This window comes from Pseudomonas sp. MIS38 (assembly GCF_019891575.1).
GTDB classification, from domain to species: Bacteria; Pseudomonadota; Gammaproteobacteria; order Pseudomonadales; family Pseudomonadaceae; genus Aquipseudomonas; species Aquipseudomonas putida_A.
In genome coordinates this window covers 113,333-225,729 of sequence record NZ_JAFLXF010000008.1, presented here as the reverse complement: position 1 = coordinate 225,729, position 112,397 = coordinate 113,333, and the positions used below count along the sequence as shown (strand labels likewise).

The following is a 112,397-nucleotide window of genomic DNA, read 5'->3' as shown; positions in this document are numbered from 1 at the left end:
GTGCAGCAGTCAATACATAGGGTGACTGTCACACCGCCTTCGGGAGCAAGCCCCCTCCCACATTGATTGATGGACAACCTGAAAATCTGATTTGACACCCAATCATATGATCATTAGCGTGGACACCCATCGCCAACTGCTTTGAGGTCTCCATGTCCAGCAGCTTTCATGCGTCAACGGTCGATTGGCTGGGCAGCTGGATTGCCGCTGGCCAGGTCAAACCGGGGCAGGCGATCAAGGTCGAGGCGGATCTGGGCGAGCAGTTAGGTGTCAGCCGCACGGTGATTCGCGAAGCGATCAAGACCCTGGTCGCCAAAGGCATGCTCGAAGTCGGGCCTAAGGTTGGCACTCGCGTGTTACCGGTACGGCGCTGGAACCTGTTCGATCCGCAAGTGGTTGGCTGGCTGTCGCGCAACGGCCTGCCGGAAAACTTTGTTGATGACCTGCTCGACCTGCGCCGCACCATCGAACCGATGGCCGTGCGCTGGGCCTGCGAGCGCGCCAGCCTGGAGCAGATTCACGCGGTGCAACTGGCCTACAACGCGCTGGAACGGGCGGTCGACAGCGGCATTGATTACAACCGTGCCGACCAGGCCTTCCACGAATGCATTCTGGCCGCCAGCCACAACCAGTTCATCGAGCAAATGGTCCCGGCCCTCGGCGCCTTGCTCGCCGTGTCGTTTGAAGTCTCCGCTGCCGACCCCGATGAACTACGGCGCACCTTGCCGATCCACAAAGACATGGCCGACGCCATTGCTGCCCGTGACTCAGCGCGCGGGGTCTGGGCCTGCATGACCTTGATCGACAACGCCGACCTGGCGATCAAACGCTTTTACCCGCAGGTGATGGCCGACAAAAAAGCCAGCTGAGAACACAAATCCCCCTGTAGGAGTGAGCCTGCTCGCGATAGCGGTGGGTCAGTCACAATCGTCGTCACTGACCCACCGCTATCGCGAGCAGGCTCACTCCTACAGTTAGAACAACAACATGAAGGATTCAATATGCCGTTGACCGCCGTAACCCAACACCGCGCCAGGCTCGGTGAAGGGCCATTCTGGGACGCCCCGACCCAGGCGCTGTACTGGGTCGATATCGCCGGCAAGCAGGCGCTGCGGCTGATCGGCAACAATGTGCAGATCTGGCAGATGCCCGAGCACGTTTCCGCGTTCATCCCCTGTGCCAGCGGCGACGCGTTGGTGACATTGAGCAGCGGCGTGTATCGACTGGATCTCGATTCCCCGGGCCTCGAACCACGCCTCACGCTGTTCTGCATCGCCGACCCCCAACCCGGCAATCGGCCCAACGAAGCACGCTGCGACGCCCAAGGCCGACTGTGGCTCGGCACCATGCAGAACAACATCGGTGACAACGGCGAAGACCTGCCGATCGAGCGTCGTTCCGGTGGCTTATTCCGCATTGACCCCGACCAGCGTGTCACGCCATTGCTGCTCGGTCTCGGCATTCCCAACACGCTGCTGTGGAGCGACGACGGCACCACGCTGCTGTTCGGCGACAGCCTCGACGGGGCGCTCAATCGCTATTTCATTCACACCGACGGCAATCTGGATAACGCCGAGATCTGGTATGGCCCTGACCAGAATGGTGGCCCGGACGGATCGGCAGTCGACGCCGAGGGCTATGTCTGGAACGCCCGTTGGGACGGCAGCTGCCTGCTGCGCCTTACGCCGGACGGCAAGGTCGACCGCAAAATCGATCTGCCTGTCAGCCGGCCAACCAGTTGCGTATTCGGCGGCGAAGACCTGAAAACCCTGTACATCACCAGCGCCCAGAGTCCGCGCAACCATCCACTGGATGGCGCAGTCCTGTCGATGAGGGTCGATGTGCCGGGCAAACTCTGCACGCGGTTTGCAGGCTGAATCCCAAAATATGGGATGCAAAATTATATATTGAGATTATTTGGCAGTCGGGTTTATAGTCGGCTCCAGCAGTAACACGCACTCACACTTAAAAAGAACAAAACAGGTGAAGTGATGCAGCGAACCTCTATCGCACTCCTCAGCGGAGTCAGCGTCTCGCAACGGCCCGGCGTCGCTCGCCGCGCCTGCCTGTTTCGTTTTCACAGTCTTCCAGACCGGACATCGACAGATGCCCGGTTTTTTTGTGCTGACGAACAGGAGTCCTGATCCATGGCTGAACCTCTTTCCTTGCCGCCGGTGCCCGCGCCGCCGAAGGGTGAGCGTTTGAAAAACAAAGTGGTGCTGCTGACCGGTGCCGCTCAAGGCATCGGCGAAGCCATCGTTGCCGCGTTCGCCTCGCAGCAGGCCAGACTGGTGATCAGCGATATTCAGGCAGAGAAGGTCGAGAAGGTTGCCGCTCAGTGGCGCGACAAGGGCTACGACGTGCAGGCGATCAAGGCTGACGTCTCGCGCCAGCAAGACCTGCATGCCATGGCCAGACGGGCCATCGAGATGCACGGGCGCATCGACGTGCTGGTCAACTGCGCCGGAGTCAACGTGTTCCGCGACCCGCTGCAAATGACCGAAGAAGACTGGCGTCGATGCTTCGCCATCGATCTGGACGGCGCCTGGTACGGTTGCAAAGCCGTGCTGCCGCAGATGATCGAGCAGGGTGTCGGCAGCATCATCAACATCGCCTCGACCCATTCCAGCCACATCATTCCCGGCTGTTTCCCGTATCCGGTGGCCAAGCACGGCCTGCTTGGGCTGACCCGAGCGCTGGGAATCGAATATGCGGCGAAGGGCGTTAGGGTCAACGCCATCGCCCCGGGGTACATCGAGACGCAACTCAACGTCGATTACTGGAACGGTTTCGCCGATCCGCACGCCGAGCGTCAGCGAGCATTCGATCTGCACCCGCCGAAGCGCATTGGCCAGCCGCTCGAAGTGGCGATGACCGCCGTGTTTCTGGCCAGTGATGAAGCGCCGTTCATCAACGCCTCGTGCATCACCATCGATGGTGGGCGCTCGGTGATGTACCACGACTGAGTGGATCGTGTTTCAGGCGGTGAACTCCGCGTGAAATCCAATCATCATACGATATGACTATTTTCAACAGGCTTTGCAGCAGTACGTGTCACGCCACCACACCTGTGGCGAGGGAGCTTGCTCCCGCTCGGCTGCGCAGCAGTCGTAAATTCGGGCTGCGCGGTGTGTTTGATTGACCGAGGTAACCGGTTTTAGGGCCGCTTCGCAGCCCAGCGGGAGCAAGCTCCCTCGCCACAAGCTGTTTAATTTGCTCAAAAAAAATAACAAGGAGTCAGCTTATGAAACGTCGTTTCGGAATTCGTACCCTGTGCAGTGCCGCGCTGGCGGTCACCGCGTTCAGTCTGAGCAGTACGCTGCTGGCTGCCGATGCCGTGAAAATCGGTTTCCTGGTCAAGCAGGCTGAAGAGCCGTGGTTCCAGACCGAGTGGGCTTTCGCCGAAAAAGCCGCCAAGGACAAGGGCTTCGAACTGATCAAGATCGCCGTGCCGGACGGCGAGAAAACCCTCTCGGCCATCGACAGCCTCGCGGCCAACGGTGCCAAAGGCTTCGTGATCTGCCCGCCGGACGTCTCGCTCGGCCCGGCGATCATGGCCAAAGCCAAACTCAATGACCTGAAAGTGATTGCCGTGGACGATCGTTTCGTCGACGCCAACGGCAAGTTCATGGAGGACGTGCCGTACCTCGGCATGGCCGCGTTCGAAGTCGGCCAGAAGCAGGGCAACGCGATGGTCGCCGAGGCGAAGAAACGCAACTGGGACTGGAAAGACACCTACGCGGTGGTCAACACCTACAACGAACTCGACACCGGCAAGAAGCGCACCGACGGTTCGATGAAGGCGCTCGAAGACGCCGGCCTGCCGAAAGACCACATCCTGACCGCCGCACTGAAAACCCTCGACGTGCCGGGCAGCATGGACGCCACCAACTCGGCGCTGGTCAAGCTGCCCAGCGCAGCGAAGAACCTGATCATTGGCGGCATGAACGACAACACCGTGCTCGGCGGCGTCCGCGCCACCGAAGCCGCCGGGTTCGCTGCGGCCAATGTGATTGGCATCGGCATCAATGGCACCGACGCCATCGGCGAGCTGAAAAAGCCCAACAGCGGTTTCTTCGGTTCGATGCTGCCTAGCCCGCACATCGAAGGCTACAAGACTGCCGAGATGATGTACGAGTGGGTCACCACCGGCAAAGAACCGCCGAAGTACACAGCGATGGACGACGTCACCCTGATCACCCGTGAGAACTTCAAGCAAGAGCTGGAAAAAATCGGCCTGTGGAATTGATGGCTGCTCGATCGGTGTGAAGAGGTGACTCAGATGCACGCGCAAGTACAGACACATGCAAGCAGCGCCGGCGGCAGCCTGCGCTTCAACGGGATCGGCAAGACCTTCCCCGGGGTCAAGGCGCTGGACGCCATCAGCTTCGTCGCCCATCCAGGGCAGGTGCACGCCTTGATGGGCGAGAACGGCGCTGGCAAATCGACCCTGCTGAAAATCCTCGGTGGCGCCTACATTCCGAGCAGCGGCGAGTTGCAGATCGGCGAGCAGACCATGGCGTTCAAGTCGACCGCCGACAGCATCGGCAGCGGCGTCGCGGTGATTCACCAGGAGCTGCATCTGGTGCCGGAAATGAGCGTGGCCGAGAACCTGTTTCTCGGTCATCTGCCGGCCAGTTTCGGCCTGATCAATCGTGGCGTCCTGCGCCAGAATGCCTTGGCCTGCCTCAAGGGCCTGGCCGATGAAATCGATCCGCAGACCAAGGTCGGGCGCCTGTCGCTCGGTCAGCGGCAACTGGTGGAAATCGCCAAGGCGCTGTCCCGTGGCGCGCATGTGATTGCCTTCGATGAGCCGACCAGCAGCCTTTCGGCGCGCGAAATCGACCGTTTGATGGCGATCATCAGTCGCCTGCGCGATGAGGGCAAAGTGGTGCTCTACGTCTCGCATCGCATGGAAGAAGTGTTCCGCATTTGCGATGCGGTGACGGTGTTCAAGGACGGCCGTTACGTGCGCACCTTCGATGACATGAGCCAGTTGACCCACGATCAACTGGTGACCTGCATGGTCGGCCGCGACATTCAGGACATCTACGATTACCGCAGCCGTCCACGCGGCGCGGTGGCGCTGAAGGTCGACGGTTTGCTCGGCCCGGGGCTGCGTGAGCCGGTGAGTTTCGAGGCGCACAAGGGCGAGATTCTCGGGCTGTTCGGCCTGGTCGGGGCCGGGCGCACCGAGCTGTTCCGCTTGCTCAGCGGGCTTGAACGCAACACCGCCGGACGCCTCGAATTGCGCGGGCATGAATTGAAGTTGCGCTCGCCGCGTGACGCGATTGCCGCCGGGATCCTGCTGTGCCCCGAGGACCGAAAAAAAGAGGGGATCATCCCGCTGGCCAGCGTTGCCGAGAACATCAACATCAGCGCGCGCGGCGCCAATGCCAGCCTCGGCTGCCTGCTGCGCGGGCTGTGGGAGAAGGGCAACGCCGACAAGCAGATCAAGGCGCTGAAAGTCAAAACCCCGCACGCCGGTCAGCAGATCAAATTTCTGTCCGGCGGTAATCAGCAGAAGGCCATTCTCGGTCGCTGGCTGTCGATGCCGATGAAGGTGCTGCTGCTCGACGAGCCGACTCGCGGCATCGACATCGGCGCCAAGGCCGAGATCTACCAGATCATCCATAACCTGGCCGCCGACGGTATTTCGGTGATCGTGGTGTCCAGCGACCTCATGGAGGTGATGGGCATTTCCGACCGCATTCTGGTGCTCTGCGAAGGCGCGCTGCGCGGCGAAGTCAGCCGCGACCAGGCCAATGAATCCAACCTGCTGCAACTGGCTTTGCCGCGCCATCGCGCTGACGGCGTGGCGAACTGAGAGGTGACTATGATGACCATCCAAAACAAGGCGCTGCCGACTCCCCGCAAACCGCTGGACCTGCGGCGCTTCCTCGACGACTGGGTCATGCTGCTGGCGGCGATCGGTATCTTCGTCGCCTGCACGCTGCTGATCGATAACTTCCTCTCGCCGCTGAACATGCGCGGGCTGGGTCTGGCGATTTCCACCACCGGCATTGCCGCGTGCACCATGCTGTATTGCCTGGCGTCAGGTCACTTCGACTTGTCGGTGGGCTCGGTGATCGCCTGCGCGGGGGTCGTTGCGGCGGTGGTGATGCGCGACACCAACAGCGTGTTCCTCGGCGTCAGCGCAGCGCTGGTGATGGGCCTGATTGTCGGGCTGATCAACGGCATCGTGATCGCCAAGTTGCGGGTCAACGCGTTGATCACCACGCTGGCGACCATGCAGATCGTTCGCGGCCTGGCCTACATTTTTGCCAACGGCAAAGCGGTGGGCGTGTCGCAGGAATCGTTCTTCGTCTTCGGCAACGGCCAGTTGTTCGGCGTGCCGGTGCCGATCCTGATCACCATCGTCTGCTTCCTGTTCTTCGGCTGGCTGCTGAACTACACCACCTACGGGCGCAACACCATGGCCATCGGTGGCAACCAGGAAGCGGCGTTGCTCGCCGGGGTCAACGTTGACCGGACCAAGATCATCATTTTCGCCGTGCACGGCGTGATCGGCGCGCTCGCCGGGGTGATTCTCGCTTCGCGCATGACCTCCGGGCAGCCGATGATTGGCCAGGGTTTCGAGCTGACGGTGATCTCGGCATGCGTGCTCGGCGGCGTGTCGCTGAGCGGCGGGATCGGCATGATCCGCCACGTGATTGCCGGGGTGCTGATTCTGGCGATCATCGAGAATGCGATGAACCTGAAGAACATTGATACGTTTTATCAGTATGTGATTCGTGGTTCGATTCTGTTGCTGGCCGTCGTCATCGATCGCCTGAAACAACGCTGAGATCAAAAGCTCCCCCTCACCCTGGCCCTCTCCCAGAGGGAGAGGGGACTGATTGGGGGACCTTTCAGAGATACATCGACCTGAAAGTGCTTTGCTGAATCCATAATCGACTGGATTTTTCAGGTCGATGTAGAGCGTGAAACTGCTCGGTCAGTCCCCTCTCCCTCCGGGAGAGGGCTAGGGTGAGGGGCTTTTGATTCTCCCGCCTTCTGTCACCTTCCCTAAATTTCCCTTGCCCGCCCGCACCCGTTTCGGTTATCACTTTGTACATGATTAGACAGGTACGATTTGACAAGAAACAACGGGTGGTCGACGAACTCGTCCGGCGCATCGAAAGCGGCCTCATGGAGGACGGCTTTCTGTTGCCCGGCGAGCATCAGTTGGCTCAGGAATTCAATGTCAGCCGTGGCACGTTGCGCGAAGCGCTGGCCGAACTGAAGCGGCGCAATTACATCGCTACGCAGAGCGGAGTCGGCTCGATCGTCACCTTCGACGGTGTCGTGCTCGATCAGCGCAGCGGCTGGGCGCAGGCCTTGGCCGACAGCGGGGCGCTGATCAACACCGAAGTGCTGCGCCTGGAAGCGGTGACGCGGCCTGATCTGCTTTCGCGCTTCGGCACCGACCAATTCATCACCCTCGATCGCCGTCGTCGTTCCAACGACGGCACGCTGGTGTCCCTTGAACGTTCTTTGATGCCGGCCACCGGCGGCCTGGAAAGCCTGCCGCGGGTCGGTCTGATCGACAACTCGCTGACCATCACCCTCGCTGCCTACGGCTACATCGGCGAACGCGGTGATCAGTGGATCGGCGCCGAACCGCTGAATGCCGAAGACGCTGAGCTGCTCGGGCGCCCGGTCGGCACCGTGTTCCTCAAGGCCCTGCGTACCACATACGACCGGCAGAACCGTTTCATGGAGCAGGTCGAAAGCCTGCTCGACCCGGCGCATTTCCGCCTGCACCTGCAATTTGGAGAATCGAAATGACCGCGCTCAACCGTGCCCTCGGTGCGTTTTATGGCCTGGCCCTCGGTGATGCGCTGGGCATGCCGACGCAATCGTTGAACCGCGAAACGATCAAGACCCGCTTTGGCCGGATCACCGATCTGCAGGATGCCGGTCCTCTGCAACCGATCGCCGCCAACATGCCCAAGGGCTCGATCACCGACGACACCGAACAGGCGATTCTGGTCGGCGAGTTGCTGGTCGAAGGCAAGGGTCAGATCGAGCCGGCAGTCCTCGCCCAACGGCTGATCGAATGGGAAGCCGAGATGCAGGCCAAGGGGTCGCAGGACCTGCTCGGCCCGTCGACCAAACGCGCCATTGAAATGATCCTTGCCGGCCACTCGCCGGAGGAGGCCGGGCGTTACGGCACTACCAACGGCGCGGCGATGCGCATCACACCGGTGGGCATTGCGGCAGACGTCGCCGATCCCGAGCGTTTCATTACGGCCGTGGTGCAGGCCTGTCAGGTCACCCACAACACCACGCTGGGGATTTCCAGTGCGGCGGCGGTGGCGGCGGTGGTCTCGGCCGGGATCAACGGCATGGATCTGGGCGAGGCATTGAACCTTGGCCAGCAGATTGCGCAACAGGCCGAGGCACATGGGCACTGGGTGGCCGGCGGGCGCATCGCTTCGCGCATCAGTTGGGCGCGAACCATCAGCGTCGACAGTGACAAGGCGCTACTGGCGGATCTGCTGTACGACGTGATCGGCACTTCGGTGGCCTCGCAGGAATCGGTGGTGGTCTCGTTTGCCCTGGCGCAGCAAGTGGCGGTCGGCGAGATGAGCGCGTTCGAAGCGTTGTGCATGGCCGCCAGTCTTGGCGGCGACACCGACACCATCGCAGCGATTCTTGGCGCCATGCTCGGGGCCTGCCTGGGTCTCGAGAGCTGGCCGGCGCCGATGATTGCCACGGTCAAAGCGGTCAATCATCTGGAGCTTGAACCGTTGGTGCAGGGGCTGTTGACCCTGCGTTGACTGAGCTGACGCCTTCGCGAGCAAGCCCGCTCCCACAGGGGATTTGAGCCGTTCACAAATCTCCTGTGGGAGCGGGCTTGCTCGCGAATGGCGCGCTGCGGATTACGGATTTTTACCCCGCAATGGATCGCACAGACAGGCCGAGGATGGCCGGGATGTATTGTCGTTTTGAGTCATTGCCACAACCACAATAAAGGCAAACAGGAGCACTGTTCATGAGTTCAACAAACGCCGGGCCAAGCGCCGGGCAACTGGAAACCCGCGGCATTGAGCCGGTGCCGGAAGCTGAGTGCAACGGTCATCCGCTGCAACTGTTCTGGGTCTGGTTCGCCGCCAACATTTCCATTCTCGGCCTGCCATTGGGCGCCACGCTGGTGGCGTTTCGCGGGCTGGCGATCTGGCAGGCGATCATCGTTGCCATCGTCGGCGCCGCCGGTTCGTTCGCCGTGGTCGGGATCATCTCGATTGCCGGCCGCCGTGGCCGCGCGCCGAGTTTGACCTTGTCGCGGGCGATCTTCGGCGTGCGTGGCAATATCGGCCCGACGCTGGTCTCGCTGATGTCGCGGCTGGGCTGGGAAACCGTCAACACCACCACCGCCGCGTTCGTGTTGCTGTCGTTGTGTTCGATCCTGTTCGGCTCGCCGGTTGAAGCGAAAAGTGCGCCAGTGCTGACGCTGATCTTCATCGCGATTTTCGTCCTGCTGACTCTGTCGGTTTCCGGCCTCGGTCACGCCACCTTGCTGGTGATCCAGAAGTGGGCGACCTACGTGTTCGGCGCGCTGAACATTCTGGTCGGCGGCTTCCTCTGCGCGACCATCGACTGGAGCGCGGTGTTCAACGCCACGCCAGCGCCGCTGAGCGCGATGATCATCGGCATCGGCACCATGGCCGCCGGCACCGGGATCGGCTGGGCTAACGCGGGTGCGGACATGTCGCGCTATCAGCACCGCAGCGTCAAGGCTGTACGGCTGGTCGCCTCGGCGGCGTTCGGTGCGGGGATTCCGCTGGTGCTGCTGATCACCCTCGGCGGCCTGCTGTCGGTGGGCAACAACGATCTGGCATCGGCGACTGACCCGATCGTGGCCATCCGCGACATGCTGCCGACCTGGATGGCCGTGCCGTACCTGATCACCGCGTTCGGTGGCTTGCTGCTGTCGAACAACCTGTCGGTGTACTCCGCCGGTCTGACCACGCTGACCCTCGGTCTGAAGGTCAAACGCGTCTACGCGGTGGTGGTCGACATCGTGGCGATCTTCGCCGGCTCGATCTACTTCATGCTGATTGCCGACAGCTTCTACGGCCCGTTTATCACCTTCATTTCGCTGCTGGCGGTGCCGATCACCGCGTGGGTGGGGATCTTCGTCGTCGACCTGATTCACCGTCACTACTACAGCCCCAAAGACCTGCTCGATGTCAGCCCGAGCAGCGCCTATTGGTATCGCGGCGGCATCGAGTGGCGCGCGTTCGGCGCGTGGGCGATTGCCATCGTGCTCGGCTTCAGTTTCACCACCATCGGCACCACGGCCGAGAACGTCTGGTTCAAGGGCTTTTTGTCCGACTCGTGGCTGGGCCACAACGGCCTCGGCTGGATCGTGACCTTCGTGGTGGCCGGTGGCATTTACCTGGTTCTCGGCGGGGCGAAAGATCGTCGCGCCGCGCAAGTCGAGAATGCTCATGCCTAAGATGTTGCACACCGGCCAGGTCATTATCGACTTGGTCATGGCCGTGGATCAGTTGCCGCAAGTCGGCGGCGATGTGCTGGCGCAGTCTGCCGCTTTCGAGGCTGGCGGCGGCTTCAACGTGATGGCCGCAGCCGTACGCAATGGTTTGCCGGTGGTTTATCTCGGTCGCCATGGCTCCGGACGTTTTGGTGACTTGGCGCGTCAGGCGATGAAGGATGAAGGCATTCACATCGGCATCCAGATGCCTGCACAACGCGATACCGGGATATGCGTGGCGCTGACCGATGCGTCGGCCGAGCGCAGTTTCATTTCCTACATCGGCGCTGAAGGTGAGGTGACCGGAGAGGACTTGAACAGCGTGGCGGCCGAGGTGGGCGACTACGTTTATGTAAGCGGTTACAGCCTGCTGCACGCAGGCAAGGCGCAGGCGCTGCTGGACTGGACGCTGGCGCTGCCGGAGGTGATCAACGTGGTGTTCGATCCGGGGCCGTTGGTGGAGTCGCCGGACTCGCCGTTGATGCGGGCGCTGCTGCCGCGCATTGATGTGTGGACCAGCAACAGCGTCGAGGCGTTGCGCTTTACCGAGGCTGCAGACATTGCTCAAGCGCTGGATCGGCTGGCGGATCATCTGCCCAAGGATGTGCTGATGGTGGTGCGCGATGGACCACAGGGTTGCTGGATTCAGCAGCGTGGCGAGCGACGGCATGTAGCGGGGTTTGCGGTAAAAGCCGTGGACAGCAACGGGGCGGGTGATGCCCACGCCGGGGTGTTCGTCGCCGGGTTGGCGCAGGGTTTGACAGCCCATGAGGCGGCGCGGCGGGCGAATGCGGCGGCGGCTTTGGCAGTGACGCGATGGGGGCCGGCGACTTCGCCGGGCGCGGCTGAAGTGGATGGGTTTATCCGCGAGTCCTGCGGCGACTGATCAACCGCCTTCGCGAGCAAGCCCGCTCCCACAGGGGGGATTTGCGTCTTTCACAACTCCAATGTGGGAGCGGGCTTGCTCGCGAAGAGGCCATACGGCTCAGCACAAAATATGGATCAGCCGGCCTTGCGCAACGCCGCAATCAACTCATCCTTGCGCATCGAAGAACGCCCGGCAATGTTCTTCGCCCGCGCCTCTTTGCGCAGACTGTCGAGAGTCTGCGTCTCGCGCGAGGCCTTGCTGTCGCGCGCATGTCCCCCGCGACTGGCCACCGCTCGCCGCGATGATTCTTTGCGGTCTTCGGACTTGGCACTCGCCGGTTTCTTGCGTCCGGAACCGCCAGCCTTTTCGCCGCCGCCCGACTGTTTGTTGACCGTCGCCCAGGCACGCGCCTCGGCTGCATCCTTCGACAAGCCTTTTTTCTCATAGCTGTCTTCGATGTGTTCGGCCTTGCGCTTCTGTTCGGCGGTGTATTTGTCTTTGCTTCCACGAGGCATGGGATTTCTCCTCTTGTGTGCAGATTCGGCCGCTCGCCGCACCGGCAGCGAGCGGCCTGAGGTCTACTGCAGATCCAGCTTGCGCGCCGCTTCGACGCCAGCCGCACTGAGCTTGATCGGCAGATTCAACGAGTGTTCGCCGGCCTCGTTGCAGGTCACATGACCGTGGTGGATCAGTCCGCGATCCTGCAGAGATGCGAGGGCGCTGGCCACCACTTTCTCGCCGCGATAATTGTCCAGCACCTCTTTGCCCAGTCCGCTTGGATGGGCGTGCAGCAGGCGGGTGAGGACTTCTTTTTCCAGGTTTTTATCGACGTTCATGGTTACCTCTTCATGGATGTGAATAGGACGCTCGCGTCGGCGAACTACTGGCTGCCGCCCTCGGAGCCCGAGCCACCGGTGGTGGTTTTCGAGCCGATGCCGGGGCCGGCGTTATCGGGTGTGGCGGGGGAGTCAGGGGTGTTCATGCCACCCTGGCGGCCGGGGTCGCTGCCTTGGGTGCGTGGGTCGGTGCCAGTGGCAGGTGGCTGGTTGATCAATGGAACCCCGGAGCCATCGGTGTTCATGCCTGGGGCACTGTTAATGGCAGGGGCGCGCGGTGATGGAACCGGATCGGTGGGGCCTGTGCCCGCTGCGGTGGTGGACGCGGCGAACACCGCTGGGCAGAGCAGGGCGCTGAATACGAGGGCAGTCAACCTTGACGGGATCATAGGGCTTCTCCAGTGATTGAATTCCTTACCTGTGTTTGGTCTGCCCTTGAATCGGATTGGTGCCTGATGAGCGACGAACGGTCGAGACACAGGATTATCAGTCGAGGCCGATTTCTTCCTTGAACTGCTCCATGAAACCCTTCAGGCGTTGATGGCGGATCTGCGCCAGACGCTGACCGGCGCCAGTCTGGAAACCATCGGCCAGGTGCAGCAGCTTGGTCTGAAAGTGATCGAGGCAGAAGCGGGTGTCGTCGTAGTCGCGCTCCTTGGCTTCAGGGTCGAGCGGGTCGTACAACGCACTGCCCATGCGCCCGGCGACGTAGAAGGTGCGGGCAACGCCGAGCATGCCCAGCGAGTCGAGCCGGTCGGCGTCCTGGACCAGTTTCGCTTCGAGGGTCAGCGGGGTGATGTTGGCGGAAAAACTGTGGGCTTCGATGGCGTGGGTGGCGCCACTGATTTTGCTTTCGGGCCAGTCCAGATCGGCCAGCACGTTGGCGGCTTTTTCTGCGGCGAGGCGCGAAGCCTGCGAGCGCAGCGGCGAGTTTTTTTCCACGGACACGCAATCGTGCAGCAGCACGGCAGCGAGCAACACTTCCAGGTCGCCACCTTCCTCGGCCTGCAAGGTGCGCGCGTTGTGCCAGACCCGTTGCAGGTGGGCGAGGTCGTGGGCACCGTCGTCGCCGGGTTCGAGGGCGTGGGGCAGCAGTGCTGCTGCAAGCGCCTCCACGGGCATAAAAATCTCAGTGTTCATGAGCATCCTTTCAGACTGGCGAAGTTCCTGTGGGAGCGGGCTTGCTCGCGAAGGCGTCAATCCAGTCACCATCATTGTTGTCTGTCAGACCGCTTTCGCGAGCAAGCCCGCTCCCACATTGCAATATCGGCGCAGGATATTCTCTGTGTTGCCATGTGACGAGCGCCGCATCCGGCCTTAGTATGGCGCTTTCCCTTTTCCGACAAGGCCCGTTCATGACGATCGAAATCCGCCCGGCGACCCCCAGCGATGCACCGCAAATCCTCGCCTTCATCACCGAACTGGCAGATTTCGAAAAGGCTCGCCACGAAGTGATCGCCAGCGTCACCGACATCGAGCGCAGCCTGTTCAGCGAGGGCGCCACCGCCCACGGCCTGATCTGCCTGCGTGACGGTGTGCCGATCGGTTTTGCGGTGTTCTTCTTCAGCTATTCGACGTGGCTCGGCAGCAATTGCCTGTACCTCGAAGACCTCTACATCACCCCCGAACAACGCGGCGGCGGCGCCGGCAAAACCCTGTTGCGGCATCTGGCGAAAATTGCCTGTGCCAATGACTGCGGGCGCTTCGAATGGAGCGTGCTGGACTGGAACACCCCGGCCATCGAATTCTACAAATCCCTCGGTGCGCAGCCGCAGGAAGAGTGGGTGCGCTATCGCATGGATGGCAAGGTGTTGCGTGAGTTTGCCGAAGGCTGAGGAGATGATGGCAATCCGATGTTGAAGTGATTGCCGCCACCGCTCTAGTCCGGCATTCTACGCGCCATTTTTGCGCGCTCACGGACGACACCTGCAATGCTTCTGGCAAAACTTCTCCACGCCCGTGGGGCCTTCGCTGTGTCTCTGAGTGACCGGCGATGAGCGGATTGCGGGCGTCAATGCGCCTGTATGGCCTGGTGAAAAACTCAGGCTGCTCTGACAACCCTCAGCGTCAACCGGTAGACATCCTGTGCATCGTCAATCGCACGGGCGGCAAAGCCATTCGTGCGTTTGTGTCGCGGCTCGACGCCGAACTCATGACACGCAGCGCCGGCCTGGGTGACTACCGTGTGATCGCGTTACGCCACTTCGAGCCGAATGCGTTTATCGACGCGCATCAGGGCTGGCTGACGCTGCACATCTGTTGCGGTTTCGTCGCCCCCGCCAGCCATTCGTTGCTCAAGGACGGCGCGTTGATGCCGATGGGCTGGTACGTCTATTCCGAGATCGGCCAGTGGACCGCCGAACATCATCTGGACCTCGGCGTGCAAATGGCCGATCTGCTGCAAACGGCTTACGAGCGTAATCAACTGCGCAATTACAACGCCTGGCTCAACGAACTCGACGACGCCGCGCCGGCCGAACTGGCCTGGCAAACCGACCGCGCCTGGCGACATCTGCAAACTGCCACATCACCCGACAGCCGTGAGCACTGCCACGCACTGTTCGACCCTGTCGACAACCGCTGGCGCTTCGCCGCGACCGACATCGACATCCATCAGCCGCACCCGGAACCTCTGAAGCAAGGAGCTTTGAATTGAGTGGTAAACCCGCCGCCCGCGTCACCGACCCGACCGCCTGCCCATTGCCAGGCCATGGCACCAACCCGATCGTTTCCGGCTCGCCCGACGTCTTCTTCGACGGCCTCGCCGCTGCGCGCATGACCGACAAATCAGCCTGTGGCAGCCCGATCACCGGCGCTGTTTCCGGCACCGTATTCATCAACGGCCTGAACGCCGCAACCCTCGACAGCACCGGTGGCCACGGCAATGTCGTGGTCGGTGGTTCGGGCACGGTGATGATTGGACAAAGTGGCGGAGGGGCAGCGTTTAGTGGGTTGTTGCCGATGCCGGTGCATTTCAATGATCGGATGCAGGTCGTTAATGAAGCCACGGGCGAACCTATTCCCGACCACCCTTATGCGATTCAGCGAGGCGATGGGCGTGTTGAGCATGGCATCACCGATGAACAGGGCTTTACCCATATGGTCAGTTCGCATTTGGCCGAAACTATTAAACTGTTCGTAGAGTGATCGAAATGGAAGTCGAAAATCCCGCACTCAACGATTGTAAAACTGAAGTGGCTGGTCATGAGTTGACCTGCAAGACTGATCAGAGCGTAAAACAGGCTGCGGTTAAAGTAAAAAAAGTTGCAGTGTTTTTTATTGGCGGTGCTGGGGATAAGGAAGAGTACTATCAAAATGAGCCGCCGCATCATAATGTGATGAATGCATGGAAGCAGTTAGAGAAGCGTCTTACTAATGAGCAGAAAGTTGAGGTGAATCTGCCATACATAAGTTACAAAGACGTTCGCGGTGAAAAAGATATTAAAAAGTACGTCGAGCGTCCTTTGAAAGGTGATAAGTCGGTCTATATTGTCGTTGTAGGTCATAGTTTGGGTGGTTGGAATGGTGCACATCTGACTTCGATTTTGAAAGAGCGCGGTTACACCGTAAAGGTATTGGTAACGCTTGATCCTGTTGGCGGTGGCACAGGTGTCTGGATGGTGTCTGATATATATTTCACGACACCGAAGCCCTCGGCAGATTATTGGGTCAATGTATTGGCTTCGCCCAAAGTGACGGATTCATCTGATAACGTTGCCAGCATGGGCGAGCGTTGGGTTATGACATCTGGGCCAGCTATCAACGAAGCGGTAGACGCCAACCATCGTCAGGCAGGGGTCATGTTTGGCGCTACGCTACAGGGTGGTAAATCGGCATGCGATATTGTGTATGAACGTTTGAGTCAATATTTGGAATCTTCGAAATGAAGTCGTTGTTTGTTTTTCTGACACTGCTACTGTGCAGTTCTTGCACTAAGCAACCGGTTCTTCCGGTCATTGATATTGACTTGATTTCTGTCAGTGGTGGAGATGATCACTCATCTTTAGGTATTAAGTTTGGTTCGAAAACCGATCTGTTGAATTTTTTTCAGGATGTGACCGGGGAAAGTCAGTTGGGCGAGTCTTTGTTCTGCTCGCTGGATAAGGATGTCGAGTTTAAGGATTTTGACAAGTTGACTCAGTATTTGGTGGGGGATTTTGTTGAGCTTGATAGTTCTGGATCTAAAGCGGAGCATATTTATATGGCCAAATTGTCCTCGTTTAAAAAAGAGGATGAGGGCGTATCAAATATTTTTATGCCTGCCAGTGAATTATTGCAGGTATTAGGTCAGCGTAATGTCATCTCTTGTAAGGTGTTCACTTCTGCTTATTCATTCGGTGGATATTATTCGAAGTCAATGCTCATCCCAGCAACTGACATCGTGCGTGCGATTCAAGAGAAGCGCGATTGATGGGGCTGAGAGGATTCCGGCTGCTACTGATTGCTGGTTTTTTAACGTGTCGTCCTGCCTGCACCTGAACGGACGTCGTTCAGCGTTAGACAAAATGGACTGATTTAATCCCAAAATATGGGATGTAAAATTACATATTGAGATTTCGCGCTTGAAAGGTCTATAGTCCGTCGCACTCACTGCCAAAAACAAAACAGGTGAAGCGATGCAGGCGCAATTGATCGCGCTCGACTGGGGGACGACCTCATTACGTGCTTACAAACTCGCGGCGGGCGGGGTGGTGCTGGAGCAGCGTGCGCTGTCGTCCGGGATCATGCAGTTACCGAAGACGCCGCGAGTCATCCACGGTGATGAATGCGCCGACGGTTTTGAACTGGCCTTCGAAGAGGCATGCGGCGACTGGCTCGAGGCGCAGCCGGATCTGCCAGTGATCGCCTGCGGGATGGTCGGCAGCGCCCAGGGCTGGCGCGAAGCGGCCTACTGCGAGACGCCGGCGAACGTCGCCAATCTCGGAAATTCCTTACAAACACTGGTCAGTCTGCGCGGCACGCGGGTACATATCGTGCCGGGGGTGATCCAGCGTTCGCGTCTGCCCAATGTGATGCGCGGCGAAGAAACTCAGGTCCTCGGCGTACTGCAGAATCTGCCGGCCGAGGCGGGCGGCGATCTGTTGATCGGTCTGCCGGGTAGCCACTCCAAGTGGGTGGAGGTGGTCGAGGGCCGCATCACTCATTTCGACACCTTCATGACCGGCGAAGTGTTCGCTGTGCTCAGTGAGCACAGTATTCTCGGGCGTACCCAGCAACAGGGTGCGGCGTTCGACGGGTTGGCGTTCGACCGTGGCGTGCAAGTGGCGCTGTCGGCGGACGGCGAACTGGGCGTGCTCTCCACATTATTCAGTGCCCGCACCCTGGGGCTGACCGGTGAACTGGCGCCGACGGCGCAAGCGGATTACCTCTCTGGCCTGATGATTGGCCATGAACTGGTGGCGCTTGCCGCAGCCCAGCGACGCCGACGCAATAGTGCGCATCTGCCGTCGATCATCCTCATCGGCAACGCGCAACTCTGCGCCCGTTACGGCCGTGCCCTCGATGCCTGCGGTTTCGCGCGCGTCACGCTGGCCGAGCAGGCCACCGAGCGTGGCCTGTGGCAACTGGCGCTGGCCGCCGGGCTGCTCGATTCCTTATCCCGTTAACCCTGACTGGAGGCCTGACATGCTCAAGCAAGCATTGGCACAAAACGGTCTGATCGCAATCCTGCGTGGCCTGCATCCGCAGGAAGCCGCTGCTGTCGGAGAAGTCCTGTATGCCGCCGGATTTCGCGTCATCGAAGTACCGCTCAATTCCCCGTCGCCGTACGAAAGTATCCGCATCCTGCGTCAGACCTTGCCCGCCGATTGCCTGATCGGTGCCGGCACGGTGTTGACCCCGGAGCAGGTCGAGCTGGTGAAAGAGGCCGGCGGCCAGGTGATCGTGATGCCACACAGCGACGCCAAGGTGCTGCGCGCAGCGAAAGCGGCGGGGCTGTACCTGTCGCCGGGAGTAGCGACGCCGACCGAAGCGTTCGCGGCGCTGGAGGAGGGCGCGGACATTCTCAAGCTGTTCCCGGCCGAGCAGATGAGCCCGGCGGTGGTCAAGGCGTGGCTCGCGGTGTTGCCCTCCGGGACGGTGCTGGCGCCGGTCGGCGGGATCACCCCGGACAACATGCAAGCGTTCATCGACGCTGGTGTGAAAGGTTTCGGCCTCGGTTCCGGCCTGTTCAAGCCAGGCATGACGGTTGAGCAAGTGGCGGCCAATGCCAAGGCCTACGTGGCTGCCTGGAAGGCCCTTCGCTGAGATTTATCCGGCGCTGCGTGCGCTGCATCTAACAAGAGAGACAAACAGATGAAAATCACCAAACTCACCACCTTCATCGTCCCGCCGCGCTGGTGCTTCCTCAAGGTCGAAACCGATGAGGGCGTGACCGGTTGGGGCGAGCCTGTGGTCGAAGGCCGCGCCCACACCGTCGCCGCCGCCGTTGAGGAATTGTCCGACTACCTGATCGGCAAAGACCCACGCAACATCGAGGACATCTGGACCGTGCTCTATCGCGGTGGCTTCTACCGTGGTGGCGCGATCCACATGAGTGCGCTGGCCGGTATCGATCAGGCGCTTTGGGACATCAAGGGCAAGGCTCTCGGTGTGTCGGTCAGTGATCTGCTCGGCGGTCAGGTGCGCGACAAGATTCGTGTGTATTCGTGGATCGGTGGCGATCGTCCGGCCGACACCGCACGTGCCGCGAAAGAGGCGGTGAGCCGGGGTTTTACTGCGGTGAAAATGAACGGCACCGAAGAGCTGCAGTTCCTCGACTCCTTCGAGAAAGTCGATCTGGCCCTGGCCAACGTTGCCGCCGTGCGCGATGCCGTCGGGCCGAACGTCGGTATCGGCGTCGACTTCCACGGTCGGGTACACAAGCCGATGGCCAAGGTGCTGATGAAGGAGCTCGACCCGTACAAACTGATGTTCATCGAAGAGCCGGTGCTCAGTGAAAACTACGAAGCGCTGAAAGAGCTGGCACCGTTGACCAGCACGCCGATCGCCCTTGGCGAGCGGCTGTTCTCGCGCTGGGATTTCAAGCGGGTGCTGAGCGAAGGCTACGTCGACATCATCCAGCCGGATGCCTCGCATGCCGGCGGTATCACCGAGACCCGCAAGATCGCCAACATGGCCGAAGCCTACGACGTGGCGCTGGCGCTGCATTGTCCGCTGGGGCCGATTGCGCTGGCGGCGTGCCTGCAACTGGACGCGGCTTGTTACAACGCGTTTATCCAGGAGCAGAGTCTGGGTATCCATTACAACGAGAGCAATGATCTGCTCGACTACGTGAAGGATCCGCGAGTGTTCGACTACGACCAGGGCTTCGTGAAGATTCCGAACGGGCCAGGGCTGGGCATCGAGATCAATGAGGAATACGTGATCGAACGTGCGGCGGTCGGCCACCGCTGGCGCAACCCGATCTGGCGCCATGCCGATGGCAGTTTTGCCGAGTGGTGAGTGCCTTCTGACTCACCACAAATCCTTGTGGGAGGGGGCTTGCTCCCGAATGCGGCATGTCAGCTAAAGAGATGTCGACTGACACTCCGCATTCGGGAGCAAGCCCCCTCCCACAATTGATCTCCATGGATGGGAGATGGCGTCAATGACCTCAAATAATCATAAGAAGAGGCACCCCCCATGCCAACGCAAACCCTCACCGGGCAGGCGTCTTTAGTCACGCCTAGCCGCAAGCGGTTTTTCATCATGGTGTTGCTGTTCATCACCGTGGTCATCAACTACCTCGACCGCAGCAACCTGTCGATTGCCGCGCCCGCGCTGACCAGTGAACTGGGCATCGACCCGGTTCACGTCGGGCTGATTTTCTCCGCATTCGGCTGGACCTACGCCGCGATGCAGATTCCCGGCGGCTGGCTGGTGGATCGGGTGCCGCCGCGCATCCTCTATAGCGTCGCGCTGCTGTTGTGGTCGCTGGCCACGGTGCTGCTCGGTTTCGCTGCGAGTTTCATTGCGCTGTTTGTGCTGCGCATGGCGGTCGGCGCGCTGGAAGCACCGGCCTATCCGATCAACAGCCGCGTGGTGACCACCTGGTTTCCCGAGCGCGAGCGGGCCACGGCGATTGGTTTCTACACCTCCGGGCAGTTTGTCGGCCTGGCGTTTCTGACGCCGGTGCTGGCCTGGCTGCAACATGAGTTCGGCTGGCACATGGTGTTCGTCGCGACCGGTGCGGCTGGCATCATCTGGGCAGCGATCTGGTACGCGGTGTATCGCGAACCGCGAGACTTCAAGGGCGCCAACGACGCGGAGATCGACCTGATCCGCGAGGGTGGCGGACTCGTAGACATTCAAGCGCAGACGGCCAAGGCCTCGTTCAGTTGGACCGATCTCGGTATCGTCCTCACTAAGCGCAAATTGTGGGGCATCTACCTCGGTCAGTTCTGCCTGAACTCGACGCTGTGGTTTTTCCTGACGTGGTTCCCGACCTACCTGGTGAAATACCGTGGCATGGACTTCATCAAGTCCGGGCTGTTGGCCTCGCTGCCGTTTCTCGCGGCCTTTGTCGGCGTGCTGTGCTCGGGGTTCTTTTCCGACCTGTTGATCCGGCGTGGCTGCAGCGTGGGCTTCGCGCGCAAGTTGCCGATCATTGGCGGGCTGCTGATTTCAACCTCGATCATCGGCGCCAATTTTGTTGAATCGACACCGCTGGTGATTGCCTTCCTGGCGTTGGCGTTTTTTGGCAACGGTCTGGCCTCGATCACCTGGTCGCTGGTCTCGACCCTCGCTCCGGCGCGGTTGCTGGGGCTGACCGGCGGGGTGTTCAACTTCATCGGCAACCTGTCGGCGATTGCCACGCCGATTGTCATCGGTTTCCTCGCCAGCGGTGATTCGTTCGCCCCGGCGATCTCCTACATCGCGGTGCTGGCGCTGATCGGTGCATTGTCCTACGTGCTGCTGGTGGGCAAGGTCGAGCGTATCGAGTTGTAGTCGTCTGCGTCGGGCGACCATAATGCCGCCCGTTCCCTCGCTCAACGGTAAAGGCTGGATATGCAGGAAGACGCCCCGGAAAAAACCAAGGACGCCGCGCCCACCGGCACCCAGACCCTGCTTCGCGGCCTGGGTGTGGTGCAGGCGGTGGCCAGTGGCGCCCGCGATCTGAAAGAGATCGCCCGGCTGATCGGCACCACGCGCAGCACCACCCATCGTCTGGCCAGTTGCCTGGTCGACGAGCGCTATCTGCGCGTGGTGCCGCAAATCGGCTATCTGCTGGGGCCGAAGCTGATCGAGCTGGGGTTTCAGGCGCGCGAAGAGTTGCCGCTGGTGAGTCTGGCCGGGCCGTACCTGGACGAGTTGTCGGCGTTGACCGGGGACACCGTGCACCTGGGGATTCGTGAAGGCGATGAGGTCCTGTACCTGCTGAAGAATCCGGGGCGTAACGGCCCGGAAATGCGTTCGCGGGTCGGCCACCGGATGCCGCTGGCGCGCACCGGGATCGGCAAGGCGTTGATGCTCGACGATGCACCGCAGGATTGGCAGCGCCTGTACGACATCAGCCTGCCGGCGGGTGGGAAAAGTCAGTTCTGGCCGCAGCATCCGCAGCAGTCGTGGGAACAGCTCGAACAGCGCATGACCGAGTACGTGGCCGGTGGCTACGCCTTCGATCTGGAGGATAACGAACCGTCGATCCGCTGCGTAGCGGCGCCGATTCGTGATGCGAGCAAGCGCATTGTGGCGGCGATCAGTATCGCCAGCACCGTGCCGTACATGCCGCTGGAAAAAATGGCCGAGCTGATCCCCCTGATCAAAGGGGTCACAGCCCGGCTCTCGGCAGAGCTCGGTCTGAAGGTTTAAAGCTTCAACGTCGCCATGTCGATCACGAAGCGATATTTCACGTCACCGGCAATCATCCGCGCATAAGCCTCGTTGATCTGGCGGATGTCGAGCATTTCGATGTCGCAGGTGATGTTGTGCTCGGCGCAGAAATCCAGCACTTCCTGGGTCTCGGCGATGCCGCCGATCAGCGAACCGGCCAGCACGCGGCGGCCCAGCACCAGGTTGGCGGCGTGCACGGGCGGATCGATCGGCTCGATCAGGCCGACCAGAATGTGCACGCCATCAAAGCGCAGGGTTTGCAGGTACGGGTTGAGGTCGTGCTGCACCGGAATGGTGTCCAGCAGGAAGTCGAACCGGCCTGCAGCGGCAGCCATCTGTTCGGCATCGGTGGAGACGATCACATGATCGGCGCCCTGACGACGACCTTCCTCGGCCTTGCTCGCCGAACGGGTGAACAGCGTGACTTCCGCGCCCATGGCCTTGGCGAACTTGATGCCCATGTGGCCGAGGCCGCCCATGCCAAGAATCCCGACCTTGTCACCGGCCTTGACCCCATAGTGCTTGAGCGGCGAGTAGGTGGTGATGCCGGCACAGAGGATCGGCGCGGCGCTGGCCAGGTCGAGTTTCTCCGGGATGCGCACGACGAAGTGCTCGCTGACCACGATGCTGTCCGAATAACCGCCCATGGTGTTGCTGCCATCGACCCGGTCCGGGGTGGCGTAGGTCATGGTCGGGCCTTCGAGGCAGTATTGCTCGAGGTTCTGCTGGCAGGCAGCGCAGGTGCGGCAAGAGTCGACCATGCAGCCGACCCCGACCAGATCGCCGACTTTATGTTGAGTGACGTTCGCACCGACGGCGGTGACTTTGCCGACGATCTCATGGCCGGGCATCAGCGGATAAACCGCGATGCCCCATTCGTTACGCGCCTGGTGGATGTCGGAGTGGCAGACGCCGCAGTAGAGGATCTCGATCGCCACGTCGTCAGCGCGTGGGCTGCGGCGTTCGAATTTCATCGGGGCGAGGGGAGTGGTGGCCGATTGAGCGGCATAACCGATAGCGGTGTACATAAGAAACCTCGCAGAAGCAGTGACAGGTGAGGTGGCGCATTTTGGGCGCCGTCTGCCGCTGCGGCCATGACGATTCCTCCGGGTCTCATGCCTAATCCTCCGGCATGCAGGTCTGGGCAAGCGCATTGGCAAAAGGATCTGCGATGATGCTTGCATGCCTTTTTCCGTGACTTTTTTGAAGACCCCTACGATGCAGTTGACCCGCTACCTTGATGCCAATGCCACGCTGGTTTCGCTGATCGAGCCGCTGGCGCTTTGCGATGGTTACAGCCAGACCGGGCTGCCCGGCGTGCAGGTGTTGCGCGCCAGTTGCGACGTGGCGCGTGGCCCGCACATTTATGAGCCGAGCCTGATGATCATCGCCCAGGGCAGCAAACTGGCGTTCCTCGGCCCGCGCACCATGGAATATGGCGCCGGGCACTACCTGATTCAGGCGCTGCCGGTGCCGTTCGAGTGCGAAACCTTTGCCTTGCCGGATGCGCCGTTGTTGGGGGTGTCCGTGGCGATCGACCGGGTGCTGCTCGGTGAATTGGTGCTGGCCATGGGGCTGGCGCCCGGGCGGCACATTCCGGCGCAAACGCCGGAGTCGATGACCTCGGTGGTGCTCGACGATGACATGCGCGGCTGCGTCGAACGCTTGTTACGCTGCCTGCACGATCCGCTGGAGCGGCAGATTCTCGGGCCGGCGCGGGTGCGTGAATTGCTGTTCACCGCGCTGCGCGGGCCACAGGCCGATGTGTTGCGCGCGCTGGTCGAACAGCAGGGACAGTTCGCCCGGGTGGCGGCGTCGATCAGTCATCTGCATGCGCATTACACCGAGCCGCTGAACGTCGAGACTCTGGCCAGTTGCGCGAACATGAGCGTGTCGTCCTTCCACGAGCACTTCAAGCGCAGCACGCTGTTGTCGCCGGTGCAGTATCTGAAGCGCTTGCGCCTGCTCAAGGCGCAGACCTTGCTGGTCGCCGAGGGGCTGGGCGTGGCGCAGGTGGCGCATCGGGTGGGGTATCAGAGTACGTCGCAGTTCAGTCGCGAGTACAAGCGCTACTTCGAGCGTAGCCCTGGCGACGAACGCGTTGCCTGAGTCGATTAAGATCCCTTGTGGGAGCGGGCTTGCTCGCGAATGCGGTGTATCAGTCAATGAATGGGCTGAATGACACACCGCATTCGCGAGCAAGCCCGCTCCCACAGTTGTTTTGTGGTGAAACAGAAAACCTGGGCAACAAAAAGGCCCCCATTTCGGGAGCCTCGTTGTTCAGCGATACGGCTTACATGTTCGGGTAAGTCGGGCCGCCAGCGCCTTCCGGCGTGACCCAGGTGATGTTCTGCGAAGGGTCCTTGATGTCACAGGTCTTGCAGTGCACGCAGTTCTGGGCGTTGATCTGGAAGCGTTTTTCGCCGTCTTCCTTGGTGATCACTTCGTAGACGCCGGCCGGGCAGTAGCGCTGCGCCGGTTCGTCGTACAGCGGCAGGTTCTTGCTGATCGGGATGCTCGGGTCGGTCAGCTTCAGGTGGCACGGCTGTTCTTCTTCGTGGTTGGTACCGGAGATGAACACCGAGCTCAGTTTGTCGAAGCTGAGTTTGCCGTCCGGCTTTGGATAGTCGATCTTCTTGCAGTCGGCCGCCAGTTTCAGGCAAGCGTAGTCCGGCTTGGTGTCATGCAGGGTGAACGGCAGTTTGCCGCCGAAGATGTTCTGGTCCAGCCAGTTGAAACCACCGCCGACGATCGCGCCGAACTTGTGGATCGCCGGGCCGAAGTTGCGGCTGGCGAACAGTTCGTCGTAGAGCCAGCTCTTCTTGAACGCGTCAACGTAAGTGGTCAGCTCTTCGGTGCCATCCTTTTCGGCGAACAGGGCGTCGGCCACCGATTCAGCGGCGAGCATGCCGGACTTCATCGCGGTGTGGCTGCCTTTGATCTTGGCGAAGTTCAGGGTGCCGAGGTCGCAACCGATCAGCGCGCCGCCCTTGAAGACCATTTTCGGCAGCGAGTTCAGGCCACCTTTGCAGATCGCACGGGCGCCGTAGCTGACGCGCTTGCCGCCTTCCAGGTACTGGGCCAGCACCGGGTGATGCTTGAGGCGCTGGAACTCGTCGAACGGCGACAGGTAAGTGTTGCTGTAAGACAGATCAACGATCAGACCGACCACTACCTGGTTGTTTTCCAGGTGATAGAGGAACGAGCCGCCGGTGTTTTCGGTGCCCATGATGTCCAGCGGCCAACCGGCGGTGTGCACCACCAGGCCTGGCTGGTGTTTGGCCGGGTCGATTTCCCAGATTTCCTTCAGGCCGATGCCATAGTGCTGGGCGTCGGCATCGCTGTCGAGGTTGTAACGCTTGATCAGTTGCTTGCCGATGTGGCCACGGCAGCCCTCGGCGAACAGCGTGTACTTGCCACGCAGTTCCATGCCCGGGGTGTACAGGCCTTCTTTCGGGTTGCCTTCGCGGTCGACGCCCAGATCACCGGTGATGATCCCGCGCACGATGCCGTTTTCGTCGATCAGCGCTTCCTGAGCGGCGAAGCCCGGGTAGATTTCCACGCCGAGGTTCTCGGCCTGCTGGGCCAGCCAGCGGCACAGGTTGCCGAGGGAAATAATGTAGTTGCCTTCGTTGTGCATGGTCTTGGGCACAAAGAAGTCAGGAATTTTCTGCGCGCTTTCGGCGTTTTTCAGCACGAAAATGTCATCGCGGGTGACCGGGGTGTTCAGCGGGGCGCCGAGTTCTTTCCAGTCCGGGAACAGTTCGTTCAGAGCGCGTGGTTCGAACACGGCACCGGAAAGGATGTGTGCGCCGACTTCGGAGCCTTTTTCGACCACGCAGACGCTGATTTCCTTACCGGCTTCGGCGGCCTTCTGCTTCAGACGGCAGGCGGCGGACAGGCCAGCGGGGCCGGCACCGACGATGACCACGTCGAATTCCATGTATTCGCGTTCCACAGGCTATCTCCTACTCAAGGCTCAACAGTTTTTTTTCTAATTTGGAGGTTCGCTGTCGCATCCGTTATTGCCTTTACGTTAACGTCAAGGGTAATAATGGGCAAACCACCTTTCTCTCTAGGCGGCGCATTATATCTACACCACTCCGAGCGTCCAATACAAACGTTTGTTTGAATCGGCTCCAGCCCAGAGAAATCAAAGAAGCGCGGCTTATGAACGGCCATTTTGCCGTATTGACCGGAATAGGCGTTCCGGTCAAGATACGGGCGGTTTTGCGCTCGCCGTAGGCAGACTGGCGGTTTCAAGAGCACCTCTAAAGACAGGGCACAGGCAGTACAAGGTGATGCGCAGCGCAAGTCCGGCGCGCAGTTTACACACCGTGCGATTCAATGACTTGTTGGTCACCACTGACGAACGGTCATCGCCACTAGCCGGCGTTTTTAGAGGTGCCCTTGTGCCCGATGAGCATCAACCGCCAGGTTCGCCTAGGCGACTTTCTTTTCACCGGAGAGTAACGAGGAATCCATGAAGGTTCTTGTAGCTGTCAAACGCGTTGTGGATTACAACGTCAAGGTCCGCGTCAAGGCGGACAATTCCGGCGTAGACCTCGCCAACGTCAAGATGTCGATGAACCCGTTCTGCGAAATCGCAGTGGAAGAAGCCGTACGCCTGAAAGAGAAAGGTGTTGCGACTGAGATCGTCGTCGTCTCCATCGGCCCGACCACCGCTCAGGAACAGCTGCGTACCGCACTGGCTCTGGGTGCCGACCGCGCCATCCTCGTCGAATCCGCTGAAGACCTGACTTCGCTGGCCGTGGCCAAGCTGCTCAAGGCTGTGGTCGACAAGGAACAGCCTCAGCTGGTGATCCTGGGCAAACAGGCGATCGACAGCGACAACAACCAGACCGGCCAGATGCTCGCTGCACTGAGCGGCTACGGTCAGGGCACTTTCGCCTCGAAAGTCGAAGTCTCCGGCGACAGCGTTGCCGTGACCCGCGAAATCGACGGCGGCGCGCAGACCGTTTCGCTGAAACTGCCAGCGATCGTCACCACCGACCTGCGTTTGAACGAGCCGCGTTATGCGTCCCTGCCAAACATCATGAAAGCCAAGAAGAAGCCTCTCGAAGTGCTGACTCCGGATGCTTTGGGCGTTTCCACCGCCTCCACCAACAAGACCCTGAAAGTCGAAGCGCCGGCTGCACGCAGCGCAGGCATCAAGGTCAAGTCGGTGGCTGAACTGGTCGAGAAACTGAAAAACGAAGCGAAGGTAATCTAAAAATGACTATCTTGGTAATCGCTGAACACGACAACAAAGTGCTGGCCCCGGCCACACTGAACACCGTGGCTGCTGCTGCCAAAATCGGCGGCGACATCCACGTGCTGGTTGCAGGTCAAGGCGCTGGCGCCGTGGCCGAAGCCGCTGCGAAAATCGCTGGCGTAAGCAAAGTCCTCAACGCTGACAATGCCGCTTACGCGCATCAGTTGCCGGAAAACGTTGCGCCGCTGGTTGCAGAGCTGGGCAAGGGCTACAGCCACATCCTGGCTGCCGCCACGTCCAACGGCAAAAACATCCTGCCGCGCGTTGCCGCTGCACTGGACGTTGACCAGATCTCCGAGATCATCTCGGTAGAAAGCGCTGATACTTTCAAGCGTCCGATCTACGCCGGTAACGCTATCGCTACCGTGCAATCGACCGCTGCGATCAAAGTGATCACCGTGCGTGCCACCGGTTTCGACCCGGTTGCCGCTGAAGGTGGTTCGGCGGCTGTTGAAGCCGTAGCGGCTGCGCACGACGCCGGCACTTCCAGCTTCGTCAGCGAAGAACTGGCCAAGTCCGATCGTCCAGAGCTGACCGCTGCCAAGATCGTCGTTTCCGGCGGCCGCGGCATGCAGAACGGTGACAACTTCAAACACCTGTACGCCCTGGCCGACAAGCTGGGCGCCGCCGTCGGTGCTTCGCGCGCCGCAGTCGACGCAGGTTTCGTCCCGAACGACATGCAGGTCGGTCAGACCGGCAAGATCGTTGCGCCACAGCTGTACATCGCCGTCGGTATCTCCGGCGCGATCCAGCACCTGGCCGGCATGAAAGACTCCAAAGTGATCGTTGCGATCAACAAGGACGAAGAAGCGCCGATCTTCCAGGTGGCCGATTACGGTCTGGTGGCGGATCTGTTCGAAGCGGTACCTGAGCTGGAGAAGCTGGTCTAATCCGGCAGCTTCACTTATAAAGAGCCCGGCCTTATGGTCGGGCTTTTTTTTGTCTCGAATTTGCGTGGGAGTGTTTTGCCATGGATCTGCGCCGCGGGTTGTTATTGGGATTGATCCTGTTACCGGGGATGGCTGCGGCCGCCGGCAAATGCGAGCGCCTTGTCGTCACCGGCAGCCCGGATGCGCCGCCGTACCTGTGGCAGGACCCGCAGAATCCCAAGCACTTGATCGGCGCCAGTGCCGACCTGTTGCAGCAAGTGGCCAAGGATCTGGGGATCAAGGTCGAGCTGCTCTACGCCGGCAAACGCGCGCAGGCCCTTGATGAAGTACGCAGCGGGCGCATGGACATGCTGGCCGACACGCCGCTGATGTTCAACGAGCTGGAAAACCTCGACTACATCTATCCGCCGTTGCTGGAAAACGACTATCTGGTGTGGACGCGCAAGGGTTCAACGCTGGTCTACAGCGAAGCCAGGGATCTGCACGGGCACACCGGCGGGCTGTCGGAAAAGTCTCGAATGACCCAGGCATTCGGCACTTTCGCCGAGCAGAATCTGACCCTGACCCGGACGGCAAACATCACTCAAGCCTTTCAGAAACTTCTGCTGGGTGAAGTCGAATACGTACTCGCCGGGCGCTACTCGGGCATGGCCGCCGCGCAGGCATTGGGCATGGCCAATGATCTGCTGGCCTTCGAGCAACCGATCGACCGACCGGGACTGTTCCTCGCGGTTTCGCACAACTCGGCCTGCAACGATCCGTGGTTGCGCGGACAGCTCGCTAAAAAGATGACAGAATTGCCCGCGTCCGGACTGACCGAAGCCGCGCTGCAACGCAACATCGAGCGCTGGAAGGCTCAGCAGCAACAGCCGCAGCCACCTGTCAGTGCCCCAAAACAGTAGGGATTCTTAGTGAGTATTCGACCTCTTTTCGCGGCCATGGCCGTTCTGGCCCTGGCCGGCTGCGCCAACGATCCTGCGCCCAATGAGCAAATGCGCCTGACCGAGCAGGCCATCACCCAGGCCAAGGCTGTGGGTGCGACCGCCGATGAACTGCCGGAAATGAAACTGGCCGAAGACAAGTTCAACCGGGCCAAGGGCAACATGACCGACGAGTCTTTCAAGAACGCCCGCATGCGCGCCGAACAGGCCGAGCTGGACGCACGTCTGGCAGAAGCCAAGGTGTTGACGCAAAAGAGCGAAGAGCAACTGAACGTGCTCAACACCCGCATCATCCGTCTGCGCAAGCAACTGGGAGATGCCCAATGAGCCTCAAGTCCAAAGCCCTCGGCGGGTTGATTCTGGCCGGTTGTGCAAGCCTCTACGGTTGCGCCGGTCAACACAGCGAAGCCGCCTTGCAGCAGGCCAGCAGCGACTTCCAGAAGGTCAAGGAAGATTCCAATGTGCTGCGTATCGCGCCCAAGGACGTGATCCGCGCCGGTGAATCGCTGGCCCGTGCCGATCGCCTGTCGACCTATTGGGGCAGCGGCTGGGATGTCGCGCATTACGCCTACCTGAGTCAGCGTTACAGCGAAATCGCCCGCGAACACACCAATCTGGTGCTCAACGAAGAGCGTGCGGCGAAGCTTGAGCTGGAGCGTCAACGCCTGCAACTGGCCCTGCGCGAGTCCAAACTGCTGAGCGTGCAGCAGCAGGGCAAGTGGCTCGAGGAGCAGATCGTTGCGCTGGCCACCACGCAAACCGATCGCGGCCTGGTCATGACCTTGGGCGACGTGCTGTTCGACACCGGCGAAGCGGAGCTGAAGAACTCGGCCAACCGTGTAGTGCTGAAGATCGTGCAGTTTCTGCAGCTCAACCCGAAACGCGTGGTGCGCATCGAGGGCTACACCGACAGCACCGGCGGCAAGCAGGAAAACCTCAAGCTGTCGCGTGATCGTGCGCAGGCGGTGGCCGATGTGCTGATGGACCTGGGTATCGAGGACAAGCGGATTCAGGTCGAAGGTTACGGCGACGAATACCCGGTGGACGTCAACGCTTCCGAGCGTGGGCGAGCACAGAACCGTCGGGTGGAAATTGTGTTCTCCGACGAAAAAGGCCAGCTCGGCGCCGCCCGCTGAGGGCTGCGTCTCTGGAAAGCCCGGCCTGTCATGCAGCGCCGGGCTTTTTTACGTCTGTCGAATAGCACGCAAATCCGTACAGTTGTAGCTGACACTGCACTGTACGGTCGACTATGGTGGCAACTGTCCCAGTACACTTCTAAACTGTTCCGGTATTGTTTCACACAAGAATAAAATGCCCGTGAAATCGAGTGCTGCGTCATGACCAACCTCTTGCTCTACCAACGTATTGCTCAACAGCTGGCGGAAGACATCCGGCGCGGTGTCTATCAGCCCGGAGAACGCGTGCCGTCGGTGCGCAAGATGAGTTCGCAGCTCAATGTCAGCCATGCAACGGTGTTGCAGGCTTACGCCAACCTCGAAGATCAGGGCCTGATCCGTGCACGGCCGCAGTCCGGTTACTACGTGCACCAGACCCCGGCACTGACAGCGCCGACCCCGGACATCGCCCGGGTCGAGCGGCCAGGACTGGTCACCCGCGCCAGCATCATTCAGCAAGTGTTGGTCGAATCGCGGCGCGAAGGGGTGTTCCCGTTGGGCGCTGCGGTGCCGAGTGTCGATTACCTCCCGGTGCGCGCGCTGCATCAACAACTGGCCAAGGTCACCCGTTTCCATAGTCCGCGCGCGTTCAGTTACATGTTCAGCCCGGGTTTCGAACCGCTGCGTCGGCAAGTGGCGATCCGCATGCGCGATGCCGGGGTCGTCGTCGATCCTTCAGAAGTGGTGATCACCCACGGGTGTGTCGATGCGCTGCAGATGTCGCTGCGGGTGCTGACTCGTCCGGGCGACCTGATCGCCGCCGAATCGCCAACCTATTACGGTCTGCTGCAACTGGCCGACCTGCTGGGCCTGAAAGTGATCGAGATCCCCAGCGATCCGGCAACCGGCATGAGCCTGGAAGCCTTGCAACTGGCGGCGAACCAATGGTCAATCAAGGCGCTGGTTCTGACCACCCGGCTGAGCAATCCACTGGGCGGCACCATGCCGGAAGAGCGGCAGAAACAACTGCTGCGTCTGGCTTCGGACTTCGATATCCAGATCGTCGAAGACGACATCTATGGCGAGTTGATGTTCGAACAGGGGCGCACCAAAGCCCTCAAGGCCTACGATCGACTGGATCGGGTGATCTACTGCTCGAGCTTTTCCAAGACGTTGTCGCCGGGCGTGCGCGTCGGCTGGATGATCGCCGGCAAGTATCAGCAGGAAATCCAGCGTCTGCAGACCTTCACCACGCATTCGGCGTGCAGCGTCACGCAAATGGCGATTGCCGCTTATCTGGAAAATGGCGGTTATGACCGGCATTTACGGTACATCCGCCAGGAATACCGGAAAAACCTCAGCGCGTTCCAGCTGGCGGTGCAGCAGTACTTCCCCGAGGGTACGCAAATGACCCGGCCCACGGGCGGTTTCATCCTTTGGGTGAGTCTGCCGGGCAGGGTCAATACCCAGGAATTGCATGTCCGCGCCTTGCAGCAGGGCATCAGTATTGCGCCGGGGCTGATCTTCAGTAATACCGAGCAGTTCAACCACTGCATCCGCCTGAATTGCGGCACGCCGTGGAATCGCGAGGCGGAAAGGGCGCTGATGACCCTCGGTTTGCTGGCGACTCAACTGTGTCAGGAAACCGCAGGCGGTTTCTGAACGAGTGGCGCACCGTGCTTGTCTTGTGACACTCAACAGGCGAGCATATGGCCCTCTGCCGTTAGTGTTGTGGGGCTCATGAAAGCGATTTTGCCTGCTGTCTGGATTTTGCTTGGTGTGTTGACGATGGGCCATGCGCCCGGTGTCATGGCAGCTGCCGTTCAGGAAAAGCCCGCAACGTCCACCCCGGCAAGCAAATCGGCCGCGAGCAAAAAAGCCGTTGCGGATAAAAAAGCACCGGCTAAGAAAGCCTCACAGAAGAAAGCCGCCCCGGTGAAGAAGCGTCCCCCGGTCGCTTCCAAGTCGAAATCGGCCAGTGAGGTGGCTAAAACCAGACTGCCGCCGGCCAAACTGGACCTGAGCCTGCCCAAAGACATGGTTCAGCAACTCAAACCTGCCGGTACTGTGTCGATGCCCAAACACGAGGCGATCCTGCCGCAGATGTTCGGCGAGAAGAACAGCGGCTTCCAGCTCAACGGCCGCCTGCTCAGCAACGAAATGCAGTTGCAACTGCGCAACGAAGAGCGCCGCGATATTGAAGGCGCTGCGCTGGATTTCGAGTTCAAGCAATAAATTCAATCGAGCCGTGACCCGCGAACCAGACGCTTTGTCGGAGACTGGTCAGTCACATTCAGTTATCGGTAAAAACCCCGGTCCAGGGAATTTGAAACAACCGTTTTAGCGGTTACTCTGTCCGTGTCTCTTTAACACATTGCCCGTCGCGAGGACTTGCTCGTCATGAAATGCCGTGAAGGCTGTGGCGCTTGCTGCATTGCCCCTTCCATCAGCTCTGCCATTCCGGGCATGCCCAACGGCAAACCTGCCGGCGAACGTTGCGTGCAACTCTCGGTCGAAAACCTGTGCAGCATTTTCGGTCAGCCGGAGCGTCCGGCGGTCTGTTCAGGATTTGCCGCCGATGTCGAAGTCTGTGGCAGCAGCTCCGAGGAAGCGATCAAACTGATCGGCTGGTGGGAGCAGATGACGGCGGCGTGATGTGTCAAACGAACGGAACTTCAACAATAAGGAATAAGACTATGGGTTCGCTGCATCGTATCGCTGTGTTGTGTGGTTTGACCGCTGTGCTGGCTACTTCGATGGCTCAGGCCGAAGACTGGAAGGTCGCCAAGGAACAGGACGGGATCAAGGTCTCGCTGGCCGAAGTGCCGGGTTCCGATTACAAGTCCTATCAGGGTGTTGCCCTGATGAAGACCACCGTTGCCAAACTGCGTGCCTTGCAGGAAGACGTGGCCGGAGCCTGCGCCTGGATTCACGAATGCAAAACCCAGAAACTGCTCAAGCACGAGGGCGATCAGAGCTGGACCTATACCCAATTCAATACGCCGTGGCCAGTGACCCCGCGTGATTCGGTGTTGCACATCACCACCGTTGAGGGCGCCGATGGCAGCCTGACCCGCAACCTCGAAGGCGTGCCGAAGTACCTTCCCGAAGAGAAAGGCTTTGTCCGTGTCGCTCAGGTCAAAGGGTTCTGGAAGTTCGTACCCAAAGGTGATCAAGTCGAAGTGACCTATCAGGTGCACACTGAGCCCGGCGGCAGCGTGCCGAGCATGATCGCCAACAAGTTCGTGGTCGATGCGCCGTTCAATACGCTGAAAGCCCTGAAAGAACGCGCCGAGAAGTAATTCTTCGCGCTGACAGCAAAACGCCCCGACCGAATCGGGGCGTTTTGTTTTGTCGTTATATTGTGTTTCCAGATATGCGTTGGACGAAATTTTCACAAAGTGTTCCAGACAATTCGCCCGCGCAACTCGGTTTGTCCCCCGTCCGAATGCTTGTATGAAAGAGTCGGGCAATGGGGCAGTAATCAATGGCAATGCTGCCGTTGATCGTGCAACATTTGCGCACCGCGCACGCCCCGGGGCCTGGAATGGCCAAAAGAGGGCATGGCGCCGCTGTATTTTGCAACTTCAACTTCCAATGGGTCCTAAAACGACATGGCAAACCCGGACGCCCTGAATCAGCAGCGATCTTCCACTCGCCTGCTGCAACCGACCGTCAAATCGCATCTGGCCTACACGCTGCTGTGTGCCCTGGTCATGATGGTGATGTTTTCCGTGCTGCGCCTCGCGCTGCTGGTCTACAACCGCGAGATGATCCTCGATACCCCGGCTTCGACCTTCCTCGAAGCCTTCGCCAACGGCCTGCGTTTCGACCTGCGCCTGGTGGTCTACGTCTGCGTTCCGCTGCTGCTGGCACTGTTCAGTGCGCGGGCGATGGCTGCGCGTGGCTTCTTCCGTCTGTGGCTGACCGTGGCGTCGAGCATCGCGCTGTTCCTCGGCCTGATGGAAATGGACTTCTACCGCGAGTTCCACCAGCGCCTCAACGGCCTGGTGTTCCAGTACGTGAAGGAAGACCCGAAAACCGTGATGAGCATGCTCTGGTACGGTTTCCCGGTAGTGCGTTACCTGCTGGCGTGGGTCATCGGCACCGTGATCCTGACCCTGGCCTTCAAGGGCGCCGACCGTGCGACCCGTCCACGCGGCCCGTTCAGCGGTGGCAACGTCGGCACCCGTCAGGTGGCGCCGTGGTACACCCGCCTGGCAGTGTTCGTGGTCTGCCTGCTGATCTGCGTCGTAGCCGCACGTGGCACCCTGCGTCAGGGCCCGCCGCTGCGTTGGGGTGACGTGTACACTACCGAATCGAACTTCGCCAACCAGCTCGGCCTCAACGGTACGCTGTCGCTGATCGCCGCCGCCAAGGACCGCATGGGCGAGGATCGCAATAACATCTGGAAAGCCACGCTGCCGCAGGAACAGGCGCAGAAAGTGGTGCGCGAGATGCTGGTGATGCCGGACGACAAACTGGTCGATGCCGACATCGCTGCCGTGCGTCGTGACTACACGCCGCCGGCCGACAAGACCCTGCCGATCAAGAACGTAGTCGTGATCCTGATGGAAAGCATGGCCGGTCACTCGGTCGGCGCCCTGGGCGCGCCGGGCAACATCACGCCATACCTCGACAAACTGTCGAAGGAAGGCCTGCTGTTCGACCGTTTCTTCTCCAACGGCACCCATACCCACCAGGGCATGTTTGCGACCATGGCGTGCTTCCCGAACCTGCCAGGTTTCGAATACCTGATGCAGACCCCGGAAGGCAGCCACAAGCTGTCCGGTCTGCCGCAGCTGCTCAGCGCGCGCAAGTATGACGACGTGTATGTCTACAACGGCGACTTCGCCTGGGACAACCAGTCGGGCTTCTTCAGTAACCAGGGCATGACCAACTTCGTTGGCCGTAACGACTTCGTCAATCCGGTGTTCTCCGATCCGACCTGGGGCGTGTCCGACCAGGACATGTTCGACCGTGGTCTGCAGGAGCTGAAGGCACGGGAAAACGGCAAGCCGTTCTACGCGCTGCTGCAAACCCTGTCCAACCACACGCCGTACGCCTTGCCGACGCCATTGCCGGTCGAGCGCGTGACCGATCGCGGTAGCCTCAACGAACACCTGACCGCCATGCGTTACGCCGACTGGGCGCTGGGTCAGTTCTTCGAGAAGGCGCGTAAAGAGCCGTACTTCAAGGAAACCCTGTTCGTCATCGTCGGCGACCACGGTTTCGGCAACGAACGCCAGATCACCGAAATGGACCTGGGCCGCTTCAACGTGCCGATGCTGATGATCGCCCCGGGCATTCAGGAAAAATTCGGCACCCGTGACCACACCGTGGGTACGCAGATCGACATCGTGCCGACCATCATGGGCCGTCTGGGTGGCGAAGTGCGTCACCAGTGCTGGGGCCGCGACCTGCTCAACCTGCCGGCCGGCGACACCGGTTTCGGTGTGATCAAGCCGTCGGGCAGCGAGCAGACCACCGCCATCGTCACCGCCGACCAGATCCTGGTGCTGCCGAAAGAGAAGGAAATGGCGCCGAAGATCTACCAGTACCAACTGGGCGCGAACCCTTCTGCCGAGATCATTCCGGACGCACCGCGTACCGCCGAACTGAAGCTCAAGCTGGAAGCGTTCTTGCAAACGGCGACCAAGAGCCTGATGGACAACACCGCCGGTGTGATCAACGGCAAGCCGGACTGATAAAACTGCTGCATAAAAAAGAGGCCCCTGAGGGCCTCTTTTTTTTGTCTTGGGGTTTTATATCCTGCCAAGTAACAGCAAGACCAACAGCACCACCAACACCACGCCGATAATGCCCGAAGGACCATAACCCCAACTTCTGGAGTGCGGGAAGACCGGCAGACCACCGATCAGCAACAGGATCAGGATAATGATAAGAATTGTGCCCATGTCGATTTCCTTGTTTATAGCGTTCGAGAAGACTTGGTGTTCAAGGGCGACTGGAGGCTAACTAATTCCAGACGGCTTACAAATTCCGACCGGTGCGGATGAAAGAAAATTCAATGTTTTTTTAACGTATTTGGATTACTCGCTTATTTCCTTTGCAGCAAAAAAAACGCCGCCTCGTTTCACTTGCCAACTCTTGCCCGAATCCATGTAGGCGCTGCCGAAGGCTGCGATCTTTTGATCCTGTATTCAGCAATCTGATGGAGCGTGGGTGGCCAGTGTTCCTTCGCTACACTCCGTGCATCTCCTACGGAACAACAAGGCTGTCTGCTATGCAAAATCGCATGATGATCACGGGTGCGGGCTCAGGTTTGGGTCGCGAAATCGCGCTGCGCTGGGCGCGTGAAGGCTGGCAGCTGGCGTTGTCCGACGTCAGCGAAGCTGGCCTGCAGGAAACCCTGAAGCTGGTGCGCGAGGCCGGTGGTGACGGTTTCACCCAACGTTGCGATGTGCGTGACTACAGCCAGCTCACCGCGTTTGCCCAGGCTTGCGAAGTGAAGCTCGGCGGTATCGATGTCATCGTCAACAACGCCGGTGTGGCGTCCGGCGGATTCTTCAGCGAACTGTCGCTGGAGGATTGGGACTGGCAGATCGCGATCAACCTGATGGGGGTGGTCAAGGGCTGCAAGGCGTTCCTGCCGCTGCTGGAGCAGAGCAGAGGCAAGATCATCAACATCGCTTCGATGGCTGCACTGATGCAGGGCCCGGCGATGAGCAACTACAACGTGGCCAAGGCCGGTGTAGTAGCGCTGTCGGAAAGTTTACTGATCGAACTGGCGCAGCAGGAAGTCAGCGTGCATGTGGTCTGCCCGTCGTTCTTCCAGACCAACTTGCTCGACTCGTTCCGTGGTCCGACCCCGGCCATGAAAGCCCAGGTCGGCAAGTTGCTGGAAAGTTCGCCGATCACGGCCGCCGACATTGCAGACTATATCTACCAGCAAGTGGCTGCCGGCGAATTCATGATCCTGCCGCACGAGCAGGGGCGCATGGCCTGGGCGATCAAACAGAAGAACCCGCAACTGATCTACAACGAAATGACCACCATGGCCGATAAAATGCGCGCCAAGGCCAGACAAACCAACGGCTGAACTTGCCCCGAGGATGTTGCGTCGTTAGGGTGGCCGCAATGGTCACCCTGTCGAGACGCATCAATGCTCAATTACCTGTGGTTCTTCCTCGCGGCGCTGTTTGAAATCGCCGGTTGTTTCGCCTTTTTCATGTGGCTGCGTCAGGGCAAAAGTGCCTTGTGGGTGATCCCGGCGCTGCTCAGCCTGACCCTGTTCGCGCTGTTGTTGACCCGCGTCGAAGCGGCTTATGCCGGGCGCGCCTATGCCGCCTATGGCGGGATCTACATCGTCGCGTCGATCGGCTGGCTGGCGGTGGTCGAGCGCGTTCGCCCTTTGGGTTCGGACTGGATCGGCGTGGCGCTGTGCGTGATCGGCGCGAGCGTGATTCTGTTCGGGCCGCGATTTTCCGCGGCTTGAGGCGAGACTGTTTTGCCTTTTGCAGGAAACGTCTGAAGGGCGCAGCGACTCAGGGTGTAGGGCAAGACTGAATTGCTCGCGACCCATTGTGGAGCGCGTGCCCACCGCGCATCTTCAGGGCTGGCTAACCCTGAAGGACGAACTCCATGCTTGTACTCAGCCGTGTTGTGGGCGAGTTGATTTCCATCGGTGACGACATTTCCGTGCGCGTACTGTCAGTCAACGGTTCCAGCGTGCGCTTTGGTGTCGAGGCGCCGCAGAAGGTCAATGTGCACCGCTCTGAAGTCTACGAGCGGATCCAGCGCAAACAGATCACCGAAAAGGTTCGCTGAGGTCTCAGTCGAACAGGTGCTTGGGCACATCGTGTTTGAGCATCAACTGGCATTGCTCGCTTTCCGGGTCGAAAACAATCAGCGCCTGGCCTTTGGTCAGCGCCTGGCGCACGCGCAGCACGCGGGTTTCCAGCGGTGTGTCATCACCGTTGTCGGTGCCGTCGCGGGTGACGAAGTCCTCGATCAGGCGGGTGAGGGTGTCGACTTCAAGAGCGTCGTAGGGAATCAGCATGGGCACCTCGGCTAAATCAATGGCGGGATGCTACGGCGATTGGTGGCTGGCTGCCAGTTTTGTGTGGTTTGTACCGGCCTCATCGCGAGCAGGCTCACTCCTACAAGGAAATGCGTTCCAACTGTAGGAGTGAGCCTGCTCGCGATAGCCATAGTTCAGATAACAAGGATTCAACTGTCGGAGCGCTGCCCCACCAGACTGTCCACCGACGGCACTCGCGTATCGCTCTCCATCTGTGTCTCATGTTCGATCTGGTGACTGAAGCGATCCAGCGAAGCATTGGCCGGCGCCGCATCACTGGCGAATACCGGCGGACTCAGAATGTACGCCCCGAGCAAACGACTGAGCGCCGCCAGACTGTCGATGTGCGTACGTTCATAACCATGGGTCGCGTCGCAGCCAAAGGCGAGCAGGGCGGTGCGGATATCGTGCCCGGCAGTCACCGCCGAATGCGCGTCGCTGAAGTAATAGCGGAACAGGTCGCGCCGTACCGGCAGTTCGTTTTCACCGGCCAGACGCAGCAAATGCCGCGACAGGTGATAGTCGTAAGGGCCACCGGAGTCCTGCATCGCCACGCTCACCGCGTGTTCGCTGGAGTGCTGGCCGGGCGCGACCGGCGCGATGTCGATGCCGACGAATTCGCTGACGTCCCATGGCAATGCCGCCGCCGCACCGCTACCGGTTTCTTCAGTGATGGTGAACAGTGGGTGACAGTCGATCATCAACTCCTGACCGCTCTCGACGATGGCTTTGAGCGCAGCGAGCAATGCCGCAACCCCGGCCTTGTCGTCGAGGTGACGGGCGCTGATGTGACCGCTGTCGGTGAACTCCGGCAGCGGGTCGAACGCCACCACGTCGCCGACGCTGATGCCCAGCGAGTCGCAATCGGCCTTGGTCGCGCAGTAGGCATCCAGACGCAGCTCGACGTGATCCCAGCTGATCGGCATCTCGTCTACGGCAGTGTTAAACGCGTGCCCGGAGGCCATCAGCGGCAACACGCTGCCGCGAATCACGCCATTGTCGGTGAACAGGCTGACCCGGCTGCCCTCGGCAAACCGGCTCGACCAGCAACCGACCGGGGCCAGGGTCAGACGACCGTTGTCTTTCACTGCACGCACTGCGGCGCCGATGGTATCCAGGTGCGCGGAGACGGCGCGGTCGGGGCTGTTTTTCTTGCCCTTGAGGGTGGCGCGAATGGTGCCGCGACGGGTCATTTCGAAAGGGATGCCAAGTTCTTCCAGACGCTCGGCGACGTAGCGCACGATGGTGTCGGTGAACCCGGTAGGGCTGGGAATGGCGAGCATTTCCAGCAGGACTTTTTGCAGGTAGTTCAGATCCGGTTCAGGGATTTGAGTGGTCATGGAAACTCCTGATGAGTTGAGGCGCATCGATGGTTTCGATGAGGGGAAGGATTTGTAGTGCCTGATCCGGCCCCTTCGCGAGCAAGCCCGCTCCCACATTTGGAATGCGTTCAACCTGTGGGAGCGGGCTTGCTCGCGAAGGCGTCAGTCCAGACGCCTCGGAATCAAGAAACAGCCGGCTGACTGTGCGGAAACAACAAATCGACAAAGCGCTCCGCCGTCGGCTGCGGCTCATGATTGGCCAGCCCCGCGCGTTCGTTGGCTTCGATAAACACGTACTCCGGTTGATCCGCCGCCGGCACCATCAGGTCGAGGCCGACCATCGGAATGTCCAGCGCTCGCGCCGCACGGACGGCGGCATCGACCAGGGTCGGATGCAGAATCGCCGTAACGTCTTCCAGCGTGCCACCGGTGTGCAGATTGGCCGTGCGACGGACGAACAGGTGCTCGCCCGCCGGCAGGATGCTGCTGTAGTCATACCCGGCCGCGTGCAGGGTGCGTTGGGTTTCGTGATCCAGCGGGATCTTGCTCTCGCCACTGGTAGCGGCTTGCCGACGCCGGCTCTGCGCCTCGATCAATGCACCGATCGAATGATGGCCGTCACCGACCACCTCGGCGGGACGACGAATCGCTGCCGCCACCACTTCAAAACCGATCACCAGAATCCGCAGGTCGAGGCCTTCGTGGAAGCTTTCCAGCAGTACGCGGCTGTCGAAACGCTTGGCGGCTTCGATGGCCTGCTGCACCTCTTCGATGCTCTGTAGATCCACCGCCACGCCCTGGCCTTGTTCACCGTCGAGCGGCTTGACCACCACACGCTGATGCTCGTCAAGAAACGCCAGGTTGTCGTCGGCGTTGCCCGCCAGTTGCTGCGAAGGCAGCTTCAGGCCGGCGCCTTTCAACACTTTGTGGGTCAGGCTTTTGTCCTGACACAGACTCATGCTGATCGCGCTGGTCAGGTCGCTCAACGATTCGCGGCAACGTACCCGGCGCCCGCCATGGCTGAGGGTGAACAGCCCGGCCTCGGCATCGTCCACCTGCACGTCGATGCCGCGCCGGTGCGCTTCCTCGACGATGATCCGCGCATAAGGGTTGAAGTTGGCTTCCGGCCCGGGCCCGAGGAACAGCGTCTGATTGATGCCGTTCTTGCGCTTGATGGCGAAGGTCGAGAGGTTGCGAAAACCGAGCTTGGCGTAAAGATTTTTGGCCTGACGGTTGTCATGCAGTACCGACAGATCCAGATAACTCAGGCCGCGACTCATGAAGTGCTCGACCAAGTGCCGCACCAGTACTTCGCCGACACCGGGCCGCGAGCACTGCGGATCCACCGCCAGGCACCACAGGCTGCTGCCATGTTCCGGATCGTTGAAGGCTTTCTGGTGATTGAGGCCCATGACGCTGCCGATCACCGCGCCGCTGTCTTCATCTTCGGCGAGCCAGTACACCGGGCCGCCCTGATGATGCGGGGTCAGGCGCGTGGCATCGATCGGCAGCATGCCGCGCGCCTGATACAGCAGATTGATCGCCTGCCAGTCCGCTTCGCTTTGTGCCCGGCGGATACGGAAGCCGCGAAATACGCGGGTGGCCTGGCGATAGTCGCTGAACCACAGGCGCAAAGTATCGGATGGGTCGAGAAACAGTTGCGTCGGTTCCAGACCGAGAATCTGCTGCGGTGCGGCAACGTACAGAGCGATATCGCGTTCGCCGGGCTGCTCGTTGAGCAGTTCTTGCGCCAGCGTCGCCGGGTCAGGAAAGGTGTGACCGATCAGCAGTCGGCCCCAGCCGCAATGCACGGCAATGGGGTCGGCGCCGAGTTCGCTGCCGTCCTCGGCCAGACGCGCCTGCAAGCGTTCATACGACGGTGTCTGACCGCGTAACAGGCGCTGATTGATCGCTGTGGCGTGAGGTTTCATCAATCAGATTCCTTGTTCACTGAGCCACAGGTTCAGGGCCGCCAGTTGCCACAGTTTCGAGCCGCGCAACGGCGTCAGTTGGCCCTGCGGGTCAGTCAGCAATTTGTCGAGCATGGCCGGGTTGAACAGGCCGCGATCCTGGCTCGGATCCAGCAGCAGTTCACGCACCCAGTTCAGGGTGTCGCCTTGCAAATGCTTGAGGCCCGGCACCGGGAAATAGCCTTTCTTGCGGTCGATTACTTCGCTTGGAATCACCAGACGTGCAGCTTCTTTGAGCACCTGTTTGCCGCCATCGGGCAGTTTGAACTGGCCGGGAATTCGCGCCGACAGTTCCACCAGGCGATAGTCGAGAAACGGCGTACGCGCTTCCAGGCCCCAGGCCATGGTCATGTTGTCGACGCGTTTGACCGGGTCATCCACCAGCATCACCGTGCTGTCCAGACGCAGCGCTTTATCCACTGCCGCATCAGCTCCGGGTTGAGCGAAATGCTCCTTCACGAAGTCGCCGGCCGCGTCATTCGCGGTCAGCCATTTCGGCTGTACGGTGGCCGCGTAGTCTTCGTAGCTGCGGTCGAAAAACGCCGCGCGATAGGCTGCATACGGATCCGCTGCGCCGTCGACTTGCGGATACCAGTGATAACCGGCGAACAGCTCATCCGCGCCCTGGCCGCTCTGCACCACTTTGCAATGCTTGGCCACTTCGCGCGACAACAGGTAGAAGGCGATGCAGTCGTGGCTGACCATCGGCTCGCTCATCGCACGGAACGCAGCGGGCAGTTGCTCGATGATCTCTTTTTCGTCGATGCGCAATTGATGATGTTGAGTGCCGTAGTGCTTGGCGATCAGATCGGAATACTGGAATTCATCGCCACGCTCGCCGCCGGCATCCTGAAAACCGATGGAAAAGGTCGACAGGTTTTCCACGCCGACTTCACGCAGCAGGCCGACGAGCATGCTTGAATCGACACCGCCGGAAAGCAGCACGCCGACATCCACCGCTGCGCGTTGACGGATTGCCACGGCCTCGCGGGTGCTGTCGAGCACGCGGTCGCGCCAGTCTTCGAGGGTCAGGTTTTTCTCGTCGTCATGTGGGCCGTAGGGCAGGGTCCACCAGGTTTTCTGCTCGGTGCGGCCATCGGCTTCGACGCGCATCCAGGTCGCTGGCGGCAGCTTTTCGATGCCCGCGAGCAAGGTGCGTGGAGCGGGCACCACCGCGTGGAAATTCAGATAGTGGTTGAGCGCCACCGGATCGAGGATCGGGTTGATGTCGCCGCCCTTGAGCAGCGCCGGCAGGGCCGAGGCAAAGCGCAAACGCTGGCCGGTGCGCGACAGGTACAAAGGCTTCACGCCGAGACGGTCGCGAGCGATGAACAGGCGCTGGGCATCACGCTCCCAGATGGCGAACGCGAACATGCCGTTGAGCTTGGGCAGCAGCGCTTCGCCCCAAGCGTGGTAGCCCTTGAGCAGCACTTCGGTGTCGCCACCGGAATAGAAGGCGTAGCCCAGCGCTTCGAGTTCGGCGCGCAGTTCCGGGAAGTTGTAGATCGCGCCATTGAAGGCCAGGGACAAACCGAGTTGGCTGTCGATCATCGGCTGCGCCGAGCCGTCCGACAGGTCCATGATTTTCAGGCGACGATGGCCCAGGGCAATCGGCCCTTGGGCATGGAAGCCCCACGCGTCGGGGCCGCGAGGGGCCAGGTGATGGGTGATTCGCTCTACCGCTGCAAGGTCTGCAGGTTGATGATCAAAACGTAACTCGCCAGCTAATCCGCACATAAAGTCCTTACCGGTTTTTCCGTTGGGGAGGGGTCATTCAAGTCAGGCCAAAATGGCCGGTACTCAGAAACTGACCCGCTGCAGATGTGGGAGTTTTAGAACGATGAGTTATAAGAGGGGGCGACTGACCAGCGGCCAGTCGCGATTTTTCATTTGCCGCGAATCAACGTGCGCAGTGCAAAACGATTGGGATGGCAGGCCTCGGCGACGCTTCGGGGCAGTGGCAGCGGCTCGTTGTCCAGCCACGCCGCGAGCAGTTCGCCCGACAGCGGCGCGGTGATCAGCCCGCGTGAACCGTGGCCACTGTTGACGTACAGGCCATCGAGCCACGGGCAGGCGATGTCCGGCACTTGTCGCGCGTCCTTGCTCAACGCGGCATAGGCCTGAGTGAAGGCTGTGCGGTCGGCGAGGGGGCCGACGATCGGCAGATAGTCGGGACTGGTGCAGCGGAATGCGGCGCGTCCTTCCAGGGTTTCCGGCGGCAGCTCATTGATGTGCAGACGTGCCACCAGATCGCTGGAGATTTCTTCGAGCATCGCCAGATTGCCCAAGTGTTCGGCGGTGGTCGGTGTCAGGTCATCGCTGTTGAAGTCGAAACTCGCGCCCAACGTGTGTTCGCCCAGGCGTGCCGGGGCGACATAACCTTCGGCGCAGACTACGGTGCGCAATGCCTGGCTCTCAGCGGTTTGTGGCAGGCGCGTGATCTGCCCGCGAATGCGTTTGAGCGGCAGCTCGGCACTTTGCGCAAAACGTTTGATCTCCGCCGCGCCGGCCAATATCACCACCGGCGCGCTGGCGAGCACGCGCTCGCCGTCGAGGGCTTGCCACTGACCTTCGACCTTGCGCAGTTCCAGCACTTCGTGATGCTTGAGCAGTTCGATGTTCGCTTGCGCGGCTTGCGCCTGGCACAGCGCGGGTGGATGCACCCAGCCCCCTTCGGGGTAGAACAGCCCGCCGTGTGCCAGCGCAATCCCGGCTTGGATTTCGGCTTGCGGCTGATCAAGCCAGTGCACCAGATCTTCCGGGAATGCCGCGGCCAGTTGCGCCTGACGCTCGGCTTCCTTGGCATTGAAAGCCAGTTGCAGCACGCCGCAATCGTCCCAGTCGGTGCCGCGTTGCAGGGTTTCCAGCAGACGGCGGGTGTAGCCGAAGCCGCAGACGATCAGTTGCGACAACGCGGTGCCGTGGGCCGACAATTTCAGATAGAGCACGCCCTGCGGATTGCCCGACGCCTCCTGCGCCACGGCCTCGTGACGCTCCAGCAGACTGACTTGCCAGCCGCGCGCGGCGAGGCTGGCAGCGGTCGCACAACCGGCCAGCCCGGCGCCGATCACCAGCGCGCGCCGCTCGCCAGTCAGCGGGGCAGGGCGGGCGAACCACGGTTTGTCCGGCAGCGGTGGCGCGACGTCCTGCGGCCAGCCGAGAAACTCGCCGCGCAGGATCTCCCACTTGTGGCCGATGCCCGGCGTGCGTTTCATCTTGAACCCGGCCGCGTTGAGCAGACGCCGCACCCAACCGGTGCTGGTGAAGGTGCTGATGGTCGAACCCGGCGCGGCCAGTCGCGCCAGTTCGACGAACAGTTCGGCGGTCCACATGTCGGGGTTTTTTGCCGGGGCGAAACCGTCGAGAAACCATGCATCAATCCGCGCATCGAGTTGCGGCAGTTGCTCCAGCGCATCGCCGATCAGCAGCGTCAGCGTCACGCGGCCATTGCCGAGAATGATCCGCTGAAAGCCCTGATGGATCGCCACGTACTGCGTCAGCAACTGATCGGCCAGCGGCTTGAGCTGCGGCCACAAGGCCAGTGCCCGTTGCAGGTCAGCCGGACTCAACGGGTACTTTTCGACACTGACGAAATGCAGCCGCGCACCGGCCACCGCGTGCTGTTCGAACAACTGCCAGGCGCAAAGGAAATTCAGCCCGGTGCCGAAGCCGGTTTCGCCGATCACCAGTCGCCCGTGCGCCGGCAGCGCGGCAAAGCGCTCGGCCAGACGGTTCTGTTCGAGGAACACGTAACGGGTTTCATCCAGCCCCGACTGGTCGGAAAAATACACATCATCGAACACCCGCGAACGTGGGCGTCCCTGGTCATCCCAGTCGAGTTGGGCGTGGGGCAATACAGGTTTCATGGCAGGCTCGGCAACGACAAGGCGGCCATTCTAGCTGATCGGGCGGAGGGTGCTTGATCCATGGCAAGGGCTGGCTGTGCAGCCTCGAAGACAATTAACGATTTGGGCGCGGATCAGAGCAACCTGTGGCGAGGGGATTTATCCCCGATCGACTGCGTAGCAGTCGCAATCCCGCTACCAGCGTGCATCTGGCGTTGAATGGCTTTGGGGCCGCTGCGCTGCCCATCGGGGATAAATCCCCTCACCACAGAGTTTTTCTTGAAGCCAAAAGGAGCGGAATTTCTCCGCCGCGCCCATGCCCAATCCGCTAGTCTTGCTGAATCCTGGAAGGAGCCGTCCCCATGTTTGAATCCGCCGAAATCGGCCATGCCATCGACAAAGAGACTTACGACGCGGCTGTACCTGCCTTGCGTGAAGCACTGCTGGAAGCGCAGTTCGAGTTGCAACAGCAGAAGCGTTTTCCGGTGATCATTTTGATCAACGGCATCGAAGGCGCCGGCAAGGGCGAGACCGTCAAGTTGCTCAACGAGTGGATGGACCCGCGCCTGATCGAGGTGCGTACTTTCGATCAGCAGACCGATGAAGAGCTGGCGCGGCCACCGGCGTGGCGTTACTGGCGGATGCTCCCGGCCAAGGGGCGGATGGGCGTGTTCTTCGGCAACTGGTACAGCCAGATGCTTCAGGGCCGGGTTCACGGTCTGTTCAAGGATCCGCGTCTGGATCAGGCGATCAACGCCGCCGAGCGTCTGGAAAAAATGCTCTGCGATGAAGGCGCGCTGATCTTCAAGTTCTGGTTCCACCTGTCCAAGAAGCAGATGAAAGCGCGGCTCAAGGCGCTGGCCGACGACCCGCTGCACAGCTGGCGCATCAGCCCGCTGGACTGGCAGCAATCGCAGACCTACGACAAGTTCGTCAAATACGGCGAGCGCGTGTTGCGTCGCACCAGTCGCGACTATGCGCCGTGGCACATCATCGAAGGCATGGACGCCAATTATCGCAGTCTCGCCGTCGGCAAAATCCTGCTGGAGGGCCTGCAGAATGCGCTCAAGCGTCCAGAGGTGCATACCGAAGAGGTCAACGCCGCCCCGTTGGGCACGGCGGTCGATCAACTCAACCTGCTCGACAGCCTCGACCTGAACCAGCGGCTGGAAAAGAAAGACTACGAAGAACAACTGATCACCGAGCAGGCGCGGCTGTCCGGGCTGATGCGCGATAAACGCATGCGCCGTCACGCACTGGTGGCGGTGTTCGAAGGCAACGATGCGGCGGGCAAGGGCGGGGCGATCCGCCGGGTCGCGGCGGCGCTCGATCCGCGTCAGTACAGCATCGTGCCGATTGCCGCGCCGACCGAAGAGGAGCGCGCGCAGCCGTATCTGTGGCGCTTCTGGCGGCATTTGCCGGCGCGGGGCAAGTTCACCGTGTTCGACCGCTCCTGGTATGGCCGGGTGCTGGTGGAGCGGGTCGAGGGCTTCTGCAGCCCGGCCGACTGGCTGCGGGCTTACAGCGAGATCAACGATTTCGAAGAGCAGATCGCCGACGCCGGGGTCATCGTCGTCAAGTTCTGGCTGGCGATCGACAAGGACACGCAGATGGAGCGCTTCCAGGCCCGCGAGCAGATTCCATTCAAGCGCTTCAAGATCACCGAGGACGACTGGCGCAACCGCGACAAGTGGGACGCCTACCGCGCCGCCGTGGGCGACATGGTCGACCGTACCAGCACCGAGATTTCGCCGTGGACGCTGGTCGAGGCCAATGACAAACGCTGGGCCCGGGTCAAGGTCCTGCGCACGATCAACCGAGCGCTTGAGGAAGCATTCGCGAAGTCCGACAAACGCGCGAGAAAACAAAAGGACTGAGCCGATGGACACGCATACGCGGGGTGAATGATTGTCGCGGTCGGCGGCAGGGTGGACTTATGCTCGTTTCACTCTCCTCCGACAACAACAATTGAGGTATGCCATGCGTGAAGTGGTGATCGTCGACAGCGTGCGGACCGGCCTGGCCAAGTCCTTTCGCGGCAAGTTCAACCAGACCCGCCCCGACGACATGGCGGCCCATTGCGTCAACGCGCTGCTGTCGCGCAATGACATCGACCCGGCCAGCGTCGAGGACTGCATTGTCGGCGCCGGCTCCAACGAGGGCGCGCAGGGCTACAACATCGGCCGCAACGTGGCGGTGCTGTCGCGTCTGGGCACCGGCGTGGCCGGCATGACCCTTAACCGTTTCTGTTCTTCGGGGTTGCAGGCGATCGCGATTGCCGCCAACCAGATCGCCTCCGGATGCAGCGACATCATTGTTGCCGGCGGCGTCGAATCGATCAGTCTGACTCTGAAAAGCGTCAACACCGATCACCTGATCAACCCGTTGCTCAAGCAGCAGGTGCCGGGCATCTACTACACCATGGGCCAGACCGCCGAAGTGGTTGCGCGCCGTTACGACGTCAGCCGCGAGGCCCAGGATCGTTACGCGCTGCAAAGCCAGCTGCGCACTGCCCAGGCGCAAGCGGCCGGGCTGTTCAATGATGAAATCGTGCCGATGGCGGTCAAGTACCGGGTCGAAGACAAGAACAGTGGTGAGGTGCAGATCCTCGACGGCATCGTTGATCGCGACGACTGCAACCGTCCGGACACCACTTACGAAAGTCTCGCCGGACTGAAACCGGTGTTTGCCGAGGACGGTTCGGTCACCGCCGGCAACTCGTCGCAGCTGTCCGACGGCGCGTCCATGACCCTGGTGATGAGCCTGGAAAAAGCCCTGCAACTGGGGCTCAAGCCGAAGGCGTTTTTCCGTGGTTTCACCGTCGCCGGTTGCGAGCCGGACGAAATGGGCATCGGCCCGGTGTTCTCGGTGCCGAAACTGCTCAAGGCCAAGGGCTTGCAAGTGGCGGATATTGATCTGTGGGAGCTCAACGAGGCTTTTGCCTCGCAATGCCTGTATGCCCGCGATCGGCTGGAGATCGACAACGACAAATACAACGTCAACGGCGGCTCGATTTCCATCGGCCACCCGTTCGGCATGACCGGTTCGCGGCAGGTCGGGCATCTGGTGCGTGAGTTGCAGCGGCGTAATTTGCGTTACGGCATCGTGACCATGTGCGTGGGGGGCGGGATGGGGGCGACGGGGTTGTTTGAGGCTGTTCGTTAAACCTGCAGATTTGTATTGACTGTCAGGACGCCTTCGCGAGCAAGCTCGCTCCCACATTGGTACGGCGTACACCGATCAGAATGTGGGAGCGAGCTTGCTCGCGAAGGCATCAACTCGGTTCATCGGTTGGAATCCAGAAGCTGCATCCGCGCGATATACGCCTGAATTTCCTGCTCAGCCTTATCCGGGGAATCGAACGGCCCCTCAAGGGTGTTCTCCCGCGTGCTGAAAAACAGTTCGCCATTGACCCGACACAACCGGTCGCTGCGAAAGTGCGTGGCGGGGGCGCTGTCTTCGGCGCGCATTCCGTACATGATCCGGCTCCTTGATTGATCCGTTGCAGGGATCCAATCAGCTTATGCCTGAAGCACTTGGCGCGCTTCGTCAGCCGATCAACGGCAAAGCGTCAATTTAATGCTGCGACCTGCACAGTTTCATTCGCGGCCTGGCCCGAACTGTCCCTGTGTTGCGTCTGTCGGCGGGCCTAGAATGACCGCTCTCGTCAGCAGGCATTGGGGTTCGCATGCACATTTCATCCGGTCGCTGGGTCTACGGTCTGTTCCTGGCGCTGCTGACGGCGTTTTTGTGGGGCATCCTGCCGATCAAACTCAAGCAGGTGCTGCTGGTGATGGACCCGATCACGGTGACCTGGTTTCGCCTGTTGGTCTCCGGCGGCTGCCTGTTCATCTACCTGGCGGCCACGCGCCGCCTGCCGAGCCGCAAGGTGCTCGGCCCCCGGGGTGGCTGGCTGGTGCTGATGGCGGTGCTCGGGCTGGTGGGCAACTACGTGCTGTACCTGATGGGCCTTAACCTGCTCAGCCCCGGCACCGCGCAGTTGGTTGTGCAGATGGGGCCGATCATGTTGCTGATCGCCAGCCTGTTTGTGTTCAAGGAGCGCTTCAGCATCGGTCAGGGCATTGGCCTGGCGGTGCTGCTGATCGGCTTTGTGCTGTTCTTCAATCAGCGTCTGGCTGAACTGCTCACCTCATTGTCGGACTACACCGCAGGGGTGTTGCTGGTGCTGCTGGCCTCGACGGTCTGGACCTTCTACGCACTGGGGCAGAAGCAATTGCTCACGGTGTGGAATTCGCTGCAGGTGATGATGGTGATCTACCTGTTCTGCGCGCTGTTGCTGACACCGTGGGTGCATCCGCTCGAAGCACTGGAACTGAGCCCGGTGCAAGGCTGGCTGTTGCTGGCGTGCTGCATGAACACGCTGATTGCCTACGGTGCCTTTGCTGAAGCACTGGCGCACTGGGAGGCCTCGCGGGTCAGTGCGACGCTGGCGATCACGCCGTTGGTGACGTTTGGCGCGGTGGCGATTGCCGCCGGGGTGTGGCCGGAATATGTGCATGCCGAGCAGATCAATGGGCTGGGTTATGGCGGGGCGGTGCTGGTGGTGCTGGGGTCGGCGCTGGTGGCGTTGGGGCCGTCGCTGATTGCCGGGTTGAAGGCGCGGCGGATGCGGATTGCAGCCAGTTAGACCGCTTTATCGTTCTTCGCGAGCAAGCCCGCTCCCACATTTTGATCGGTGTATGCCGTACCAATGTGGGAGCGAGCTTGCTCGCGAAGGCGGCCTGTCAGGCGCTACAAATCTCAGCCCTTGGCGCCGGCCTCGATCATGTTCTCCGGCCGCACCCAGGCATCGAACTCTTCATCGGTCAGATACCCCAGCTGCAGCGCCGCCTCGCGCAAGGTCAGGCCTTCGCCGTACGCCTTCTTGGCGATTTCCGCCGACTTGTCGTAACCGATGTGCGGGTTCAGCGCTGTTACCAGCATCAGGCCGCGTTCCAGATGCTGGGCCATGACCTGCGCGTCCGGCTCAAGGCCTGCAATGCAGTGCTGCTGGAAGTTGCTGCAGCCGTCGGCGAGCAGGCGGATCGATTGCAACATGTTGTGGATGATCACCGGTTTGTACACGTTCAGTTGCAGGTGACCCTGACTCGCCGCGATGCCGATGGTGACGTCGTTGCCCAACACCTGGCAGGCGAGCATCGACAGCGCTTCGCACTGGGTCGGGTTGACCTTGCCGGGCATGATCGAACTGCCCGGCTCGTTCGCCGGCAGCTTGACTTCGGCCAAGCCTGCGCGAGGGCCGGAGCCGAGCAGGCGCAGGTCGTTGGCGATTTTCATCAGCGCCACGGCGAGGGTCTTCAAGGCGCCGGACAGACTGGTCAGCGGCTCATGCCCGGCCAGCGCGGCAAACTTGTTCGGCGCAGTGACGAACGGCAGACCGGACAGCGCGGCGAGTTCCGCGGCAATCGCTTCGCCAAAGCCGTGCGGCGAATTCAGGCCGGTGCCGACGGCAGTGCCGCCCTGCGCCAGTTCACACACCGCCGGCAGTGCGGCGCGGATCGCCCGTTCGGCGTAATCCAGCTGCGCTATAAAGCCCGACAGCTCCTGACCGAAGGTGATAGGCGTCGCGTCCATCATGTGCGTGCGACCGGTCTTCACCAGTTTCATATGGCGTGCGGCCAGTTCGGCCAGACCCCCGGACAGCTCGGCGATCGCCGGCAGCAATTGCTCCTGCACGGCTTTGGCGGTGGCGATGCTCATGGCGGTGGGGAAGCAGTCGTTGGAGCTTTGCGAGCGGTTGACGTGATCGTTCGGGTGCACCGGCGACTTGCCGCCGCGCGGGTTGCCGGCCAGCTCGTTGGCACGGCCGGCGATCACTTCGTTGACGTTCATGTTGCTCTGGGTGCCGCTGCCGGTCTGCCAGACCACCAGCGGAAACTGGTCGTCATGCTGACCGTCGAGCACTTCGTCGGCGGCTTGTTCGATCAGGCGGGCGATGTCGGCGGGCAAATCGCCGTTACGGTCGTTGACCCGGGCGGCGGCTTTCTTGATCAGGGCCAGGGCGTGCAGTACCGGCAGCGGCATGCGTTCCTGACCAATGGCGAAGTTGATCAGCGAGCGTTGCGTCTGAGCACCCCAGTAGGCGTCGTCCGGGACTTCGATCTGGCCCAGGCTGTCGGTTTCGATACGGCTCATCGTGCACACTCCTGTTGGTCTGTTTGCGCAGTTTAGGCCCGGTCAGGCCCAGGTGGTTCCCTCGAACCGATTGTTGACCGGTAAAACCCGGCCAATCAAGCGCGGCAAGGCTCGGGGGTTGAGCCACGAGGTTTTTTAGGCGCAGAATGGTCGCCCTTGGGGTTTGACCTCGCTTAGCTGAAAAGGAAACTCGATGACTCGTCTTCGTGCCATCTGCACCGCGGTTGCACTGGTTTGCGCCAGCGGCCAGGTGCTTGCCGATACCGCCAGCCACAACGCCAGTGCTGAAGCTTTCCTGACCCTGGCGCACGCTGACAAGCTGGGCACTCCGGTGTACATGCAAGTGCAGCAAATGTTCGCTCAGCGTTTTGAACAGACCAAAGCCCCGGAATCCAAGAAAGCCGTACTGGAAACCTACCAGGCCAAGGCCAACGCCGCCCTGGACCAGGCCATCGGCTGGAACAAGCTCAAGCCTGACATGGTCAAGCTCTACACCAGCAACTTCAGCGAATCGGAGCTCAAAGACCTGGTCGCGTTCTACCAGTCGCCACTGGGCAAGAAAGTCCTGGAAAAAATGCCGCAGCTGACCCAGCAATCGGCCCAGATGACCCAGGCCAAGCTGGAAAGCGCCGTGCCTGTCGTCAACAAGTTGCTCGACGACATGACCAACGAGCTGGCACCGAAAGGCGCTGCGCCGGCCAAGAAGAAGTAAGCGGAGTTCGTGATGACCATGCAACAACGCATCGAATCGACGCTGGGCCTGCTGCAGCCTGAGCATCTGCAAGTGCTGGACGAAAGCCACATGCACAGTCGCGGGTTACAGACGCACTTCAAGGCAGTGGTGGTCAGCGCGCAGTTCGAAGGCCTGAACCGGGTCAAGCGCCACCAGAAAGTCTACGGCACGCTCGGCGAGCTGATGGGCGAGTTCCATGCGTTGGCGCTGCACACCTACACCCCGCAGGAATGGGCAGAAGTCGGCGCCGCCCCGGCGTCGCCGACCTGTGCCGGCGGTAGCAAACACTGACTTTGGATGTAACGGGCTTTTTGTGGTGTGGGAGCTTTTGTGGCGAGGTGATTTAGCGAAACGTCGCACCGCCTCGATCGGCTGCGCAGCAGTCGTAAACCCACAGAATGCGGTATCCCTGAGAGACTGCATTTGCGGGTTTTGGGGCCGCTTCGCAGCCCATCGGGGATAAATCCCCTCGCCACAGAGTTCTCGGCACATCCTATAACGATCCTGTTTTTGCTAGAATCCGCAACGCGCCGCTCACCCGGCGCGTTTTTTTTGAATCCGGTTCACCCTTTGCGAGGGTAGCCACCTGGAGAAATACCCATGACACAACCGATTGTCGTGGCGGCACTGTATAAGTTCGTCACCCTCGAAGATTACGTTGACCTGCGCGAGCCCCTGCTGCAAGCGATGGTCGACAATGGCATCAAAGGCACTCTGCTGATCGCCGAAGAAGGCATCAACGGCACCGTGTCCGGCAGCCGCGAAGGCATCGACGGCCTGCTCGCCTGGCTGAAGAACGACCCGCGCATGATCGACATCGACCACAAAGAGTCGTACTGCGACGAGCAGCCGTTCTACCGCACCAAGGTCAAGTTGAAGAAAGAGATCGTCACCCTTGGCGTCGAAGGCGTGGACCCGAACAAAAAGGTCGGCACCTACGTTGAGCCGCAGGACTGGAACGCGCTGATCAGCGACCCGGAAGTGCTGCTGATCGACACCCGCAACGACTACGAAGTGGCGATCGGCACCTTCGAAGGCGCCATCGATCCGAAAACCACCAGTTTTCGCGAATTCCCCGACTACATCAAAGAACACTTCGACCCGGCCGTGCACAAGAAGGTCGCGATGTTCTGCACCGGCGGCATTCGCTGCGAGAAAGCCTCCAGTTACATGCTGGGCGAGGGGTTCGAAGAGGTTTACCACCTCAAGGGCGGCATCCTGAAGTACCTCGAAGAGGTGCCGCAGGAAGAAACCAAGTGGCAGGGTGACTGCTTCGTGTTCGACAACCGGGTGACCGTGCGTCACGACCTCAGCGAAGGCGACTACGATCAATGTCATGCCTGCCGCACACCGGTCAGTGTTGAAGATCGCGCCTCCGAGCACTACGTGGCCGGCATCAGCTGCCCGCATTGCTGGGACAAGCTGAGCGAGAAAACCCGCCGCAGCGCCATCGATCGGCAGAAGCAGATCGAACTGGCCAAGGCGCGCAACATGCCGCACCCGATCGGCTACAACTATAAACAAGCATCCACCGAGGCCTGATCATGACTGCGCGCCTGCTCTATGTGATGGATCCGATGTGTTCCTGGTGCTGGGGGTTCGCTCCGGTTGCCAAGGCATTGGTCGAGCAGGCGCAGGCAGCCGGGGTGGAGTTGCACCTGGTGGTCGGCGGGTTGCGCACCGGTAGCGGTGCGGCGCTGGAACCGACTACGCGGCGCTACATCCTCGAGCACTGGCAAGCGGTCAACGAGGCTACCGGTCAGCCGTTCAAGTTCGACGGGGCGTTGCCCGACGGTTTTGTCTACGACACCGAGCCGGCCTGTCGGGCAATCGTCACCGCGCGCAGCCTGGCGCCGGATTGCGCGTGGACGCTGGTCGGCCTGATCCAGCAGGCGTTTTACGCTGAAGGCCGCGATGTCACTCAGGCCAGTGTGTTGGTGGGGCTGGCTGAAAAGGCTGGCGTGCCGCGCATCGAATTTGCTGCCTTGTTCGATCATGCCGACCAACACAAAGCGACTCAGGCTGATTTCAGCTGGGTGCAGGATCTGGGCATCGCCGGGTTCCCGACCCTGCTCGCCGAGCGCAACGGCCAACTGGCGCTGTTGACCAACGGCTATCAACCGCTCAGCGAACTCTCGCCGCTGCTTGGTCGCTGGCTGGAGCGCGCCGCCTGTGCCTGACCTGGCCGATGACACGCCAGCCGTAAAGCGTGTCGACCGGCTGAGCTGGGCAGAAGTCCGGCGCCTGGCACTGCATCACAAAAAATCCCTGTGGATCGCCAACGGCGTGGCCGTGCTGGCGACGCTGTGCAGTGTGCCGATTCCGTTGCTGTTGCCCTTGCTGGTGGACGAAGTCCTGCTCGGGCATGGCGATGCCGCGCTGAAAGTCATGAACCACGTGCTGCCGTCGATGTGGCAACAAGCGGCGGGTTACATCGGCCTGATGCTGGTGGTCACCCTGACTCTGCGTTGCAGCGCCCTGTGTTTTGGCGTGTTGCAGGCGCGGCTGTTTGCGCGGCTGGCCAAGGACATCGTCTACCGCATTCGCGTGCGGCTGATCGAGCGCCTGAAAAGGATTTCCCTCGGCGAATACGAAAGCCTCGGCAGCGGCACCGTGACCACCCATCTGGTCACCGATCTGGACACCCTCGACAAGTTTGTCGGCGAAACCCTCAGCCGGTTTCTGGTGGCGATGCTGACGCTGGTCGGCACCGCGAGCATCCTGATGTGGATGCACTGGAAGCTGGCGCTGCTGATCCTGCTGTTCAATCCATTGGTGATCTACGCCACGGTGCAACTGGGCAAGCGGGTCAAGCACCTGAAGAAACTCGAGAACGACAGCACCTCGCGTTTCACTCAAGCCTTGAGCGAAACCCTCGATGCGATCCAGGAAGTGCGCGCCGGCAACCGTCAGGGTTTCTTCCTCGGGCGACTCGGCTTGCGCGCGCAGGAAGTGCGTAACTATGCGGTCAACTCGCAGTGGAAGACCGATGCGTCGAACCGCGCCAGTGGTCTGCTGTTCCAGTTCGGCATCGACATCTTCCGCGCGGCGGCGATGCTCACGGTGCTGTTCTCCGACCTGTCGATCGGCCAGATGCTCGCGGTGTTCAGCTACCTGTGGTTCATGATCGGCCCGGTCGAGCAGCTGCTCAATCTGCAATACGCCTACTACGCGGCGGGTGGCGCACTGGCGCGGATCAACGAACTGCTGGCGCGGGCCGACGAGCCGCAATACCCGGGCGGCGTCGATCCGTTCAAGGGCCGGGAAACCGTGGGCATTGAGGTGCAGGGGTTGAGCTTCGGTTACGGCGATGAATTGGTGGTGGATCAGATGAACCTGTCCATTGCCCCCGGTGAGAAAGTCGCGATTGTCGGTGCCAGTGGCGGCGGCAAAAGTACTCTGGTGCAACTGTTGTTAGGGCTGTACACGCCGTTGTCCGGGACTATCCGTTTCGGCGGTTCGACCCAACAGGAAATCGGCCTGGAGCTGATTCGTGAAAACGTCGCGGTGGTGCTGCAGCACCCGGCGCTGTTCAACGACAGCGTGCGCGCCAACCTGACCATGGGCCGCACCCGCAGTGACGAAGCCTGCTGGCAGGCGCTGGAAATCGCCCAGCTGGAGGCGACCATCCGGGCGCTGCCGGACGGTCTCGACAGCATCGTTGGACGCTCCGGCGTGCGTCTGTCCGGCGGTCAGCGCCAGCGTCTGGCGATTGCGCGGATGATCCTCGCCGAGCCGAAAGTGGTGATTCTCGACGAAGCCACTTCGGCCCTCGACGCTGCCACCGAATACAACCTGCATCAGGCCATGGCGCGCTTTCTCAGCGGCCGCACCACGCTGATCATTGCCCATCGCCTGTCGGCGGTGAAGCAGGCGGATCGGGTGCTGGTGTTCGATGGCGGGCAAGTGGCCGAGGATGGCGACCACCAGCAACTGATCGCCGATGGCGGCCTCTACGCCAAGCTCTACGGCCACCTGCAGCGCCTGTAATCAGCCCCACAGCACCTGCAACGCCGCCTCGCCGCCGTCATGGCCGAACTGCTTCATCACCACCGAACAGGATTCGCACGGGCGCATGGTTGTTGCGATGTCGACCGCGCGGATCTCTGTCGGGTCGGGATATTTCTCGCGCAGCACGCTGATCAGTTTGCTTTCGCTGTCCAGCGAGGTCGGCCGGCTGGTTTGCGTCGGCTGATAGGTTTTCAGCTCCTTGATGGTCAGCGGCACGGCCAGCAGTTGCCCTTGCTCGGTGACCTCCAGCGAGGTGCGCGGGAAGCTTGGGTTGTAGTCGATGTTGACGTAAGTGGTGTCGCCGATCCGCACGTGATTGGCACCCATGTGGCGAAACAGCGGCAGGCGCTGGGTGCTCCCTTGCGCGCCGGACACGCTGACGTAGATCTCCCGTTTGCCGCTGGTCGTGGTGACTTCGGCATAGGCGATGTTACGTGCGTTGACCGGCCGCTCACGCACGGGCAACAGGTTGTGCAGTTTCTGCATGGCACTGTCGATGCGCAGGGCCGCGTTAGTGTTGGACGGGTTGATTGTTGGTGACAGAAACAACGTGTCGAAAATCTCTGCGGTTTTCTGCCGAAAGGCTTCCGGCGCTTCCTTGCTGCGCGCCCAAGTGACGGCGCCTTCGGGCAGGCGGGTGACGATCATCCGTGTCGAGTGATCGAACATCAGTGCTTCGCCCGGGCTGGTGTCGACCTTCAGCCATTTCATATTGTTTGCAGGCATGGCCGTGGTGCCGATGGGGATCGCGATCTGTTCCATGGTCTGCATCGCGCGCTGCACCGATTCCAGACCATGGATGCGCACCATGTTGTTGGCATGCAGCGAGCCGGTGTAGACGGTCAGCAGTTCAGCGCCGAGGGTGCCGTCGGCCAGTTCGGCGGGTGCCAGGCGCTTGAACGTCAGCTGCTTGCCGGGGATTTCGCCTTTGGCGAAGGTTGCCAGGTAGTACTCGTGGTGGTTGACCCGGAAAAACACATGGGTGGCCGAGTCGTCGATGGCCGGCATCAGCACGGCGCCGACCTGATGTGAATCGTCAATGCCGTCGTAGGTGCCGCCGGTTTTTATCCGCGCATAAATGCCTTTGCGAAACTGCAGCGTGGCTTGAATCTGCTGTCTTGGCACCAGCCTGCCTTGATGGAACCCAAGGCGTCGCAGGTCGCCGGTGAACAGCCTCGGGCGGTTATCGATGATCTGATAAAGCCTGGCATCGACCGCCAGAAACGTTCCGTCACGCCGGGGCAGGGTGGCCGGCTCCGAAACCCGCTCGCCGAACCATGGCGCGTAACCCTTTTCCTTGTCGATGGTGCCGACGGCGGGCGTCGGGGCGGGTTCTGCGGTGATGTAGCTGACGCGGCAGTCGCCCGCGCCCGGTGCGCGACGGATCCTGCACGGCAGCAGCGTCCAGTGCTGACTGTCATCGAGCAGCTCGACCCGGCGCAGTTCATCGCCGTCGAGTCGATAGGGCACATCATCGATCAAGACCGTGGTGCGTCCGCCAGCCTCGGGGACAAGCTCGACGCGGGTGTTCGGCGCTACTTCGATATCGATCTGATCGTCGGTTTTTTTCACGGTGCGGTAGTGCGAACGCCCCAGCGAAAAATCATGCTCGTGTGCGAGCAACTGCGGCCCATAAGGGCGGTCGGACAGCGGATCGAGCAAGTGATGCCGCGAGCCGCCGACGTTGCGCACCGGCACATCGTCAATGCCTCTGACCACGGCCAGATGATCGGCAGGGTTCAGCGCTTTCCAGCGCCCGGCATCCAGTGCCTGGGGCAGACTGTGCAGCAGGTCATAGTCAGCGCTTCTGCCGGCCAGCCTTTTCAGACGTGCAACCGCGCGGTGTTCCAGATGCGCCACGGCCCGCACTGCGCCGATCGCACCTCGGCCGCCGAGCTTGAGCAAAGCAGGCGCAGCGTCCAGCGGATTGAGGTTTCTCAAGCTCGAAACCAGCAGGTTTTTCGACAATTGCGCCATGCGTGGCAGGGCGACGCGAATCGCCATTTTCCCGGCCACGGCCGCGAGGCGAATGCTGCCGGCGACGAATTTGCCCAAGGGAATCGCGAACGAGACGATATCGAGGAGCAGGCCGAGTACGCCCATTGCGCGTTTGCCCGGACTGTCCGACTGCAGGTCTTCGAGACTGCCCCAGAACGGGATAAAGCCCTTGAGGGCATGAGTCCAGTGCTGTTTGCGGCTGTCGCGCTCGAAGCGGGTATCACCCCAGGCCTCACTGCGCAGCGCCTGCTCATCGGCATAGAACAACCGGGTCGCGATGAACGAGGCGATGTGCGCCGTGCGCGGCGAGGTGAAGGTCAGGTTCGGCGAACTGTCGTGATGGGCCGCCGGGATCATCGAAACCGGGAGGGAGTCGCCCAGCGGTTCGAGGATCGCGACGCATTTGGCGTCGGGGGCGGGTGTCGAACCGTCCCAGTGTGCTTTTCGATCGAACGGCAGGCGGCGGGCGACGATGCGGCTGATGCTCTGGCCCTTGGTCCGTCCACGTTTGGGCGGCAGGGGTGGCAATAACAGACCGCCAACATGTGTGCCATCCAGATCCGGGCGTTTACGAATGATGCCGGCACGAGGCAGGCATTCGTAGAATTGTGGCGGGCCCTGATACGTCGCCTGCAACACGAAGCCCATGCGGGCCCGGTGCGGCAGGATGTTTTCCGCTGTCTCCAGGTGAGCTTCGATATGCCGTGTCGGATCCCTGAGGCTGTGAATCCGCACTTCGCCGTGCTCCAGTGCCCGGCGGTCGGGCCACGGCAGTGTGACCAGCAGCGACTTGATCAGGTATTCATAGGCTTTGCGGGCCTCGCTCAGATAGTCGTCGTACTGCTGCTCGAACAAGGGCCTGATCTCGGGCAAGGTGCAGTTGCTCGGAAACCGTGAAAGGCGTCGGCCTGGATGTCCGGTATCGACAATACCGCTTTGCAGTTTGCCTGCTGCGTTGAGGCTGATCCATTCGCTGGCACTGCGGCCATCGTTGCTGACGTACCAGCGCGTGTCGGGGCTCAACCCGCCAGCGGCATAGACCTCCAGCAACGGCCAGGTCGGCAATGCCACATCCGGGGTGTCGATAATGCTGCGTCGGCTACGGTTGGGCGTTGAAGGATGGTGGCGTTTGAGGCGAATCGTCGTGTGATCGTACAGCTCGTTGGCCAGCGCCTTGTCCAGTTGCTGTTTTGCCAATGCGAGTCGCCGTGGCGGCTCGATGTCCAGTTGCAGGATCGCTGCGTTCATTTGCTTCTTGTGGTCTTCCAGCGCTTGCAGGGCAGCGTCATCGCCGGATGTCTCGTTCGCAGCGACCTGGGCTCCGGTGGCCAGTGTCCAGGTCTGCGCGGCAGCCACTCGGGTCATGGCGATCAGGGTTTGCAGGTCGGTGCTGGCGTTTTCGCTTTTGTGCAGCGGCAGATCGACCAGTTGCTGAAAGCTCAGATGTTCCAGCAACTGTGGATCAAGGGCATGTGCGAGGTGCACGCCATGCACGAAATTGACCCAGACCACCGAGCTGGCGTACGGCAGGTCGTCAGGAATGTCGCGCACTTGAAATTCCGGTCCGAACTGCGTCAGGCATACCCATCCCAGCAGATGTTTTTCGGTCGGGGTCGAGGTTCGGTGAGAATCCTCCAGGTGCTGTAAAAAGTCCCGGCGAATGCTGGCGTAGCTGGCGCCGTAGTGAGCGCGTTGTTCCAGCGCAAAACCGGCCACTTCGGTCGAGCTGCCTTCGCCGGGCAGTTCATACCACAGGCACAACGCTTCGAGCAGTAAACGCAGGCCGATATCGGGGACGGTCGGCTCATCGGGCCGCGCGCCATACCATTGCAATTTCTGCAGCAAGCGCTGGCCCAGGTCACGCGCCTTGGGGGTGTCGAGCAGGCGATCCAGGCAGGCGGCAGGCTGCTGTTCCAGTTGCTGGCGGGTGAAGGCAGGCGTTACTTCGCTGGCCAGGCTGTCTATGGCCGACAGGGTTTTGCCGGTAAGCCAGTCGCCAATCAGGTCGTGAATCGCGGCTTTGTCATCGTCGCTCATCAGTACCGTCAGCGCCGGCTGGTGTCGCAGATTAAGTCGGTGGCAGGCGCGTTGTTCTTCGACCTTGCGGATCAACCGGGCCAGTGCGGTGGCGTCCTGTGCATCCGTAAATGTGAACCCGGACTCACGCAGCAGTTGTGACAACGGCAGCAGCCTGTCGGAACGCAGGTGTGCGCCTATACTCAGCAACGCTCGCTGAAATTCTTGAATTGTGCTGGAGGCCCGGGTGACATCCTCGATGGTGAAGCGGGCGCAGCTGCCATCGGGACGATTGAAGGAAAAGCTGCAGTGACCGGCTGCGGCGTCGACTTGCAGCAATGATCCTCTGGACGTTTGCAGGTAGGCCGCCAATTGTGGCTCGCCGCTGTCATCGAACAGTGCTTGCAGAAGGTTTTGCGCCTGGTCGTGGGCTGCACCCAGGCGTGAATGTGTCTGGGGTGTGAGGTAGTAGGTCTGCAGTGAGGTCGATGCGTCGAGCACGGCGCGCAGGGCAGAGATCATTGCGCGGTATTCGCTCTGTTGGGCAGTATGGCGTTGCAGCGTGGCGGAAGGTGACTGCATGGAAAACGGCTCTGGAATGATTGAAAGCCGTCAGTGTCGAAGCATGGCGAACAGCGGGTGCGGTACATACGTATCGCCGGTTGAAAATGTCCTGGTTTGCTGGAAGGGGTCGCTCCCTTGTCTGGCTCTGGCGATCTCCCCTTGAAGATGACAGTGCGTGCGCAAAGGACCTCATGAAGCATAAAAGGACTCTCGGAACGCCACGGTTGTTGGGCATCGTCTGGCCATTTATCGCCGTCGTGTTATTTCAGGCGTTATTGGGGGGCGTGAGTCTTTACGTCCTGTCGGCCGTTCGCGGCTATGTTGCCGGCGAGAGTCTCTGGTCCAAGGGCCAGAAAGACGCCATCTATTACCTGAACCTGTATGCCGACAGCCGCGACGAGGCGATCTTCCTCAAATACAAGGAAGCGATTGCCGTGCCTCAGGGCGGTCACCAGTTGCGTCTGGCGCTGGATCGTCAGCCGCCGGATCTGCAGGCGGCACGGGAGGGGATTCTCAAGGGCGGCAACCATCCCGACGACGTCTCGAGCCTGATCTGGCTGTACCTCAATTTCCGTCATTTCAGTTATCTGGAAACCGCGATCGACCGCTGGACCATCGGCGACGCCTATCTGGTGCAACTGGACAATGTCGCGCGCGAGATGCATCAGGGCATCAGTGGAAACATCGCGACGCCAGCTGATATCCAGCACTGGAAAGCGCAGATCTTTGCCATCAACGACGGTGTGACGCCGGCGGCCAAGGCATTCAGCGATGCCTTGGGTGAAGGCTCGCGGATGATCCTGCGCCTGCTGTTGTTCACCAACCTGGCCACAGCGCTGGGGTTGATCGTGCTGGCATTGTTGCGCACCCACAAACTGCTCAAGCAGCGGCATGCCTTCGCCCAGGCGCTGCAACTGGAGAAGGATCGGGCACACATCACCCTGCAATCGATTGGCGACGGGGTGATCACCACCGACGTCAACGGCGCGATCGATTACATGAACCCGGCGGCGGAGGCGATGACGCACTGGAAGTCCGAGCACGCGGCGGGGTTGCCATTGGCAGCGCTGTTCAATCTGCTCGATGACAATGCGCAGACCGAAGGGCTGACGCTGATCGAGCACATTCTCAGCGGGCAACTGATCGGTGGCAGCGAGCACTCCAAACTGATTCAGCGCCTGGATGGCAGTACGGTCTCGGTGACGCTGGTGGGCGCGCCGATCCGCAACGCCGAGAAGGTTATCGGTACGGTGCTGGTGCTGCATGACATGACTCAGGAACGGCAATACATCGCCAACCTGTCGTGGCAGGCGACCCACGATGCCCTGACCGGTCTGGCCAACCGCCGCGAGTTCGAATCTCGCCTGGAACAGGCCCTGCACAACCTGACGCGCCAGCCCGGTCGGCATGCGCTGATGTTTCTCGATCTGGACCAGTTCAAACTGGTCAACGACACCTGCGGTCACGCCGCCGGCGATGAGTTGCTGCGGCACATTTGCACGCTGCTGCAATCGGGCTTGCGCGAGAGCGACACCCTCGCGCGGCTGGGCGGCGACGAGTTCGGAATTCTGCTGGAGAACTGCGCCCCGGATGCCGCCGAGAAAATCGCCGAGAGCCTGCGCCAGACCGTGCAGAACCTGCACTTCGTGTGGAAGGGGCGGCCGTTTTTGACCACTGTGAGCATTGGCCTGGTGCACATCGCCCAGACCCCGACCACCCTCGAAGCGTCATTGCGCGCCGCCGACATGGCTTGCTACATGGCCAAGGAAAAGGGCCGCAACCGGGTGCAGGTCTATCATGCCGACGACTCCGAACTGTCGCTGCGCTTCGGCGAAATGGCCTGGGTGCAGCGCCTGCACATGGCGCTAGAGGAAAACCGCTTCTGCCTTTATGCCCAGGAAATTGCTCCGCTGGGCGCTACAGCCCATGGCGGGGGGCACATCGAAATACTCTTGCGTCTGCATGACGAAGCCGGACGGATGATCCTGCCGGACAGTTTCATTCCGGCGGCCGAACGTTATGGTCTGATGAGTCAACTGGATCGTTGGGTCGTCGAGAATGTTTTTAAAGTGATTGCCCAATGTATTACCGAACAACATGAAGGTCCGTTGGCAATGTGTGCGATTAATCTTTCAGGCATTACTATCGGAGATGACGCGTTCTTGCACTTTCTGCGTGAACAGTTTGTTAATTACGCTATACCCCCTGAAATGATTTGTTTTGAAATTACTGAAACCAGCGCCATTGCCAATCTCGGCAGCGCAATTAGATTTATTAATGAACTCAAAGGCTTAGGTTGTTACTTCTCACTTGATGATTTTTGTGCCGGAATGTCTTCATTCGCTTATCTGAAACATTTGCCTGTAGACTTCCTGAAGATCGACGGGAGTTTCGTAAAGGATATGCTGGACGACCCGATTAACCGTGCAATGGTCGAGGTGATCAATCACATCGGGCATGTCATGGGTAAGCAGACAATTGCCGAGTTTGTTGAAACAACCCAGATCGAGCAGGCATTGCTTGAAATTGGGGTGGATTACGCTCAGGGTTATGTCATCGAACGCCCGCAGTTGTTTACCTGCGACAGTTTGCAAAGTCGGCCCGCCAGACCGCAGCCGCTGTTGTTCAAGGCGCCTGGCACGTTCCGTTGAAATCTCTTGCCGATCCTTACAATCACAAATCAAAAGGAGCCGAACAGTGATCGACACATTCAACCGAACCGGACCACTCATGGAAGCTGCAAGTTATCCTGCCTGGGCACAACAGCTCATTGCAGATTGCAGCGAGAGCAAGCGCCGGGTTGTCGAACATGAACTGTACCTGCGCATGCGCGATAACAAGCTCAGCGCCAAAACCATGCGCCAGTATTTGATCGGGGGCTGGCCAGTAGTTGAACAGTTTGCGTTGTATATGGCGCAGAACCTGACCAAAACCAAGTTTGCCCGCCATCCTGGGGAGGACATGGCGCGCCGCTGGCTGATGCGCAACATCCGCGTCGAACTCAATCATGCCGACTACTGGCTGAACTGGAGTCGCGCGCATGGCGTCAGCCTGGAGGATCTGCAGGCCCAGCAAGTACCGCCGGAACTGCATGCGCTGAGTCACTGGTGCTGGCATACAAGTTCGGCGGATTCGCTGATCGTCGCCATCGCTGCGACCAACTACGCCATCGAGGGCGCGACCGGGGAGTGGTCGGCGCTGGTCTGCTCAACTGGCGTGTACGCGGCGGCGTTCCCGGAAGAAGAGCGCAAGCGTGCAATGAAGTGGCTGAAGATGCATGCCCAGTACGACGACGCGCACCCCTGGGAGGCGCTGGAAATCATCTGCACGCTGGCGGGCATGAACCCGAGCAAGGCTCTGCAGACCGAACTGCGTCAGGCGGTGTGCAAGAGCTACGACTACATGTACCTGTTTCTGGAGCGTTGCATGCAACTGGAGACCGCCGATCGGGCGTTGCACGGGCGTGAACGCCGGGCACTTGTAGAGAGCTGATTTTCGGCAAAACGCCAAAGCAAATGTGGGAGCGGGCTTGCTCGCGAAAGCGGTGTGTCAGTCAGCAATTGTTTGACTGGCACACCGCTTTCGCGAGCAAGCCCGCTCCCACAGTGGTTTGTGGGTATCTGCAAGGACTCAACCCGCCATCGCCAACCGATTACGCCCCTCGCGCTTGGCCACGTACAGCGCACTGTCGGCCCGGCGCAGCAGGCTGTCAGCTGACTCTCCCGGCAACAGGGTCGAGCAGCCAAGGCTCACGGTCAGGTCGATCAGTTTGCCGTCCGCGAAATATTCCGCAGTCTGCGCAGCATGGCGCAGACGCTCGCCGACCATCGCTGCCGCTTCTCGGCCGGTGTTGCACAACAAGATCAGAAACTCTTCCCCGCCATAGCGAAACACCATGTCGACGTTGCGTAGCTGGCCCTTGATCGACGCCGCCACCCCTTTGAGTACGTCATCCCCGGCGCTGTGGCCATGACTGTCGTTGACCCGTTTGAAGTGGTCGATGTCGAGCATCAGCACCGACAACGGTTGCAGGTGCCGGCGGGACATGTCGATCTCGCGTTGCAGGGTCTGCTCCATGGCGATCCGGTTGCCGGTTCCGGTCAACGGGTCGCGCAATGCACTTTGCGTCGCGGCGCGGTAGAGCAGGGCGTTGCGCATCGGGAACAACAGCGACGACAACAGCGATTCGAGGTTGCCCTGATCCTGCTCGCTGAAGCGCTGGTTACGACGAAACACCAGTTCGCCCAAATGCTCGCCTTCGTGGCTGAGGCTGTAGCTGACCGAATGGTGACCGCGGGCACCGAACTCCAGGCGCAAGTCGCTGCCCGAATGCACGTAGCTCAAGGCATCCAGCGGCACAAGACGCTGAACTTCGCGGAAAAACAGACCGAGGATTCGTTGCGGCTCAAGACTGGTTTGCAGTTGCAGGCTCATTTGCTGGCGCAATTGCGCCAGGCTGGCCGGGCGTTCCAGAAGCGGAGGCAGCTGACCAAAGCCCAGGCGTTGCAATTTGGCACTGTCAAAGTCAATTGCATTGGTCTGGGAAGGTGATTTCATATGGCGTGAGCCCCTAAGCAGTAAGTCTGTCTTACAGGCTGGGTGAGAGCGGCTATGGGCTGCGCGTCATACTGATCCATCAGTCCCGTAGGACATTTGGCGTAAGTTTAGTCTGCCTGATGACGATTAGTCAGCTATCGAAATCGGCCTTGCCCCAGTGCCTTCACACGGCATGCTTTGAGGAAAATTAGAGCGAAAGTCGTGCCATTCGGTTCAGGTTTATTAAAACCTTTATGAATCAACAGGATGGCTTTTTGCTTTGAGGGAGGGTGGCGGATATTTGACTGAAGTGTGACGGTGGGAAGCGGCAATTGTGTGCCGCGACGGTAATCCGCCACGGCAACAAAAGCGACGTATGGCAGTTATTGCGCGTTGAATGCCTGGCCATTGATGCCGGCGCTGTCAGGGCCCATCAGGTACAGGTACACCGGCATGATCTCTTCCGGGGTCGGATTGTTCAGCGGGTTTTCTCCCGGATAGGCCTGTGCACGCATGCTGGTACGCGTGCCGCCCGGGTTGATGCTGTTGGAGCGCACGGGTGCCACGCCATCGACTTCATCGGCCAGGGTTTGCATCAAGCCTTCGGTAGCGAACTTCGATACTCCGTAAGCGCCCCAGTAGGCCCGGCCCTTGCGTCCGACGCTGCTGGAGGTGAACACCACCGAGGCATCCTGCGACAGCTTGAGCAGCGGCAGCAGGGTGCTGGTCAGCATGAACATGGCGTTGACGTTGACTTGCATGACACGCATGAAGTTTTCGCCCGACAGCTGCTCGATCGGCGTGCGCGGGCCGATGATCGAGGCGTTGTGCAGCAAGCCGTCGAGGTGGCCGAACTCGCTCTCGATCATCGCCGCCAGCTCATCGTATTGATGGGGCAGGGCGGTCTCGAGGTTGAACGGGATCACCGCTGGCTGCGGATGGCCCGCCGCTTCAATCTCGTCGTAGACCTGAGTCAGATTGGCTTCGGTCTTGCCCAGCAGCAGTACCGTGGCGCCATGGGCGGCGTAGGTTTTCGCGGCAGCCGCACCGATGCCACGACCGGCACCGGTGACCAGAATGACCCGATCCTTGAGCAATTCGGGACGGGCGGTGTAATCGAACATAAAAACCTCACAATCCATTCATGAAGACCTGCTTCCTTGTGGTGAGGGAATTTATCCCCGACCGGCTGCGAAGCAGTCGTAAACCTGCATATCGAATCGACCTGAAAGATTGCGGGGGCTGCTTCGCAACCCATCGGGGATAAATCCCCTCGCCACAAAGGCCGTTTTCAGCAGCTGCACAGCGCGCTGTCGAGCACCTTGCGCAACTCCAGCGGATGATCCACCACCACGTCCGCGCCCCAGTGCCGCGGGTTGTCGTCCGGGTGGATATAGCCGTAGGTGACGGCGCAGGTCTTGGTGCCGGCATCGCGGCCCGACTCGATATCGCGCAGATCATCGCCCACAAACAAAACCGTCGACGGATCCAGATCAAGCATTTTGCACGCGAGGATCAGCGGCTCCGGATCCGGCTTGCTGTTTTTCACATGATCCGGGCAGATCAGCAGCGCCGAGCGCTCGGCCAACCCCAGCTGTTGCATGATCGGCTCGGCGAACCGTACCGGTTTGTTGGTGACCACGCCCCAGATCAGGTTGGCCCGCTCGATGTCGGCCAGCAGCTCGCCCATGCCGTCGAACAGCTTGCTGTGGACGGCGCAACCGGCCAGATAACGCTCGAGGAATTCTTGGCGCAGTTCCTCGAAGCCCGGCGATTCCGGGTCCATCGAGAACGTCACCGCGACCATGGCTTTGGCGCCGCCGGAGATTTCGTCGCGGATGTGCTTGTCGTTCATCGGCGGCAAGCCGCGATCCGCGCGCATCGCCTGACAGATGGCGATGAAGTCCGGCGCGGTGTCGAGCAGGGTGCCGTCCATATCGAAAAGGACTGCTCTGATGGCCATCGGCTTACTCCTCGCGCAGGGTCTGGATCATGTAGTTGACGTCAACGTCGCTGGCCAGCTTGTAGTGCTTGGTCAGCGGGTTGTAGGTCAGGCCGATGATGTCCTTGACGGTCAGGCCGGCGATGCGGCTCCAGGCGCCCAGCTCGGACGGGCGGATGAATTTCTTGAAGTCGTGGGTGCCGCGCGGCAGCAGCTTCATGATGTATTCGGCGCCGATGATGGCGAACAGGTACGCCTTCGGGTTGCGGTTGATGGTCGAAAAGAACACCTGGCCGCCGGGCTTGACCATGCGGTAGCAGGCGCGGATCACCGAGGACGGGTCCGGTACGTGCTCCAGCATTTCCAGGCAGGTTACGACGTCGAACTGCTCGGGCATTTCTTCAGCCAGGGCTTCGGCGGTGATCTGCCGGTATTCGACGCTGACCCCGGACTCCAGCTGATGCAGTTGCGCAACCGCCAGTGGCGCTTCGCCCATGTCGATGCCCATGACAGTGGCGCCGCGCTGGGCCATGGCTTCGCTGAGGATGCCGCCGCCGCAACCGACGTCGAGGACTTTCTTGCCGGCCAGATTGACTCGCTCGTCAATCCAGTTGACGCGCAGCGGGTTGATGTCGTGCAGCGGTTTGAACTCGCTTTCACGGTCCCACCAGCGATGGGCCAGGGCTTCAAATTTGGCGATTTCGGCGTGGTCGACGTTGCTCATATCTATTCCTCGAGAAACTTGAAAAGGGCTGTAGCCGCGGAGTCTGCTCCGCGGTGTTTACGATTCGGTATGGCCGCTGATGCGCTGGCCCCAGGCCCGGGCGGTGGCGCCCAGCTGTTGTTCGTCCAGACGGGTCAGGCGCCGGTCGTCGAGTAACTGTTTGCCGGCGACCCACAGGTGTTTCACGCAGTCGCGGCCGGTGGCATAAATAAGCTGCGACACCGGGTCATAGACCGGCTGCTGGGCCAGGCCGGACAGGTCGAAAGCGACAATGTCCGCAGCCTTGCCGATCTCCAGCGAACCGACCTGCGCCTCGATGCCCAAGGCCCGTGCGCCGTTGAGCGTGGCCATGCGCAGCGCACGATGGGCGTCCAGCGCGGTGGCCGAGCCGGCGACGGCTTTGGCCAGCAGCGCGGCAGTGCGGGTTTCGCCGAGCAGGTCGAGGTCGTTGTTGCTGGCGGCGCCATCGGTGCCGACGGCGACGTTCACGCCAGCCTGCCACAGGCGCTCCACCGGGCAGAACCCGCTGGCCAGCTTCAGATTCGATTCCGGGCAGTGGATCACGCTGGTGTTGCTTTCTACCAGCAATGCCAGATCGTCATCGCTGATCTGGGTCATGTGCACCGCCTGGAAGCGCGGGCCGAGCAGGCCGAGGCGACCGAGGCGGGCCAGTGGCCGCTCGCCGCGATGCTCCAGCGATTGCTGGACCTCGAAGGCGGTCTCGTGGACGTGCATATGGATCGACGCGTCCAGCTCTTCGGCGATCACGCGGATTTTCTCCAGGTTCTCGTCGCCCACGGTGTAGGGTGCATGCGGGCCGAAAGTGATCTTGATCCGTTCGTGATGCTTCAGATCGCCGAACAGCTCGACGCCCTGACGAATCGCCTCATCGGCGCTGCTGGCGCCGGGGATCGGGAAATCGAGGATCGGAATCGCGATCTGCGCGCGAATGCCGCTGTTGTGCACGCGCTCACTGGCGACCTTCGGGAAGAAATACATGTCCGAGAAACAGCTGATGCCGCCCTTGATCTGCTCGGCAATCGCCAGGTCAGTGCCATCACGGACGAACTCTTCATCGACCCATTTGGCTTCGGCCGGCCAGATGTGGTTTTCCAGCCAGGTCATCAGCGGCAGATCGTCGGCCAGGCCACGGAACAGGGTCATCGCCGCGTGCCCGTGAGCGTTGATCAGGCCTGGGGCGAGCAGCACGTCCGGCAATTCGCGGACTTCAGTGGCGTTACACTTCAATGCTTCGGCGCGCGGGCCGATAAACACGATGCGACCGTCGCGAATGCCCAGGCCATGCTCCTTGAGCACAACGCCTGCGGGTTCGACGGGTACCAGCCAGGTCGGCAGCAATAATAAGTCGAGCGCAATGGCAGGTTTCGGCATCGAGGGTCGGTTCCAGTGCTTTTGTAAAGGATGGCGAAGTATACCCGAGCGTCTTCGCGGGGGGATCGCTATAATCGGCGGCTTTTGTTCATGAGTGCGGGGTGAGGGATGCGCGATCGACTGTTGGCTGCGGAGAAAGTAAAGGCCATCGATTGGCGAGATGGCGCGCTCCACCTGCTGGATCAGCGTATTTTGCCGTTCGAGGAAACGTGGATTGCCTACACCAGCGCTGCCGGTGTGGCTGAGGCGATTCGTTCGATGGTGGTGCGTGGCGCACCGGCCATCGGCATCAGCGCGGCCTATGGCATTGTGCTGGCGGCCCGCGCTCGCGTGGCTGAAGGCGGCGACTGGTACGCGGCGCTGGAAGAGGATTTCGCCCTGCTGGCGGATTCCCGCCCGACGGCGGTCAACCTGTTCTGGGCGTTGAATCGCATGCACGATCGGCTCGATCGCCTGAAGGACAATGCCGATCCGCTGGTGGCGCTGGAAGCCGAAGCCATTGCCATTCACGAGAGCGACCGCGAAGCCAACCTGACCATGGCCCAGCTCGGCGTCGATCTGATCCGCAAACATCAGGGCAATGCCCAGGCGGTCCTGACCCACTGCAACACTGGTGCTCTGGCCACCGGCGGTTTCGGTACCGCGCTGGGGGTGATTCGTGCGGCGTATCTGGAAGGCATGGTCGAGCGGGTGTATGCCGATGAAACCCGGCCATGGCTGCAGGGTTCGCGCCTGACCGCGTGGGAACTGGCGAACGAAGGCATTCCGGTGACGCTGAATGCCGACTCGGCGGCTGCACACATCATGAAGACCAAAGGCGTGACCTGGGTGATCGTCGGCGCTGACCGCATCACTGCCAATGGCGACGTGGCGAACAAGATCGGCACCTATCAACTGGCGGTCAATGCCATGCACCACGGCGTGCGTTTCATGGTGGTGGCGCCGAGTTCGACCATCGACATGCACCTGGCCAGTGGCGACGACATTCCGATCGAGGAGCGTGACGGCGCCGAGCTGCTGGAGGTCGGTGGCAAGCGGGTGGGGGCGGACGTCGAGGCGTTCAACCCGGTGTTTGACGTGACGCCGGCGGATCTGATCGATGCGATCGTCACTGAAAAGGGCATCGTCGAGCGGCCGGATACGGCGAAAATGGCTCAGCTGATGTGCCGCAAGCGCCTGCATTGATGGGCTGTGGCGTCTGAAAGGACGCCATCGCCAGCAGGCTGGCTCCTACATTGATTGGTGTCGAACGCAAACCCTGTAGGAGTGAGCCTGCTCGCGATGGGGCCGTCAAAGTCAATAAACATCTCCAAACCAAGCCCCAAATCTGCATTCAAAGAAGCTCTGAGCCTCTCTCGTCCCCTTTACGCCTGTCATCGGTCAACTAACTATGCTCCATGCGCATCTGGGGGATAGGTGCGTGGCGGCTCTTGTGATAACATCCGGCGTTTTCCGAGGCAGCTTCACGGAGCTGTCTTTACTGCGCAAATCCACGGTTCGATTTGTTGATTTGTCGTAAGTCGGCGCATGGCACTCAGCCTGCCCCGACGAGCTTCGTACATCCCATATGGATATGACGAAGTTTCACCAGAAAAAGGAATCAGGCTTCTCATGGGCGAACTGGCCAAAGAAATCCTCCCGGTCAATATCGAAGACGAGCTGAAACAGTCCTACCTCGACTACGCGATGAGCGTAATCGTCGGCCGTGCACTGCCGGATGCGCGCGATGGCCTCAAGCCCGTGCACCGTCGCGTACTGTTCGCGATGAGCGAGCTGGGCAACGACTTCAACAAGCCGTACAAGAAATCTGCCCGTGTTGTCGGTGACGTGATCGGTAAGTATCACCCGCACGGTGATACCGCGGTGTACGACACCATCGTCCGCATGGCTCAGCCTTTCTCCCTGCGCTACCTGCTGGTTGACGGTCAGGGCAACTTCGGTTCGGTCGACGGCGACAACGCCGCGGCCATGCGATACACCGAAGTGCGCATGACCAAGCTGGCGCACGAGCTGCTGGCCGACCTGCATAAAGAAACCGTGGACTGGGTGCCGAACTACGACGGCACCGAAATGATCCCGGCGGTGATGCCGACGCGCATCCCGAACCTGCTGGTCAACGGTTCCAGCGGTATCGCCGTGGGCATGGCGACCAACATTCCGCCGCACAACCTCGGTGAAGTCATCGACGGTTGCCTGGCCCTCATCGACAACCCAGAGCTGACCGTCGATGAGCTGATGCAATACATCCCCGGTCCGGACTTCCCGACGGCCGCGATCATCAACGGTCGTGCCGGCATCATCGAAGCCTACCGTACCGGTCGCGGCCGCATTTACATGCGTGCCCGTTCGATCATCGAAGACATCGACAAGGTCGGTGGTCGTCAGCAGATCGTCATCACCGAACTCCCTTACCAGCTGAACAAGGCGCGTCTGATCGAGAAGATCGCCGAGCTGGTAAAAGAGAAGAAACTCGAAGGCATCACCGAGCTGCGCGACGAGTCCGACAAGGACGGTATGCGCGTCGTGATCGAACTGCGTCGCGGCGAAGTGCCTGAGGTGATCCTCAACAACCTCTACGCCCAGACCCAGCTGCAATCGGTATTCGGCATCAACATCGTCGCGCTGATCGACGGCCGTCCGCGCATCCTGAACCTCAAGGATCTGCTGGAAGCCTTCGTCCGTCACCGTCGCGAAGTGGTCACCCGTCGTACCGTATTCGAACTGCGCAAGGCCCGCGAGCGTGGTCACATCCTTGAAGGTCAGGCCGTTGCCCTGTCGAACATCGACCCGGTGATCGCCCTGATCAAGGCCTCGCCGACCCCGTCGGAAGCCAAGGAAGCGCTGGTCAGCACCCCTTGGGAATCCTCGGCAGTGGTGGCGATGGTGGAACGTGCCGGCGCCGATTCGTGCCGTCCGGAGAACCTCGATCCGCAATACGGTCTGCGCGAAGGCAAATACTTCCTGTCGCCTGAACAGGCGCAAGCCATTCTCGAACTGCGTCTGCACCGTCTGACCGGTCTGGAGCACGAGAAGCTGCTGGCCGAGTATCAAGAGATCCTCAACCAGATCGGCGAGCTGATCCGCATCCTCAACAGTGCCGTGCGCCTGATGGAAGTGATCCGCGAAGAGCTGGAAGTGATCCGCGCCGAATACGGCGACGTGCGTCGCACCGAAATTCTCGATGCGCGTCTCGATCTGACCCTGGGTGACATGATCCCGGAAGAAGAGCGTGTCGTGACCATCTCCCACGGTGGCTACGCCAAGACTCAGCCACTGGCTGCTTACCAGGCTCAGCGCCGTGGCGGCAAAGGCAAATCGGCGACCGGCGTCAAGGATGAGGACTACATCGCTCACCTGCTGGTGGCCAACAGTCACACCACCCTCCTGCTGTTCTCCAGCAAGGGCAAGGTCTACTGGCTGAAGACTTACGAAATTCCGGAAGCGTCCCGTGCCGCCCGTGGTCGTCCACTGGTCAACCTGCTGCCGCTGGATGACGGTGAATACATCACCACCATGCTGCCGGTCGAGGAATACACCGAAGGTCACTACATCTTCATGGCGACCGCCAACGGCACCGTGAAGAAGACCCCGCTGGAATCCTTCAGCCGTCAGCGCAGCGTCGGTCTGATCGCGCTGGAGCTGGACGAAGGCGACGTGCTGATCTCTGCGGCCATCACCGATGGCGAGCGCGAAGTGATGCTGTTCTCCGATGGCGGCAAGGTAACGCGCTTCAAAGAGTCCGACGTGCGTGCCATGGGCCGTACCGCCCGTGGTGTACGCGGCATGCGTCTGCCGGAAGGGCAGAAGCTGATTTCGATGCTGATCCCGGAAGAAGGCAGCCAGATTCTCACCGCTTCCGAGCGTGGTTATGGCAAGCGCACCGCGATCACCGAGTTCCCTGAGTACAAGCGTGGCGGCCAGGGCGTGATCGCCATGGTCAGCAACGAGCGTAACGGCCGTCTGGTCGGTGCGGTTCAGGTGCTCGACGGTGAAGAAATCATGCTGATCTCCGATCAGGGCACTCTGGTGCGCACCCGTGTCGACGAAGTGTCGAGCCTGGGTCGTAACACCCAGGGCGTGACCCTGATCAAACTGGCCAAGGATGAAACCCTGGTTGGTCTGGAGCGGGTTCAGGAGCCGTCGGAAGTCGAAGGCGATGAGCTTGAAGGTGAAGAGGGTGCCGGGTTCGAGGGGGATGTCGTGATCGACGACGTTGCCGAGGACCAGCAACTCGACGCCGCAGCTGACGAAGAGCCGCAGGAATAAGCGGACAAGCGAGGGGGCGGATGAAAATTCGCCCCCTTGTTATTTGTCCGGTATGAAATATCGGCGCCCATGACGAACCCTGTGGGAGCGAGCTTGCTCGCGAAAGCGGAGCAACAGGCGACATCGTTGTTGAATGTCAGTCCGCCTTCGCGAGCAAGCTCGCTCCCACAGGATCGGCGCCGACTGATATGTGATACCACCAAATCAGAGCGAGATTGGATGTGAGCAAGCGAGCCTATAACTTCTGTGCCGGTCCTGCGGCGCTTCCTGAAGCTGTCCTGCAACGTGCCCAGGGTGAACTCCTTGATTGGCATGGCAAGGGTCTGTCGGTCATGGAAATGAGTCATCGCAGTGATGAGTTCGTGTCTATTGCCACCCAGGCCGAGCAGGACCTGCGTGACCTGCTGAATATCCCGTCGAACTATAAAGTGCTGTTTCTGCAAGGCGGCGCCAGCCAGCAGTTTGCGCAGATTCCGCTGAACCTGCTGCCTGAAGGCGGCAGCGCCGACTATATCGACACCGGTATCTGGTCGCAGAAAGCCATCGAAGAAGCCTCGCGCTACGGCCACGTCAACGTTGCCGCCACCGCCAAGCCATACGACTATTTCGCCATTCCGGGCCAGAACGAGTGGAATCTGTCGAAAGACGCCGCTTACGTTCACTACGCGCCGAACGAAACCATCGGTGGTCTGGAATTCCAGTGGATCCCGGAAACCGGCGACGTACCGCTGGTGGCCGACATGTCGTCGGACATTCTCTCGCGTCCGGTCGATATCTCGCGGTTCGGCATGATCTACGCCGGCGCGCAGAAGAACATCGGCCCGAGCGGCATCGTCGTCAACATCATCCGCGAAGACCTGCTGGGCAAGGCGCGTTCGCTGTGCCCGACCATGCTCGACTACAAGGTCGCGGCCGATAACGGCTCGATGTACAACACCCCGCCGACCCTGGCCTGGTACCTCTCCGGCCTGGTGTTCCAGTGGCTGAAGGAGCAGGGCGGCGTTGAAGCGATTGCCAAGCTCAATGACGTCAAGCAGCGCACGCTGTACGACTTCATCGATGCCAGCGGCCTCTACAGCAACCCGATCAACAAGTCGGACCGCTCGTGGATGAACGTGCCGTTCCGTCTGGCGGACGATCGTCTGGACAAGCCGTTCCTGGCCGGTGCCGACGCGCGCGGCTTGCTCAACCTCAAGGGCCACCGCTCCGTGGGCGGCATGCGCGCCTCCATCTACAACGCCGTCGACATCAACGCCGTCAACGCGCTGGTGGCGTACATGGCTGAATTCGAGAAGGAACACGGCTGATGTCCGAGCAAGAACTCAAGGCACTGCGCGTTCGCATCGACGCTCTGGACAGCAAGGTCCTCGAGCTGATCAGCGAACGCGCCCGCTGCGCCCAGGAAGTTGCGCGAGTAAAGATGGCCTCGCTGGCCGAAGGCGAAGTGCCGGTGTTCTATCGTCCCGAGCGTGAAGCTCAGGTGCTCAAGCGGGTGATGGAGCGCAATCAGGGGCCGTTGGGCAACGAAGAGATGGCGCGGTTGTTCCGCGAAATCATGTCCTCGTGCCTGGCGCTCGAGCAGCCGCTAAAAGTGGCTTACCTCGGCCCTGAGGGCACCTTCACCCAGGCGGCGGCCATGAAGCACTTCGGCCACGCGGTGATCAGCAAGCCGATGGCGGCGATCGACGAAGTGTTCCGTGAAGTGGCTGCGGGTGCGGTGAACTTCGGCGTGGTGCCGGTGGAGAACTCCACCGAAGGCGCGGTCAACCACACCCTCGACAGTTTCCTCGAACACGACATGGTGATCTGCGGTGAAGTCGAGCTGCGCATTCACCATCACTTGTTGGTCGGCGAAAACACCAAGACCGACAGCATCAGCCGCATCTACTCCCACGCCCAGTCGCTGGCCCAGTGCCGTAAGTGGCTGGACGCGCATTACCCGAATGTCGAGCGCGTGGCGGTGTCGAGCAACGCTGAAGCGGCGAAGCGGGTCAAGGGTGAGTGGAATTCGGCGGCGATTGCCGGTGACATGGCCGCAGGCTTGTACGGCCTGACGCGTCTGGCCGAGAAGATCGAAGACCGTCCGGACAACTCGACGCGCTTCCTGATGATCGGTAACCAGGAAGTGCCGCCGACCGGCGACGACAAGACTTCGATCATCGTCTCGATGAGCAACAAGCCCGGCGCGCTTCACGAGCTGCTGGTGCCGTTCCATGACAACGGGATCGACCTGACCCGGATCGAAACCCGTCCGTCGCGCAGCGGCAAATGGACCTACGTGTTCTTCATCGACTTCGTTGGCCATCACCGTGATCCGCTGATCAAAGGTGTACTGGAAAAGATCAGTCAGGAAGCAGTAGCACTCAAAGTGCTGGGTTCCTACCCGAAAGCAGTTCTCTAAGGGGCGGTAGCAAATGAGTGGCAACTTCCTCGCTCTGGCACAGCCGGGCGTGCAACAACTTTCGCCGTACGTTCCGGGCAAGCCTGTGGACGAACTGGCGCGCGAGCTGGATCTGGATCCGGCAAAGATCGTCAAACTGGCAAGCAATGAAAACCCGCTGGGCGCTAGTCCGAAAGCCTTGGCGGCGATCCGCGAAGAGCTGGCTGAGCTGACCCGCTATCCGGACGGCAACGGCTTCGCGCTGAAATCGCTGTTGGCCGAGCAGTGCCGCGTCGAGCTGAACCAGGTGACCCTGGGCAACGGCTCCAACGACATTCTCGAGCTGGTGGCGCGCGCCTATCTGGCGCCGGGCCTGAACGCCGTGTTCAGTGAGCACGCGTTCGCTGTCTACCCGATCGCCACCCAGGCTGTCGGTGCGCAGGCCAAAGTGGTTCCGGCCAAGGATTGGGGGCACGACTTGCCTGCGATGCTTGCGGCCATCGACGCCAATACCCGCGTGGTATTCATCGCCAATCCGAACAACCCGACCGGTACCTGGTTCGGCGCCGAAGCGCTGGGCGAGTTCCTGCAGGACGTGCCGGAGCACGTCCTGGTGGTGCTGGACGAGGCGTACATCGAATACGCCGAAGGCAGCGATCTGCCGGACGGTCTGGATTTCCTCGCGGCGTACCCGAATCTGCTGGTATCGCGCACGTTCTCCAAGGCCTACGGTCTGGCGGCGCTGCGCGTCGGTTATGGCCTGTCCACTGCGGTGGTGGCGGACGTGCTGAACCGCGTGCGCCAGCCGTTCAACGTCAACAGCCTGGCCCTGGCCGCGGCCTGTGCGGCGCTGAAAGACGAAGAGTATCTGGCGCAAAGCCGTCAGCTCAACGAATCCGGCATGCAACAGTTGCAGGCGGGGTTCCGTGAGTTGGGTCTGAGCTGGATCGAGTCCAAGGGTAATTTTATCTGCGTCGATCTCGGTCAGGTAGCTGCGCCGATTTTCCAGGGCTTGCTGCGCGAAGGCGTGATCGTGCGTCCGGTGGCCAATTACGGCATGCCGAACCACCTGCGGGTAACCATCGGTCTGCCGGCGGAAAACAGCCGCTTCCTCGAAGCGCTGCGTAAGGTTCTGGCTCGTGGGTGATGTCACTGCTCTGCAATCTGCTGCACCTATGATCGGTCGCCTTGTAGTGGTCGGTCTGGGCTTGATCGGTGGTTCGTTTGCCAAAGGCTTGCGTGAAAGCGGTCTCTGCCGCGAAGTGGTCGGGGTCGATCTCGACCCGCAATCGCGCAAGCTGGCGGTCGAGTTGGGTGTGGTGGATCGTTGTGAAGATGACCTGATCGCTGCGTGTCAGGGCGCCGACGTGATTCAGCTGGCGGTGCCGATTCTGGCCATGGAGAAAGTCCTGGCTCGTCTGGCGAGTGTTGATCTGGGGCAGGCGATTCTGACCGATGTCGGCAGCGCCAAGGGCAATGTGGTGCGCGCGGCGACCGAGGCGTTTGGTGGTATGCCAGCGCGCTTCGTGCCGGGCCATCCGATTGCCGGCTCCGAGCAGAGCGGGGTGGAAGCCTCCAACTCTGAGCTGTTCCGTCGGCACAAGGTGATTCTGACGCCGCTCGAGCAGACCGACCCGGCCGCACTGGCGGTGGTTGATCGCTTGTGGCGCGAACTGGGTGCCGACGTCGAGCACATGCAGGTCGAGCGTCACGACGAAGTGTTGGCCGCGACCAGTCATCTGCCGCACCTGCTGGCCTTCGGTCTGGTCGACTCGTTGGCCAAACGCAATGAAAACCTTGAGATCTTCCGTTACGCTGCGGGCGGTTTCCGCGATTTCACAAGAATCGCCGGAAGCGACCCGGTGATGTGGCACGACATCTTCCTCGCCAACCGCGAGGCTGTCCTGCGCACACTCGATACATTTCGCAGCGACCTCGACGCCTTGCGCGACGCGGTCGATGCAGGGGATGGGCACCAATTGTTGGGCGTCTTCACGCGCGCCCGGGTTGCCCGCGAGCATTTCAGTAAAATCCTGGCCCGCAGGGCCTATGTGGACGCTATGAATTCCAACGATCTGATTTTCCTGGCTCAACCTGGTGGCCGCCTGTCCGGTCGGATTCGCGTACCAGGTGACAAATCGATTTCCCACCGCTCGATCATGCTCGGCTCGCTGGCCGAAGGCGTGACCGAGGTTGAAGGTTTCCTCGAGGGCGAAGATGCCCTGGCGACCTTGCAGGCATTTCGCGACATGGGCGTGGTCATCGAAGGCCCGCACCACGGTCGTGTGACCATTCACGGCGTCGGCCTGCACGGTCTGAAGCCTGCGCCGGGTCCGATCTATCTGGGTAACTCCGGCACCTCGATGCGTCTGTTGTCCGGCCTGCTGGCCGCGCAGAGCTTCGACAGCACCCTGACCGGCGATGCGTCGCTGTCCAAGCGTCCGATGAATCGTGTGGCCAATCCGCTGCGTGAAATGGGCGCTGTGATCGAAACCGCTGCCGAAGGTCGTCCGCCGATGACCATTCGTGGCGGGCACAAACTCAAGGGTCTGACCTACACCATGCCGATGGCCAGTGCGCAGGTGAAGTCCTGCCTGCTGCTGGCGGGTCTGTATGCCGAAGGCAAGACCACCGTGACCGAGCCGGCGCCAACCCGTGACCATACCGAGCGCATGCTGCGCGGTTTTGGCTACCCGGTAAGCGTCGATGGCGCCACCGCGTCGGTCGAGTCCGGCGGCAAGCTGACTGCGACCCATATCGAAGTGCCGGGCGACATCTCGTCGTCGGCGTTCTTCCTGGTGGCGGCCTCGATCGCCGAAGGTTCCGAGCTGGTGCTGGAGCACGTTGGCATCAACCCGACCCGTACCGGTGTGATCGACATCCTGCGCCTGATGGGCGCTGATATCACCCTGGAAAACCAGCGTGAAGTCGGCGGCGAACCTGTAGCTGACCTGCGCGTGCGAGCGGCTAAACTGAAAGGTATCGAGATTCCGGAAGCGCTGGTACCACTGGCCATCGACGAATTCCCGGTGCTGTTCGTGGCGGCGGCGTGTGCCGAAGGTCGTACCGTGTTGACCGGTGCCGAAGAGCTGCGGGTCAAGGAATCGGATCGCATTCAAGTCATGGCGGACGGCTTGCTGGCGCTGGGCGTCAAATGCCAGCCGACTCCCGACGGCATCATCATTGATGGCGGCCAGATCGGTGGCGGGGAAGTGCATGGTCACGGTGATCACCGTATCGCCATGGCTTTCAGCGTCGCTTCGCTGCGCGCCACTGCACCGATCCGCATCCATGATTGCGCCAACGTCGCGACGTCGTTCCCGAACTTCCTCGCGCTGTGCGCGCAGGTCGGCATTCGCGTGGCTCAAGAGGCTCAGTCGTGAAAAACATTGCACCGGTCATCACCATCGATGGGCCAAGCGGTTCGGGCAAGGGCACGGTCGCCGGGATCCTGGCCAAGCGTCTGGGCTGGAATCTGCTGGATTCCGGTGCGCTGTATCGCCTGCTGGCGTTCGCTGCGCACAACCATGGTGTCGACCTGACCAATGAAGAGCTGCTGAAGAAACTGGCCGCTCATCTGGATGTGCAGTTCATCGCGGCGACCGATGGTCAGTTGCAGCGCATCATTCTGGAAGGCGATGAAGTCAGCGACGTCATCCGTACTGAAAGCGTCGGCTCCGGCGCATCTCAGGTGGCCGCATTGCCGGCGGTACGCGAGGCGCTGCTGCAGCGCCAGCGTGCTTTCCAGGAAGCGCCGGGCCTGGTGGCCGACGGTCGCGACATGGGCACAGTGGTTTTTCCGGATGCGCCGCTGAAGATTTTCCTCACCGCCAGTGCCGAGGAACGGGCGCGCCGCCGATATTTGCAGTTGAAGGGCAAAGTCGAGGGTGTTAGTCTGTCGAGTCTGCTAGATGAGATCCGTGCACGCGACGAGCGTGATACCCAGCGCGCAGTAGCCCCGCTCAAGCCGGCGGCTGATGCGATACAGCTGGATTCCACGGAGTTGTCCATCGATCAGGTGCTTGAACGCATCATGAGCGAGATCGCCATTCGCGATATCGCCGGGTGACCAAGAAGGTCGCAGGGGACCAGTCATAGTCCTGCGGCGCTTCTTTTAAATGAAACTAACCCACACCGTCTGGGGTGTGGAGATGGGCGTATTCTTCGCCCTCATCTACAGGAATTAAAATGAGCGAAAGCTTTGCGGAACTCTTTGAAGAAAGCCTAAAGACCCTGAACCTTCAGGCAGGCTCCATCATCACCGGTGTTATCGTTGATATCGATTACCAGGCTCGCTGGGTAACCGTTCACGCTGGCCTGAAGTCTGAAGCACTCATCCCGCTGGAACAGTTCTACAACGATGCTGGTGACCTGACTATCAATGTCGGTGACGAAGTTCACGTTGCTCTGGATTCGGTTGAAGACGGTTTCGGTGAAACCAAGCTGTCCCGTGAAAAAGCCAAGCGCGCTGAATGCTGGATCGTTCTGGAAGCAGCCTTCGCAGCTGAGGAAGTGGTCAAGGGCGTTATCAACGGTAAGGTTAAAGGCGGCTTCACTGTCGACGTTAACGGCATCCGTGCGTTCCTGCCAGGTTCCCTGGTTGACGTCCGTCCAGTGCGCGACACCACGCACCTGGAAGGCAAAGAGCTGGAATTCAAGGTCATCAAGCTGGACCAGAAGCGCAACAACGTTGTCGTTTCCCGTCGCAGCGTCCTGGAAGCCGAGAACTCCGCCGAGCGTGAAGCTCTGCTGGAATCCCTGCAGGAAGGCCAGCAAGTCAAAGGTATCGTCAAAAACCTCACCGATTACGGCGCATTCGTCGATCTGGGTGGCGTGGACGGCCTGCTGCACATCACCGACATGGCGTGGAAGCGTATCAAGCATCCTTCCGAAATCGTCAACGTTGGTGACGAAATCGACGTCAAGGTTCTGAAATACGATCGCGAACGCAACCGTGTTTCCCTGGGCCTGAAGCAACTGGGCGAAGATCCATGGGTTGCTATCAAAGCCCGTTACCCAGAAGGCACTCGCGTTACCGCTCGTGTAACCAACCTGACCGACTACGGCTGCTTCGCTGAGCTGGAAGAAGGCGTTGAAGGTCTGGTACACGTTTCGGAAATGGACTGGACCAACAAGAACATCCACCCTTCGAAAGTCGTGCAAGTCGGCGACGAAGTGGAAGTCATGGTTCTGGACATCGACGAAGAGCGTCGTCGTATCTCCCTGGGCATCAAGCAGTGCAAGTCGAACCCATGGGAAGACTTCTCTGGCCAGTTCAACAAGGGCGACAAGATCTCCGGCACCATCAAGTCGATCACCGATTTCGGTATCTTCATTGGTCTGGACGGCGGCATCGACGGTCTGGTTCACCTGTCCGACATCTCCTGGAACGAAGTGGGCGAAGAAGCCGTACGTCGTTTCAAGAAGGGCGACGAGCTGGACACCGTCATCCTGTCGGTTGACCCAGAGCGCGAGCGCATCTCCCTGGGCATCAAGCAACTGGAAAGCGATCCGTTCTCCGAGTACGTCTCGGTTAACGACAAGGGCGCTATCGTGACCGGTACCGTGAAAGAAGTTGACGCCAAAGGCGCCATCATCGTTCTGGCCGACGACATCGAAGCAACCCTGAAAGCCTCTGAAATCAGCCGTGACCGCGTTGAAGACGCGCGCAACGTTCTGAAAGAAGGCCAGGAAGTTGAAGCCAAGATCATCAGCGTTGACCGCAAGAGCCGCGTAATCCAGCTCTCGATCAAGTCGAAAGACGATGCTGAAGAGAAAGAAGCCATCCAGAGCCTGAAAGCAGCTCCGGAAGGTGAAGCAGCTGACACCACTATGGCGGCACTGCTGCGTCAAGCAATGGCCAAACAGAACTAAGTTCTGCTTGATCATGAAAAAGGGCGACTTCGGTCGCCCTTTTTTGTGCCTGCGATTTGGTGGCGGTGCGCGCCGCGGTTTGCGTGGATCGAGGCTACGGTGAAACCAATCACTTCAACGGGTTGTCTGTTTCTTTAATCGGATCAATCGCCTATTCGCGACTAAGCTGGGTATTAGTCGTGCAGTAGTCGGGCGTTGCCTGGCATAAGGAAGTGGATGAACAGATTTATTGTCTTGATCGCGGTGTTGGTATTGGCGGGCTGCACCACAAGTGCCAAAACGCATGCCGTGCGTGGCGTCAGCGGTATCGAGATCGACTGCTCTGGTCTGGGTTCGGGGTGGGAGAAATGCCAAAAGCGCGCAGCGAAGGAGTGCAAGGGCGCGGGTTACAGGGTAATCACCCGATCTGATCAGGCCAAGGATGAAGATGAATATCCGTTTGGCTTCAATCCCGCAGGCTACGTCACTCGAACCATGCTGGTCATGTGCCGTTGAGTGTGTACTGCTTCGGCTTGTGCTTGTGTGCACTGAAAACAGGCGTTTCAGCGCCAAGGAAGATATGTCAATCCCTGGGCTGTTCAAAATCTTCCGGGCGTGCTAAAACCTTTCAAGCGCTGATCTAGCTGCTTGAAAAAGAAGGGAAAAATATGACGAAGTCGGAGTTGATCGAACGAATTGTCACCCATCAAGGGCTACTCTCATCCAAAGATGTGGAGCTGGCCATCAAGACCATGCTTGAACAAATGTCCCAATGCCTGGCCACTGGTGATCGCATCGAGATCCGTGGGTTTGGCAGCTTTTCTCTGCACTATCGTGCGCCGCGCGTCGGTCGCAATCCAAAGACTGGTCAGTCGGTTAGTCTAGACGGCAAGTTCGTTCCGCATTTCAAGCCGGGCAAGGAGTTGCGTGACCGGGTGAATGAGGAAGAGGAGGAGGGAGTTTGACAGTCGCTACTTTTCAAGGAGTTACTCATGCGTAACCTCAAGCGCATACTTCTTGGTGTTTTTATTCTGCTGCTGGTGTTGGTGATTCTGGCGTTTGTGCTTGAGAACCAGCAGTCGGTTTCGCTTTTGTTTATGGGCTTTTCGGGCCCGCAGTTGCCCGTGTCGGTTGTTGCTGTGTTGGCATTGCTGATCGGCATGATGATTGGTCCTGTATTGGGCTGGTTTCTGGGGCGTTCGTCTAGGGCAGCGCGCAAACGACTGGTCTGAAAGCGACAGGCGCACGGCATCTGTCGAATTTGCGCCTTGGTCTGTCTTTATCCATTAGTAAAACCATCATTAAGCTGTAAAATGCACCCTTGTTCGATCGTGCCTAAATGCATGTCGATTTCAGACTGACTCTGACGGATGCCAACTGATGGTGGCTTCTGCATTCATGGATTAGACCGCGCTCGCAGGCAGCGCTGTCCGCAGCTCAAGGGTATCGTTTCGCGTGAAAATTCTAGTTACCGGCGGCGCCGGCTTCATTGGCTCGGCAGTCATCCGTCACATCATCTCCAATACTTCTGATTCTGTCGTCAATGTCGATAAGCTGACTTACGCTGGCAATCTGGAGTCATTGGCAGAAGTCAGCCAGAACTCCCGTTACGCTTTCGAGCGCGTCGATATCTGCGATCGTGATCAGGTTGACCGTGTCCTGCGTGAGCACCAACCGGATGCAATCATGCACCTGGCCGCAGAGTCCCACGTCGATCGTTCGATCTCCGGCCCGTCCGAATTCATCCAGACCAACATCATCGGTACTTACACGCTGCTCGAAGCTGCCCGCCACTACTGGGCAGCGCTGGATGATGCGCGTAAAGCCAGTTTCCGCTTTCACCATATTTCGACTGACGAAGTTTACGGAGACCTCGAAGGTCCGGAAGATCTCTTCACCGAAACCACGCCTTACCAGCCAAGCTCGCCATATTCGGCCAGCAAGGCTAGCTCTGATCACCTTGTTCGCGCTTGGGCACGCACCTATGGTCTGCCGACACTGGTTACCAACTGCTCGAACAACTACGGCCCTTGCCACTTCCCTGAGAAGTTGATCCCTCTGATCATTCTCAATGCACTGGAAGGCAAGCCGTTGCCGGTTTATGGCAAAGGTAATCAGGTACGTGACTGGCTGTATGTCGAAGATCACGCTCGTGCGTTGTACAAAGTCGTCACTGAAGGTGTAATTGGTGAGACTTACAACATTGGCGGTCATAACGAAAAACAAAACATCGAAGTGGTGCACACCCTCTGTGCGCTGCTTGATGAGTTGCGTCCTGATTCGTCCCATCGTCCTCATGCCAGCCTGATTACCTATGTTCAGGATCGTCCTGGTCATGATGTGCGTTATGCAATCGATGCGAGCAAAATTCAGCGCGAATTGGGCTGGACTCCGGAAGAGACATTCGAAACCGGCATTCGCAAGACTGTTGAGTGGTATCTGAACAACACTGAGTGGGTTGAGCACGTGAAGAGCGGTAGCTACCAGCAGTGGATCGATCAGAACTATGCGGATCGTTCGAGCAAAGCATGAAGATCCTGCTTTTAGGAAAGAACGGTCAGGTGGGCTGGGAGCTGCAACGTTCCCTGGCTCCGCTTGGCGAACTCGTCGCTCTTGATCGTCACGTTGTTGATGGCCTCAGCGGTGATCTGTCGAATCTTGAATGCTTGCGTGCAACGATTCGTCAGATAAAGCCCGACGTTATTGTTAATGCTGCCGCTTATACGGCGGTCGACAAAGCTGAGTCGGAAACCGAGTTGGCGGATCTTGTAAACGGCCTTGCGAGTGGCGTGATGGCGGAAGAAGCCGCATCGATGGGCGCATGGCTGGTTCACTACTCAACGGATTATGTTTTCAGTGGGCAAGGCGTCACGCCATGGCAGGAGACAGACCCTGTCGCGCCGGTAAACCATTATGGCGCCAGCAAGCTCGCCGGTGAGCAGGCGATTATCGCGTCGGGTTGCAACCATCTGATCTTCCGCACCAGTTGGGTGTACGGCGCTCGCGGCAATAACTTCGCCAAGACCATGCTGCGTTTGGCCAAAGATCGCGAAACGTTGAGCGTGATTGCGGATCAGATCGGAGCACCTACCGGGGCGGATCTGATCGCTGATGTAACGGCGTTGGCTATTCAGCAAGTTAACAAGCGTCCAGAGTTGGCTGGCCTCTATCATTTGGCCGCTGCTGGCGAAGTGTCCTGGCATGGCTATGCCAGTCTCGTAATCGACTTCGCTAAAGCCCAAGGCGAGGAGTTGGCTGTGACAACGGTCGACCCAATCGAAACGACTGCCTACCCGACACCTGCACGTCGCCCTCTGAACTCACGCTTGAATACTCAGAAACTGCGCGACAATTTTTCTCTACACTTGCCGGATTGGCACAGTGGTGTAACCCGAATGCTTAGGGAAGTTCTGAACAAATGACCACGACAAATCGTAAAGGCATTATCCTCGCTGGTGGTTCGGGCACGCGCTTGCACCCGCTTACTCTTGGTGTCTCCAAGCAAATGTTGCCAATCTACGACAAGCCGATGATTTTCTATCCATTGTCAGTATTGATGCTTGCAGGGATGCGAGAAGTTCTCATCATTTCGACACCAGAAGATTTGCCGTGTTTCCGCAAGCTTCTGGGGGATGGCAGCCTTTACGGCGTGAAGCTGAGCTACGCAGAGCAGCCAAGCCCTGATGGATTGGCGCAGGCTTTCATTATCGGTGAAGAGTTCATTGGTAATGATCCTTGCTGCCTCATCTTGGGTGACAACATTTTTTATGGTCATCATTTTTCGGAAAATCTGCGCTCTGCAAACTCGCAGGAGGTTGGTGCAACCGTTTTTGGTTATCACGTCTCCGATCCAGAACGATTCGGGGTTGTCGAGTTCGACGAAACTGGGCGGGCCTTAAGTATTGAAGAAAAACCGCTCAAGCCGAAATCCAACTACGCTGTGACCGGTCTCTACTTCTATGATAATCAAGTAGTTGAAATTGCCAAGAACATCAAGCCATCTGAGCGAGGTGAGCTTGAAATCACTGATATCAACCGCGCCTATCTCGAACAAAAGTCTTTGAATGTAGAAATGCTCGGTCGAGGATTTGCTTGGCTGGACACGGGGACTCACGATTCGCTACTGGAGGCCAGTCACTTTGTCCATACAATTGAGCAGCGTCAGGGATTGAAGGTGGCTTGTCTAGAAGAAATCGCTTATCACAATGGCTGGATCACGGCCGAACAGGTAGCTGCGCAGGCTGAGGCGCTGAAGAAAACTGGTTATGGTCAATATCTGCAAAAGCTTTTGGACTCTCCCTCTCACTGATTTCAGTGATCAACTCGCTCGGGCGATAGCGTTTTAACCGGTGGTAGCAGGAACGGCATGCCAGTAAAACATCCCAAGATCGCAGTTTTACTGGCTGCCTACAACGGCATGCAGTGGATCGAAGAGCAGATTTCATCGATCCTGGCCCAAACAGGCGTAGACATCAGCTTATTCATCAGTGTCGATCCCTCAAGTGATGGTACGCGAGCTTGGTGCGAAACTTATGCAGCCGGGCATCCGCAAGTCGTCTTGCTTCCTGAGGCAGGCACCTTTGGTGGTGCTTCGCGTAACTTCTTCAGGCTTATCCGAGATGTCGATCTTGATTCATATGACTTCATCGCATTCGCCGATCAGGATGATATCTGGTTTTTAGATAAGCTAAGCCGCGCTGCGGCCTCTATTCAAGGCCGTCAGGTTGACGCTTACTCCAGCAATGTCACTGCCTTTTGGCCCGATGGTAAGCATTCCATATTGAATAAGGCCCAGAATCAGGTCACCTGGGACTATCTTTTTGAGGCGGCAGGCCCTGGGTGCACCTATGTGCTCAGTAATGGACTCGCCAGAGCTCTCAAAGAATCGATGCTTCATAATTGGCAATCTCTTCAGGACGTCAGTTTGCATGATTGGTATTGCTATGCTTTTGCTCGACGTAATGGATATCGTTGGTATATTGATCCCGAACCCTCAATGAACTACAGACAGCACGCGAGTAATCAGGTGGGGGCTAATAAGGGATTAATGCCACTGATCGCTCGATATAAAACCATTCATGATGGCTGGTGGTTTCAGCAAGTCCAACTGATCTGCAGGTTGCTAAAGTTGGAGCGCACAGCGTTTGTTAGTAGTTGGCTTGATCTACGGCCTAATCAATTAATGAGGTTGTCTTTAAGTTCCTGGAAGTGCCGTAGAAGGATGCGAGATAAAGTTCTGTTCTTTTGTCTTTGTTGGGTTGCGGCGGTAATGGGAGTGAAGTGAAAATGGCTGCGCCGAAAGTGCTGGTAACCGGTGCGAATGGTTTTGTCGGAGAGGCGGCGGTATTTAAATTATTGGTATCGCGGGACTTTCAGCCGATCGCAGCGGTACGTGGAGTGTCACGCCTTCAAGGTTTATGCCCTGTTGTAAAGTTTGACCTGGCTAAACCTGACCTACAGCCAAATCTTGGCGATATAGATGTTGTTATACACGCTGCCGCGCGAGTTCATATTATGAATGACGATGCTGCACAGACAGTAGAGCAGTTTCGTAAAGTCAATGTCGAGGGTACGCTTCGCCTGGCCCGAAATGCGGCTGCTTCCGGAGTGAGGCGTTTCATATTTATTAGCTCGATCAAAGTTAACGGTGAGTGGACTGCTCCCGGGAAACCCTTTTCCGCTGATGACCTTCCGAACCCTTTGGATCCTTATGGGATTTCAAAATGTGAGGCAGAAAAAGCGTTGAAAGAGCTAAGCCATGAAACCGGGATGGATGTGGTGATTATCCGTCCTCCACTGGTTTATGGCCCTGGCGTAAAGGCAAACTTCAAAAATATGCTGAAGTGGCTCGCTAAAGGCGTTCCATTACCATTGGGTGCTGTTAACAATAAGCGCAGCCTAGTTGCAGTTGATAATCTCGTCAGTTTGATTATTACTTGTATCGATCATCCTGGAGCTCGTAATCAAATTTTTCTTGCTGGCGACGGTGTAGATCTATCCACCTCAGAGTTGTTGAGGCGCCTTTCTCAATCGATTGATAAACCGTCTCGATTGATACCGGTACCTCAACGTATCCTCCAGTGCGCCGCAAGGATTGCAGGCAAGAAAGGGATCGCGGACAGATTGCTTGGATCGCTTCAGATTGATATCAAAAAGAATAAGGAATTGCTGGATTGGGTACCCCCAGCCGATGTTGATGAAGCGCTTCGCCGAACAGTTGAGTATTATCAGGAAAATGAAATTAAATGATTGTTTTGTGGTTAATACCGATTTGCTTTGTTATTTCTTGGGCTCTGACGTGCCTGCTTCGCCGGTATGCATTAGCTAAAAGTTTGATAGACGTTCCGAATGAGCGAAGCTCGCATTCCATACCCACTCCTCGAGGTGGTGGAGTAGCAATCGTAGCTACCTTTCTGCTGGGGCTTCCTGTTTTGCACGTACTGGGGCTGTTGAGCCAGGAGGTGCTCTATGCGTTCTTGGGTTCCGGGCTGATTGTTGCGACGCTTGGCTTTGCCGATGATCATGCTCATATTGCTGCTAAATGGCGATTAGCAGGGCATTTTATTGCCTCTTCATGGGCATTGTTCTGGTTAAGTGGGCTTCCCACTCTACAGTTATTTGGCATAACTGTTTATCCAGGTATTTTAAGCACTTTGATTGCGCTGTGTTATTTGGTCTGGATGCTCAATCTGTTCAATTTTATGGACGGCATCGACGGGCTGGCGAGCATGGAAGCAATTAGTGCTTGCTTGGGAATGTGCCTGATCTACTGGCTTACAGGAAAGTCAGAGCTCATATGGGGGCCGCTGCTTCTCGCTGGATCAACCGCGGGATTTTTTTGGTGGAACTTTCCACCTGCACGAATCTTTATGGGGGATGCGGGTAGCGGGTTTCTGGGATTAATTCTCGCTGGCATGAGCGTGCACGCGGCCAATGTCTCTCCTGAATATTTCTGGAGTTGGATTATTCTCCTGGCTGTATTTATTACAGACTCAACCTGGACGCTCATGCGACGCTTGCTGCGCGGTGAAAAAATCCATCAAGCGCATCGTTCTCATGCCTATCAGCATACCGCAATGAAGCTTCGCAGCCATAAGCGCACGACAGGCCTTGTAATGGCCATTAATGTTCTTTGGTTAGCGCCGTTGGCAATTGCGGTTGCAAGAGGTCTGGAGCCGCTTTTAGGCCTGCTCTTGGCCTATACGCCTCTATGTTTTCTGGCATTTAGGCTAAGGGCGGGACTTAATACCGCAGCATGAATGCTAGCTATTTAATTTTGCTGCGAGGCGAGCCGCAAGATCGGAGGCATATTTTCTTAGCTCCGGAACGGCAGTTGCCTCCCAGTATTTTGCCTTCAACATTGGGCCAATATAGCTCAATGTAGCACTGCCTTTTTGCAAGGCGTTTGTGAGTGTGAGATCGTCATTAACGAGCAAGCCAAGTTTTAGATCGTCCAGTAATGCCGTTTTAGAATCTATCAATTGAGTGATTAATGGTTCTTTGACCAACTCAAGATTCGTATTCGGCCCAGTACAATTGATGATCTTGCTGACCTCAATCGAAAAAATAGATTCTGAGTTACGCCGTTTGATATTGACTAAAAGTCGATCTTCAATAATTGAAACGTCTCGAATTCGTCCTGCAAAGCTCTTCACTTGCTGAGTGGCACAGTAAGCATTGAAGATGTCATGGGAGTCAGGAGCAACCCGATGGCGATGAACATCCCAGTAAGGTTGTAAATGTCTTAAAAAACGTCTGCGCTCGCAAGTGTTCAAGCGTAACCAAAGCTTATTGGTGATCGGGCGTATTGCCGCAATTATGTCTCTCCAATCACCATTGGTCAGTTTGATAGCTTTTCGGAGTATGCGTGAGTAGTTTAATACTGACGGATGGCATTGAAGTAATTCTTCAAGCAGCAGACTGTCTACGGGCGTTTGAATGTTTTTTCTACGGTGCGGTAAAGGCAGCAACCCTCTTCTGGATATCATGTAGATCGGACCACGATGCCCTTGTTGGGTCAGTTTGGTAACAGTGTCGAGCGCTGTCAATCCAGAGCCCACCAGCAGAACCGCTTCATCCGCTTCGAGTGCATATTGATCTTCCTGAGCTTTCCAGGGATCGTGCATATACCAAGCAGAACCTAGAAATTTTCGTAATTGATGGGGGGCGGCAGGGGAAAAGTTGCCGAGCGCCAGAACAACGTGATCTGCATGTAGAGAAATACCATCCTCAAGCGAAACTTCTAAATGGTCAGTACCATGCTGAATACTACGGACTTCAGTGTTCAGTTGTTCGAATGTTATTTTGCCGCGATTTTTATTATCTGCCTGCTCCAGAAGGGCGCTGAGATACTGTCCGTACAGTTGGCGCGGAACAAATGAAGCGCCTGTAACGTCAAGGTTTCGATCCTTGCAGAAGCTGAGGAAATGGTCTGGCTGCTCTGGATATGCGCTCATGTTCCCAGCAGGGACATTCAGCAGATGCGAAGCGCTATTAGTGCCATAGGCCAAGCCGCGTCCCATTAGGCCCGATCGATTTATCAAAACTATGCGTACGTCATCGATATCTTGATTGAGAAGCTGGGCAGCGAGGACCGTACCGCTGAAGCCTGCGCCAATAATGATAACGGTCTTCATTGGCTTGCTCGCTGCTCCAGGTAATCCAGAATGATCCGCACTGACTGTTCTACATCATTTTTGAAGGTGTCAATATGAACCTCGGGTGAAAGCGGTTGTTCATAGATTGAGTCAATACCTGTGAAGTTTTTTATAAAACCAGCGCGGGCTTTTTTATACAGTCCTTTGGGGTCCCGCTTTTCGCACTCAAGCAAAGGCGCGTCGATAAAGACTTCAATGAAAGATTCAGCGCCAATGATATCCCTGGCTATCTTCCTGTCCTGACGAAAGGGCGATATGAAGGAGGCAATGGTAATCAAGCCTGAGTCGAGGAACAGTTTCGACACCTCCGCGATACGACGTATATTCTCCTCGCGATCTTTGTCACTGAAGCCCAGGTCGCGACACAGACCGAGGCGTACATTATCGCCATCGAGCAGGAATGTGTGTCGACCCTTTGTGAGAAGAGCCTGTTCAAGCCCATTTGCGATCGTCGACTTTCCAGCACCGCTTAGGCCTGTGAACCAAATGACAAGAGGGGTTTGCGCCTTGGATGCCGCTCTAGCTGTTGGAGTGACGACAGTGGGATGAAATACGAGGTCAGGTTTCATCTTTTCCTCATTGCAAAAACGAAAATATAGACAAGAGCATATCAGTATGCAGAAAGTCTATAAAGCCGCTATGTTAAAGAAAAATCTCTATGCCGGACAATCGTTAGGTTTGGATTCTTTCGATTGTCCAGTATAGGGGGATTTCTTTACCGTTATATAGCCTGGCTGACGCGTGTGCGTAACTCTTTGATACGTTTTTCCGAGAGCAGGTAAGGCTCACTGCTCAACAGTGAAGCTCGTTGGTCTTTGTCGTTGATGGCAAGGGTGTTACTGTCCTCGCTGTCTATACGATGTATGTAATCGCCTACGAAAAAATCTGTTTCAAGTGACTTCCAATCTGTTTCATTTTTGGTGAATAGTTGTAATGTCATGTAGTAATCTTCCATGTATTTCATGTCGGCGAAATACTCGATCGCTTCCGTGTTGCACTTGCTGATGTCAAGCATAAAACTGTGTATTGGTGCGTGATTCACATTCAAGAAGTCTTCGAATGTATGACCATATGTATAAGTTCTATCTCGAGCAGTGATCAAGCCACTGTCCGAATGAACAAGTGTCGAGTAGACGCGACCGAATGTTGCATTTTTCCCCGTTGCAGCCAAGCGAGCGGCCATTTTACTGTAGGCATCGGGGAAAACGACGTCATCATAGTCAAGGAATGTGACATATCCGTTTTTAACGGATTTTAGTGCCTCGTTCAGCATAAGAGAGCGCAGGTCTGGAGCTTCCGCAGTCGAGTAGTAGCACTGAAACTCTGGAAAGGCTCTGACGGGCCAAGGAAGCTGAGATATTTCCTGCTTAAGGGTCTCGACTTCTTCAGGTGTCATATCCTGGATGGCCAAGATAGGATGTACCTGACAATTATGCTGGGCTATAAGCGAAAGCAAGCAGTTCTTGAGCAACTTTCTGCTCCCCTGCTTATGAAAGCGAATGATGGTTGAAACCCGTGCAGGAGCATCTGATATGAGTTGGTCTGATGCAAGCAGCGTGAAGCAAGGGGCGTTACCACACTCTTTGTAGCCGGCATTACGTAATCCGGACTTCAAGATAATGCCAGAGCGCTGGCTGAAACTTACTTCGCCATTATTCTGTTTTGCGCTGGAAGCAAAGCTTTCCTGGTTTCTGATACTGGCGCAAATATTGTATCCAACATGTCGGGTAGACATCTTGAGCAGATTTTCAATGGTGAAGGAGGGAAACAGGTATACGTTGTTGAATTCCAGATTAAGGCCGCTGTCGACATGGCTAGTCTTTTCAACGATGACACCGTTTTCCTCAAGGTAGTCGAGCAGGTGTTCGTCTGAGACCGTCACCGTACAGCTGGAGAATACGCTCGAGTTTTTGATGCATTGATAAAAAGCGCTGCGTAGTTCCCGGTTTTCGGAAAGGCGTTTCTGCGTATATTCACTGACGGAAATATTAACGACCGTTGTTTTGTCCATCGGCAGATATTCAATGTCGTCAAATTTATAACCACTCAGAGCACGCCCTACGGAGTTTAGGTAGCCATAGCCGAAGCGAGTGTCAGGCTCGAGGTGAGCACCTTCTGCCCACTCATTCCACGCGTTGATTACTACAAATCGGCGATCTTCGGGAAGATTTTGTTCCGAATAATCGATTAAATGTTCCAGCCAATTCTGGAATTTTGACGTCGTAAAGCCATCGAGCGCGTAGGCTTCTGTTCCGTAACGCGCGGTGTTGTCCCAAGTTGGTACCAAGGAGCGGAAGAGCGTGTAGTCGTTGGATAGCTCTTTTTCGATGTAATGATCTGCGACTGCGCTGTAATCCAGGATGCTTCCGTTGATTGGCCAATATGGCTGCTTCTGGTTATTTATATCGGGTACGGCTCCGCCGGTCCAATCTTGAAGGACTCGCTCGACAGCTGCATCCATCCCATAATCCTGAGGGGCTGTAGCGCCACGTGTCAGCGTTGCGACGACATAAGGTGCCTTGATGCCATTGTCTTCGCATTCTGCGGCCCAGATGTCGATGTACTCTTGTACAAACTCCATGGAGGAGGGGCGATAAACAAAGAGAAGTGGGCGACCATCAACTTTGATGTATCGATGATCCTTGAAGAAAGGGATCAGATATCTAATGAAACCCAGTGCGTCTTCCTTGGAGTAAACCTGTCCGAGCAATATTTCCTGCTCATTACCATCCCAGCGACGAGTCCAGTTTTCGTTCGCCCAGCAGAAGCTGAATGGCATATTGATTTCAGGATGCTCGAGAAGCATTTGTGCCGGCTTTTCGAGAATAAGTTTTCCCGAAAACCAATAGTGATAGAAGATCATCCCGTGGACGCCGGCTTTTTCCATCTGCGCAGCCTGAATGGCCATGTGATGATGGGTTTCCAGGCTGTAGTAACCAATATCGGGATGCGGGACATGCTGTTGATAATGGCCGTGGAACAGCGGGTTGGCTGCACGAACCTTGTGCCATTCTGTGAAGCCCTTACCATGCCATTCATCGTTTTCCGGGTTAGGGCTGAATTGAGGCAGGTAATACGCGAGCACTTTTATGGTGTCGTGTGCAATCGAACTTGCGTAATCTTTTTGCTCCTCGTAATACGCCAGAGGCACGGACGACAGAGAACGAGCCTCAATTCGATAATTCCGACCGGGTGTTTTGGTGGAGAAAATCAACAACAGCCGCTCAAGAGCGTGGGCCAGTGTTGCATCTGGCAAAATTGGCTCAGCTGGAAAATCCTCATACTTCAGTGGAAGAAGGAGGTAGTCTCGAATGCTCTCGGTCGTCGCCCAGAACATAGTGCCCTGTGGAAACTCGACAGACGGGAAGTTCGCAATGTCGAAGTCCGTATAACGCTCGAGGACTTCCTTGGCAATTTCTTTATTGTCGCTCCATCCGTCGTCACCAGGTACCACTTGGTTGCCAGCGGCATAGACAACTTTTGCGTCATCCTCAAGCAGTTTAAAGATCTGTGCGACCTGTTTCGATTCTCCGCACAGGGTCATCATCAGAGCGTCGAACCACTCGTTCAGATCCTCGCGATGAGGACTTTTCTTTGTATGAAAATGACCAATATAGTCGTATTCGGAAAGTTTCCTTCCGAATAGGCAAATCAGCGGCGCGATGTCTCTACCACGATTTTGGCTGTGCTCGACAAATATCTGTCCTGAGTGGGTCAGATGTTCGCTAAAAAATTTTGTTATGCGTTCGATGTCTGCTTTGGGCTGAACGGATACAAATAGATCGAACTCTAGCGGGATATTGTTCAGGTATTCAACGCAACGCTCGCCCATGTCTTCGTAAAAAAAGTGCAGATGTACCGCAATTTTTTTTGCTGCCATTGAGGGCATGTCGTGGAGATAGGGATTAAGGTTGAACGGTACAACTTTATATAAGCCGTACTCCAGCATCGAAGCACTGTTAAGCGCTTGTACGGCGGCTTGGGGGTGGCGAAGCTCTCGCTGTACTCGGCTCTTTGCGAGCGCGATCGCCTGATGCACTCCTGAGCGTTTAGCTTCGGCGAGAAAACGTCTGATCAATACTGGATCATTGATCAGTAACTTCACCAAGGTTATATATTTGTTCGAAGCGGATTTGGCTTGCTTGAACTGATATCTGTGCCCCGTTACGTCGAAAATCGACCGACCTTCTTTATGCCCATGGCGAACATAGTGTACGAGAGGGTTTATACCTGTCCGTTGAACATCCTCATAGGCTTCGAGGTAATACGTGGTGGAGAAGTGCTCGGAAGGGGCTCTTCCTTCCTGCCAACCATGGTCGAGATAGTGATCTAGAGCATTTAGTTTGGCGTTCTTTACATCTTTATATGTATTTAGGTAAAACTGCTCATCCAGCAACCCCATTGCAAGAATTTTGGATTTTATTTTTTTTTCGTTGACCGTCTTGAACGCAAGAATACGCTTCGCTACCAAGCGGGCAAGCGCTTTCAGCAGAAACCTGCCAGAAGAGTAACGGCTTGTCGTTTTCAGCAACTCGTTAATTTGAATGGCATGATTGTCGAGAAGCTCGCTCAGAACTTTTTTGTGCTTCAACTCAGCAGCAACCTGCTCTTCTAGTTCCGTAATCTTTGATTTCTGTTCTGCGCTGCTATTCTTTAAATTTTCAACTTGGAATTCCAGGTTGCTAATCGTCTTGTGGGCGTCTGAGTAGTCTTTCTTCTGCTGCTCGATTTGCAAGTCCTTCTCCCATCCCGCTGTTAGGAGTTCTGTCGCGCGCTGATCCAGTATTCGCATCAATTTATAGGCCGGAAAATCATCGAATATATCAATAAATAACGCGTCAACGTGGTTTTTGGCTTCAGCGTCGTCAGCGATCTGGTCGCTCGCCATTGAGGAAATTAGTTTGCTAAGTCTGGTTATACTTGCGGGAGCTGCGTCATCGACTTTCAGCTCTTCAAGCTCGACAGAGTGATGACGCAGACTTTTTTCCAGGAAGTGTTCGTTGAATTCATTCAGTGCAGCATTGTCTGTATCGAAATTAAGATTTAATGCATCGGCAATGCGTTTGATTTGGTCATTAGGTTTCTTGAGTATCAAGTCGTAGTCGACAATCACCCGTAAAGAGTTCTCGCTATATTTCAAGCTAAGAAGCATATGCTCCTGCCACAGGAAGTAACCTTTCTCAAGTTCAAAACCGTCTCGAGCTGCAAGGGAGCGGGCTGCACTTCCTGGGTTCCGATAAGCGATGATGTAGGCGGTATCCAGTGCAAGATCTTCAAAGATCTCAATCCAGAAAGGCATTGTACGCGCCATGCGCGGGTCTTTAACTCCGAAGCAGTCGGTGTTTTGGAACTTGCTTCTTACTATCTCTTTCGCTCGCGCCTTGAATTTATCAAGCTCCGGATGCAGCCACTCGTTGGGGTTGACGGGAGTGAGGGAGTGCCAATCGTGGCCAAGTGCCTGGAGCAGTTCGATATTCAGTTGATTGAAGTCGATATCTTCCCAGAAGCCCTTGTCATTATTTCCGTCGGAAGGAGGCATCAAGTGATCGCCAAGATCGACTCCTAGCGTACTGAGTGCTCGGGTTATTACGCTGGTGCCACAGCGATGCATGCCCAGGACTACAATGATTCTTTTTGAGGATAGCTGTTTGTCTGTCATTTTTATGCCAATTCTTTGTAATTTGCTTCGCACTTAAAGCTAACCGGCCCCGTCGCTATATTGTCCATCACGGGCAATACGCGGAACATGCAGGCATCAATCAAGCGATGAAGGTAAGTCTCACCTTCCTCAATCAATCCAACGACGCCCGCGTTCATAAAGTATGTTCCCGGATTCAAGTTGCAGTGGAATTTGAACTCAACCTGCATCTGAGTGTTGTTAGATACGGCAGCTACCGAGTCCTGAAGTCTAGAGGCGCTGGTGCTGCCTCCAAGTTCGACGCCGCCTAGTGACTTGATCATCATCCCAAAACGCACTGCAGTCGCAGCAAGTTCAAAGTTAACTTTGTAGCGATAGCAGTAGATACGGCCGCGCTTCAGGCAGTTCACTTGTTCGCCGGCTTCACTGAATATCTGCGCTTGAGAGATCAAAGCGCCATGAGACTCGTATGACAGGATGCTTTTGGAAACAAGATTTGGATCAAAGAACTCGTCGAGGTCGTAGTCTTCGCTCGCTTCAGTATTCTGCGACTGGTCTTCCGCGAACGTCCATTCCGTATCAGTCTGTGGACCTTCCGGTGTTGAGTTCCTTATCTCCTCCCGCAATGTGCTGACTTTTTCATTCGGGGCGTAGAGCAGTTTCTGGTATTGACCAACGATAAATTTGGGTGGCCCTTCAGCGAGTTTTTCTCCGCCGTCGAGCAGTATTGCTCGATCACACAACTCGATGACAGTATTCCCGGAATGAGATACGAACAGAATCGTTGCACCAGTAGATTTGATAGCTTCGATTCTTGCGAAGCATTTGCGCTGAAATCTTTCATCCCCAACTGACAGCGCTTCGTCGACAATTAGTATCTGTGGGTCAACGTTGATCGCGACGGCAAATGCCAAGCGAACCATCATGCCGCTTGAGTATGTTTTTACAGGTTGGTTGATGAAGTCGCCGATCTCGGCAAAACGCTCGATATCTTCAAATCGCGCGTTTGTTTCCTCTCTGGTCAAGCCTAGAACCGCTGCGTTCATGTATACGTTTTCACGGCCGCTGAATTCAGGATTAAAGCCCGAACCTAGTTCAAGCAACGCCGCCACTCGGCCGTGAGTAGTAATATTTCCTGAGGACGGATTAAGTGTTCCGCAAATCAGTTGCAGAAGCGTGGATTTACCGCTGCCATTTCGCCCGACAATGCCAACAGTCTGGCCTTTCGCAATGGTAAAGGAAACATCTTTTACCGCCGGGAATTCACGGTAATAATGTTTTCTGCCCAGTGATAGCATTTGCAGTAGTCGATCGCGAGGCTTGTCGTAGATCTGGAACTTTTTGTTAAGTTGGCTTACAACAATCGCGCTTTCAGAGGACATCAGCAAATCCCTTACGTGTTTTCTGGAACCATACGAATCCTAGGTACAATACGATGCTTCCTATTAGGTAGCTGGTACCCAGTGCGGTGAAATCCGGCATTTGTCCACGAAACAGGATGGCTCGAGTATTTTCAATAGCCGGTGTTAGTGGGTTGGCTGACAGTAAGTAGCGATATTCGAGTGGTAGGGCGGTTATTGGATAAAAAATCGGAGACATGAACATCAAGACGGATGTCAAAACACCGATGATTTGACTCACGTCACGGAGGTAAACGCCCAGTGATGATAAGAACCAGACCAGGCCTAGGGTGATCATTGCCAGTGGGCCTAGAACGACGGGAAGCCACAGTGTGGTAAGTTCGATCTTTCCGAACAAAATGATCGACGCGGCTAACCAAACTAGGAGACTCACTACATAATGAAATAAGGCAGATCCGAACGTGACTACAGAAAGTATCTCCAGTGGGAATACAACTTTTTTCACGTAGTTAACGTTGCTGATGATCAGGCTAGGTGCGCGGTTTAGGCATTCAGCGAATAGGTTAAAGGTCATGAGTCCGGCGAAAAGCATTAATGCAAATTCGGTTTTGGATTCGCTATCAACACTCCAGCGTGCTTTAAATACTACGCTGAAAACAAATGTGTAAATAACCAACATAAAAATAGGGTTGAATAGTGACCATAGCATTCCCATGATGGAGCCTCTGTATCGGCCAATCACTTCACGTTTGATCAAGGCTGCAATCAAACCCCTGTTGCGCCAATTTGAGGCTAGTATTTCTCGAGGGCTAATGGAAAAAGTTTTCATGGTAACAAACACTCCGTTGTTTGTTTGTTCGTGTCGGTCAACGCATAAAAACACAAAATTCTGATATCCATCTGCTACTCAAAAAATGGGTTGATCGGGTGAGGCGGTGGTGCTCAGGGCGCGCGGGGCGTCTTTTTCAAGCAGATACCCTAACGGCATCGGTGCTTTGTCAGGGGCTCACAGTCTCCAGTGAGTAGCTTGAATGAGGAGGCGCTTCACGCTTATTGCCTCTGTGCGGCGTGCCTCGCCATTTGTTGGCGAGCTTAATACCGCCCGTGGCGGAAACACTTTATCACAGCTTAAAAATGGAGGCATCCGCTTTGGTGATTGGGCGACGAAGAGGGTGAAGCAAATGCAATATTGGAGAATTAATCGACTCAGATTTTTTTCAGAATAAGTGCAAAAAAGAGCAGGCAGTTTTCCACGGAGCCTTGTCGATATAACCCTGTTCTGAAAAATAACGTAATGCGTTTGACCAGGCCGGCCGACCGCAAAGTCTTATAAGCTCTGAAGGTAGCCTGATTTTCCGGGGACATGTGGTCGAGCATTCTGTCCAATAGTTGGCAGTTCATGTCGCCCCATGTAGTGAATTTTCCATCGGTAAATCTTTTGATTCTGAGAAATTTACTGTGCAGTCCGGTTTTGTTGCCGATCGCGTTGTTTTCATGTTGGCGATAATCGAGCGATGGAGCGTTTTCATATATTACGCGGCCGTCAGATGCTGTTACCAATAAGTACGCAAGCCAATCATGTGCGACGACTTGAACATCATCCGGAATGACCGCCATCAACGAGCGTGTCGAGCGATTTATCATCATGGTGTTGGCGCCAGCCAGACTTTGAACAAGGGCATTTTTGAACGTTGGTGGATACTTACGTAGTGGAGATAACCCTACGCAGCGTTGTTTGGCATCAATCAGTCTTACTCTTGAGCAGTATAGGCTCGGCTGATCAGGGTCAGTTTTCTGCAATTGCGATAGGCTTTTTTCGAGCTTTGTCGGATGCCAAATATCATCTTGGTCGCAAAAAGCGAAATAATCACCTTCGATTGATTTATTTTTTATTAATGAAAGAAAATTTTTGGCGAAACCTTGCTTCGGCCCTTCGTAAATCCTGAGTCGATCTATTCCAATGGATTTCTGGAAATTGGCCAGCAGTTTGCAGGTAGCATCGGACGATCCGTCGTCGGAAGCATGAATAACCCACTGGGTGTGCGTTTGCTTGAGTATGGAGACAAGCTGCTCTTCGAGAAACCTTGCCCCGTTATAAGTGCACAACATTATGGCTATCAACGGGGTAGTGGTGGAGCCCTGCTGGTGGGCGTCAACCGGAGAAACCTCTTGAGTTTCCGAAGAGAAAGTCATGATTTTATCCGGTTGCGCAGATGAAACGTTCGCATTGTTTTCGTGTCAACTCAGGGAGGCGTCTGGGGCGTGAAAATGCAACGAGCATTTCGTGAATGCTGCTATGGTTTGATGTAGCCCTTGGGGGCCTATCTTAGCGGGTTCAGGCGGTAAAGGCTCGAGGATTTTCGCCGTCGATCGCGCAGGCTGCGAGTCTCCAGTGCTCGGGTTTTCAATTTCGATGGGGCGTCGACTGGCTCATCACGCATGTAGTTGAGTACAATCCGGGTGCTTGGAGCATGCAGGTCAACCAATCGTTCGCATGAAGGATATATGGACACAGTACGCACATTTCTTTTGAGCCTTCCGCGGCGACAGAAGCGCCTGATTCAGGTGGCAACCGATGTAGTCCTTGTCTGGGTTGCGCTCTGGCTGGCGTTCATCGTGCGCTTGGGCATCGATGATATGTACAACCCCCTGCGAGTTCACGTCTGGCTCTTCTCTTGCGCGCCAGTCGTCGCCATTCCGCTGTTTATCCGGTTTGGAATGTACCGGGCAGTCATGCGTTATTTCGGTAATGACGCACTTATTGCGATCATCAAGGCTGTGAGTCTTTCATCTCTGATTCTAGCTGTGATTGTCTATTGGTACAGCAATCATGATGCTATCGTCCCGCGTTCGATAATTTTTAACTATTGGTGGTTAAGCCTGGTCATTATTGGTGGGCTGAGATTGTGCATGCGCCAGTATTTCATGGGGGATTGGTTCACCGCTGCTCAGCATGTTCCGTTTACCAATCGTGATGATGGTCTTACCAAGGTTGCGATTTACGGTGCCGGCGTTGCGGGAAATCAGTTGGTCGCGGCGCTGCGCATGGGCCGTGTGATGCGGCCTGTTGCCTTCATCGATGATGATGCGAGCATTGCAGACCGATCCATTTCGGGACTTCAGGTTTACAAACCCAAACACATCCAGCAGATGATCGATGTCACGGGAGCGCAGGAGATTCTTCTTGCACTGCCATCTTCAACTCGTGCGCGGCGCAGAGAAATTCTGAATTTGCTTGAAAGTTTTCCGCTCCACGTCCGCAGTGTTCCAAATTTTACGGATCTAGCCAGTGGACGTGTCAAAGTCGAAGATATTCAGGAAGTAGACATTGCCGATTTGCTGGGGCGCGATGCTGTTCCTGCTGAACCTGACTTGTTGCAGCACTGCATAAAAGGCAAGGCTGTTATGGTGACAGGTGCCGGCGGTTCAATCGGATCCGAGTTATGCCGACAGATTTTTTCCTTGGAGCCGACTACGCTGATACTGTTTGACCACAGTGAGTTCAATCTTTATATGATTTTGTCGGAACTCGAGCAACGTAGTTGCAGAGAGTCCGTTTCGGTGCGACTGTTACCAATTCTCGGGTCGATTCGACATGAGGACAAGGTGCTCGATGTAATGAAAACCTGGAAAGTTGACACCGTTTATCACGCGGCGGCTTACAAGCACGTGCCTATGGTGGAGCACAATATTGCGGAGGGTGTTCTCAATAATGTAATTGGAACACTCAATACTGCTCAGGCAGCGCTTCAGTCTGGCGTTTCGAATTTTGTCCTGATTTCCACTGATAAGGCGGTCCGTCCAACTAATGTCATGGGGGGAACCAAGCGCTTGGCCGAGATGGTTTTACAGGCGCTTAGCCGCGAAGTGGCCCCTGTCATGTTTGGTGATAAGGCCAATGTTTCCAGAGTTAACAAAACTCGGTTCACGATGGTTCGGTTTGGCAACGTGCTGGGATCCTCTGGTTCGGTGATTCCGCTATTTCACAGTCAAATCAAATCAGGCGGACCTCTGACAGTCACTCACCCCAAGATTACCCGTTATTTCATGACGATTCCTGAAGCGGCGCAGTTAGTCATTCAGGCGGGGTCCATGGGGCTGGGAGGTGACGTATTCGTTCTGGATATGGGCGAGCCGGTCAAAATCGTTGAGCTGGCAGAGAAAATGATCCATCTGTCCGGTTTGAGTATTCGATCTGAACGTAATCTTCAGGGAGATATTTCCATCCAGTTCACCGGATTGCGTCCTGGCGAGAAACTTTATGAGGAGCTGCTGATCGGTGACAACGTCGCCGCAACACCACATCCGATGATCATGACCGCCAATGAAGATCATTTGTCTTGGGATGTCTTGAAGGCCCGGTTGAGCGAATTACTCGCCGCGGTTGAGCGGGATGATTATTCGCGAGTACGCCAATTGCTGCGTGAAACCGTCAGCGGTTATACCCCCGATGGCGAGATCGTTGACTGGATCTACCAGCAGCGCCGTCTCGAACCCTGATTGTTTCACATTCTGTAACGGACGCATTTTTGACTTGTCCCGATCATCGCCTAAGTTTGTAGAGCAGCTTCGGAAAAGCTGCTTTCTCAATTGATGATGGAGCGTCACTTATGCGTACCGGCTATTTCTACTCCCTGATTTTCGCCCTGCTGACCAGCGCCTCGATTGCCGCCATGGCTGCGCCTTCGGCTTCTTCTGATGCGAGCAAGGCGCCCTTGGTGATGGGCGTATCAGCTACTTCTGAAAATCATAAAGTCGATCTGAACGGTGCCGACGCGGCCACTCTGCAGATGGAACTGGCAGGAGTGGGTGAGGCCAAGGCGAAAGCGATTGTTGCTTACCGTGAAACAAACGGGCCGTTTACGTCCGTCGATGAACTGCTTGAAGTGAAGGGTATCGGCAAGGCGATCCTGGATCGCAACCGCGACAAGCTGGAAGTGAACTAAGCTGATTATTCAACGCCAAGGGGCCGGTCATTGACCGGCCTTTCTGCTTTCTGGTGGCAGCGATGCAACAGAGGGAGCGGCGTCGCGTTTGTCGGTGAGCTGAAAATTATGGGTATCATATTGTTTTTGGATTATGCCTATAATAATTTCCGTCACCTCCAGGCCTGTGAGCGTTGGAGGCCTATCTCCCAATATGTTTCAGGAGCGCTCTCATGAGTTCAGTCCAGTCTCAAGGTACCGCTGTCGTCACTGGCGCATCGTCCGGTATCGGTGCCGTCTACGCGCAGCGGCTGGCAGCGCGTGGTTTTGATTTGCTGTTGGTGGCACGCGATCAACAGCGTCTTGAAAGCGCTGCGGGCGAGTTGCGCGAAGCGCACGGTGTAAAGGTCGAAGTGCTCAAAGCCGACCTGACGCAAAAGGACGATGTCCTCAAACTCCAGCAACGCCTGCGCACTGATTCAGGCATCACGCTGTTGGTGAACAACGCCGGGGTGGCGGCCGATGGCCTGCTGGCCAATTCCGACGCCGAGCAACTGGAGCGTCTGATCCAATTGAACGTCACCGCCGTGACGTTGCTGGCCTCGGCAGCCGCCGCCAGTTTCGCCAAGGCTGGACGCGGCACGATCATCAATATCGCCTCGGTGGTGGCGCTGTTTCCGGAACGCTTCAATGCAACCTACAGCGCGAGTAAAGCCTACGTATTGAGCCTGACCCAGTCGCTCAACGCCGAGCTCGAAGGCACTGGCGTGAAGGTGCAAGCGGTGTTGCCTGGCGTTACCCGCACTGAAATCTGGGAGCGTTCCGGCATCGATGCCAGCGGCATTCCGGCGGAGATGGTGATGGAGGCCGGCGAGATGGTCGATGCGGCGCTCGCCGGTCTGGATCAGGGCGAGTTGATTACCATCCCGTCGCTGCCTGACGCAGGTGAATGGCAGGCCTTTGTGCGTGCACGACATGTCATGGCACCGAATCTGTCGCGCAGCTCCGCGGCTGAACGCTACAAAAATTGATCAGAGGTAACTGCGGTATGAGTCAGCGTCGAATTGTTGTCACCGGAATGGGCCTGGTTTCGCCTTTGGGGAGTGATCTCGAGATTGTCTGGCAGCGTTTGCTCGCCGGGCGCTCGGGCTTGCGCAATTTGCCGGAGGCGGTGAGCGCGGATCTGCCGACCCGGGTCGCCGGGATGGTGCAAACGGCGGCGGAGGACGTCGAGGCCGGTTTCGATCCGGATCTTGCCACGCCGCCCAAAGAGCAGAAGAAGATGGATCGCTTCATCCTGTTCGCCATGGAAGCGGCGCGCCAAGCGTTGGCGCAAGCCGGATGGCAGCCGTCCGAGGCCAAGGATCAGGAGCGCACCGCGACCATCATCGGCTCCGGTGTTGGCGGGTTCGGTGCAATCGCCGACGCCGTACGCACCACCGACAGTCGTGGCCCGCGTCGGCTGTCGCCGTTCACCATTCCATCGTTTCTGGTCAATCTGGCGGCCGGTCATGTGTCGATCCAGCACGCTTTGAAAGGCCCGCTCGGCGCACCGGTGACTGCTTGTGCTGCCGGGGTCCAGGCGATTGGCGATGCTGCACGGATGATTCGTGCCGGTGAAGCGGATATCGCGGTTTGCGGTGGCGCGGAAGCCTGCATCGATCGGGTCAGCCTGGCCGGTTTTGCCGCGGCGCGAGCGTTGTCCAGCGGTTACAACGACACCCCCGAACGTGCCTCACGACCCTTTGATAGTGGTCGCGATGGTTTCGTGATGGGCGAGGGCGCCGGTCTGCTGGTGATCGAATCGCTGGAGCATGCGCTGGCACGTGGCGCGCAGCCTTTGGCTGAGCTGGTCGGTTACGGCACCACTGCCGATGCCTATCACCTCACCGCCGGGCCGGAGGACGGCAGCGGTGCACGACGCGCGATGCAGTTGGCGCTGGCTCAGGCGGGTGTTGCGCCAGATCAGGTGCAGCATCTCAATGCGCATGCGACCTCGACGCCGGTGGGCGATCTTGGTGAGTTGGCAGCGATCAAGGCGCTGTTCGGTACGGAGAATAAAATCGCCGTGACTTCGACCAAATCCGCCACCGGGCATTTGCTCGGCGCTGCCGGCGGGTTGGAAGCGATCTTCACCTTGTTGGCCATCCGCGATCAGGTCGTCCCGCCGACGCTCAACTTCGACAATCCCGATCCGGCGAGTGCGGGTGTAGATATCGTTCACGGTCAGGCGCGGTCGATGCCAATCGAGTATGCCCTGTCCAACGGTTTCGGTTTTGGCGGAGTGAATGCCAGTGTGCTGTTCAAGCGCTGGCAGGCTTAGTCCTGCGATTGCTTGAGGTGATCGCGCGTGACGTCGAGGATGCGTTGGGCAAACTCGGCGTCAGCGACACTGCGTGACAGCAAGAGCGCGCCGACCAGCGTCGACATGATGACAATGGCCCGGTCGGCGTTGTTGTCGCCCTCGAGGGTGCCTTCGATTTGACTCAGTCGGGCATTGAGTACCGCATCACTGGTCGGGCTCGGCTGGCCGCGCAGACCCAGCTCTGAGGAAATGGTCAGCAGCGGACAGCCTTCGTGCGGGGAGGTCTGATGCCATTCGGACAGGTAGGTGTCGATAAACGCCTGCAGCGGCTGTTCCTTGGCAAAGATCTCGGCGCACAGACCATCGACTTGATCGCTCGCCTCCTGCAAGGCTTTTTCGACCAGTTCGTCCTTGGATTTGAAGTGTGAGTAAAAGCCGCCGTGGGTCAGCCCCAGTGCTTTCATCAGGGGTTGCAGACCGGTAGCACCAATGCCGTCTTTGCGAAATCGCGCCGAGGCTTCCTTGATGATCCGCTGATGGGTTTGAGCTTTATGATCTTGCGAGTAACGCATGTGGAACTCTCCGCAACAAGACCACCATCTTAACCAAGGTAAATGACATGGTGACTGTACTTCTACTTCTTAAAAGCGCGCCGCTGAGTCCAACACGATCCTTGGAGTTAATACTCCCACAAAAAACAAACCCCGCCGATTCAGGCGGGGTTCTTCGTTCAGCGATCCTGCGCGTCTTTGATGTCCGCTTCGGCGTTGCGCTGCGCAACGCGTTTGCGTTCTTCATCGGTCAGTTCAACCTTGTTGGCGGTGTCGCGCAGCATCATCAATCCGCCAACGATCGAGCCGATTGCAACGACCAGAATCAACCAGGCATACCAGGGCATAACGGCTCTCCTTAATGGCAGCTCGGCGGGCGAGGGTTTCGCCAGCGACGCTGCATACCACTTTGAGCGAAGTGAGTTCGCAGTGGTTCCATTCTAGGCCGGTTAAGCCCGGTGTACCCGAAATCCCTCAGCGGCCGGTCAGCATCGCATCGGCCGGAGCGTCAGCGCGCAGTTGCCCGGTGAGCAGGAAGTAGCCGAAGCCGACCGCCATGAAGCCAAGGAAAATCAGCCCGATCAGTGCATTGAACCAAGCCATGGCGATCAGGCATACCACTGCCAGCACCAGTGCGATCAGCGGAATCAGCGGGTAGCACGGCGCACGGAAAGTACGCTCTAGATTCGGTTCGGATTTGCGCAGTTTGAACAGGCTGAGCATGCTCATGATGTACATCACGATCGCGCCGAACACGGCCATGGTGATCATCGCCGCAGTGAGGGTCATGCCGCCGAGGTTGATCAAACCATCGCTGTAGATCGCGGCGATGCCGATGATGCCGCCGGCGATGATCGCCCGGTGCGGGGTCTGGAAGCGCGAGAGTTTCGCCAGCGACGCCGGCAGGTAACCGGCGCGGGCGAGGGCGAAGAACTGCCGCGAGTAGCCGAGGATGATCCCGTGGAAACTCGCCACCAGGCCGAACAGGCCGATCCACACCAGCATGTGCAACCAGCCGGAGTTGTCGCCGACCACGGTCTTCATCGCCTGCGGCAACGGATCGTTGATGTTCGCCAGGGTGCGCCAGTCACCGACGCCGCCCGCGAAGAACATCACGCCCATCGCCAGCAACACCAGGGTCAGGATCCCGCTGATGTAGGCCTTGGGGATCGTGCGCTTCGGATCCTTGGCTTCTTCGGCAGCCATCGCCGCGCCTTCGATGGCGAGGAAAAACCAGATCGCAAATGGAATCGCGGCGAACATCCCGGCAATCGCTGGCGGCCCGAACACATCGGAACCGGCCCAGCCATTCAGGGCAAAGCTACTGAAGCTGAACGCCGGTGCGACCACACCCATGAACACCAGCAATTCGATCACCGCCAGCACGCAGACGATCAGTTCGAACGTCGCGGCCAGTTTCACCCCGAGGATGTTCAAAGTCATGAACACGATATAGGCGCCGACTGCCGCGTGTTTCGGGTCGAGCGCTGGAAATTGCACATTCAGGTAGGCGCCGATCGCCAGCGCAATCGCCGGTGGTGCGAAAACGAATTCGATCAGCGTGGCCAGCCCGGCGATCAGCCCGCCTTTCTCACCGAACGCACGACGGCTGTAAGCGAACGGCCCGCCGGCATGCGGAATCGCCGTGGTCAGTTCAGTGAAGCTGAAGATGAAACAGGTGTACATCGTGGCGACCATGAACGAGGTCACCAGAAAACCCAGCGTGCCTGCCACGCCCCAGCCGTAACTCCAGCCGAAATACTCGCCGGAAATCACCAGCCCGACGGCGATGCCCCACAGGTGCAAGGTGCCCAGCGTGGGTTTGAGTTGTGTGTTCATGCGCTTGCTCCCGGAACGGTTTGGAAAGCTCGGGGGAGGGCGTGTGCAGCGGGCGTGCCATTGCTGGGAGTCAGGTCGTAATGCGCTGAAAGCTGTCGTATCGGGGATGTTCGCGGCTGAATGAGTGTTTTTTGTGCGCCAGTTGGGTGCGATGCTGGCAGTTATGCCGTCTTCGCGAGCAAGCCCGCTCCCACATTGGATCTGTGGCGTTCACAAATCCCCTGTGGCAGCGAGCTTGCTCGCGAAGAGGCCCGCCAACACGACGCAAAACCCACCTGTAACGAACGCATAAACCCACTCTTTACGCTTTCTTTATGCCCAGCTAACCCCCTCGGTCTCGTTCCTTTACAGCCTCCTTTCCGACAATGCCTCCACACGCGGCAATACGCCGTAAAACGGAGATCTTCCATGAGCGTTCTGGACGGGGTGTCCCTGCTGTTGGCAGCCGGGCTGTTCATTTATCTGTTGGTTGCGCTGTTGCGCGCGGACCGGAACTAGGAGCGGCTATGCACAGTTATGACTATTGGCTGATCCTCGCGTTTTTTGCGGTGGTCTTGCTGCCGGCGCCGTTCCTCGGGCGCTTTTACTACAAGGTGATGGAAGGTCAGCGCACCTGGCTGACGCCGATTCTCGGCCCGGTCGAGCGCGGTTGCTATCGGATTGCCGGGGTTGATCCGCAGGCTGAGCAGAGCTGGCAGAAGTACACGCTGGCCTTGCTCGCGTTTAACCTCGCCGGTTTCCTGCTGCTGTTCGCGATCCTGTTGTTTCAGGATCACCTGCCGCTGAACCCGCAAAACCTGCCGGGCCAGGAATGGACCCAGGCGTTCAACACCGCGGTCAGTTTCATGACCAACACCAACTGGCAGTCCTACAGTGGTGAAGCGACCCTCAGCTATCTGAGCCAGATGGTCGGCCTCACCGTGCAGAACTTCGTTAGTGCCGCCACCGGCCTGGCGGTGCTGGTTGCGCTGTGCCGTGGCATCGGTCGCAAGTCGACCAAGACCCTGGGCAACTTCTGGGTCGACATGACCCGCGCCACCCTCTACGGCCTGCTTCCGCTGTGCCTGCTGCTGGCGCTGTACCTCGTCTGGCAGGGCGTGCCGCAGACCTTCGCGCAATATGTGAACGCGGTGACGATGCAGGGCGTTGATCAAGTGATCCCGCTTGGCCCGGCGGCCAGCCAGATTGCGATCAAGCAACTGGGTACCAACGGCGGTGGCTTCTTCGGTGTGAACTCGGCGCATCCGTTCGAGAACCCGACCGCGTGGAGCAACCTGTTCGAACTCGCGTCGATCATTCTGATTCCGGTAGCGCTGGTGTTCACCTTCGGTCATTACGTGAAAGACCAGCGTCAGAGCCGCGCGATCATCGCCTGCATGCTCGCACTGTTCCTGATCGGCGGCGCGACTTCGCTGTGGGCCGAATATCAGCCCAACCCGGCGCTGAACAATGTCGCGGTCGAACAGACCGCGCCACTGGAAGGCAAGGAAGCACGCTTCGGTACCACCGCCACTGTGCTGTGGTCGGTGACCACCACCGCAGCATCGAATGGTTCGGTCAACGGCATGCACGACAGCCTCAACCCGCTCAGCGGCATGGTCGCGCTGGTCAACATGATGGTCGGCGAAGTGATCTTCGGCGGCGTCGGTGCCGGGCTCTACGGCATGTTGCTCAACGTGCTGATTGCGGTGTTCCTCGCCGGCCTGATGATTGGCCGCACCCCGGAATACCTCGGCAAGAAACTGCAGGCGCGGGAAGTGCAATTGCTGGTGGTGACCTTGCTGGTGATGCCGGTGGGCGTGCTGGTACTCGGCGCCATCGCGGCGGCTTTGCCTGGCCCGGCGGCGACCATCAGCAACCCCGGCCCGCACGGTTTCAGCCAACTGCTGTACGCCTACACCTCGGCCAGCGCGAACAACGGTTCGGCTTTCGGTGGCCTGAGTGCCAACACGCCGTTCCACAACCTGATGCTCGGTCTGGGCATGTTGATCGGTCGCTTCGGCTACATCCTGCCGGTACTGGCCCTGGCCGGCAGCCTGGCGATGAAGAAAACCGCACCGATCGGCCAGAACAGCTTCCCGACCCACGGCCCGCTGTTCGTGACCCTGTTGACCGTGACCATTTTGCTGGTGGGCGGCCTGACCTTCCTGCCGACTCTGGCGCTCGGTCCGATTGCTGAACACTTGAGCATGGGCTTCTAAGGAATCGATCATGAATATGCATGTTCCTGCAAAACCTGCGGTGCCGACGAAGTCGGCAGAAGCACCGAAAACCGCGATCTCGGCCCTGTGGCGTCCGGCGCTGGTGCAAGCCTTCGTCAAGCTCGACCCGCGCCAGCTGGTGCGTTCGCCCGTGATGCTGGTGGTCGAACTGACGGCGATTTTCACCACCGTGCTGTGCTTCATCCCGGACAACGTCGTGCCGACTTTCGTCGCCGCGCAGATTGCTCTGTGGTTGTGGTTCACCGTGCTGTTCGCCAACTTCGCCGAAGCCTTGGCCGAAGGTCGCGGCAAGGCCCGCGCCGACAGCCTCAAGGCTGGCAGCGAAGGCCTCAGCGCGCGGCGCAAACTGGCCAACGGCAGCTTTCAGGTGGTGCCTGCCGCCAGTCTGCGCAAAGGTGACGTGGTGCGCGTCGAAGCGGGGGAGATGATCCCCGGTGACGGCGAAGTCATCGAAGGGATCGCGGCGGTCAACGAAGCGGCGATCACCGGTGAATCGGCGCCGGTGATTCGCGAGTCCGGCGGCGATCGCTCGGCGGTCACCGGCAACACGCGCCTGGTGTCCGACTGGTTGTTGGTGAAGATCACCGCCAACCCGGGTGAGTCGACCCTCGATCGCATGATCGCCCTGGTCGAAGGCGCCAAGCGCCAGAAGACCCCGAACGAAGTCGCGCTGGATATCCTGCTGATCGGCCTGACCCTGATCTTCCTGCTGGTGGTGGTGACCCTGCAGCCGTTCGCCCATTTCGCCAACGGCAACCTGCCGCTGGTGTTCCTGGTGGCGCTGCTGGTCACGCTGATTCCGACCACCATCGGTGGCCTGTTGTCCGCCATCGGTATTGCCGGGATGGATCGTCTGGTGCGGCTGAACGTGATCGCCAAATCCGGGCGTGCTGTGGAAGCGGCCGGTGACGTGCATGTGTTGCTGCTGGACAAGACCGGCACCATCACCTTCGGTAACCGCCGTTGCAGCGCGGTGTATGCCGCGCCGGGCGTGAATGGTCGCGAGTTGGCTGAAGGTGCGTTGTTTGCCTCGCTGGCCGACGAAACGGCCGAAGGCAAATCGATCGTCGAGTACCTGCGCGGTCTGCACCCGCAAACCGAACCGGCGCTGGATACCTTGACTGCCGTGCCGTTCAGTGCGGAAACCCGTTTGTCCGGTGTCGACTATCAGGGCCGCGTGTACCGCAAGGGCGCAGTCGATTCGCTGCTGGCCTTCCTCGGTCAACAACGCTCCGATCTGGCCCCGGCGCTGTCGCGGGAAATCGACAAGATCGCGCAGAGCGGCGGCACGCCGTTGCTGGTCTGCGCCGACGGCAAGCTACTGGGTGCGATCCATCTCAAGGACGTGGTCAAGCCAGGCATTCGTGAGCGTTTCGCCGAGCTGCGCAAACTGGGGATTCGCACGGTGATGGTCACCGGCGACAACCCGTTGACCGCTGCGGCCATCGCGGCTGAAGCGGGCGTCGATGACGTGCTCGCCGAAGCGACTCCGGAGAAAAAACTGGCGCGTATCCGCCTTGAGCAGAACGACGGTCGTCTGGTCGCCATGTGCGGCGACGGTGCCAACGATGCCCCGGCGCTGGCCCAGGCTGACGTCGGCATGGCGATGAACGACGGCACGCAAGCCGCACGCGAAGCAGCCAACATGGTCGACCTCGACAGCGACCCGACCAAGCTGCTGGACGTGGTGCAGATCGGCAAGGAATTGCTGGTGACCCGTGGCGCGCTGACGACTTTCTCCATCGCCAACGACGTCGCCAAATATTTCGCGATTCTGCCGGCGCTGTTCGCCGCGATCTATCCGCAACTGGGCGTGCTGAACATCATGCACTTGACCAGTCCGCAGAGCGCGATCCTCTCGGCGATCGTCTTCAACGCCTTGATCATCGTCGTGCTGATTCCACTGGCACTGCGTGGCGTGCGCGTGCAGGCAGCGAGTGCCGCGGCACTGCTGCGGCGCAACCTGCTGATCTACGGACTGGGCGGGATTCTGGTGCCGTTCGTGGGGATCAAGGCGATCGACATGCTGCTCACGGCTTTGCATTTGGTTTGAGGTTGGAAGAGCCCCTCACCCTAACCCTCTCCCGGAGGGAGAGGGGACTGATCGAGGTGTTTGTAAGAGGCGTACCGACCTGGGATAGCGAGCCGAACTCAGGTCTGGAAAAGCGCAGAGATCGGCTCCCTTTCCCCTCGCCCCCTTGGGGGAGAGGGCTGGGGTGAGGGGGAAAAGATCTCCCTGGTACCCCGCAAAAGTTTGCCCAACGAATTCGAGGATTTTGCAATGTCCACAATGATACGTCCGGCCCTGAGCCTGCTGGTGCTGATGACCCTGATCACCGGCGTGGCCTATCCACTGGTGGTGACCGGCGTTGCGCAGGTCGCTTTCCCTGAACAGGCCAACGGCAGCCTGGTGCACGACGCCGATGGCAAGGTGCGCGGCTCGTCGTTGATCGCCCAGGATTTCGTCGGTGATGCGTGGTTCCATCCGCGCCCTTCGGCGGGCGCCTTCGCGACCGTTTCCAGCAGCGCCAGCAACCTGGCGCCGAGCAATCCGGCGCTGGCCACGCGGGTGATCGACGACGCCAACAAGTTGCAGGTGCCCGGCCAGGGGCCGGTGCCCTTGGCGCTGCTGACCACCTCCGGCAGCGGCCTCGATCCGCACTTGCCACCGGCGGCAATTGCCTATCAACTGGCGCGTGTCGCGCAAGCGCGCAACCTGCCTATGTCGACTTTGCAGCAACTGCTCGATGCGCACATCGAACAGCCGCTGGTGGGGCCGCCGGTGGTGAACGTGCTGGAGCTGAACATGGCGCTGGAAAAACTGTAATTCTGCGGCGCGGCCATTCGCGAGCAAGCTCGCTCCCACAAGAGCAACACTGAACCTGTGGGAGCGAGCTTGCTCGCG

Annotated in this window: 98 protein-coding genes; 69 read left to right on the top strand and 29 right to left on the bottom strand. The window is 58.7% G+C overall.

The genetic code is table 11. From position 1 onward, the window contains the following. The first annotated feature begins 152 nt into the window (after positions 1-152). From J1G18_RS12245 to J1G18_RS12200, 10 genes are all read left to right on the top strand, one after another. Entirely contained in the window at positions 153-869 is a 717-nt protein-coding gene (locus J1G18_RS12245; RefSeq protein ID WP_047598787.1) for a FadR/GntR family transcriptional regulator, read from the top strand. 132 nt (positions 870-1,001) lie between these two features. Further along, positions 1,002-1,877: an SMP-30/gluconolactonase/LRE family protein gene (locus J1G18_RS12240; RefSeq protein ID WP_135296330.1), complete on the top strand. Its 876-nt coding sequence runs from the start codon at positions 1,002-1,004 to the stop codon at positions 1,875-1,877. A gap of 270 nt (positions 1,878-2,147) precedes the next feature. Further along, on the top strand, positions 2,148-2,966 hold the full coding sequence (locus tag J1G18_RS12235) for an SDR family oxidoreductase (RefSeq protein WP_223007755.1): 819 nt from the start codon (positions 2,148-2,150) through the stop codon (positions 2,964-2,966). Positions 2,967-3,244: 278 nt separating this feature from the next. After that, positions 3,245-4,249 (top strand): substrate-binding domain-containing protein, encoded by a 1,005-nt coding sequence (locus J1G18_RS12230; protein WP_027612369.1) that lies wholly within the window; start codon positions 3,245-3,247, stop codon positions 4,247-4,249. A 33-nt stretch (positions 4,250-4,282) separates the two neighbouring features. Next, positions 4,283-5,827: an L-arabinose ABC transporter ATP-binding protein AraG gene (gene araG, locus J1G18_RS12225; RefSeq protein ID WP_134787069.1), complete on the top strand. Its 1,545-nt coding sequence runs from the start codon at positions 4,283-4,285 to the stop codon at positions 5,825-5,827. Between the two features lie 12 nt (positions 5,828-5,839). Then, the gene (gene araH, locus J1G18_RS12220; RefSeq protein WP_027612371.1) at positions 5,840-6,808 is read left to right on the top strand and encodes an L-arabinose ABC transporter permease AraH; all 969 of its coding nucleotides are present in this window, start codon (positions 5,840-5,842) and stop codon (positions 6,806-6,808) included. A 269-nt stretch (positions 6,809-7,077) separates the two neighbouring features. Then, the gene (locus J1G18_RS12215; RefSeq protein ID WP_223007754.1) at positions 7,078-7,791 is read left to right on the top strand and encodes a GntR family transcriptional regulator; all 714 of its coding nucleotides are present in this window, start codon (positions 7,078-7,080) and stop codon (positions 7,789-7,791) included. Beyond that, entirely contained in the window at positions 7,788-8,786 is a 999-nt protein-coding gene (locus tag J1G18_RS12210) for an ADP-ribosylglycohydrolase family protein (protein WP_223007753.1), read from the top strand. Before J1G18_RS12215 ends, J1G18_RS12210 begins: the two co-directional genes overlap by 4 nt. 215 nt (positions 8,787-9,001) lie before the next feature. Next, positions 9,002-10,468, top strand: a complete 1,467-nt coding sequence (locus tag J1G18_RS12205) for a purine-cytosine permease family protein (RefSeq protein WP_098965008.1) — start codon at positions 9,002-9,004, stop codon at positions 10,466-10,468. Continuing rightward, on the top strand, positions 10,461-11,390 hold the full coding sequence (locus tag J1G18_RS12200; protein WP_223007752.1) for a PfkB family carbohydrate kinase: 930 nt from the start codon (positions 10,461-10,463) through the stop codon (positions 11,388-11,390). The genes J1G18_RS12205 and J1G18_RS12200 overlap by 8 nt, the downstream gene beginning before the upstream one ends. A gap of 116 nt (positions 11,391-11,506) precedes the next feature. On the opposite strand, the gene J1G18_RS12195 is transcribed toward J1G18_RS12200, so the two are convergent. The 4 genes from J1G18_RS12195 to J1G18_RS12180 all read right to left on the bottom strand — a co-directional run bounded on the left by J1G18_RS12195 (position 11,507) and on the right by J1G18_RS12180 (position 13,348). Next, positions 11,507-11,887: a Rho termination factor N-terminal domain-containing protein gene (locus tag J1G18_RS12195; RefSeq protein ID WP_134787064.1), complete on the bottom strand. Its 381-nt coding sequence runs from the start codon at positions 11,885-11,887 to the stop codon at positions 11,507-11,509. Positions 11,888-11,950: 63 nt separating this feature from the next. Next, entirely contained in the window at positions 11,951-12,208 is a 258-nt protein-coding gene (locus J1G18_RS12190) for a hypothetical protein (RefSeq protein WP_096794892.1), read from the bottom strand. Positions 12,209-12,252: 44 nt separating this feature from the next. Beyond that, positions 12,253-12,597: a hypothetical protein gene (locus tag J1G18_RS12185; RefSeq protein ID WP_096794893.1), complete on the bottom strand. Its 345-nt coding sequence runs from the start codon at positions 12,595-12,597 to the stop codon at positions 12,253-12,255. A gap of 97 nt (positions 12,598-12,694) precedes the next feature. Beyond that, positions 12,695-13,348 carry an HD domain-containing protein gene (locus J1G18_RS12180; RefSeq protein ID WP_135296327.1) on the bottom strand — a complete coding sequence of 218 codons (654 nt, stop codon included), beginning with the start codon at positions 13,346-13,348 and terminating at the stop codon, positions 12,695-12,697. A gap of 215 nt (positions 13,349-13,563) precedes the next feature. On the opposite strand from J1G18_RS12180, the gene J1G18_RS12175 reads away from it, so the two are divergent. The 10 genes from J1G18_RS12175 (at position 13,564) to J1G18_RS12130 (ending at position 22,000) form a co-directional block, all read left to right on the top strand. Continuing rightward, positions 13,564-14,043 carry a GNAT family N-acetyltransferase gene (locus J1G18_RS12175; protein WP_003226995.1) on the top strand — a complete coding sequence of 160 codons (480 nt, stop codon included), beginning with the start codon at positions 13,564-13,566 and terminating at the stop codon, positions 14,041-14,043. Positions 14,044-14,201: 158 nt separating this feature from the next. Continuing rightward, positions 14,202-14,864 carry a hypothetical protein gene (locus J1G18_RS12170; protein WP_135296326.1) on the top strand — a complete coding sequence of 221 codons (663 nt, stop codon included), beginning with the start codon at positions 14,202-14,204 and terminating at the stop codon, positions 14,862-14,864. Continuing rightward, the gene (locus tag J1G18_RS12165) at positions 14,861-15,355 is read left to right on the top strand and encodes a PAAR domain-containing protein (RefSeq protein WP_098965003.1); all 495 of its coding nucleotides are present in this window, start codon (positions 14,861-14,863) and stop codon (positions 15,353-15,355) included. The genes J1G18_RS12170 and J1G18_RS12165 overlap by 4 nt, the downstream gene beginning before the upstream one ends. A 5-nt stretch (positions 15,356-15,360) precedes the next feature. Beyond that, a complete protein-coding gene (locus J1G18_RS12160) occupies positions 15,361-16,095 on the top strand; it encodes a hypothetical protein (protein ID WP_098965002.1) in 735 nt (244 codons plus the stop codon). Then, positions 16,092-16,619, top strand: coding sequence for a hypothetical protein (locus J1G18_RS12155; RefSeq protein WP_098965000.1), 528 nt, complete (start codon positions 16,092-16,094; stop codon positions 16,617-16,619). The genes J1G18_RS12160 and J1G18_RS12155 overlap by 4 nt, the downstream gene beginning before the upstream one ends. 205 nt (positions 16,620-16,824) lie before the next feature. Further along, positions 16,825-17,814, top strand: coding sequence for a 2-dehydro-3-deoxygalactonokinase (locus J1G18_RS12150; protein ID WP_098964999.1), 990 nt, complete (start codon positions 16,825-16,827; stop codon positions 17,812-17,814). A 19-nt stretch (positions 17,815-17,833) separates the two neighbouring features. After that, positions 17,834-18,454 (top strand): 2-dehydro-3-deoxy-6-phosphogalactonate aldolase, encoded by a 621-nt coding sequence (locus J1G18_RS12145; RefSeq protein WP_103369247.1) that lies wholly within the window; start codon positions 17,834-17,836, stop codon positions 18,452-18,454. Positions 18,455-18,502: 48 nt separating this feature from the next. Continuing rightward, positions 18,503-19,651, top strand: a complete 1,149-nt coding sequence (gene dgoD, locus J1G18_RS12140; protein WP_007961968.1) for a galactonate dehydratase — start codon at positions 18,503-18,505, stop codon at positions 19,649-19,651. A 180-nt stretch (positions 19,652-19,831) separates the two neighbouring features. Further along, positions 19,832-21,136: an MFS transporter gene (locus J1G18_RS12135; RefSeq protein WP_223007751.1), complete on the top strand. Its 1,305-nt coding sequence runs from the start codon at positions 19,832-19,834 to the stop codon at positions 21,134-21,136. A gap of 60 nt (positions 21,137-21,196) precedes the next feature. Further along, positions 21,197-22,000: an IclR family transcriptional regulator gene (locus J1G18_RS12130; RefSeq protein ID WP_096794901.1), complete on the top strand. Its 804-nt coding sequence runs from the start codon at positions 21,197-21,199 to the stop codon at positions 21,998-22,000. Here the strand turns inward: J1G18_RS12130 and J1G18_RS12125 are convergent. Further along, entirely contained in the window at positions 21,997-23,049 is a 1,053-nt protein-coding gene (locus J1G18_RS12125) for an NAD(P)-dependent alcohol dehydrogenase (protein ID WP_027612386.1), read from the bottom strand. The two genes, J1G18_RS12130 and J1G18_RS12125, sit on opposite strands and share 4 nt — an antisense overlap. Positions 23,050-23,239: 190 nt before the next feature. Here J1G18_RS12125 and J1G18_RS12120 point away from each other — a divergent pair, with 190 nt between their 5' ends. Further along, positions 23,240-24,130, top strand: a complete 891-nt coding sequence (locus J1G18_RS12120) for an AraC family transcriptional regulator (RefSeq protein WP_223007750.1) — start codon at positions 23,240-23,242, stop codon at positions 24,128-24,130. Positions 24,131-24,314: 184 nt separating this feature from the next. Here J1G18_RS12120 and J1G18_RS12115 read toward each other — a convergent pair whose 3' ends face one another. After that, the gene (locus J1G18_RS12115) at positions 24,315-25,979 is read right to left on the bottom strand and encodes an electron transfer flavoprotein-ubiquinone oxidoreductase (protein WP_223007749.1); all 1,665 of its coding nucleotides are present in this window, start codon (positions 25,977-25,979) and stop codon (positions 24,315-24,317) included. Positions 25,980-26,504: 525 nt separating this feature from the next. Between J1G18_RS12115 and J1G18_RS12110 the strand changes: the two genes are divergently transcribed. The 10 genes from J1G18_RS12110 to J1G18_RS12065 all read left to right on the top strand — a co-directional run bounded on the left by J1G18_RS12110 (position 26,505) and on the right by J1G18_RS12065 (position 35,950). Then, positions 26,505-27,254 (top strand): electron transfer flavoprotein subunit beta/FixA family protein, encoded by a 750-nt coding sequence (locus tag J1G18_RS12110; protein WP_007908338.1) that lies wholly within the window; start codon positions 26,505-26,507, stop codon positions 27,252-27,254. Positions 27,255-27,256: 2 nt separating this feature from the next. Next, complete coding sequence (locus tag J1G18_RS12105; protein ID WP_007961977.1) at positions 27,257-28,186, top strand: electron transfer flavoprotein subunit alpha/FixB family protein; 930 nt, start codon at positions 27,257-27,259, stop codon at positions 28,184-28,186. 80 nt (positions 28,187-28,266) lie between these two features. Next, on the top strand, positions 28,267-29,088 hold the full coding sequence (locus tag J1G18_RS12100) for a substrate-binding periplasmic protein (RefSeq protein ID WP_098964995.1): 822 nt from the start codon (positions 28,267-28,269) through the stop codon (positions 29,086-29,088). 9 nt (positions 29,089-29,097) lie between these two features. Beyond that, positions 29,098-29,454 carry a DUF4398 domain-containing protein gene (locus tag J1G18_RS12095; RefSeq protein ID WP_047598756.1) on the top strand — a complete coding sequence of 119 codons (357 nt, stop codon included), beginning with the start codon at positions 29,098-29,100 and terminating at the stop codon, positions 29,452-29,454. Continuing rightward, positions 29,451-30,263, top strand: a complete 813-nt coding sequence (locus J1G18_RS12090) for an OmpA family protein (RefSeq protein WP_098964994.1) — start codon at positions 29,451-29,453, stop codon at positions 30,261-30,263. Before J1G18_RS12095 ends, J1G18_RS12090 begins: the two co-directional genes overlap by 4 nt. Positions 30,264-30,464: 201 nt before the next feature. Further along, the gene (locus J1G18_RS12085; protein WP_003226969.1) at positions 30,465-31,904 is read left to right on the top strand and encodes a PLP-dependent aminotransferase family protein; all 1,440 of its coding nucleotides are present in this window, start codon (positions 30,465-30,467) and stop codon (positions 31,902-31,904) included. Positions 31,905-31,982: 78 nt separating this feature from the next. Beyond that, on the top strand, positions 31,983-32,477 hold the full coding sequence (locus J1G18_RS12080; protein WP_098964993.1) for a translation initiation factor 2: 495 nt from the start codon (positions 31,983-31,985) through the stop codon (positions 32,475-32,477). 165 nt (positions 32,478-32,642) lie between these two features. Beyond that, positions 32,643-32,897, top strand: a complete 255-nt coding sequence (locus tag J1G18_RS12075; protein WP_041069283.1) for a YkgJ family cysteine cluster protein — start codon at positions 32,643-32,645, stop codon at positions 32,895-32,897. A gap of 41 nt (positions 32,898-32,938) precedes the next feature. Beyond that, a complete protein-coding gene (locus tag J1G18_RS12070) occupies positions 32,939-33,544 on the top strand; it encodes an START domain-containing protein (RefSeq protein WP_027612394.1) in 606 nt (201 codons plus the stop codon). Between the two features lie 312 nt (positions 33,545-33,856). Further along, entirely contained in the window at positions 33,857-35,950 is a 2,094-nt protein-coding gene (locus J1G18_RS12065) for an LTA synthase family protein (protein WP_098964992.1), read from the top strand. 57 nt (positions 35,951-36,007) lie between these two features. On the opposite strand, the gene J1G18_RS12060 is transcribed toward J1G18_RS12065, so the two are convergent. Beyond that, complete coding sequence (locus tag J1G18_RS12060; RefSeq protein WP_169432680.1) at positions 36,008-36,166, bottom strand: DUF3309 family protein; 159 nt, start codon at positions 36,164-36,166, stop codon at positions 36,008-36,010. 323 nt (positions 36,167-36,489) lie between these two features. On the opposite strand from J1G18_RS12060, the gene J1G18_RS12055 reads away from it, so the two are divergent. The 3 genes from J1G18_RS12055 (at position 36,490) to csrA (ending at position 38,033) form a co-directional block, all read left to right on the top strand. Beyond that, entirely contained in the window at positions 36,490-37,305 is an 816-nt protein-coding gene (locus tag J1G18_RS12055; RefSeq protein WP_223007748.1) for an SDR family oxidoreductase, read from the top strand. A gap of 63 nt (positions 37,306-37,368) precedes the next feature. Next, entirely contained in the window at positions 37,369-37,701 is a 333-nt protein-coding gene (locus tag J1G18_RS12050; RefSeq protein ID WP_003226957.1) for a YnfA family protein, read from the top strand. A 146-nt stretch (positions 37,702-37,847) separates the two neighbouring features. Continuing rightward, a complete protein-coding gene (gene csrA, locus J1G18_RS12045; RefSeq protein ID WP_223007747.1) occupies positions 37,848-38,033 on the top strand; it encodes a carbon storage regulator CsrA in 186 nt (61 codons plus the stop codon). A 4-nt stretch (positions 38,034-38,037) separates the two neighbouring features. On the opposite strand, the gene J1G18_RS12040 is transcribed toward csrA, so the two are convergent. The 5 genes from J1G18_RS12040 to mnmC all read right to left on the bottom strand — a co-directional run bounded on the left by J1G18_RS12040 (position 38,038) and on the right by mnmC (position 45,444). Then, positions 38,038-38,265, bottom strand: a complete 228-nt coding sequence (locus J1G18_RS12040) for a YheU family protein (protein WP_003192759.1) — start codon at positions 38,263-38,265, stop codon at positions 38,038-38,040. Positions 38,266-38,435: 170 nt separating this feature from the next. Next, entirely contained in the window at positions 38,436-39,626 is a 1,191-nt protein-coding gene (locus tag J1G18_RS12035) for an osmoprotectant NAGGN system M42 family peptidase (RefSeq protein WP_027612398.1), read from the bottom strand. Between the two features lie 164 nt (positions 39,627-39,790). Continuing rightward, entirely contained in the window at positions 39,791-41,539 is a 1,749-nt protein-coding gene (gene ngg, locus J1G18_RS12030) for an N-acetylglutaminylglutamine synthetase (RefSeq protein WP_223007746.1), read from the bottom strand. 3 nt (positions 41,540-41,542) lie between these two features. Continuing rightward, positions 41,543-43,315 carry an N-acetylglutaminylglutamine amidotransferase gene (locus tag J1G18_RS12025; protein ID WP_095137247.1) on the bottom strand — a complete coding sequence of 591 codons (1,773 nt, stop codon included), beginning with the start codon at positions 43,313-43,315 and terminating at the stop codon, positions 41,543-41,545. Positions 43,316-43,464: 149 nt separating this feature from the next. After that, complete coding sequence (mnmC, locus tag J1G18_RS12020) at positions 43,465-45,444, bottom strand: bifunctional tRNA (5-methylaminomethyl-2-thiouridine)(34)-methyltransferase MnmD/FAD-dependent 5-carboxymethylaminomethyl-2-thiouridine(34) oxidoreductase MnmC (protein ID WP_223007745.1); 1,980 nt, start codon at positions 45,442-45,444, stop codon at positions 43,465-43,467. A gap of 341 nt (positions 45,445-45,785) precedes the next feature. Between mnmC and pap the strand changes: the two genes are divergently transcribed. Then, positions 45,786-47,300 (top strand): polyphosphate:AMP phosphotransferase, encoded by a 1,515-nt coding sequence (gene pap, locus J1G18_RS12015; RefSeq protein WP_098964988.1) that lies wholly within the window; start codon positions 45,786-45,788, stop codon positions 47,298-47,300. A gap of 103 nt (positions 47,301-47,403) precedes the next feature. Continuing rightward, positions 47,404-48,588 carry a thiolase family protein gene (locus J1G18_RS12010; RefSeq protein ID WP_134787055.1) on the top strand — a complete coding sequence of 395 codons (1,185 nt, stop codon included), beginning with the start codon at positions 47,404-47,406 and terminating at the stop codon, positions 48,586-48,588. A gap of 119 nt (positions 48,589-48,707) precedes the next feature. Here the strand turns inward: J1G18_RS12010 and J1G18_RS12005 are convergent, their stop codons facing one another. After that, positions 48,708-48,902: a DUF6316 family protein gene (locus J1G18_RS12005; RefSeq protein WP_223007744.1), complete on the bottom strand. Its 195-nt coding sequence runs from the start codon at positions 48,900-48,902 to the stop codon at positions 48,708-48,710. Positions 48,903-49,111: 209 nt separating this feature from the next. On the opposite strand from J1G18_RS12005, the gene J1G18_RS12000 reads away from it, so the two are divergent. Beyond that, positions 49,112-50,071 carry a DMT family transporter gene (locus J1G18_RS12000; protein WP_134787053.1) on the top strand — a complete coding sequence of 320 codons (960 nt, stop codon included), beginning with the start codon at positions 49,112-49,114 and terminating at the stop codon, positions 50,069-50,071. Positions 50,072-50,184: 113 nt separating this feature from the next. Here the strand turns inward: J1G18_RS12000 and J1G18_RS11995 are convergent, their stop codons facing one another. Next, the gene (locus tag J1G18_RS11995; protein ID WP_223007743.1) at positions 50,185-51,579 is read right to left on the bottom strand and encodes a class II fumarate hydratase; all 1,395 of its coding nucleotides are present in this window, start codon (positions 51,577-51,579) and stop codon (positions 50,185-50,187) included. Between the two features lie 193 nt (positions 51,580-51,772). On the opposite strand from J1G18_RS11995, the gene J1G18_RS11990 reads away from it, so the two are divergent. The 5 genes from J1G18_RS11990 (at position 51,773) to J1G18_RS11970 (ending at position 56,302) form a co-directional block, all read left to right on the top strand. Further along, the gene (locus J1G18_RS11990) at positions 51,773-52,291 is read left to right on the top strand and encodes a DUF2059 domain-containing protein (RefSeq protein ID WP_003226938.1); all 519 of its coding nucleotides are present in this window, start codon (positions 51,773-51,775) and stop codon (positions 52,289-52,291) included. A 12-nt stretch (positions 52,292-52,303) separates the two neighbouring features. After that, entirely contained in the window at positions 52,304-52,603 is a 300-nt protein-coding gene (locus J1G18_RS11985) for a BolA family protein (RefSeq protein ID WP_003226935.1), read from the top strand. Between the two features lie 309 nt (positions 52,604-52,912). Then, positions 52,913-53,854, top strand: a complete 942-nt coding sequence (locus tag J1G18_RS11980) for a rhodanese-related sulfurtransferase (protein ID WP_027612407.1) — start codon at positions 52,913-52,915, stop codon at positions 53,852-53,854. Positions 53,855-53,889: 35 nt separating this feature from the next. Beyond that, a complete protein-coding gene (locus tag J1G18_RS11975; RefSeq protein WP_223007758.1) occupies positions 53,890-54,492 on the top strand; it encodes a DsbA family protein in 603 nt (200 codons plus the stop codon). Beyond that, positions 54,485-56,302 carry an ABC transporter ATP-binding protein gene (locus J1G18_RS11970; RefSeq protein WP_202368689.1) on the top strand — a complete coding sequence of 606 codons (1,818 nt, stop codon included), beginning with the start codon at positions 54,485-54,487 and terminating at the stop codon, positions 56,300-56,302. The genes J1G18_RS11975 and J1G18_RS11970 overlap by 8 nt, the downstream gene beginning before the upstream one ends. Here the strand turns inward: J1G18_RS11970 and J1G18_RS11965 are convergent, their stop codons facing one another. Continuing rightward, positions 56,303-60,919 (bottom strand): deaminase domain-containing protein, encoded by a 4,617-nt coding sequence (locus tag J1G18_RS11965; protein WP_223007742.1) that lies wholly within the window; start codon positions 60,917-60,919, stop codon positions 56,303-56,305. 173 nt (positions 60,920-61,092) lie between these two features. Between J1G18_RS11965 and J1G18_RS11960 the strand changes: the two genes are divergently transcribed. Next, positions 61,093-63,552, top strand: a complete 2,460-nt coding sequence (locus J1G18_RS11960) for an EAL domain-containing protein (protein ID WP_223007741.1) — start codon at positions 61,093-61,095, stop codon at positions 63,550-63,552. Positions 63,553-63,631: 79 nt separating this feature from the next. Then, positions 63,632-64,393 carry a TenA family transcriptional regulator gene (locus tag J1G18_RS11955; RefSeq protein WP_246881743.1) on the top strand — a complete coding sequence of 254 codons (762 nt, stop codon included), beginning with the start codon at positions 63,632-63,634 and terminating at the stop codon, positions 64,391-64,393. 138 nt (positions 64,394-64,531) lie between these two features. Here the strand turns inward: J1G18_RS11955 and J1G18_RS11950 are convergent, their stop codons facing one another. The 5 genes from J1G18_RS11950 to J1G18_RS11930 form a co-directional block, all read right to left on the bottom strand. Further along, complete coding sequence (locus tag J1G18_RS11950) at positions 64,532-65,458, bottom strand: GGDEF domain-containing protein (protein ID WP_139054916.1); 927 nt, start codon at positions 65,456-65,458, stop codon at positions 64,532-64,534. Positions 65,459-65,820: 362 nt separating this feature from the next. After that, positions 65,821-66,561 carry a YciK family oxidoreductase gene (locus tag J1G18_RS11945; RefSeq protein WP_027612414.1) on the bottom strand — a complete coding sequence of 247 codons (741 nt, stop codon included), beginning with the start codon at positions 66,559-66,561 and terminating at the stop codon, positions 65,821-65,823. A 167-nt stretch (positions 66,562-66,728) separates the two neighbouring features. Next, positions 66,729-67,400, bottom strand: coding sequence for an N-acetylmuramic acid 6-phosphate phosphatase MupP (gene mupP / locus J1G18_RS11940; RefSeq protein WP_003226921.1), 672 nt, complete (start codon positions 67,398-67,400; stop codon positions 66,729-66,731). Positions 67,401-67,404: 4 nt separating this feature from the next. Beyond that, on the bottom strand, positions 67,405-68,103 hold the full coding sequence (ubiG, locus tag J1G18_RS11935; protein ID WP_096794918.1) for a bifunctional 2-polyprenyl-6-hydroxyphenol methylase/3-demethylubiquinol 3-O-methyltransferase UbiG: 699 nt from the start codon (positions 68,101-68,103) through the stop codon (positions 67,405-67,407). 57 nt (positions 68,104-68,160) lie between these two features. Beyond that, complete coding sequence (locus J1G18_RS11930) at positions 68,161-69,495, bottom strand: TRZ/ATZ family hydrolase (protein ID WP_007963617.1); 1,335 nt, start codon at positions 69,493-69,495, stop codon at positions 68,161-68,163. A gap of 108 nt (positions 69,496-69,603) precedes the next feature. Between J1G18_RS11930 and mtnA the strand changes: the two genes are divergently transcribed. From mtnA to J1G18_RS11845, 17 genes are all read left to right on the top strand, one after another. After that, a complete protein-coding gene (gene mtnA, locus J1G18_RS11925) occupies positions 69,604-70,680 on the top strand; it encodes an S-methyl-5-thioribose-1-phosphate isomerase (protein WP_223007740.1) in 1,077 nt (358 codons plus the stop codon). A 426-nt stretch (positions 70,681-71,106) separates the two neighbouring features. After that, the gene (gene gyrA / locus J1G18_RS11920; protein WP_027612418.1) at positions 71,107-73,761 is read left to right on the top strand and encodes a DNA gyrase subunit A; all 2,655 of its coding nucleotides are present in this window, start codon (positions 71,107-71,109) and stop codon (positions 73,759-73,761) included. Between the two features lie 221 nt (positions 73,762-73,982). Beyond that, positions 73,983-75,068: a 3-phosphoserine/phosphohydroxythreonine transaminase gene (gene serC, locus J1G18_RS11915; protein ID WP_115989182.1), complete on the top strand. Its 1,086-nt coding sequence runs from the start codon at positions 73,983-73,985 to the stop codon at positions 75,066-75,068. Further along, a complete protein-coding gene (gene pheA / locus J1G18_RS11910; RefSeq protein WP_003226907.1) occupies positions 75,068-76,162 on the top strand; it encodes a prephenate dehydratase in 1,095 nt (364 codons plus the stop codon). Before serC ends, pheA begins: the two co-directional genes overlap by 1 nt. 13 nt (positions 76,163-76,175) lie before the next feature. Continuing rightward, the gene (gene hisC, locus J1G18_RS11905; protein ID WP_223007739.1) at positions 76,176-77,288 is read left to right on the top strand and encodes a histidinol-phosphate transaminase; all 1,113 of its coding nucleotides are present in this window, start codon (positions 76,176-76,178) and stop codon (positions 77,286-77,288) included. A 28-nt stretch (positions 77,289-77,316) separates the two neighbouring features. Then, positions 77,317-79,524: a bifunctional prephenate dehydrogenase/3-phosphoshikimate 1-carboxyvinyltransferase gene (locus J1G18_RS11900; RefSeq protein ID WP_027612421.1), complete on the top strand. Its 2,208-nt coding sequence runs from the start codon at positions 77,317-77,319 to the stop codon at positions 79,522-79,524. Next, complete coding sequence (gene cmk / locus J1G18_RS11895; protein WP_015093983.1) at positions 79,521-80,210, top strand: (d)CMP kinase; 690 nt, start codon at positions 79,521-79,523, stop codon at positions 80,208-80,210. Before J1G18_RS11900 ends, cmk begins: the two co-directional genes overlap by 4 nt. A gap of 119 nt (positions 80,211-80,329) precedes the next feature. Further along, complete coding sequence (gene rpsA / locus J1G18_RS11890) at positions 80,330-82,015, top strand: 30S ribosomal protein S1 (RefSeq protein WP_027612422.1); 1,686 nt, start codon at positions 80,330-80,332, stop codon at positions 82,013-82,015. A 216-nt stretch (positions 82,016-82,231) separates the two neighbouring features. Continuing rightward, a complete protein-coding gene (locus tag J1G18_RS11885; RefSeq protein ID WP_027612423.1) occupies positions 82,232-82,510 on the top strand; it encodes a hypothetical protein in 279 nt (92 codons plus the stop codon). A 152-nt stretch (positions 82,511-82,662) separates the two neighbouring features. After that, positions 82,663-82,959, top strand: coding sequence for an integration host factor subunit beta (gene ihfB, locus J1G18_RS11880; protein WP_003189779.1), 297 nt, complete (start codon positions 82,663-82,665; stop codon positions 82,957-82,959). Between the two features lie 27 nt (positions 82,960-82,986). Beyond that, on the top strand, positions 82,987-83,226 hold the full coding sequence (locus J1G18_RS11875; RefSeq protein WP_027612424.1) for a LapA family protein: 240 nt from the start codon (positions 82,987-82,989) through the stop codon (positions 83,224-83,226). Positions 83,227-83,449: 223 nt separating this feature from the next. Further along, the gene (rfbB, locus tag J1G18_RS11870; RefSeq protein ID WP_223007738.1) at positions 83,450-84,526 is read left to right on the top strand and encodes a dTDP-glucose 4,6-dehydratase; all 1,077 of its coding nucleotides are present in this window, start codon (positions 83,450-83,452) and stop codon (positions 84,524-84,526) included. Further along, positions 84,523-85,416 carry a dTDP-4-dehydrorhamnose reductase gene (gene rfbD, locus J1G18_RS11865; RefSeq protein WP_223007737.1) on the top strand — a complete coding sequence of 298 codons (894 nt, stop codon included), beginning with the start codon at positions 84,523-84,525 and terminating at the stop codon, positions 85,414-85,416. The genes rfbB and rfbD overlap by 4 nt, the downstream gene beginning before the upstream one ends. After that, a complete protein-coding gene (gene rfbA / locus J1G18_RS11860; RefSeq protein ID WP_095668629.1) occupies positions 85,413-86,303 on the top strand; it encodes a glucose-1-phosphate thymidylyltransferase RfbA in 891 nt (296 codons plus the stop codon). Before rfbD ends, rfbA begins: the two co-directional genes overlap by 4 nt. A 57-nt stretch (positions 86,304-86,360) precedes the next feature. Beyond that, positions 86,361-87,278 carry a glycosyltransferase gene (locus J1G18_RS11855; protein ID WP_223007735.1) on the top strand — a complete coding sequence of 306 codons (918 nt, stop codon included), beginning with the start codon at positions 86,361-86,363 and terminating at the stop codon, positions 87,276-87,278. A 2-nt stretch (positions 87,279-87,280) separates the two neighbouring features. Further along, a complete protein-coding gene (locus J1G18_RS11850; protein ID WP_223007733.1) occupies positions 87,281-88,243 on the top strand; it encodes a UDP-glucose 4-epimerase family protein in 963 nt (320 codons plus the stop codon). Beyond that, on the top strand, positions 88,240-89,253 hold the full coding sequence (locus J1G18_RS11845) for an MraY family glycosyltransferase (protein WP_223007730.1): 1,014 nt from the start codon (positions 88,240-88,242) through the stop codon (positions 89,251-89,253). The genes J1G18_RS11850 and J1G18_RS11845 overlap by 4 nt, the downstream gene beginning before the upstream one ends. A gap of 3 nt (positions 89,254-89,256) precedes the next feature. Here the strand turns inward: J1G18_RS11845 and J1G18_RS11840 are convergent, their stop codons facing one another. From J1G18_RS11840 to J1G18_RS11815, 6 genes are all read right to left on the bottom strand, one after another. After that, positions 89,257-90,630: an FAD/NAD(P)-binding protein gene (locus J1G18_RS11840; protein WP_223007729.1), complete on the bottom strand. Its 1,374-nt coding sequence runs from the start codon at positions 90,628-90,630 to the stop codon at positions 89,257-89,259. After that, positions 90,627-91,220 (bottom strand): adenylyl-sulfate kinase, encoded by a 594-nt coding sequence (gene cysC / locus J1G18_RS11835; protein WP_223007728.1) that lies wholly within the window; start codon positions 91,218-91,220, stop codon positions 90,627-90,629. Before cysC ends, J1G18_RS11840 begins: the two co-directional genes overlap by 4 nt. Before the next feature lie 152 nt (positions 91,221-91,372). Continuing rightward, on the bottom strand, positions 91,373-96,310 hold the full coding sequence (locus J1G18_RS11830; RefSeq protein WP_223007727.1) for a glycoside hydrolase family 99-like domain-containing protein: 4,938 nt from the start codon (positions 96,308-96,310) through the stop codon (positions 91,373-91,375). 2 nt (positions 96,311-96,312) lie between these two features. Then, the gene (locus J1G18_RS11825) at positions 96,313-97,671 is read right to left on the bottom strand and encodes an ABC transporter ATP-binding protein (protein WP_223007726.1); all 1,359 of its coding nucleotides are present in this window, start codon (positions 97,669-97,671) and stop codon (positions 96,313-96,315) included. Next, positions 97,661-98,479: an ABC transporter permease gene (locus J1G18_RS11820; RefSeq protein ID WP_095668637.1), complete on the bottom strand. Its 819-nt coding sequence runs from the start codon at positions 98,477-98,479 to the stop codon at positions 97,661-97,663. The genes J1G18_RS11825 and J1G18_RS11820 overlap by 11 nt, the downstream gene beginning before the upstream one ends. A gap of 377 nt (positions 98,480-98,856) precedes the next feature. After that, positions 98,857-99,843, bottom strand: coding sequence for a glycosyltransferase family 2 protein (locus J1G18_RS11815; RefSeq protein WP_223007725.1), 987 nt, complete (start codon positions 99,841-99,843; stop codon positions 98,857-98,859). 312 nt (positions 99,844-100,155) lie between these two features. Between J1G18_RS11815 and J1G18_RS11810 the strand changes: the two genes are divergently transcribed. The 4 genes from J1G18_RS11810 (at position 100,156) to fabF (ending at position 104,898) form a co-directional block, all read left to right on the top strand. Continuing rightward, positions 100,156-102,150 (top strand): polysaccharide biosynthesis protein, encoded by a 1,995-nt coding sequence (locus J1G18_RS11810; RefSeq protein WP_223007724.1) that lies wholly within the window; start codon positions 100,156-100,158, stop codon positions 102,148-102,150. 110 nt (positions 102,151-102,260) lie between these two features. Further along, on the top strand, positions 102,261-102,596 hold the full coding sequence (locus J1G18_RS11805; protein WP_223007722.1) for a ComEA family DNA-binding protein: 336 nt from the start codon (positions 102,261-102,263) through the stop codon (positions 102,594-102,596). 212 nt (positions 102,597-102,808) lie between these two features. Further along, on the top strand, positions 102,809-103,606 hold the full coding sequence (locus tag J1G18_RS11800) for an SDR family NAD(P)-dependent oxidoreductase (RefSeq protein WP_098964929.1): 798 nt from the start codon (positions 102,809-102,811) through the stop codon (positions 103,604-103,606). A gap of 17 nt (positions 103,607-103,623) precedes the next feature. Further along, positions 103,624-104,898: a beta-ketoacyl-ACP synthase II gene (gene fabF / locus J1G18_RS11795; protein ID WP_223007720.1), complete on the top strand. Its 1,275-nt coding sequence runs from the start codon at positions 103,624-103,626 to the stop codon at positions 104,896-104,898. Here fabF and J1G18_RS11790 read toward each other — a convergent pair. The 3 genes from J1G18_RS11790 to eat all read right to left on the bottom strand — a co-directional run bounded on the left by J1G18_RS11790 (position 104,895) and on the right by eat (position 107,270). Beyond that, positions 104,895-105,452 carry a TetR/AcrR family transcriptional regulator gene (locus J1G18_RS11790; protein ID WP_134787031.1) on the bottom strand — a complete coding sequence of 186 codons (558 nt, stop codon included), beginning with the start codon at positions 105,450-105,452 and terminating at the stop codon, positions 104,895-104,897. The genes fabF and J1G18_RS11790 overlap by 4 nt on opposite strands. 158 nt (positions 105,453-105,610) lie before the next feature. Then, positions 105,611-105,778 (bottom strand): DUF2897 family protein, encoded by a 168-nt coding sequence (locus J1G18_RS11785; RefSeq protein ID WP_003226857.1) that lies wholly within the window; start codon positions 105,776-105,778, stop codon positions 105,611-105,613. Positions 105,779-105,905: 127 nt separating this feature from the next. Continuing rightward, complete coding sequence (gene eat / locus J1G18_RS11780) at positions 105,906-107,270, bottom strand: ethanolamine permease (protein ID WP_007963671.1); 1,365 nt, start codon at positions 107,268-107,270, stop codon at positions 105,906-105,908. Between the two features lie 408 nt (positions 107,271-107,678). On the opposite strand from eat, the gene kdpF reads away from it, so the two are divergent. The 4 genes from kdpF to kdpC all read left to right on the top strand — a co-directional run bounded on the left by kdpF (position 107,679) and on the right by kdpC (position 112,319). Then, positions 107,679-107,768: a K(+)-transporting ATPase subunit F gene (gene kdpF, locus J1G18_RS11775; RefSeq protein ID WP_007963673.1), complete on the top strand. Its 90-nt coding sequence runs from the start codon at positions 107,679-107,681 to the stop codon at positions 107,766-107,768. Between the two features lie 8 nt (positions 107,769-107,776). Next, entirely contained in the window at positions 107,777-109,471 is a 1,695-nt protein-coding gene (kdpA, locus tag J1G18_RS11770) for a potassium-transporting ATPase subunit KdpA (protein ID WP_027612451.1), read from the top strand. A gap of 10 nt (positions 109,472-109,481) precedes the next feature. After that, a complete protein-coding gene (gene kdpB, locus J1G18_RS11765) occupies positions 109,482-111,545 on the top strand; it encodes a potassium-transporting ATPase subunit KdpB (RefSeq protein WP_223007718.1) in 2,064 nt (687 codons plus the stop codon). A gap of 228 nt (positions 111,546-111,773) precedes the next feature. Continuing rightward, the gene (gene kdpC, locus J1G18_RS11760; RefSeq protein ID WP_096794945.1) at positions 111,774-112,319 is read left to right on the top strand and encodes a potassium-transporting ATPase subunit KdpC; all 546 of its coding nucleotides are present in this window, start codon (positions 111,774-111,776) and stop codon (positions 112,317-112,319) included. Positions 112,320-112,397: the final 78 nt, after the last annotated feature.

Bases quoted from the DNA above. Each gene is read 5' to 3' on its own strand.
- J1G18_RS12245 (WP_047598787.1), top strand. From the start codon at position 153: ATGTCCAGCAGCTTTCATGCGTCAACGGTCGATTGGCTGGGCAGCTGG.
- J1G18_RS12240 (WP_135296330.1), top strand. From the start codon at position 1,002: ATGCCGTTGACCGCCGTAACCCAACACCGCGCCAGGCTCGGTGAAGGG.
- J1G18_RS12235 (WP_223007755.1), top strand. From the start codon at position 2,148: ATGGCTGAACCTCTTTCCTTGCCGCCGGTGCCCGCGCCGCCGAAGGGT.
- J1G18_RS12230 (WP_027612369.1), top strand. From the start codon at position 3,245: ATGAAACGTCGTTTCGGAATTCGTACCCTGTGCAGTGCCGCGCTGGCG.
- araG (WP_134787069.1), top strand. From the start codon at position 4,283: ATGCACGCGCAAGTACAGACACATGCAAGCAGCGCCGGCGGCAGCCTG.
- araH (WP_027612371.1), top strand. From the start codon at position 5,840: ATGACCATCCAAAACAAGGCGCTGCCGACTCCCCGCAAACCGCTGGAC.
- J1G18_RS12215 (WP_223007754.1), top strand. From the start codon at position 7,078: ATGATTAGACAGGTACGATTTGACAAGAAACAACGGGTGGTCGACGAA.
- J1G18_RS12210 (WP_223007753.1), top strand. From the start codon at position 7,788: ATGACCGCGCTCAACCGTGCCCTCGGTGCGTTTTATGGCCTGGCCCTC.
- J1G18_RS12205 (WP_098965008.1), top strand. From the start codon at position 9,002: ATGAGTTCAACAAACGCCGGGCCAAGCGCCGGGCAACTGGAAACCCGC.
- J1G18_RS12200 (WP_223007752.1), top strand. From the start codon at position 10,461: ATGCCTAAGATGTTGCACACCGGCCAGGTCATTATCGACTTGGTCATG.
- J1G18_RS12195 (WP_134787064.1), bottom strand. From the start codon at position 11,887: ATGCCTCGTGGAAGCAAAGACAAATACACCGCCGAACAGAAGCGCAAG.
- J1G18_RS12190 (WP_096794892.1), bottom strand. From the start codon at position 12,208: ATGAACGTCGATAAAAACCTGGAAAAAGAAGTCCTCACCCGCCTGCTG.
- J1G18_RS12185 (WP_096794893.1), bottom strand. From the start codon at position 12,597: ATGATCCCGTCAAGGTTGACTGCCCTCGTATTCAGCGCCCTGCTCTGC.
- J1G18_RS12180 (WP_135296327.1), bottom strand. From the start codon at position 13,348: ATGAACACTGAGATTTTTATGCCCGTGGAGGCGCTTGCAGCAGCACTG.
- J1G18_RS12175 (WP_003226995.1), top strand. From the start codon at position 13,564: ATGACGATCGAAATCCGCCCGGCGACCCCCAGCGATGCACCGCAAATC.
- J1G18_RS12170 (WP_135296326.1), top strand. From the start codon at position 14,202: ATGAGCGGATTGCGGGCGTCAATGCGCCTGTATGGCCTGGTGAAAAAC.
- J1G18_RS12160 (WP_098965002.1), top strand. From the start codon at position 15,361: ATGGAAGTCGAAAATCCCGCACTCAACGATTGTAAAACTGAAGTGGCT.
- J1G18_RS12155 (WP_098965000.1), top strand. From the start codon at position 16,092: ATGAAGTCGTTGTTTGTTTTTCTGACACTGCTACTGTGCAGTTCTTGC.
- J1G18_RS12150 (WP_098964999.1), top strand. From the start codon at position 16,825: ATGCAGGCGCAATTGATCGCGCTCGACTGGGGGACGACCTCATTACGT.
- J1G18_RS12145 (WP_103369247.1), top strand. From the start codon at position 17,834: ATGCTCAAGCAAGCATTGGCACAAAACGGTCTGATCGCAATCCTGCGT.
- dgoD (WP_007961968.1), top strand. From the start codon at position 18,503: ATGAAAATCACCAAACTCACCACCTTCATCGTCCCGCCGCGCTGGTGC.
- J1G18_RS12135 (WP_223007751.1), top strand. From the start codon at position 19,832: ATGCCAACGCAAACCCTCACCGGGCAGGCGTCTTTAGTCACGCCTAGC.
- J1G18_RS12130 (WP_096794901.1), top strand. From the start codon at position 21,197: ATGCAGGAAGACGCCCCGGAAAAAACCAAGGACGCCGCGCCCACCGGC.
- J1G18_RS12125 (WP_027612386.1), bottom strand. From the start codon at position 23,049: ATGTACACCGCTATCGGTTATGCCGCTCAATCGGCCACCACTCCCCTC.
- J1G18_RS12120 (WP_223007750.1), top strand. From the start codon at position 23,240: ATGCAGTTGACCCGCTACCTTGATGCCAATGCCACGCTGGTTTCGCTG.
- J1G18_RS12110 (WP_007908338.1), top strand. From the start codon at position 26,505: ATGAAGGTTCTTGTAGCTGTCAAACGCGTTGTGGATTACAACGTCAAG.
- J1G18_RS12105 (WP_007961977.1), top strand. From the start codon at position 27,257: ATGACTATCTTGGTAATCGCTGAACACGACAACAAAGTGCTGGCCCCG.
- J1G18_RS12100 (WP_098964995.1), top strand. From the start codon at position 28,267: ATGGATCTGCGCCGCGGGTTGTTATTGGGATTGATCCTGTTACCGGGG.
- J1G18_RS12090 (WP_098964994.1), top strand. From the start codon at position 29,451: ATGAGCCTCAAGTCCAAAGCCCTCGGCGGGTTGATTCTGGCCGGTTGT.
- J1G18_RS12085 (WP_003226969.1), top strand. From the start codon at position 30,465: ATGACCAACCTCTTGCTCTACCAACGTATTGCTCAACAGCTGGCGGAA.
- J1G18_RS12080 (WP_098964993.1), top strand. From the start codon at position 31,983: ATGAAAGCGATTTTGCCTGCTGTCTGGATTTTGCTTGGTGTGTTGACG.
- J1G18_RS12075 (WP_041069283.1), top strand. From the start codon at position 32,643: ATGAAATGCCGTGAAGGCTGTGGCGCTTGCTGCATTGCCCCTTCCATC.
- J1G18_RS12070 (WP_027612394.1), top strand. From the start codon at position 32,939: ATGGGTTCGCTGCATCGTATCGCTGTGTTGTGTGGTTTGACCGCTGTG.
- J1G18_RS12065 (WP_098964992.1), top strand. From the start codon at position 33,857: ATGGCAAACCCGGACGCCCTGAATCAGCAGCGATCTTCCACTCGCCTG.
- J1G18_RS12055 (WP_223007748.1), top strand. From the start codon at position 36,490: ATGCAAAATCGCATGATGATCACGGGTGCGGGCTCAGGTTTGGGTCGC.
- J1G18_RS12050 (WP_003226957.1), top strand. From the start codon at position 37,369: ATGCTCAATTACCTGTGGTTCTTCCTCGCGGCGCTGTTTGAAATCGCC.
- csrA (WP_223007747.1), top strand. From the start codon at position 37,848: ATGCTTGTACTCAGCCGTGTTGTGGGCGAGTTGATTTCCATCGGTGAC.
- J1G18_RS12040 (WP_003192759.1), bottom strand. From the start codon at position 38,265: ATGCTGATTCCCTACGACGCTCTTGAAGTCGACACCCTCACCCGCCTG.
- J1G18_RS12035 (WP_027612398.1), bottom strand. From the start codon at position 39,626: ATGACCACTCAAATCCCTGAACCGGATCTGAACTACCTGCAAAAAGTC.
- ngg (WP_223007746.1), bottom strand. From the start codon at position 41,539: ATGAAACCTCACGCCACAGCGATCAATCAGCGCCTGTTACGCGGTCAG.
- J1G18_RS12025 (WP_095137247.1), bottom strand. From the start codon at position 43,315: ATGTGCGGATTAGCTGGCGAGTTACGTTTTGATCATCAACCTGCAGAC.
- mnmC (WP_223007745.1), bottom strand. From the start codon at position 45,444: ATGAAACCTGTATTGCCCCACGCCCAACTCGACTGGGATGACCAGGGA.
- pap (WP_098964988.1), top strand. From the start codon at position 45,786: ATGTTTGAATCCGCCGAAATCGGCCATGCCATCGACAAAGAGACTTAC.
- J1G18_RS12010 (WP_134787055.1), top strand. From the start codon at position 47,404: ATGCGTGAAGTGGTGATCGTCGACAGCGTGCGGACCGGCCTGGCCAAG.
- J1G18_RS12005 (WP_223007744.1), bottom strand. From the start codon at position 48,902: ATGTACGGAATGCGCGCCGAAGACAGCGCCCCCGCCACGCACTTTCGC.
- J1G18_RS12000 (WP_134787053.1), top strand. From the start codon at position 49,112: ATGCACATTTCATCCGGTCGCTGGGTCTACGGTCTGTTCCTGGCGCTG.
- J1G18_RS11995 (WP_223007743.1), bottom strand. From the start codon at position 51,579: ATGAGCCGTATCGAAACCGACAGCCTGGGCCAGATCGAAGTCCCGGAC.
- J1G18_RS11990 (WP_003226938.1), top strand. From the start codon at position 51,773: ATGACTCGTCTTCGTGCCATCTGCACCGCGGTTGCACTGGTTTGCGCC.
- J1G18_RS11985 (WP_003226935.1), top strand. From the start codon at position 52,304: ATGACCATGCAACAACGCATCGAATCGACGCTGGGCCTGCTGCAGCCT.
- J1G18_RS11980 (WP_027612407.1), top strand. From the start codon at position 52,913: ATGACACAACCGATTGTCGTGGCGGCACTGTATAAGTTCGTCACCCTC.
- J1G18_RS11975 (WP_223007758.1), top strand. From the start codon at position 53,890: ATGTGTTCCTGGTGCTGGGGGTTCGCTCCGGTTGCCAAGGCATTGGTC.
- J1G18_RS11965 (WP_223007742.1), bottom strand. From the start codon at position 60,919: ATGCAGTCACCTTCCGCCACGCTGCAACGCCATACTGCCCAACAGAGC.
- J1G18_RS11960 (WP_223007741.1), top strand. From the start codon at position 61,093: ATGAAGCATAAAAGGACTCTCGGAACGCCACGGTTGTTGGGCATCGTC.
- J1G18_RS11955 (WP_246881743.1), top strand. From the start codon at position 63,632: ATGGAAGCTGCAAGTTATCCTGCCTGGGCACAACAGCTCATTGCAGAT.
- J1G18_RS11950 (WP_139054916.1), bottom strand. From the start codon at position 65,458: ATGAAATCACCTTCCCAGACCAATGCAATTGACTTTGACAGTGCCAAA.
- J1G18_RS11945 (WP_027612414.1), bottom strand. From the start codon at position 66,561: ATGTTCGATTACACCGCCCGTCCCGAATTGCTCAAGGATCGGGTCATT.
- mupP (WP_003226921.1), bottom strand. From the start codon at position 67,400: ATGGCCATCAGAGCAGTCCTTTTCGATATGGACGGCACCCTGCTCGAC.
- ubiG (WP_096794918.1), bottom strand. From the start codon at position 68,103: ATGAGCAACGTCGACCACGCCGAAATCGCCAAATTTGAAGCCCTGGCC.
- J1G18_RS11930 (WP_007963617.1), bottom strand. From the start codon at position 69,495: ATGCCGAAACCTGCCATTGCGCTCGACTTATTATTGCTGCCGACCTGG.
- mtnA (WP_223007740.1), top strand. From the start codon at position 69,604: ATGCGCGATCGACTGTTGGCTGCGGAGAAAGTAAAGGCCATCGATTGG.
- gyrA (WP_027612418.1), top strand. From the start codon at position 71,107: ATGGGCGAACTGGCCAAAGAAATCCTCCCGGTCAATATCGAAGACGAG.
- pheA (WP_003226907.1), top strand. From the start codon at position 75,068: ATGTCCGAGCAAGAACTCAAGGCACTGCGCGTTCGCATCGACGCTCTG.
- hisC (WP_223007739.1), top strand. From the start codon at position 76,176: ATGAGTGGCAACTTCCTCGCTCTGGCACAGCCGGGCGTGCAACAACTT.
- J1G18_RS11900 (WP_027612421.1), top strand. From the start codon at position 77,317: ATGATCGGTCGCCTTGTAGTGGTCGGTCTGGGCTTGATCGGTGGTTCG.
- rpsA (WP_027612422.1), top strand. From the start codon at position 80,330: ATGAGCGAAAGCTTTGCGGAACTCTTTGAAGAAAGCCTAAAGACCCTG.
- J1G18_RS11885 (WP_027612423.1), top strand. From the start codon at position 82,232: ATGAACAGATTTATTGTCTTGATCGCGGTGTTGGTATTGGCGGGCTGC.
- ihfB (WP_003189779.1), top strand. From the start codon at position 82,663: ATGACGAAGTCGGAGTTGATCGAACGAATTGTCACCCATCAAGGGCTA.
- J1G18_RS11875 (WP_027612424.1), top strand. From the start codon at position 82,987: ATGCGTAACCTCAAGCGCATACTTCTTGGTGTTTTTATTCTGCTGCTG.
- rfbD (WP_223007737.1), top strand. From the start codon at position 84,523: ATGAAGATCCTGCTTTTAGGAAAGAACGGTCAGGTGGGCTGGGAGCTG.
- rfbA (WP_095668629.1), top strand. From the start codon at position 85,413: ATGACCACGACAAATCGTAAAGGCATTATCCTCGCTGGTGGTTCGGGC.
- J1G18_RS11855 (WP_223007735.1), top strand. From the start codon at position 86,361: ATGCCAGTAAAACATCCCAAGATCGCAGTTTTACTGGCTGCCTACAAC.
- J1G18_RS11850 (WP_223007733.1), top strand. From the start codon at position 87,281: ATGGCTGCGCCGAAAGTGCTGGTAACCGGTGCGAATGGTTTTGTCGGA.
- J1G18_RS11845 (WP_223007730.1), top strand. From the start codon at position 88,240: ATGATTGTTTTGTGGTTAATACCGATTTGCTTTGTTATTTCTTGGGCT.
- J1G18_RS11840 (WP_223007729.1), bottom strand. From the start codon at position 90,630: ATGAAGACCGTTATCATTATTGGCGCAGGCTTCAGCGGTACGGTCCTC.
- cysC (WP_223007728.1), bottom strand. From the start codon at position 91,220: ATGAAACCTGACCTCGTATTTCATCCCACTGTCGTCACTCCAACAGCT.
- J1G18_RS11830 (WP_223007727.1), bottom strand. From the start codon at position 96,310: ATGACAGACAAACAGCTATCCTCAAAAAGAATCATTGTAGTCCTGGGC.
- J1G18_RS11825 (WP_223007726.1), bottom strand. From the start codon at position 97,671: ATGTCCTCTGAAAGCGCGATTGTTGTAAGCCAACTTAACAAAAAGTTC.
- J1G18_RS11820 (WP_095668637.1), bottom strand. From the start codon at position 98,479: ATGAAAACTTTTTCCATTAGCCCTCGAGAAATACTAGCCTCAAATTGG.
- J1G18_RS11815 (WP_223007725.1), bottom strand. From the start codon at position 99,843: ATGACTTTCTCTTCGGAAACTCAAGAGGTTTCTCCGGTTGACGCCCAC.
- J1G18_RS11810 (WP_223007724.1), top strand. From the start codon at position 100,156: ATGGACACAGTACGCACATTTCTTTTGAGCCTTCCGCGGCGACAGAAG.
- J1G18_RS11805 (WP_223007722.1), top strand. From the start codon at position 102,261: ATGCGTACCGGCTATTTCTACTCCCTGATTTTCGCCCTGCTGACCAGC.
- J1G18_RS11800 (WP_098964929.1), top strand. From the start codon at position 102,809: ATGAGTTCAGTCCAGTCTCAAGGTACCGCTGTCGTCACTGGCGCATCG.
- fabF (WP_223007720.1), top strand. From the start codon at position 103,624: ATGAGTCAGCGTCGAATTGTTGTCACCGGAATGGGCCTGGTTTCGCCT.
- J1G18_RS11790 (WP_134787031.1), bottom strand. From the start codon at position 105,452: ATGCGTTACTCGCAAGATCATAAAGCTCAAACCCATCAGCGGATCATC.
- J1G18_RS11785 (WP_003226857.1), bottom strand. From the start codon at position 105,778: ATGCCCTGGTATGCCTGGTTGATTCTGGTCGTTGCAATCGGCTCGATC.
- eat (WP_007963671.1), bottom strand. From the start codon at position 107,270: ATGAACACACAACTCAAACCCACGCTGGGCACCTTGCACCTGTGGGGC.
- kdpF (WP_007963673.1), top strand. From the start codon at position 107,679: ATGAGCGTTCTGGACGGGGTGTCCCTGCTGTTGGCAGCCGGGCTGTTC.
- kdpA (WP_027612451.1), top strand. From the start codon at position 107,777: ATGCACAGTTATGACTATTGGCTGATCCTCGCGTTTTTTGCGGTGGTC.
- kdpB (WP_223007718.1), top strand. From the start codon at position 109,482: ATGAATATGCATGTTCCTGCAAAACCTGCGGTGCCGACGAAGTCGGCA.
- kdpC (WP_096794945.1), top strand. From the start codon at position 111,774: ATGTCCACAATGATACGTCCGGCCCTGAGCCTGCTGGTGCTGATGACC.